113 protein-coding genes and 1 pseudogene (1 of these 114 cut by a window edge) are annotated in these 113455 nt (G+C 61.7%); 37 read left to right on the top strand and 77 right to left on the bottom strand.

The features are described from left to right. Positions 1 to 558, top strand: partial view of a TetR/AcrR family transcriptional regulator gene (locus MF4836_RS15615; protein ID WP_078471020.1) — the 3' portion only. 63 nt of this gene lie to the left of the window's left edge; the window shows 558 of its 621 coding nt (coding positions 64-621); its start codon lies off the left edge, out of view; it ends in the stop codon at positions 556 to 558. A 133-nt stretch (positions 559 to 691) separates the two neighbouring features. On the opposite strand, the gene MF4836_RS15610 is transcribed toward MF4836_RS15615, so the two are convergent. Next, complete coding sequence (locus MF4836_RS15610) at positions 692 to 1132, bottom strand: GlcG/HbpS family heme-binding protein (RefSeq protein ID WP_078471019.1); 441 nt, start codon at positions 1130 to 1132, stop codon at positions 692 to 694. A gap of 264 nt (positions 1133 to 1396) precedes the next feature. On the opposite strand from MF4836_RS15610, the gene gcl reads away from it, so the two are divergent. The 8 genes from gcl (at position 1397) to MF4836_RS15570 (ending at position 10730) form a co-directional block, all read left to right on the top strand. Beyond that, complete coding sequence (gcl, locus tag MF4836_RS15605; protein ID WP_078471018.1) at positions 1397 to 3172, top strand: glyoxylate carboligase; 1776 nt, start codon at positions 1397 to 1399, stop codon at positions 3170 to 3172. Between the two features lie 100 nt (positions 3173 to 3272). Next, positions 3273 to 4055: a hydroxypyruvate isomerase gene (gene hyi / locus MF4836_RS15600; RefSeq protein WP_078471017.1), complete on the top strand. Its 783-nt coding sequence runs from the start codon at positions 3273 to 3275 to the stop codon at positions 4053 to 4055. A 54-nt stretch (positions 4056 to 4109) separates the two neighbouring features. Then, positions 4110 to 5003: a 2-hydroxy-3-oxopropionate reductase gene (locus MF4836_RS15595; protein WP_078471016.1), complete on the top strand. Its 894-nt coding sequence runs from the start codon at positions 4110 to 4112 to the stop codon at positions 5001 to 5003. Positions 5004 to 5124: 121 nt separating this feature from the next. Next, positions 5125 to 6405: a glycerate kinase type-2 family protein gene (locus tag MF4836_RS15590; protein WP_078471015.1), complete on the top strand. Its 1281-nt coding sequence runs from the start codon at positions 5125 to 5127 to the stop codon at positions 6403 to 6405. Then, positions 6395 to 7810: a pyruvate kinase gene (gene pyk, locus MF4836_RS15585; RefSeq protein WP_078471014.1), complete on the top strand. Its 1416-nt coding sequence runs from the start codon at positions 6395 to 6397 to the stop codon at positions 7808 to 7810. The genes MF4836_RS15590 and pyk overlap by 11 nt, the downstream gene beginning before the upstream one ends. 58 nt (positions 7811 to 7868) lie before the next feature. Then, complete coding sequence (locus tag MF4836_RS15580) at positions 7869 to 8792, top strand: urea transporter (RefSeq protein ID WP_078471274.1); 924 nt, start codon at positions 7869 to 7871, stop codon at positions 8790 to 8792. 21 nt (positions 8793 to 8813) lie between these two features. Then, on the top strand, positions 8814 to 9638 hold the full coding sequence (locus MF4836_RS15575) for an ion transporter (RefSeq protein ID WP_078471013.1): 825 nt from the start codon (positions 8814 to 8816) through the stop codon (positions 9636 to 9638). 90 nt (positions 9639 to 9728) lie between these two features. Then, on the top strand, positions 9729 to 10730 hold the full coding sequence (locus MF4836_RS15570; protein WP_078471012.1) for a sulfate ABC transporter substrate-binding protein: 1002 nt from the start codon (positions 9729 to 9731) through the stop codon (positions 10728 to 10730). A gap of 68 nt (positions 10731 to 10798) precedes the next feature. On the opposite strand, the gene MF4836_RS15565 is transcribed toward MF4836_RS15570, so the two are convergent. Then, positions 10799 to 11248, bottom strand: coding sequence for a RidA family protein (locus tag MF4836_RS15565; RefSeq protein ID WP_078471011.1), 450 nt, complete (start codon positions 11246 to 11248; stop codon positions 10799 to 10801). Between the two features lie 120 nt (positions 11249 to 11368). After that, positions 11369 to 11998, bottom strand: coding sequence for a hypothetical protein (locus tag MF4836_RS15560; RefSeq protein WP_078471010.1), 630 nt, complete (start codon positions 11996 to 11998; stop codon positions 11369 to 11371). 258 nt (positions 11999 to 12256) lie between these two features. Between MF4836_RS15560 and MF4836_RS15555 the strand changes: the two genes are divergently transcribed. Then, positions 12257 to 13465, top strand: coding sequence for an MFS transporter (locus MF4836_RS15555; RefSeq protein ID WP_078471009.1), 1209 nt, complete (start codon positions 12257 to 12259; stop codon positions 13463 to 13465). Between the two features lie 52 nt (positions 13466 to 13517). Beyond that, positions 13518 to 14402: a LysR family transcriptional regulator gene (locus tag MF4836_RS15550; protein ID WP_078471008.1), complete on the top strand. Its 885-nt coding sequence runs from the start codon at positions 13518 to 13520 to the stop codon at positions 14400 to 14402. Between the two features lie 6 nt (positions 14403 to 14408). On the opposite strand, the gene MF4836_RS15545 is transcribed toward MF4836_RS15550, so the two are convergent. The 11 genes from MF4836_RS15545 to ccmA form a co-directional block, all read right to left on the bottom strand. Continuing rightward, a complete protein-coding gene (locus MF4836_RS15545; RefSeq protein WP_078471007.1) occupies positions 14409 to 15539 on the bottom strand; it encodes a hypothetical protein in 1131 nt (376 codons plus the stop codon). Positions 15540 to 15637: 98 nt separating this feature from the next. Then, positions 15638 to 16039 carry a hypothetical protein gene (locus MF4836_RS15540; RefSeq protein WP_078471006.1) on the bottom strand — a complete coding sequence of 134 codons (402 nt, stop codon included), beginning with the start codon at positions 16037 to 16039 and terminating at the stop codon, positions 15638 to 15640. 14 nt (positions 16040 to 16053) lie between these two features. After that, a complete protein-coding gene (gene ccmI, locus MF4836_RS15535) occupies positions 16054 to 17259 on the bottom strand; it encodes a c-type cytochrome biogenesis protein CcmI (protein ID WP_078471005.1) in 1206 nt (401 codons plus the stop codon). Beyond that, positions 17256 to 17726: a cytochrome c-type biogenesis protein gene (locus tag MF4836_RS15530; RefSeq protein ID WP_078471004.1), complete on the bottom strand. Its 471-nt coding sequence runs from the start codon at positions 17724 to 17726 to the stop codon at positions 17256 to 17258. Before MF4836_RS15530 ends, ccmI begins: the two co-directional genes overlap by 4 nt. Continuing rightward, positions 17723 to 18259 carry a DsbE family thiol:disulfide interchange protein gene (locus MF4836_RS15525; protein WP_078471003.1) on the bottom strand — a complete coding sequence of 179 codons (537 nt, stop codon included), beginning with the start codon at positions 18257 to 18259 and terminating at the stop codon, positions 17723 to 17725. The genes MF4836_RS15530 and MF4836_RS15525 overlap by 4 nt, the downstream gene beginning before the upstream one ends. Beyond that, positions 18256 to 20244 (bottom strand): heme lyase CcmF/NrfE family subunit, encoded by a 1989-nt coding sequence (locus MF4836_RS15520; RefSeq protein WP_078471002.1) that lies wholly within the window; start codon positions 20242 to 20244, stop codon positions 18256 to 18258. Before MF4836_RS15520 ends, MF4836_RS15525 begins: the two co-directional genes overlap by 4 nt. Before the next feature lie 3 nt (positions 20245 to 20247). Next, a complete protein-coding gene (gene ccmE, locus MF4836_RS15515) occupies positions 20248 to 20703 on the bottom strand; it encodes a cytochrome c maturation protein CcmE (protein WP_020299259.1) in 456 nt (151 codons plus the stop codon). Continuing rightward, complete coding sequence (gene ccmD / locus MF4836_RS15510; protein WP_020299260.1) at positions 20700 to 20876, bottom strand: heme exporter protein CcmD; 177 nt, start codon at positions 20874 to 20876, stop codon at positions 20700 to 20702. Before ccmD ends, ccmE begins: the two co-directional genes overlap by 4 nt. Beyond that, positions 20873 to 21628, bottom strand: a complete 756-nt coding sequence (locus MF4836_RS15505; protein ID WP_078471001.1) for a heme ABC transporter permease — start codon at positions 21626 to 21628, stop codon at positions 20873 to 20875. Before MF4836_RS15505 ends, ccmD begins: the two co-directional genes overlap by 4 nt. Positions 21629 to 21720: 92 nt before the next feature. Then, a complete protein-coding gene (ccmB, locus tag MF4836_RS15500; protein ID WP_078471000.1) occupies positions 21721 to 22389 on the bottom strand; it encodes a heme exporter protein CcmB in 669 nt (222 codons plus the stop codon). Next, positions 22386 to 23021, bottom strand: a complete 636-nt coding sequence (gene ccmA, locus MF4836_RS15495; RefSeq protein ID WP_078470999.1) for a cytochrome c biogenesis heme-transporting ATPase CcmA — start codon at positions 23019 to 23021, stop codon at positions 22386 to 22388. Before ccmA ends, ccmB begins: the two co-directional genes overlap by 4 nt. Positions 23022 to 23216: 195 nt before the next feature. Between ccmA and fliK the strand changes: the two genes are divergently transcribed. Then, complete coding sequence (gene fliK / locus MF4836_RS15490; RefSeq protein ID WP_078470998.1) at positions 23217 to 24788, top strand: flagellar hook-length control protein FliK; 1572 nt, start codon at positions 23217 to 23219, stop codon at positions 24786 to 24788. Further along, positions 24785 to 25117 (top strand): EscU/YscU/HrcU family type III secretion system export apparatus switch protein, encoded by a 333-nt coding sequence (locus MF4836_RS15485; protein WP_078470997.1) that lies wholly within the window; start codon positions 24785 to 24787, stop codon positions 25115 to 25117. Before fliK ends, MF4836_RS15485 begins: the two co-directional genes overlap by 4 nt. 43 nt (positions 25118 to 25160) lie before the next feature. Here MF4836_RS15485 and MF4836_RS15480 read toward each other — a convergent pair whose 3' ends face one another. From MF4836_RS15480 to MF4836_RS15230, 51 genes are all read right to left on the bottom strand, one after another. Then, complete coding sequence (locus tag MF4836_RS15480; RefSeq protein ID WP_020299266.1) at positions 25161 to 25553, bottom strand: DUF2802 domain-containing protein; 393 nt, start codon at positions 25551 to 25553, stop codon at positions 25161 to 25163. Beyond that, positions 25554 to 26036 (bottom strand): chemotaxis protein CheW, encoded by a 483-nt coding sequence (locus MF4836_RS15475; RefSeq protein WP_007922496.1) that lies wholly within the window; start codon positions 26034 to 26036, stop codon positions 25554 to 25556. A 78-nt stretch (positions 26037 to 26114) separates the two neighbouring features. Next, a complete protein-coding gene (locus MF4836_RS15470; protein WP_078470996.1) occupies positions 26115 to 26996 on the bottom strand; it encodes a CheW domain-containing protein in 882 nt (293 codons plus the stop codon). Between the two features lie 84 nt (positions 26997 to 27080). Continuing rightward, a complete protein-coding gene (locus MF4836_RS15465) occupies positions 27081 to 27869 on the bottom strand; it encodes a ParA family protein (protein WP_020299268.1) in 789 nt (262 codons plus the stop codon). Between the two features lie 51 nt (positions 27870 to 27920). Continuing rightward, a complete protein-coding gene (motD, locus tag MF4836_RS15460) occupies positions 27921 to 28805 on the bottom strand; it encodes a flagellar motor protein MotD (protein ID WP_078470995.1) in 885 nt (294 codons plus the stop codon). 15 nt (positions 28806 to 28820) lie between these two features. Then, complete coding sequence (locus tag MF4836_RS15455; RefSeq protein ID WP_020299270.1) at positions 28821 to 29561, bottom strand: flagellar motor protein; 741 nt, start codon at positions 29559 to 29561, stop codon at positions 28821 to 28823. After that, a complete protein-coding gene (locus MF4836_RS15450) occupies positions 29561 to 30697 on the bottom strand; it encodes a protein-glutamate methylesterase/protein-glutamine glutaminase (RefSeq protein ID WP_020299271.1) in 1137 nt (378 codons plus the stop codon). Before MF4836_RS15450 ends, MF4836_RS15455 begins: the two co-directional genes overlap by 1 nt. A gap of 47 nt (positions 30698 to 30744) precedes the next feature. Beyond that, positions 30745 to 33009: a chemotaxis protein CheA gene (locus tag MF4836_RS15445; RefSeq protein WP_078470994.1), complete on the bottom strand. Its 2265-nt coding sequence runs from the start codon at positions 33007 to 33009 to the stop codon at positions 30745 to 30747. Positions 33010 to 33021: 12 nt separating this feature from the next. Further along, positions 33022 to 33810: a protein phosphatase CheZ gene (locus MF4836_RS15440; protein WP_020299273.1), complete on the bottom strand. Its 789-nt coding sequence runs from the start codon at positions 33808 to 33810 to the stop codon at positions 33022 to 33024. A gap of 30 nt (positions 33811 to 33840) precedes the next feature. Then, positions 33841 to 34212, bottom strand: coding sequence for a chemotaxis response regulator CheY (locus MF4836_RS15435; RefSeq protein WP_003183998.1), 372 nt, complete (start codon positions 34210 to 34212; stop codon positions 33841 to 33843). A 166-nt stretch (positions 34213 to 34378) separates the two neighbouring features. Beyond that, positions 34379 to 35119, bottom strand: a complete 741-nt coding sequence (gene fliA, locus MF4836_RS15430) for an RNA polymerase sigma factor FliA (protein WP_020299274.1) — start codon at positions 35117 to 35119, stop codon at positions 34379 to 34381. After that, positions 35116 to 35946, bottom strand: coding sequence for a flagellar synthesis regulator FleN (gene fleN, locus MF4836_RS15425; protein WP_020299275.1), 831 nt, complete (start codon positions 35944 to 35946; stop codon positions 35116 to 35118). The genes fliA and fleN overlap by 4 nt, the downstream gene beginning before the upstream one ends. Before the next feature lie 119 nt (positions 35947 to 36065). Beyond that, the gene (gene flhF, locus MF4836_RS15420; RefSeq protein WP_078470993.1) at positions 36066 to 37385 is read right to left on the bottom strand and encodes a flagellar biosynthesis protein FlhF; all 1320 of its coding nucleotides are present in this window, start codon (positions 37383 to 37385) and stop codon (positions 36066 to 36068) included. Positions 37386 to 37396: 11 nt separating this feature from the next. Continuing rightward, positions 37397 to 39526, bottom strand: a complete 2130-nt coding sequence (gene flhA / locus MF4836_RS15415; RefSeq protein ID WP_020299277.1) for a flagellar biosynthesis protein FlhA — start codon at positions 39524 to 39526, stop codon at positions 37397 to 37399. Positions 39527 to 39732: 206 nt separating this feature from the next. Next, positions 39733 to 40869, bottom strand: coding sequence for a flagellar biosynthesis protein FlhB (gene flhB, locus MF4836_RS15410; RefSeq protein WP_078470992.1), 1137 nt, complete (start codon positions 40867 to 40869; stop codon positions 39733 to 39735). 2 nt (positions 40870 to 40871) lie between these two features. Continuing rightward, positions 40872 to 41654, bottom strand: coding sequence for a flagellar biosynthetic protein FliR (fliR, locus tag MF4836_RS15405; RefSeq protein ID WP_078470991.1), 783 nt, complete (start codon positions 41652 to 41654; stop codon positions 40872 to 40874). Positions 41655 to 41657: 3 nt separating this feature from the next. After that, the gene (fliQ, locus tag MF4836_RS15400) at positions 41658 to 41927 is read right to left on the bottom strand and encodes a flagellar biosynthesis protein FliQ (protein WP_078470990.1); all 270 of its coding nucleotides are present in this window, start codon (positions 41925 to 41927) and stop codon (positions 41658 to 41660) included. A 23-nt stretch (positions 41928 to 41950) separates the two neighbouring features. Then, positions 41951 to 42667 carry a flagellar type III secretion system pore protein FliP gene (gene fliP, locus MF4836_RS15395; protein ID WP_078470989.1) on the bottom strand — a complete coding sequence of 239 codons (717 nt, stop codon included), beginning with the start codon at positions 42665 to 42667 and terminating at the stop codon, positions 41951 to 41953. Positions 42668 to 42864: 197 nt separating this feature from the next. Then, positions 42865 to 43260: a flagellar biosynthetic protein FliO gene (gene fliO / locus MF4836_RS15390; protein WP_207202405.1), complete on the bottom strand. Its 396-nt coding sequence runs from the start codon at positions 43258 to 43260 to the stop codon at positions 42865 to 42867. A gap of 45 nt (positions 43261 to 43305) precedes the next feature. Next, positions 43306 to 43767: a flagellar motor switch protein FliN gene (gene fliN, locus MF4836_RS15385; protein WP_043230301.1), complete on the bottom strand. Its 462-nt coding sequence runs from the start codon at positions 43765 to 43767 to the stop codon at positions 43306 to 43308. A gap of 68 nt (positions 43768 to 43835) precedes the next feature. After that, entirely contained in the window at positions 43836 to 44804 is a 969-nt protein-coding gene (fliM, locus tag MF4836_RS15380; RefSeq protein ID WP_020299284.1) for a flagellar motor switch protein FliM, read from the bottom strand. 9 nt (positions 44805 to 44813) lie between these two features. Then, positions 44814 to 45314: a flagellar basal body-associated protein FliL gene (fliL, locus tag MF4836_RS15375; RefSeq protein WP_078470987.1), complete on the bottom strand. Its 501-nt coding sequence runs from the start codon at positions 45312 to 45314 to the stop codon at positions 44814 to 44816. A 289-nt stretch (positions 45315 to 45603) separates the two neighbouring features. After that, entirely contained in the window at positions 45604 to 46962 is a 1359-nt protein-coding gene (locus tag MF4836_RS15370) for a flagellar hook-length control protein FliK (protein ID WP_078470986.1), read from the bottom strand. 107 nt (positions 46963 to 47069) lie between these two features. Beyond that, positions 47070 to 47414: an Hpt domain-containing protein gene (locus tag MF4836_RS15365; protein WP_078470985.1), complete on the bottom strand. Its 345-nt coding sequence runs from the start codon at positions 47412 to 47414 to the stop codon at positions 47070 to 47072. A 30-nt stretch (positions 47415 to 47444) separates the two neighbouring features. Beyond that, positions 47445 to 49151, bottom strand: coding sequence for a fused response regulator/phosphatase (locus tag MF4836_RS15360; RefSeq protein WP_078471273.1), 1707 nt, complete (start codon positions 49149 to 49151; stop codon positions 47445 to 47447). A gap of 5 nt (positions 49152 to 49156) precedes the next feature. Beyond that, entirely contained in the window at positions 49157 to 49462 is a 306-nt protein-coding gene (locus tag MF4836_RS15355; protein ID WP_020299289.1) for an STAS domain-containing protein, read from the bottom strand. Between the two features lie 86 nt (positions 49463 to 49548). After that, positions 49549 to 49998 (bottom strand): flagellar export protein FliJ, encoded by a 450-nt coding sequence (gene fliJ / locus MF4836_RS15350; RefSeq protein WP_078470984.1) that lies wholly within the window; start codon positions 49996 to 49998, stop codon positions 49549 to 49551. 6 nt (positions 49999 to 50004) lie between these two features. Then, positions 50005 to 51363, bottom strand: a complete 1359-nt coding sequence (gene fliI / locus MF4836_RS15345) for a flagellar protein export ATPase FliI (RefSeq protein WP_078470983.1) — start codon at positions 51361 to 51363, stop codon at positions 50005 to 50007. Then, positions 51353 to 52210 carry a flagellar assembly protein FliH gene (gene fliH, locus MF4836_RS15340; RefSeq protein ID WP_078470982.1) on the bottom strand — a complete coding sequence of 286 codons (858 nt, stop codon included), beginning with the start codon at positions 52208 to 52210 and terminating at the stop codon, positions 51353 to 51355. Before fliH ends, fliI begins: the two co-directional genes overlap by 11 nt. 9 nt (positions 52211 to 52219) lie before the next feature. Next, positions 52220 to 53239, bottom strand: a complete 1020-nt coding sequence (fliG, locus tag MF4836_RS15335; protein WP_020299293.1) for a flagellar motor switch protein FliG — start codon at positions 53237 to 53239, stop codon at positions 52220 to 52222. Continuing rightward, the gene (gene fliF / locus MF4836_RS15330; RefSeq protein ID WP_020299294.1) at positions 53232 to 55019 is read right to left on the bottom strand and encodes a flagellar basal-body MS-ring/collar protein FliF; all 1788 of its coding nucleotides are present in this window, start codon (positions 55017 to 55019) and stop codon (positions 53232 to 53234) included. The genes fliG and fliF overlap by 8 nt, the downstream gene beginning before the upstream one ends. Positions 55020 to 55034: 15 nt before the next feature. Further along, positions 55035 to 55361 (bottom strand): flagellar hook-basal body complex protein FliE, encoded by a 327-nt coding sequence (gene fliE / locus MF4836_RS15325; protein ID WP_020299295.1) that lies wholly within the window; start codon positions 55359 to 55361, stop codon positions 55035 to 55037. A gap of 129 nt (positions 55362 to 55490) precedes the next feature. Continuing rightward, positions 55491 to 56900, bottom strand: coding sequence for a sigma-54-dependent response regulator transcription factor FleR (gene fleR / locus MF4836_RS15320; protein ID WP_078470981.1), 1410 nt, complete (start codon positions 56898 to 56900; stop codon positions 55491 to 55493). Positions 56901 to 56905: 5 nt separating this feature from the next. After that, positions 56906 to 58099, bottom strand: coding sequence for a sensor histidine kinase (locus MF4836_RS15315; protein WP_161955746.1), 1194 nt, complete (start codon positions 58097 to 58099; stop codon positions 56906 to 56908). Between the two features lie 128 nt (positions 58100 to 58227). After that, positions 58228 to 59703, bottom strand: coding sequence for a sigma-54 dependent transcriptional regulator (locus MF4836_RS15310; RefSeq protein ID WP_020299298.1), 1476 nt, complete (start codon positions 59701 to 59703; stop codon positions 58228 to 58230). 168 nt (positions 59704 to 59871) lie between these two features. After that, the gene (locus MF4836_RS15305; protein WP_020299299.1) at positions 59872 to 60168 is read right to left on the bottom strand and encodes a hypothetical protein; all 297 of its coding nucleotides are present in this window, start codon (positions 60166 to 60168) and stop codon (positions 59872 to 59874) included. 10 nt (positions 60169 to 60178) lie between these two features. Beyond that, a complete protein-coding gene (fliS, locus tag MF4836_RS15300; RefSeq protein ID WP_078470979.1) occupies positions 60179 to 60574 on the bottom strand; it encodes a flagellar export chaperone FliS in 396 nt (131 codons plus the stop codon). Positions 60575 to 60703: 129 nt separating this feature from the next. Continuing rightward, positions 60704 to 62149, bottom strand: a complete 1446-nt coding sequence (gene fliD, locus MF4836_RS15295; protein WP_078470978.1) for a flagellar filament capping protein FliD — start codon at positions 62147 to 62149, stop codon at positions 60704 to 60706. Between the two features lie 83 nt (positions 62150 to 62232). Then, positions 62233 to 62598, bottom strand: a complete 366-nt coding sequence (locus MF4836_RS15290) for a flagellar protein FlaG (protein WP_078471272.1) — start codon at positions 62596 to 62598, stop codon at positions 62233 to 62235. Positions 62599 to 62671: 73 nt separating this feature from the next. After that, positions 62672 to 63520, bottom strand: a complete 849-nt coding sequence (locus tag MF4836_RS15285) for a flagellin domain-containing protein (RefSeq protein WP_078470977.1) — start codon at positions 63518 to 63520, stop codon at positions 62672 to 62674. 274 nt (positions 63521 to 63794) lie between these two features. Further along, on the bottom strand, positions 63795 to 64721 hold the full coding sequence (locus tag MF4836_RS15280; protein ID WP_078470976.1) for a ketoacyl-ACP synthase III: 927 nt from the start codon (positions 64719 to 64721) through the stop codon (positions 63795 to 63797). A gap of 286 nt (positions 64722 to 65007) precedes the next feature. Next, the gene (locus MF4836_RS15275; RefSeq protein ID WP_078470975.1) at positions 65008 to 65952 is read right to left on the bottom strand and encodes a class I SAM-dependent methyltransferase; all 945 of its coding nucleotides are present in this window, start codon (positions 65950 to 65952) and stop codon (positions 65008 to 65010) included. A 65-nt stretch (positions 65953 to 66017) separates the two neighbouring features. Beyond that, positions 66018 to 69596 carry a glycosyltransferase gene (locus MF4836_RS15270; RefSeq protein WP_078470974.1) on the bottom strand — a complete coding sequence of 1193 codons (3579 nt, stop codon included), beginning with the start codon at positions 69594 to 69596 and terminating at the stop codon, positions 66018 to 66020. A 114-nt stretch (positions 69597 to 69710) separates the two neighbouring features. Then, complete coding sequence (locus MF4836_RS15265) at positions 69711 to 71291, bottom strand: flagellar hook-associated protein 3 (protein WP_078470973.1); 1581 nt, start codon at positions 71289 to 71291, stop codon at positions 69711 to 69713. Positions 71292 to 71304: 13 nt separating this feature from the next. Then, on the bottom strand, positions 71305 to 73362 hold the full coding sequence (flgK, locus tag MF4836_RS15260; protein ID WP_078470972.1) for a flagellar hook-associated protein FlgK: 2058 nt from the start codon (positions 73360 to 73362) through the stop codon (positions 71305 to 71307). 10 nt (positions 73363 to 73372) lie between these two features. Continuing rightward, positions 73373 to 74638, bottom strand: a complete 1266-nt coding sequence (gene flgJ, locus MF4836_RS15255; protein WP_078470971.1) for a flagellar assembly peptidoglycan hydrolase FlgJ — start codon at positions 74636 to 74638, stop codon at positions 73373 to 73375. Positions 74639 to 74649: 11 nt separating this feature from the next. Continuing rightward, positions 74650 to 75759 carry a flagellar basal body P-ring protein FlgI gene (locus tag MF4836_RS15250; RefSeq protein WP_078470970.1) on the bottom strand — a complete coding sequence of 370 codons (1110 nt, stop codon included), beginning with the start codon at positions 75757 to 75759 and terminating at the stop codon, positions 74650 to 74652. Positions 75760 to 75774: 15 nt separating this feature from the next. Beyond that, entirely contained in the window at positions 75775 to 76470 is a 696-nt protein-coding gene (flgH, locus tag MF4836_RS15245) for a flagellar basal body L-ring protein FlgH (RefSeq protein ID WP_078470969.1), read from the bottom strand. A 55-nt stretch (positions 76471 to 76525) separates the two neighbouring features. Then, positions 76526 to 77311 carry a flagellar basal-body rod protein FlgG gene (flgG, locus tag MF4836_RS15240; RefSeq protein ID WP_020299315.1) on the bottom strand — a complete coding sequence of 262 codons (786 nt, stop codon included), beginning with the start codon at positions 77309 to 77311 and terminating at the stop codon, positions 76526 to 76528. A 45-nt stretch (positions 77312 to 77356) separates the two neighbouring features. Further along, a complete protein-coding gene (locus tag MF4836_RS15235) occupies positions 77357 to 78097 on the bottom strand; it encodes a flagellar basal body rod protein FlgF (RefSeq protein ID WP_078470968.1) in 741 nt (246 codons plus the stop codon). 362 nt (positions 78098 to 78459) lie between these two features. After that, positions 78460 to 80025, bottom strand: coding sequence for a sigma-54-dependent transcriptional regulator (locus tag MF4836_RS15230; protein ID WP_078470967.1), 1566 nt, complete (start codon positions 80023 to 80025; stop codon positions 78460 to 78462). Between the two features lie 293 nt (positions 80026 to 80318). Between MF4836_RS15230 and phhA the strand changes: the two genes are divergently transcribed. The 6 genes from phhA (at position 80319) to MF4836_RS15205 (ending at position 84682) form a co-directional block, all read left to right on the top strand. Then, positions 80319 to 81110, top strand: a complete 792-nt coding sequence (phhA, locus tag MF4836_RS15225; RefSeq protein ID WP_078470966.1) for a phenylalanine 4-monooxygenase — start codon at positions 80319 to 80321, stop codon at positions 81108 to 81110. Between the two features lie 69 nt (positions 81111 to 81179). Beyond that, positions 81180 to 81536: a 4a-hydroxytetrahydrobiopterin dehydratase gene (locus MF4836_RS15220; protein ID WP_078470965.1), complete on the top strand. Its 357-nt coding sequence runs from the start codon at positions 81180 to 81182 to the stop codon at positions 81534 to 81536. Continuing rightward, entirely contained in the window at positions 81536 to 82732 is a 1197-nt protein-coding gene (locus MF4836_RS15215) for an amino acid aminotransferase (protein WP_078470964.1), read from the top strand. Before MF4836_RS15220 ends, MF4836_RS15215 begins: the two co-directional genes overlap by 1 nt. Before the next feature lie 238 nt (positions 82733 to 82970). Beyond that, positions 82971 to 83099: a hypothetical protein gene (locus MF4836_RS35970; RefSeq protein ID WP_020299321.1), complete on the top strand. Its 129-nt coding sequence runs from the start codon at positions 82971 to 82973 to the stop codon at positions 83097 to 83099. Between the two features lie 36 nt (positions 83100 to 83135). Beyond that, positions 83136 to 83366 carry a hypothetical protein gene (locus tag MF4836_RS15210; protein WP_238596152.1) on the top strand — a complete coding sequence of 77 codons (231 nt, stop codon included), beginning with the start codon at positions 83136 to 83138 and terminating at the stop codon, positions 83364 to 83366. Between the two features lie 116 nt (positions 83367 to 83482). Beyond that, a complete protein-coding gene (locus MF4836_RS15205; RefSeq protein ID WP_078470963.1) occupies positions 83483 to 84682 on the top strand; it encodes an MFS transporter in 1200 nt (399 codons plus the stop codon). On the opposite strand, the gene arfB is transcribed toward MF4836_RS15205, so the two are convergent. The 8 genes from arfB to MF4836_RS15165 form a co-directional block, all read right to left on the bottom strand. After that, positions 84679 to 85092 (bottom strand): alternative ribosome rescue aminoacyl-tRNA hydrolase ArfB, encoded by a 414-nt coding sequence (arfB, locus tag MF4836_RS15200; protein ID WP_078470962.1) that lies wholly within the window; start codon positions 85090 to 85092, stop codon positions 84679 to 84681. The two genes, MF4836_RS15205 and arfB, sit on opposite strands and share 4 nt — an antisense overlap. Positions 85093 to 85248: 156 nt before the next feature. Further along, on the bottom strand, positions 85249 to 86670 hold the full coding sequence (locus MF4836_RS15195) for an amino acid permease (RefSeq protein ID WP_078470961.1): 1422 nt from the start codon (positions 86668 to 86670) through the stop codon (positions 85249 to 85251). Between the two features lie 462 nt (positions 86671 to 87132). Next, the gene (gene rluB, locus MF4836_RS15190; RefSeq protein WP_020299326.1) at positions 87133 to 88350 is read right to left on the bottom strand and encodes a 23S rRNA pseudouridine(2605) synthase RluB; all 1218 of its coding nucleotides are present in this window, start codon (positions 88348 to 88350) and stop codon (positions 87133 to 87135) included. 150 nt (positions 88351 to 88500) lie between these two features. Continuing rightward, a complete protein-coding gene (locus MF4836_RS15185) occupies positions 88501 to 88689 on the bottom strand; it encodes a DUF1289 domain-containing protein (RefSeq protein ID WP_020299327.1) in 189 nt (62 codons plus the stop codon). A 50-nt stretch (positions 88690 to 88739) separates the two neighbouring features. After that, positions 88740 to 89753, bottom strand: a complete 1014-nt coding sequence (scpB, locus tag MF4836_RS15180; protein ID WP_078470960.1) for an SMC-Scp complex subunit ScpB — start codon at positions 89751 to 89753, stop codon at positions 88740 to 88742. 12 nt (positions 89754 to 89765) lie between these two features. Then, on the bottom strand, positions 89766 to 90464 hold the full coding sequence (locus tag MF4836_RS15175; RefSeq protein ID WP_177326802.1) for a segregation and condensation protein A: 699 nt from the start codon (positions 90462 to 90464) through the stop codon (positions 89766 to 89768). Between the two features lie 120 nt (positions 90465 to 90584). After that, entirely contained in the window at positions 90585 to 91214 is a 630-nt protein-coding gene (locus tag MF4836_RS15170; protein WP_020299330.1) for an L-threonylcarbamoyladenylate synthase, read from the bottom strand. Between the two features lie 13 nt (positions 91215 to 91227). Then, positions 91228 to 92088, bottom strand: coding sequence for a PHP domain-containing protein (locus MF4836_RS15165; RefSeq protein WP_020299331.1), 861 nt, complete (start codon positions 92086 to 92088; stop codon positions 91228 to 91230). A gap of 87 nt (positions 92089 to 92175) precedes the next feature. Here MF4836_RS15165 and MF4836_RS15160 point away from each other — a divergent pair, with 87 nt between their 5' ends. The 6 genes from MF4836_RS15160 to MF4836_RS15135 all read left to right on the top strand — a co-directional run bounded on the left by MF4836_RS15160 (position 92176) and on the right by MF4836_RS15135 (position 96391). Then, the gene (locus tag MF4836_RS15160) at positions 92176 to 92772 is read left to right on the top strand and encodes a septation protein A (protein WP_020299332.1); all 597 of its coding nucleotides are present in this window, start codon (positions 92176 to 92178) and stop codon (positions 92770 to 92772) included. 1 nt (position 92773) lies between these two features. Further along, entirely contained in the window at positions 92774 to 93073 is a 300-nt protein-coding gene (locus MF4836_RS15155; protein ID WP_078470959.1) for a YciI family protein, read from the top strand. Positions 93074 to 93183: 110 nt separating this feature from the next. Beyond that, positions 93184 to 93594, top strand: coding sequence for a translation initiation factor 2 (locus MF4836_RS15150; protein WP_078470958.1), 411 nt, complete (start codon positions 93184 to 93186; stop codon positions 93592 to 93594). Positions 93595 to 93601: 7 nt separating this feature from the next. Continuing rightward, positions 93602 to 94279: a response regulator transcription factor gene (locus MF4836_RS15145; RefSeq protein WP_020299335.1), complete on the top strand. Its 678-nt coding sequence runs from the start codon at positions 93602 to 93604 to the stop codon at positions 94277 to 94279. A 276-nt stretch (positions 94280 to 94555) separates the two neighbouring features. After that, positions 94556 to 94993 (top strand): hypothetical protein, encoded by a 438-nt coding sequence (locus MF4836_RS15140; RefSeq protein ID WP_020299336.1) that lies wholly within the window; start codon positions 94556 to 94558, stop codon positions 94991 to 94993. Positions 94994 to 95056: 63 nt separating this feature from the next. Then, positions 95057 to 96391 (top strand): sensor histidine kinase, encoded by a 1335-nt coding sequence (locus MF4836_RS15135; protein ID WP_078470957.1) that lies wholly within the window; start codon positions 95057 to 95059, stop codon positions 96389 to 96391. A gap of 78 nt (positions 96392 to 96469) precedes the next feature. Here the strand turns inward: MF4836_RS15135 and MF4836_RS15130 are convergent, their stop codons facing one another. Then, entirely contained in the window at positions 96470 to 97036 is a 567-nt protein-coding gene (locus MF4836_RS15130) for a nitroreductase family protein (protein WP_078470956.1), read from the bottom strand. Between the two features lie 163 nt (positions 97037 to 97199). On the opposite strand from MF4836_RS15130, the gene MF4836_RS15125 reads away from it, so the two are divergent. Next, on the top strand, positions 97200 to 98654 hold the full coding sequence (locus MF4836_RS15125; RefSeq protein WP_020299339.1) for a TrkH family potassium uptake protein: 1455 nt from the start codon (positions 97200 to 97202) through the stop codon (positions 98652 to 98654). On the opposite strand, the gene MF4836_RS15120 is transcribed toward MF4836_RS15125, so the two are convergent. After that, entirely contained in the window at positions 98611 to 99672 is a 1062-nt protein-coding gene (locus MF4836_RS15120; RefSeq protein WP_078470955.1) for an AraC family transcriptional regulator, read from the bottom strand. The two genes, MF4836_RS15125 and MF4836_RS15120, sit on opposite strands and share 44 nt — an antisense overlap. A gap of 160 nt (positions 99673 to 99832) precedes the next feature. On the opposite strand from MF4836_RS15120, the gene MF4836_RS15115 reads away from it, so the two are divergent. Beyond that, a complete protein-coding gene (locus tag MF4836_RS15115; protein WP_078470954.1) occupies positions 99833 to 100144 on the top strand; it encodes a DUF962 domain-containing protein in 312 nt (103 codons plus the stop codon). A gap of 118 nt (positions 100145 to 100262) precedes the next feature. After that, the gene (locus MF4836_RS15110; RefSeq protein ID WP_078470953.1) at positions 100263 to 100853 is read left to right on the top strand and encodes an HD domain-containing protein; all 591 of its coding nucleotides are present in this window, start codon (positions 100263 to 100265) and stop codon (positions 100851 to 100853) included. Positions 100854 to 100869: 16 nt separating this feature from the next. Here MF4836_RS15110 and MF4836_RS15105 read toward each other — a convergent pair whose 3' ends face one another. Beyond that, positions 100870 to 101691 carry a UDP-2,3-diacylglucosamine diphosphatase gene (locus MF4836_RS15105; RefSeq protein WP_078470952.1) on the bottom strand — a complete coding sequence of 274 codons (822 nt, stop codon included), beginning with the start codon at positions 101689 to 101691 and terminating at the stop codon, positions 100870 to 100872. Between the two features lie 133 nt (positions 101692 to 101824). On the opposite strand from MF4836_RS15105, the gene MF4836_RS15100 reads away from it, so the two are divergent. Next, the gene (locus MF4836_RS15100) at positions 101825 to 102580 is read left to right on the top strand and encodes an AraC family transcriptional regulator (protein ID WP_078470951.1); all 756 of its coding nucleotides are present in this window, start codon (positions 101825 to 101827) and stop codon (positions 102578 to 102580) included. A gap of 114 nt (positions 102581 to 102694) precedes the next feature. Beyond that, on the top strand, positions 102695 to 103588 hold the full coding sequence (locus MF4836_RS15095; RefSeq protein WP_078470950.1) for a DMT family transporter: 894 nt from the start codon (positions 102695 to 102697) through the stop codon (positions 103586 to 103588). A 39-nt stretch (positions 103589 to 103627) separates the two neighbouring features. On the opposite strand, the gene MF4836_RS15090 is transcribed toward MF4836_RS15095, so the two are convergent. Beyond that, the gene (locus MF4836_RS15090) at positions 103628 to 103930 is read right to left on the bottom strand and encodes a SelT/SelW/SelH family protein (RefSeq protein WP_078470949.1); all 303 of its coding nucleotides are present in this window, start codon (positions 103928 to 103930) and stop codon (positions 103628 to 103630) included. A 67-nt stretch (positions 103931 to 103997) separates the two neighbouring features. Between MF4836_RS15090 and MF4836_RS15085 the strand changes: the two genes are divergently transcribed. The 7 genes and pseudogenes from MF4836_RS15085 to MF4836_RS35525 form a co-directional block, all read left to right on the top strand. Then, on the top strand, positions 103998 to 106187 hold the full coding sequence (locus MF4836_RS15085) for a patatin-like phospholipase family protein (RefSeq protein WP_078470948.1): 2190 nt from the start codon (positions 103998 to 104000) through the stop codon (positions 106185 to 106187). Positions 106188 to 106431: 244 nt separating this feature from the next. Further along, complete coding sequence (locus MF4836_RS15080; protein WP_078470947.1) at positions 106432 to 108465, top strand: type VI secretion system Vgr family protein; 2034 nt, start codon at positions 106432 to 106434, stop codon at positions 108463 to 108465. A gap of 2 nt (positions 108466 to 108467) precedes the next feature. Beyond that, positions 108468 to 109046, top strand: coding sequence for a DUF4123 domain-containing protein (locus tag MF4836_RS15075; protein ID WP_078470946.1), 579 nt, complete (start codon positions 108468 to 108470; stop codon positions 109044 to 109046). Beyond that, positions 109046 to 109888: a hypothetical protein gene (locus MF4836_RS15070; RefSeq protein ID WP_078470945.1), complete on the top strand. Its 843-nt coding sequence runs from the start codon at positions 109046 to 109048 to the stop codon at positions 109886 to 109888. The genes MF4836_RS15075 and MF4836_RS15070 overlap by 1 nt, the downstream gene beginning before the upstream one ends. Continuing rightward, a complete protein-coding gene (locus MF4836_RS35810) occupies positions 109881 to 111797 on the top strand; it encodes a hypothetical protein (RefSeq protein WP_238596151.1) in 1917 nt (638 codons plus the stop codon). Before MF4836_RS15070 ends, MF4836_RS35810 begins: the two co-directional genes overlap by 8 nt. Before the next feature lies 1 nt (position 111798). Continuing rightward, positions 111799 to 112725, top strand: a complete 927-nt coding sequence (locus MF4836_RS35530; protein WP_178102951.1) for a hypothetical protein — start codon at positions 111799 to 111801, stop codon at positions 112723 to 112725. Between the two features lie 2 nt (positions 112726 to 112727). Next, positions 112728 to 113455: pseudogene (locus MF4836_RS35525) on the top strand (hypothetical protein); the annotation flags it as partial.

Genomic DNA, 113455 nt, shown 5'->3' with positions numbered 1-113455 from the left:
GACAAGGGCTTCGCCGCGACCAAAACCAGCGATATCGCGGCCAAGGCCGGGTTGCCCAAACCCAACGTCTACTACTACTTCAAGTCCAAGGAAAACCTCTACCGCGAGGTGCTAGAAAGCATCATCGAGCCGATTCTCCAGGCCTCGACCCCGTTCAATGCCGACGGGGTGCCCAGCGAAGTGCTCAGCGGTTATATCCGCTCCAAGATCCGCATCTCCCGCGACCTGCCGTTCGCTTCCAAAGTCTTCGCCAGCGAGATCATGCACGGCGCGCCGCACCTGAGCGCCGAGCAAACCGAACAACTCAACGCCCAGGCGCGGCACAACATCGACTGCATCCAGACCTGGATCGACCGTGGCCAGATCGCCGCCATCGACCCCAACCACCTGATGTTCAGCATCTGGGCCGCGACCCAGACCTACGCCGACTTCGATTGGCAGATCTCGGTCGTCACCGGCAAGCCCAAGCTCGACGAGTCCGATTACGAAGCCGCCGCGCAAACCATCATCCGCCTGGTGCTCAAAGGCTGCGAACCCGACCAGCCAGCGTCGAGCTGATACCTCAACCGCTGTAGCCGCTGCCGCCAGGCTGCGCTGGCCCTGCGCGACAACATCCCTCTGCCTGACACGCCTCGTTGCCCTATCGGGCCAGCGCAGCCTCGCGGGCTCGGCAGCGGCTACCGGTTCGGCGTCAGGCGCTTACACCGGCGTCCGCCGTCAGGTCCAGGGCTTCGATGGCGTTGATGGCGCACTGCTCGTCGATGTCCGACGTGTCACCGCTGATACCGATAGCCCCCAGCACCCTGCCCTCTCGATCACGGATCAGCACTCCGCCCGGTGCCGGCACCACGCTGCCCTGCCCCAGGCTGTTCAGCGCGGCGATAAAAGCCGGGCGCTGTTGCGCGTCCAGCGCCAGCAGACGCGAGCCCTTGCCCAGGGCGACCGCACCCCAGGCCTTGCCAATGGCGATCTGCGGGCGCAGCAGGCTGGCCCCATCCTCCCGTTGCAACGTCACCAGGTGCCCACCGGCATCCAGCACCGCGATGGTCAGCGGCGCGGCGCTGATCGCGCGCCCCGCTGCGATGGCCTGGCTGGCCAGGTTAACTGCGACTTTCAAGGTTAAAGCGCTCATGGGTGCCGTCCTTATTTTGTTATGGGAAAGCGGTCGGGCCGTTCGTTGTACGAAGCCGAATGGGATAAATAGAACACAATGACAATCTATTTTGTATACAATAATTATCGAAAAGCGCTGCCTGCGACAAAAAACGCTGATTTAAAGGCTTCCGACGAAAGCCACAGCCGCTTGAGAAAATGGATTGACCTGCGCCGTCCGCCGTGAATACACTTTGCGCAAAGCCACTTGTATACAATTACAAAACGTAAGAGGCACAAAACCATGAGCAAAATGAGAGCAATCGAAGCCGCCGTTCTGGTGATGCGCCGTGAAGGGGTCGACACCGCTTTTGGCATCCCCGGGGCCGCCATCAACCCGCTGTACTCCGCCCTGCAAAAGGTCGGCGGCATCGATCACGTGCTCGCTCGCCACGTCGAGGGCGCCTCGCACATGGCCGAGGGCTACACCCGCACCAAGGCCGGCAACATCGGCGTGTGCATCGGCACCTCCGGCCCCGCCGGCACCGACATGGTCACCGGCCTCTACAGCGCCTCGGCCGACTCGATCCCGATCCTGTGCATCACCGGCCAGGCGCCACGGGCTCGCATGCACAAGGAAGACTTCCAGGCCGTCGACATCACCAGCATCGTCAAGCCGGTGACCAAGTGGGCGACCACCGTGCTGGAGCCGGGCCAAGTGCCCTACGCCTTCCAGAAAGCCTTCTATGAAATGCGCTCCGGCCGCCCAGGCCCGGTGCTGATCGACCTGCCGTTCGACGTGCAGATGGCCGAGATCGAATTCGACATCGATGCTTACCAGCCCCTGCCACTGGCCAAGCCCACCGCAACCCGGATCCAGGTGGAAAAAGCCCTGGCCCTGCTGGACCAGGCCGAGCGCCCATTGCTGGTAGCCGGGGGCGGCATCATCAATGCCGATGCCAGCGAGCTGCTGGTGGAATTCGCCGAGCTGACCGGGATTCCGGTGATCCCGACCCTGATGGGCTGGGGCACCATTCCTGACGATCACCCGCTGATGGTGGGCATGGTCGGCCTGCAGACATCGCACCGCTATGGCAACGCCACCCTGCTCAAGTCGGACGTGGTGCTGGGCATCGGCAACCGCTGGGCCAACCGCCACACCGGCTCGGTTGAGGTGTACACCGAAGGTCGCAAGTTCATCCATGTCGACATCGAGCCGACCCAGATCGGCCGGGTGTTCAACCCGGACCTGGGGATTGTCTCCGACGCCGGCTTCGCCCTGACCGTGTTCCTCGAAGTGGCCCGTGAATGGCACGCCGCCGGCAAACTCAAGGACCGCAGTGCGTGGCTCCAGGACTGCCAGCAGCGCAAGGCCAGCCTGCAGCGCAAGACCCACTTCGACAACGTGCCGGTCAAGCCGCAGCGGGTGTACGAAGAGATGAACCAGGTGTTCGGCAAGGACACCTGCTACGTCAGCACCATCGGTCTGTCGCAGATCGCCGGGGCGCAGTTCCTCCACGTCTACAAGCCACGGCACTGGATCAACTGCGGCCAGGCCGGCCCGCTGGGCTGGACCATCCCCGCCGCACTCGGGGTGGTCAAGGCCGACCCGAGCCGCAAGGTGGTGGCGCTGTCCGGCGACTATGACTTCCAGTTCATGATCGAAGAGCTGGCGGTGGGCGCGCAGTTCAAGCTGCCCTACATCCACGTGGTGGTGAACAACTCCTACCTGGGGCTGATTCGCCAGGCGCAGCGCGGTTTCGAGATGGACTACTGCGTGCAGCTGTCCTTCGACAACCTCAATGCACCGGAGCTCAACGGTTATGGCGTCGACCACGTCGCCGTCGCCGAAGGCCTGGGTTGCAAGGCCCTGCGCGTATTCGAGCCGGGCCAGATCCAGCCGGCCCTGCGCAAGGCCCAGGCGTTGATCGAGGAGTTCAAGGTGCCGGTGATCGTCGAGATCATTCTCGAACGCGTGACCAATATTTCCATGGGCACCGAGATCAACGCGGTCAACGAGTTCGAAGACCTGGCCCTGGTGGGCAACGACGCGCCCACCGCCATTTCCATGCTCGACTGACCCGCCCTGTAGCGGCTGCCGAAGGCTGCGATCAACCGCAAAAGCGGGCGCACCTTCAGGCAGCCACTGCCGGAACGCTTCATTTTTACCGGAGATCACCATGCCGCGTTTTGCCGCCAACCTGTCCATGCTGTTCACCGAACAGGATTTCCTTGCCCGCTTCAAGGCCGCCGCCGAGGCGGGATTCAGCGGGGTCGAATACCTGTTCCCCTACGAGTTCAGCTCCGCCGAAATCAAGGCCCAGCTGGATGCCAACCGCCTGACCCAAGTGCTGTTCAACCTGCCGGCCGGTGACTGGGCCAAGGGTGAGCGGGGCATCGCCTGCCTGCCGGATCGGGTCGAGGAGTTCCGCGGCGGGGTCGACCTGGCCATCGCCTACGCCCAGGTCCTGGGCAACACCCAGATCAACTGCCTGGCCGGTATTCGGCCACAAGGCATCGATGACGCCACCCTGGAAAAAACCCTGGTCGCCAACCTCAGGTACGCCGCCGACAAGCTGCAGGCGGTGGGCATCAAACTGGTGATGGAAGCCATCAACACCCGTGACATCCCGGGCTTCTACCTGAACAACACGCGCCAGGCCCTGGCCATTCGCGAGCAGGTCGGCAGCGCCAACCTGTTCCTGCAATACGACATCTACCACATGCAAATCATGGAGGGTGACCTGGCCCGAACCATGGAAAACCACCTGCCGGCCATCAACCATATCCAGCTCGCCGACAACCCCGGGCGCAACGAACCGGGCACCGGCGAAATCAACTACCGCTTCCTGTTCGAACACCTGGAGCGCATCGGTTATCAGGGCTGGGTCGGCTGCGAATACAAACCGCTGACCACCACCCAGGCCGGTCTCGGCTGGCTCAAGAGCCACAACGCGATCTGACCCGGCAGCCCTACCCCGGCCCTTATCGAGCGGCCCCCACAAGAGGATTTCTTCATGGCTAAAATCGGATTTATCGGCACCGGCATCATGGGCCACCCAATGGCCTCGAACCTGCAAAAGGCCGGTCACAGCCTGTTCCTGTCCGAGCATCACGGCCAGGCACCGGCCGACCTGATCGCCGCGGGCGCGGTCGCCCTGGCGAACCCCAGGGAAGTGGCCCAGGAAGCCGAGTTCATCATCATCATGGTGCCCGACACCCCGCAGGTCGAAGACGTGCTGCTGCGTGCCGACGGGATCGCCGCCGGTGTCGGCAAAGGCAAGATCGTGATCGACATGAGCTCGATCTCGCCTACCGCGACCAAGGCCTTCGCCGCCCAGATCAACGAGAAAGGCGCGCAGTACCTGGATGCCCCGGTGTCCGGTGGTGAAGTCGGAGCCAAGGCCGGGACCCTGAGCATCATGGTCGGCGGTGACAGCCAGGCCTTCGAACGCGCCCTGCCGCTGTTCCAGAGCATGGGCAAGAACATCACCCTGGTCGGTGGCAACGGCGACGGCCAGACCGCCAAGGTGGCCAACCAGATCATCGTCGCCCTGAACATCCAGGCGGTGGCCGAGGCCCTGCTGTTCGCGGCGAAAAACGGCGCCGACCCGGCCAAGGTGCGTGAAGCGCTGATGGGTGGCTTCGCTTCGTCGAAGATCCTCGAGGTCCATGGCGAGCGGATGATCAAGGGCACCTTCGACCCGGGTTTCCGTATCAACCTGCACCAGAAGGACCTCAACCTGGCCCTGGCCGGCGCACGCGAGCTGGGCATCAACCTGCCGAACACGGCCAACGCCCAACAGGTGTTCAGCACGTGCGCCGCCATCGGTGGCAGCAACTGGGACCACTCGGCGCTGATCAAGGGCCTGGAGCACATGGCCAACTTCTCGATTCGCGACCCGCAATAAGCCTCGGCTGTAGCCGCGAGCGCAGGCCGCCGGAGGGTGCATCAGTTCCCCCCGGCACCGCCTGCGTCCGCGCCAGCAGGCAGTTTCAAGCCCCCCATAACAAGAACACCGGGAGCCCGCCATGTCGGTCGATCCGCAACAATTCCTGCGCGAGCTGTTCGCCACAGCCATCGACGCCGCCCATCCGCAACACGTGCTCGAAGCCCACTTGCCCCGCGATCGCAGCGGCCGGGTAATCGTTATTGGCGCCGGCAAGGCCGCAGCCGCCATGGCCCAGGTGGTTGAACGCTGCTGGCAGGGCGAAGTGTCCGGGCTGGTGGTGACCCGCTATGGCCATGGCGCGCCGTGCCAGAAAATCGAAGTGGTCGAAGCCGCCCACCCGGTCCCCGACGCCGCCGGCCTGGCCGTGGCCAAGCGGGTCCTGGAGCTGGTCAGCAACCTGTCGGAACAGGACCGGGTGATCTTCCTCCTGTCAGGCGGTGGCTCGGCCTTGCTGGCCCTGCCCGCTGCCGGCATCAGCCTGGCCGACAAGCAGTCGATCAACAAGGCGCTGCTCAAGTCGGGCGCCACCATCGGCGAGATGAATTGCGTGCGCAAGCACCTGTCGGCGATCAAGGGCGGACGCCTGGCCAAGGCCTGCTGGCCGGCCAGCGTGTACACCTACGCGATCTCCGACGTACCCGGGGACCTGGCCACGGTCATCGCCTCCGGCCCGACGGTGGCCGACCCCAGCACCTCGGCCGAAGCCCTGGCCATCCTCAAGCGCTACGCCATCGACGTGCCCGCTACCGTGCGCAACTGGCTGCAAAGCGCCGAATCGGAAACCGTCAAACCCGGTGATCCGGCCCTGGCCCGCAGCCACTTCCAATTGATCGCCCGGCCCCAGCAGTCCCTCGAGGCCGCCGCAGTCAAGGCGCGCCAGGCCGGGTTCAGCCCGCTGATCCTGGGTGACCTGGAAGGCGAATCCCGCGAGGTGGCCAAGGTCCACGCCGGCATCGCCCGCCAGGTCCTGCTGCATGGCCAGCCGCTGGCGGCGCCCTGCGTGATTCTGTCGGGTGGCGAAACCACGGTCACCGTGCGCGGCACCGGCCGCGGCGGGCGCAACGCCGAGTTCCTGCTGAGCCTGACCGACAGCCTCAAGGGCCTGCCCGGGATCTATGCCCTGGCCGGCGACACCGACGGCATCGACGGCTCGGAGGACAACGCCGGCGCCATCATGACCCCCGACAGCTACAGCCGCGCCGCCGCCCTGGGCCTGAGCGCCAGCGACGAGCTGGATAACAACAACGGTTACGGCTACTTCGCCGCGCTGGACGCGTTGATCGTCACCGAGCCGACCCGCACCAACGTCAATGACTTCCGCGCCATCCTGATTCTTGAGAACCCGACACATGACGCCTGATAAAAAGGTCAAAATCCTCGCCACCCTGGGCCCCGCCACCGACGGCATCGAGGACATCCGTGAACTGGTCAAGGCCGGGGTCAATATCTTTCGCCTCAACTTCAGCCACGGCGATCACGCCGACCACGCCCAGCGCTTTCAATGGATCCGCGAGGTCGAGCGCCAGCTGAACTATCCCCTGGGCATCCTCATGGACCTGCAAGGGCCGAAGCTGCGGGTTGGCAAGTTCGCCGCGGGCAAGGTGCAACTGGTGCGCGGCCCGGCCCTGCGCCTGGACCTGGACCCAACCCCGGGCGACCAGCGCCGGATCAACCTGCCGCACCCGGAAATCATCGCCGCCCTGGAGCCGGGCATGGACCTGCTGCTGGACGACGGCAAACTGCGCCTGCGGGTAACCGGCAAACACGCCGACGCCATCGACACCACGGTACTCAACGGCGGCGAGCTGTCGGACCGCAAGGGCGTCAACGTGCCCCAGGCCGTGCTCGACCTGAGCCCGCTGACGGCCAAGGACCGCCGCGACCTCAGCTTCGGCCTGGAGCTGGGGGTGGATTGGGTGGCGCTGTCCTTTGTCCAGCGCCCCGAGGATATCCATGAAGCGCGGGTCCTGATCGGCAACAAAGCGTTCCTGATGGCCAAGATCGAGAAGCCCTCGGCCGTCACCCAATTGCGGGAAATCGCCGAGTTGAGCGACGCGATCATGGTCGCCAGAGGTGATCTGGGGGTGGAAGTGCCAGCGGAAAGCGTGCCGCAGATCCAGAAAGACATCATCAGCACCTGCCGCCAACTGGGCAAACCGGTGGTGGTGGCGACCCAGATGCTCGAATCCATGCGCTTCTCGCCGGCCCCCACCCGAGCCGAGGTCACGGACGTGGCCAATGCGGTGGCCGAAGGGGCGGACGCGGTGATGCTGTCGGCGGAAACCGCCTCCGGCGAATACCCGTTGGAAGCCGTGCAGATGATGAGCAAGATCATCCGCCAGGTCGAAAGCGGCCCCGACTACCAGGCTCAGCTCGACGTCAGTCGGCCCCAGGCCGAAGCCACCCAGTCGGACGCCATCAGCTGCGCGATCCGCCGTATCAGCAGCATCCTGCCAGTGGCGGTGCTGGTGAACTACAGCGAGTCCGGCAGCTCCAGCCTGCGCGCCGCCCGCGAGCGGCCCCGGGTGCCGATCCTCAACCTCACGCCGAACCTGGCCACCGCGCGCCGCCTGAGCGTGGCCTGGGGCGTGCATTCGGTGGTCAACGACCGCCTGCGCCAGGTCGATGAGATCTGCTCCACGGCCCTGGAGATCGCCCAGGCCCAGGGTTTGGCCAAACGCGGCGACACCTTGCTGATCACCGCCGGCGTGCCATTCGGCCAGCCGGGTTCGACCAACTCGCTGCGGATCGAAACCCTGATCTGACCCTCGGCCCCAACCGCCATGGCCGGCGACGGCCATGGCGCGCCCTGACGAATTGTTCATGCCTTCAGAGTCGTTCAACTCCTATTGCCCCGACTGGGCCAGCGCCGTGCTCAATGGCTTCAGTCAGATCTTTCTCCAGCGCCACCCGCTGTGTGGCCTGCTGTGCCTGCTGGCCATCCTGATCGGTGCTCCGGCCCTGCTCGGCGGCGCCCTGCTCGGTGGCGTCGCCGGCCTGCTTACGGCACAACGACGCGGCTACCCCAAGGCCGATCGCCAGGCCGGGCTGTTCAGCTACAACGGGGTGCTGCTTGGCTTGCTGCTGAGCCTTTATTTCCCCTGGTCGGCGCTGCTGCCGCCGTTGATTGTCGCCTGCGGCGGGATCAGCGCGATCCTGACCCAGCAGTGGCTCAAGCGCTCACGGGACCACCATTGCCTGCCGGCCTACACCGCGCCTTTTGTCGGTTTGAGCTGGTTGCTGCTGAGCGTTGCCGAGCCCATGTTGCCGGCCAACCCGCCCCTGGCCGAACCCGGCCTGCTCGAGCTGCTGGGGGCGACCGCCAAGGGCCTGGGGCAAGTGCTGTTCCTCGAACAGCCACTGGCCGGTACCTTGATTGCCCTCGGGCTGTTCCTGGCCAACCGGCGCGCTGCGGCCTGGGCCGTGTTCGGTTCGGCGGCCGGCCTGGGGTTCAGCCTGTTGCATCATGAAAACCCCAGCGCCCTGCTTGGCCTGGGCGGCTACAACGCCGTACTGGTGGCCATCGCCCTCAGCCAGCAACCCCGCGCCCTGTGCTGGCTGCCAGTGCCCGGTGTCGCCCTGGCCCTGCTACTGACGCCGGGCTTTGCCGCCCTGGGCCTGGCGCCCCTGACCGCGCCCTTTATCCTCGCTGCCTGGCTGGTACGCGCCACGGTCCGGGTCATGCGCCAGGCGGCCCGAGACAGTGCGCCTTGCACTGCAAGGGGCAATCCACCTAGGCTGCGCTGATATTTGTTTCAGGCGATCTACATGGACAGCAGCAACCACTGGCGTGACCGTCTCTACGTCATGATTTTCCAGACCGACACCGTGGCCGGTCGACGCTTCGACAGCACCTTGCTGCTGATCATCCTCGCCAGCCTGGTGATCGTGATCCTCGACAGCATCGACCAGGTGCACCGCGACTACGCCAACGTGCTGGCCTACATCGAATGGGGTTTTACCCTGATTTTCGCGATCGAGTACGGCCTGCGCCTGTACTGCTCGCCCAAGCCGTTGCGCTATGCCTTCAGTTTCTATGGCCTGGTGGACCTGCTGGCCATCGTCCCGGGGATCCTCGCGCTGTATTACAGCGATGCCCAGTACCTGCTGATCATCCGTGTGATCCGCATGCTGCGGATCTTCCGTGTGCTCAAGCTGAGCCCCTACCTCAAGCAGGCCAACTACCTGATGTCGGCCCTGCGGGGCAGCAAGCAGAAGATCATTGTGTTTCTGCTCAGCGTGTCGACCCTGGTCACGGTGTTCGGCACCCTGATGTATGTGGTCGAAGGCCCGGAGCACGGCTTTACCAGCATTCCCAAGGGCATCTATTGGGCTATCGTCACCCTGACCACGGTGGGCTTCGGCGATATCGTGCCGAAAACCCCATTGGGCCAGGTGATTTCATCGCTGGTGATGATCACCGGTTACTCGATCATCGCCGTCCCCACCGGGATCTTTACCGCTGAACTGGCCAGTGCCATGCGCGGCGAACAACTCAAGCATGACTGCCCGGTGTGCAAGAAGAGCAACCATGAACCCAGCGCTGCATTCTGCTCGCGCTGCGGGAATGCGCTGTTCAAGAAAATGGAATAAGCAAAGTGCTTTTTAATCTTTAAACCGCTATGACGCCCCGGCTATAGTCGGCGGCAAAATGCCTTCACTCTCGAATAAAAGGAATGTGCAGTGAAAAAACTTTTGAGCGCCTCTCTTCTGGCTGCCGGTCTGGCACTGGGCAGCGCGGCCCATGCCGCACCGACCCTGCTGAACGTGTCCTACGACGTGATGCGCGACTTCTATAAAGACTACAACGCAGCCTTCCAGAAGCATTGGCAGGCCGAGCACAAGGAGAACATCACCCTGCAGATGTCCTTCGGCGGTTCGAGCAAACAGGCGCGTTCGGTCATCGACGGCCTGCCGGCCGACGTCATTACCATGAACATGGCCACTGATATCAATGCCCTGGTGGACAACGGCAAGCTGGTCCCGGACAACTGGGTGACCCGCCTGCCGAACAACAGCGCGCCGTTCACCTCGGCCACCGTGTTTATCGTGCGCAAAGGCAACCCGAAAGCCCTGAAAGACTGGCCGGACCTGCTCAAGGATGGCGTCCAGGTGATTGTGCCCAACCCGAAAACCTCGGGTAACGGCCGCTACACCTACCTCTCGGCCTGGGGTTACGTGCTCAAGAATGGCGGTGACGAAAGCAAGGCCAAGGACTTTGTCGGCAAACTGTTCCGCCAGGCTCCGGTATTGGATACCGGTGGCCGCGCCGCTACCACGACCTTCATGACCAACCAGATCGGCGACGTGCTGGTGACCTTTGAAAACGAAGCCGAGATGATCGCCCGCGAGTTCGGCCGCGATCAGTTCGAAGTGATCTACCCAAGCGTTTCCGCCGAAGCCGAGCCACCGGTGTCGGTGGTCGACAAAGTGGTCGACAAGAAAGGCACCCGCGCCGCGGCCGAGGAATACCTGAAGTACCTGTGGTCGCCGGAAGGCCAGGAAATCGCCGCCAACAACTACCTGCGCCCACGGGACCCGAAAGTCCTGGCCAAGTACACCGACCGCTTCCCGAAAGTCGACTTCCTCTCGGTGGAGAAAACCTTCGGTGACTGGCGCACCGTGCAGAAGACCCACTTCAATGACGGCGGGATCTTCGACCAGATCTACGGCGACGCCAAGTAAGGGTTACCGCTGAAAAAAAGCGACCGTGATGGTCGCTTTTTTTATGCCTGCGGTTTGAGGCGCAACGGCTAGAGCCCCACCACCGGGCTCAGCAACGCCGCCTCCTGGGCTGGCTGCCGTTCGGCGAGCATGGCTTCGGCCTCGACCTCGATCAGCCACTCGGGCAACGACAAGCCGCTGACGATGATCCACGACGATGCCGGCGGGTCATTGGGGAAACGTTGCAGCAGAACCTGGCTGATCTGCTCCTGCTGGTCACGGGCCGCTTCGGCAATGTAGATGCGCAGCATCACCACATCCCCCAACGCGCCACCGGCGTGGGCCAGCACCCGTTCGATATTGTCGAAGGCCTGCTCGGTCTGCTCCCGCAGGCCGGGGCCGACAGTGGATTCGTGCTCGTCGACGCCAACCTGGCCCGACAGCAGCAGGCGCCGGCCGCCGCGAACCTCGACAGCCTGGCTGAAACCGTATTGCAGAGAATTGAAGATGTTTGGCGGATTGAACGTGGACTTTTGCATGGGGCCTCCCGACGCGATGAGCGACCGAAAACCCTAAACCAAGCCCGCCCGGAGTTCCACCGAAACGCCGTAACAGCAACACTTGGCAACGCAACAGCCGCCGTGCAGAGAGGGCGCGCCTTACATCGGCGGGGTGACCCCGTCCTTGCCGGCCGAGATCGATTGCGCGGTCAATTTGCCATCGGCGCCCTGGGTCACGAACATCACTACCTTGACCCCGGCCTTGAGCAGGCTGCGATCAGCTGGCGCCAGATTGACGATGGGCACATCGTCCGGCACCAGGATCTTCTGCTGGCCGCCCTTGTAGTTGACGGTCAGGGTGCGACCGTTGCTCACCACCAGGTCGCCGACACTGCCATTGGTCATGCTGCTGCCCTTGACCAGGTCAAACGGTCGATGGCCTTCGCCCGTGCCGACCATCTGTGGGGGAAATACATGCACTTCCAGGGCCTTGAGGGTGCCATCGGCCATGGGCACCGCCGCCGAGCCGATGTAGCTGCCGGGCTTGATGTCTTCGATATTGGCCAGGCTCACTGCCCGCACCTGGGTCTGGGGCGTCAGCTCGATGCTGGCCACCTCACCATTGTTGGCATGCACCCGCAGCACATCGCCGCTGATGCCGGTGATTTCACCCCGTACCGCGATGCGCATCCCCGGCGCATCCTGGGCCTGGGCCGGGCCGACCAGCATCAGGCTGGCCAAAACGATGCTCGCGACAGCGTCGAACAATCGGCGCAAAGACAGTTTCATGGGGCAGGCTTCCCGTGCTGAAAGGCTGATGATCAATCGGAGCGATGCTCACGACTTCCTGGCCAACTATAAGCCGGCTATCGAAGCAGTTGTAAGTAAATGTATCATCGGCCCGGGGAGCCCTTCTCAGTGCTTCGTTCAAGCCGCTTCGCCCCCCTATTCCCCACGGGAATAAATGCTATCACCCGAGCCTCTCTACCGCGTCACGGGCCAGCCTCCTAACCTCGCCCACATCCTTTCGCCGCCAAGAGAACCGCGATGACTACAACTTCCCAAGCGCTGCACGCCACCAGCGCGACAATGACCCGGGGCATGGTGCTGCTGTTTGCCTTCTGCTGCGGCGCGATCGTCGCCAACATCTATTACGCCCAGCCGATCATCGAGCTGATCGCCCCGGACGTCGGCCTGTCCAGCACCCTGGCCAGCCTGATCGTGTCCCTGACCCAGATCGGCTATGCCCTGGGCCTGTTTTTCCTGGTGCCCCTGGGCGATCTCCTGGAAAACCGGCGCCTGATGATCGTCACCACCCTGGTGGCCATTGTCAGCCTGCTGGTGGCGGCCTTCACCACCGCCCCCAATGCCTTCCTGCTGGTATCGCTGCTGATCGGCTTCAGCTCGGTGTCGGTGCAGATCCTGATCCCCCTGGCAGCACACCTGGCCCCGGCCGAGTCTCGCGGGCGGGTGGTCGGCGGGATCATGGGCGGCTTGTTGCTGGGGATACTGCTGGCACGGCCGGTGGCCAGCGTGGTGGCCGATCACTTCGGCTGGCGCGCCATGTTCATTGCCGCTGCGGTATTGATGGTCGCCATCAGTGCGGTGCTGGCCCTGACCATGCCCAAGCGCCAGCCCGAGCACAGTGCCAGCTACGGCCAGTTGCTGCGCTCCCTGGGCACCTTGCTGCGCCGCCAGCCCGTATTGCGCCAGCGGGCGTTCTACCAGGGTTGCCTGTTCGCCACCTTCAGCCTGTTCTGGACCGCCGCACCGCTGGAGCTGGCGCGTAATCACGGACTGTCCCAGACCCAGATCGCACTCTTCGCCCTGGTAGGCGCCATCGGCGCCATCGCCGCCCCCATCAGCGGGCGCCTGGCGGATGCCGGCCACACCCGCGTCGCCTCGCTGCTGGCCATGCTGTTCGCGGCCCTGAGTTTTCTTCCGGGCCTGGTGCATCCGGCCTACAGCGTCATCGGTCTCGCGGTGACCGGCGTGGTCCTGGATTTCTGCGTGCAGATGAACATGGTCCTCGGCCAGCGGGCGGTGTATGCCCTGGATGCCCAGAGCCGCAGCCGCTTGAATGCGCTGTACATGACCAGCATCTTTATCGGCGGCGCCTTTGGCTCATCCATCGCCAGTGCGGTGTACGAACACGGCGGCTGGCTGGGGGTGATCCTGGTCGGCAGCCTGTTCCCGCTGCTGGCGCTGCTGCGCTTTTTGCTGGTGTCCGAAAAGCCGCTGCTGGCCAGCGCCTGAAACCCACCTGCGCGGGCTGGCCCGCGCCCTGCCCCCGACTGGAGCAACGCCGATGGACCGCCTGGCTGCCATGGAAACCTTCATCAATGTGGTGGAAACCGGTTCGTTTTCCGCCGCCGCCCGGCGCCTCAACATCGGCCAGCCGGCCGTCTCGAAAAGCATCGCGCAACTGGAGACACACCTGGCCGTGCGACTGTTGCTGCGTTCGACCCGCGGCCTCACGCCCACCGAGGCCGGCCTAGCGTTTTTCGAGCGTGCCCGGCGCACCCTGGAAGAGGCCGATGAGGCCGAGCGTGCGGCACGGGGCTCGGCGGCCGGCCTGCGCGGCACCTTGCGCATCGCTGCAGCGGTGACCTTCGCCCGCATGCACATCGTGCCGAACCTGGGCCCCTTCCTTGAGCAGCACCCGGAACTGTCGATCGACGTGGTACTGGACGACCACAACAGCAACCTGGTGGAGGCCGGGATCGATGTCGCCCTGCGCATGGGCAGCCTGGAAGATTCGGCGCTGACCGCACGCCAGATCAGCCAGTGCCGACGCGTGGTGGTGGCGACGCCTGAGTACCTGGCACGGCATGGCACGCCGACCGCCCCCGAGCAGTTGCCCCGATTGCCGGCCATCATCTACAGCCTGGGCGGTGGCGCCCACTGGACCTTCACCCAGCACGGTCAACAACAGGCGGTGGTACTGGCAGGCAGGATGCGGGTCAACGCCGCCGAAGGGCTGCGCGAGGCAGTGCTGGCCCACCAGGGGCTGACCGTGGCCTCGTACTGGATGTTCGCCCCGGAGCTGGCCCGAGGTCAGGTCCAGGAGCTGCTCGGCGACTGGCAGCTGCCGCCCCAGCAACTGTGGGCGGTATTTCCTACCGGGCGCCTGGCCAGCGCCAAGGCCCGGGCCTTTGTCACGTATGTCGAGGCGTTGATGACCAGCCGTTGAGCGGCCTCAGATGTGCTCGCGCACCAGCACTTCAGTGTTCGTCGCCTCGCCCCACTGCCGTAGCCGACGGATCAGCTCAGGGTCGGTTTCGCCCACCAGGTACAACAGCTCCATCGACTGGCCGGCGGCCCACTGCACAAAACCCGACGTCTCGAACTCCTCGACGCTCGCCAACTGAAACTCACTCTCAAACCTCCCGGGCAGCACCGGTTCGTTGCTGCCACGCTGGCTGCTCTGAGCAATGAAATCACAGGCCATATGGACCACGCCCCATTCGGCCTTGCGCCAGCTGCCCAGGGCCTGGGCAAAGCGTTTGTGCGCAACATCGCTGAAGCCCAGGCTGTCGACCACCACCCTCTGGTTGATGATCAGCCAGAACTTGCGTTGCTTCGGCGCTTTCAAATAGAGCTCGCCGGACACCTTGGACGCGCGCAGCGCCAGGGCGATTACCACCAGCAACGGCGCGAAATAGCGAAATAGCTCTTCGAACTCGGTTTCCCTGATCAGGTTCTGGTACTTGACCACCTCTGTACGCCGCAGCTCCCGCTCCTTGAGCGTCTCCTGCAACCCCGCCAGCCAGCGCTGTATCGGCTCGGCCGAGTACTCGGCGTCCAGCGCCGGCAGCTCCTGCAACAGATTGACCAGCGCCACGTCGGACAGCGGCCGGGCCACGTCGGCATAGCGCTGGCACAGGCTTGCAACCTGCAGCGCGTCGGCCGCTTCGTAGCGGCTGGTAGCCGTGGCGCATTGCGCCGGGTCGAGCATGTCGTTGATTTCGGCGCGCAGGCTTTTGTCGATGCCGGCCTTGGAGGCCTGGGCCATCTCGTAAGGCGACTGAAACCACATTTCGCGCACGCTCTGGGTCTGTCCGATCAACGCCAACGAGGCGAAAAACAGCCAGACATAGTCGATACGCTTCCACCACGTCTCATCCCGAGGCCGGTAGGCGATAAACAGCCAGCAGAACAGGTAATAGATAAAACCGTAGAGTGCCACCAGGAAGAATGGCGTCAGCAACAGATAGATCAGCCCCGGAATGTCGGTGTTGTGACAGTAATACAGCACCACGAAACACAGGCAGACATACAGGCAGAACTGCAGCCGGGCCAAATACAGCTTGTTGGGTTTTATCTTCATCAGGTGCTCAAGCAACGATACTCAGGGACATGGCGCTGTATCGGCCGTGAGCCAGAGGGCTTGAACAACAAGCACCGTCGCCCAAGCCCCTCGCGGGGCTATTTGAACTGACGCCCCAAGCCGGACGGAACGCCATGGATGTCGGTTTCCTCCCAGGGGCCGTCCGGGCCGATGGAGCGGCTCCAGCCGTTGTTCCAGCGGTAATAGGTGCGTTGGCGATAGAAGGTGTTGCTCTGGTCATCCAGCACATACACCCCCAGCCGCGCATCCCAATGGCTATGGCCGCCGGGAGGTGGGGCAAAACTGGCGGAGGTGCGTGGCAGGGGCTTGGCCGGACGATTGGGCGTCGCCGGTGCCCCAGGCGCGGTCGAGGGCACCGAGCGTGTGCTCGGCACCGCCGGCGGGATGGGTTCGGAGCTGGTGGGCTGCGGCCGCTGGACCGTACATGCACTCAACCCCACAACCAGTGATAACAGGGTGATACGTGCGATGGCGGTCATGGCGGCTTCTCTGGTTATTGATCCGGGCTGTCGATGGTCAGCTGTTGTGGCGCGGTGGTGCTGCTGGCCAGAGGCTGGCTGCGACCGACCCATTCACCGGCTGTCGGTTGGCCGGCACGGGACACGCGCGCAACCAGTTGGACTTCAGGGAAGTTCGACAGTTTCAACTGCGGCATCATTGCGTCGGCATCCCCCAACTCGACGGTGGCCGGCAGATCAGCCACGGTCAGGCGCTTGGCCGCCAACGGCGCGGGTGGGCCGGACACGGCCCGGGCAAAGATGAACACGCTGTCACCCGGCTGGACCTTGGCCTTCAGCTCAGGCGCCAGGTCGACCCGGACTTTGAGCACGGCGCTCTTGGCCGGGGCGGCCGGCGCCTGGGCAACCTTGCCACCGGTGGCGACCAGCTTCTCGCTGGCCCGGGCGATACCGCCCTGCAGCGCAGCGCGGGAGCTGTCGTCCGGCGGCAATTGGGCCAACAGGCGGTTCCAGTAATCGATGGCGTCCTGATAACGCTCACCTTCAAACGCCGCGATGCCCAACAGTCCAAGGCTGGTGACTTCCTTGGGGTCGGCCTTGAGTGCTTCGTCGGTCAAGGCCTGGAGCTTGGGCGACCACTGTTTGTTGTCGGCAAAATACTGCGCCTGGGCCCATTGCCCGAGCAGCTCCGGCTGGCGGCCCGCCAGGGCCACGGTGCGCTCGAAGAGCTTCGCCGCGTCCGCCGGACGATCCTGGGCCATATAGGTGCGACCGAGGAAGTACAGGCCCTCGGCGGAATCCGGCTGGGCCGCCACTGCGCGCTCGAGGCGCTGGGTCATGTCTTCCATGGACTGCGGCGCCTGGGCGAATTCGCGGGTCAGTTCGACCTTGTCCACAGCGCCAAAGTGCAGGTACAGACCCAGGCCCAGCACCGGCACCAGGATCGCCGCCAGCAACGGCAGCGGCTTGCCCAGCCGTGAAACCCTGGCTGGGGCCACGCCTTCGGTGTCGGCCAGCAACTCGCGGGCCGCTTCGGCGCGGCCGCTGTCCATCTGGTCCGAACTCAGCACACCCTCCGCCTGCTGCCCTTGCAACTCGGCAACCCGTTCTTGGTAGAGCGCCACGTTCAGCGCGGTACGATCCTCTTCACGTTGGGCACGGCGGCCACGTAAAACCGGGATCAACAGAAAACTCAGGGCTACCAGGAGCAGCAGACCTGCAGCGAGCCAGAAATCAATCATTCGGAGTCTTTTTCCAACAGGTGGTCGAGGCGCTGACGCTCCTCGGCAGAAAGCGTGTTCGGGCTGTCAGTGCGCTCGGCACGACGACGCCGGACGATCACGGCGATGATCACCACTCCCCCCAGCAGCAACCCGGCGGGGCCGAACCAGAGCAAGGCGGTTTTGCCGGTCAGGGCCGGCTTGTAGCGGACGAAGTCGCCGTAGCGGTCAACCATGAAGTCGATAATCTGCTGGTTGTCCTTGCCTTCGCCCAGCATGCGAAAGATTTCCTTGCGCAAGTCGGCGGCAATCGGCGCATTGGAATCGGCGATGTCCTGGTTCTGGCACTTGGGGCAGCGCAGCTCCTTGGTCAGCTCGCGAAAACGCTCACGCTCGGCGTCATTGGCGAACTCATAGGTGTCGATGGCGGCCTGGGCTACGGAAGCCATACCCAGACCCAGTACGAGGGCGGCGAACCAGCGCTTCATGGCTTGGCCTCGTCCACCAGCGACTGATACTTGGCCGCCAGTTTTTCACGCCAGACCACCTCGTCGATCACCCCGACGTATTTGTCGCGGATGATGCCCTTGGCGTCGATGAAGAAGGTTTCCGGCGCACCGTACACCCCCAGGTTCAGGCCCAGGGTGCCCTCTTCGTCGCGTATATCCAGCTGATACGGGTTGTGGAATTCGGCCAGCCACTTCAAGGCATCGGCGTTGACGTCCTTGTAGTTGACGCCATAGATCACCACGCCCTGCTGCGCCAGCTTGTTCAGCACCGGGTGCTCGACCCGGCAGGAAATGCACCAGGTGCCCCAGACGTTGACCAGTGCCGGTTTGCCCAGCAGGTCGGCGCGGGTCAGGGTTGTTTCACCCTCGACCGCCGGCAGGGAGAACTCCGGGAACGGCTTGCCGATCATGGCCGACGGCAACTCGGCCGGGTCCAGGTACAGCCCGCGGTAGAGGAATACCGCCATCACCAGGAACAGTGCCAGCGGCAGCAACATCATCCAACGTCTCATGCAGTGACTCCTGTCATGCCCAGCGCTTCGCGCACGCGGCTTTTCACCTTGACCCGGTAACGCCGGTCCAGCGCCGCCAGCAAGCCACCGAAGCCGGTCAGCAGGCCGCCGAACCAGATCCAGCGCACGAACGGCTTGACGTGCACCCGCACCGCCCAGGCGCCATCGCCCAGCGGTTCGCCGAGGGCCACATACAGGTCGCGGGTGAAGCCGGCGTCGATCCCGGCTTCAGTCATCATCGAGTTCTGCACGGTGTACAGGCGCTTCTCCGGGTGCAGCACCGACACTTCCTTGCCGTTGCGCACCACGCGCACGGTGCCTTTGTCGGAGGTGAAGTTCGGCCCCTCGAAGTGCTTGGCGCCTTCAAAAATGAAGTGATAACCGGCCAGGTCCATGGATTCGCCCGGCGCCAGGCGCAGGTCGCGCTCGGCGCTGTTCTGGCTCGACAGCACCACGCCCAGAGCGCAGACCGCGATGCCCAGGTGCGCAATCTGCATGCCCCAATAGCTGCGGGTCAGGCTTGGCAGGCCTTTGATCAGGCCTTTGTGGCGGGTCTTGTCGACGATGTCGCGCACACCGGCCAACAGCACCCAGGCGGCCAGCATAAAGGTCGCCAGCACCGCCCAGTTGAAGTCGCCGTAAGCGATACCAGCCACCACCGCCAAGGCCGCGCTGCCCAGCAGGACCGGGGTCAGCATGCTCACCAGCCACTTGACCGGGGTGTCTTTCCAGCGCACCAGCACACCGACCGCCATCACCACCATCAGCAGCGCCATCAGCGGAATGAACAGCGCATTGAAGTACGGCGGGCCGACCGACAGCTTGGCCCCGGTCAGGGCATCCAGCACCAGCGGGTACAGGGTGCCCAGCAGAATCATCGACGCAGCCACCACCAACACCAGGTTGTTGCCCAGCAGCAGGGTTTCCCGCGACCACAGGTTGAACCCGACATGGCTCTTGACCACCGGCGCGCGCAGAGCGAACAGGGTCAGCGAACCGCCCACCACAAACAGCAGGAAGATCAGGATGAACACGCCGCGCTCTGGGTCGGAGGCGAAGGCATGCACCGAGGTCAGTACCCCGGAACGCACCAGGAAGGTTCCCAGCAGGCTCAGGGAAAACGCGGCAATGGCCAGCAGCACGGTCCAGCTCTTGAACACGCCGCGCTTTTCCGTGACGGCCAGGGAGTGGATCAGGGCCGTCCCCACCAGCCACGGCATGAAGGAGGCGTTTTCCACCGGGTCCCAGAACCACCAGCCGCCCCAGCCGAGTTCGTAGTAGGCCCACCAGGAGCCCAGGGTGATGCCGATGCCGAGGAAAGCCCAGGCGACGATGGTCCAGGGACGCGACCAGCGCGCCCAGGCGGCGTCGAGACGCCCGCCGAGCAGCGCGGCAATGGCGAAGGCGAAGGCCACGGAGAAACCGACATAACCCATGTACAGCATCGGCGGGTGAACGATCAGGCCGATGTCCTGCAGCAACGGGTTGAGGTCACGGCCATCGGCCGGGATCTGCGGCAAGATTCGCGCGAAAGGGTTGGAGGTCAGGATCAGAAACAGCAGGAAGCCGGTGCTGATCATGCCCATCACCGCCAGCACCCGGGCCAGCATCACCTGCGGCAACTGCCGCGAGAACACCGACACGGCAAAGGTCCAGCCACCCAGGATCAACGCCCAGAGCAGCAGCGAGCCTTCGTGGGCGCCCCATACTGCGCTGAACTTGTAGTACCAGGGCAAGGCGCTATTGGAGTTGCTGGCCACATAGGCGACCGAGAAGTCGTCGCTCATGAAGGCATAGGTCAGGCAGCCGAAGGCGAACAGCAGGAAGGCGAACTGCCCCCAGGCCGCCGGCTGAGCCAGGCTCATCCACAGCCGATCGCCGCGCCAGGCGCCGAGCAGCGGGATCACCGCCTGGACCAGGGCAAAGCACAGGGCCAGGATCATCGCCAGATGCCCCAGTTCAGGGATGAAAAGTGCGGAAGTCATGGGTTAACCCTCCTTCGCGGGTGTCGGTGCCGATTGGCCGCTGTCTTTCAGGGCCTTGGTCACCTCGGGGGGCATGTACTTCTCGTCGTGCTTGGCCAGTACTTCATCGGCCACCACCACGCCCTCGGCATTGAGCTTGCCCAGGGCAACGATGCCCTGCCCTTCGCGAAACAGATCCGGGAGGATGCCGCGGTAGGAGATAGTCACGGACTTGTTGAAGTCGGTGACCACAAAGCGTACGTCCAGCGAATCGCCAGAGCGTTGCAGCGAACCCTGCTCGACCATGCCGCCGGCGCGAATCCGCGTGTCCAGGGGCGCCTCGCCATTGGCGATCTGGGTCGGGGTGTAGAACAGGTTGATGTTTTCCTTCAGCGCGCTGAGGGCCAGGCCCACGGCAATGCCAATACCGGCCAGGATCGCCAGGATGATCAAAAGACGCTTTTTACGCAGCGGATTCACTTGCCGTTCTCCCGGCGCAAACGACGCGCCTCTTGTTGCAGATAACGCTTGCGGGCCACGATCGGCACCGCCAGTTCCTGAGCCAGGATCACCAGGCAAATGCCATAGGCCGACCAGACATACAGGCCGTGATGGCCCATGGCGAGAAAATCGTCGAAGGATGCAAAACTCATGGCGCCACCTCCAGGCTGCGTTGGATTTCGGCCTTGACCCAGCTGGTCCGGGCTTCACGCTTGAGCACCTCAAGGCGCATGCGCAACAGCAGCAGCACGCCGAACAGGCAATAGAAACCCAGCACCGTCAGCAGCAGCGGCAGCCACATCTCGGCAGGCATCGCCGGGCGTTCGGTCAGGGTGAAGGTCGCGCCCTGGTGCAGGGTGTTCCACCACTCCACCGAGTATTTGATGATCGGGATGTTGATCACCCCGACGACGGCCAGCACCGCGCAGGCCTTGGCGGCGCTCTCACGATTGCTGATGGCCTGGTTCAGCGCAATAAGACCTGCGTACAGAAACAGGAGGATAAGCATCGACGTCAGTCGTGCATCCCAGACCCACCACGAGCCCCAGGTCGGCTTGCCCCAGATCGCCCCGGTCAACAGCGCAATCACGGTCATCGAATGCCCGATGGGCGCCGCGCACTGCAGGGCGACATCGGCCAGTTTCATCTTCCATACCAGGCTGACCACCCCGCACACCGCCAGCATCACGTAGCAGGACTGGGCCAGCATCGCCATCGGCACATGGATATAGATGATCCGAAAGCTGTTGCCTTGCTGGTAATCCGGCGGCGCGAAGACCAGGCCCCAGACCACGCCGATACCGATCAGCAACAAGGCGGCGACGCTCAGCCAGGGCAGCAGCTTGCCACTGATGCCATAAAACCATTTGGGTGAGCCGAGCTTATGAAACCAGGTCCAGTTCATACTGTTTCCATCACGGTTGCTCTTCGTTATCACGAAAAGTCAGGGTCTGTTCTTGTACCAAGAAGTGATCAAAAAACGATCAGACCGCATTATTATTCGCCGACGCTGATCTTCAGGCCAGCCGCTATTGCAAAGGGTGTCAGGGTTACTGCAAGGGCGGTCAGGCTCCCAAGCCACAGCAGAAAACCGGTTGCCGGCATGCCCTGCAACGCCGCCTGCAAGGCGCCGCTGCCGAGAATCAGTACCGGGATGTACAGGGGCAGAATCAGCAGCGCCAGCAACAGCCCGCCGCGTTTCAACCCCACTGTCAGCGCAGCGCCCACTGCGCCGAGCAGGCTCAGTACCGGGGTGCCGAGCAGCAATGACAACAGCAGCACCGGAATGGCCGCCGTAGGCAATCCGAGCATCAAGGCCAACAGGGGCGCAAGCAATACCAGTGCCAGGCCGGAAAACGCCCAGTGTGCCAGCACCTTGGCCAATACCAGAAGAGCCAGGGGGTGCGACGAAAGGACCCACTGCTCCAGGGATCCGTCCTCGAAATCACTGCGAAACAGCCCGTCCAGCGAGAGCAGGACTGACAAAAGTGCCGCGACCCAGACCAGTCCCGGAGACAAGGTTTGCAACAATTGAGACTCAGGTCCTACCGCCAATGGGAATAATGCGACAACGATGGCGAAGAACACCAACGGGTTGGCCAACTCCGCCGGACGGCGAAACAACAGACGGGCCTCGCGGGCCACCAATAGCGCAAACACACTCATACCGCCCACTGCCCCAGGTCGATGTCGCGATAACCGGCCGGTACCCGCGCCAACGTATGGTGAGTGGTCAGGACCACCATGCCGCCACGCTCGCAATGCCCGGCCAGGTGTTCTTCAAGTTGGGCCACGCCCTGTTTGTCGAGGGCGGTGAAAGGTTCATCGAGCACCCACAGCGGCGGCCCGTCGAGGTACAAACGGGCCAGGGCCACGCGGCGCTGCTGACCGGCCGACAAGGTGTGGCACGGCACATCCTCGAAGCCTCGCAGCCCGACCGCCGCCAGCGCCTGCCAGATGGCCTCGCGCCGCGCCGGTTGGTGCAGGGCACAGAGCCAGGAGAGGTTCTCTTCCGGGCTCAGCACATCCTTGATCCCGGCGGCATGGCCGATCCACAACAGATTGCGCGCCAGTTCGATGCGCTGGGAGGCCAATGGCTGGCCATTGAGCAGCACCTTGCCGTCGGTGGGCTGCATCAGCCCGGCCAGCAAGCGCAGCAGGCTGGTCTTGCCACTGCCATTGGGGCCGCTGATCTGCAGCATGTCGCCCGCCTGCACACGCAATTCGAGGTTTTCAAACAGCAGACGCAAGTCTCGCTCACAGGCAAGGGCGACGGCTTCTAGAAGAGGGCTGGTCAAGAGATAGCAGGCCTTTACGGTTCAAGTCGGCTGTCGAGCGGCCGTTAAAGAGGTGCAGAATAAATGCATTGGCAGCCGGTTCTAGAGAGCTGCGTCAAACATTTGCCATGTTTTTACCGCGCATCCAAAGACGGGCGGCATTATACATGTGATGCCCTACTCTAAAGAGGGCTAATTTCCTCAGGTTGTGTCCAGATGTCAGGTGAAATCAACATCCTCCCGCTGCCCCAGGCGACGCCCTCCGCCACGCGCGCGCCCGGTGTCGGCAGTGAGCTGCTCAAGCTGTTGCAGCCCATGGAAGGCCTGATCGCCGCCGGCCAGACTGCCCGCGCCGAAGTCCTGTCACTTAAGCAGGCGGACCAGACCTTCGAGCTGTTGCTCAAGGTCACCCTCGACAGCGGCAAGCAGACCACGATTCAGGCCACCAGCAACCAGCCATTGCCCCAGGGCACCAGCCTTGCCATCAGCCAGCCGTCCGCCGGCAACCTGGCGATCAGCGTGCAGCAGGCCCTGGCGTCCAGCGTCGCCACCCTGACCCGCCTCGATACCGCGCAACTGCCGGTCGGCACCCTGCTGCAAGGCAAGGTCCTGACCAGCCAGGTGCTGCCCCAGGCCGCCGGCCAACCGGCGGTCTACCGCTCCCTGGTGAGCCTGCTCAACACCGCCCTGAGCGGCAGCACCCTGAGCATCGACAGCCCTCAGCCGCTGCGCATCGGCAGCCTGTTGAGCGCCATGGTCCAGGATGCCCAGACGTTGAATTTCGTGCCCCTGAGCGGACGCCAGGAGCAATTGGCAATCGCCCAGCAACTGAGCACCCAGCAAAGCCGCCAGGCCTCGCTGACCGGGCTGCTCAGCGCCCTGCAGAATCTGCCGGCCGACGATGCCACCTCCAATGACCTGCGCCTGGCCGTGGACAAACTCCTGGCCGGGCTCCCCGACCTGCAACAACTGAGCAATCCCAAGGGCCTGGCACTGGCGCTGGCCAATAGCGGCATGTTCCTGGAAGCCAAGCTGCTGGCCGGGGACAACCCGGTCCAGCCCCCGGACCTCAAGGGCAACCTGCTGCGCCTGATCGCGCAACTGGCCCCGGCGCTCCCCACCGGCAGCAACTTCAACGCGATCATTGCCGCCAACACCCTGGCCCAGGTCCTGCCGAGCTTTGTGCGCAGCGCCCTGGGCACCCTCGGTCAAGTCAGCGCCAAGCCCCAGCCAGGCGGCTTCCCCCTGCCCTCGCGGCTGCTGCAGAGCCTGGAGGGCGAAGGCGACCTGGAACACCTGTTGCGCCTGGCCGCGGCAGCCGTGTCGCGCCTGCAAAGCCATCAACTGTCCAGCCTGGAGCAAACCGGCCTGACCGATGACGGACGCCTGCAAACCACCTGGCAACTGGAAATCCCCATGCGCACCCTGCAAGACATCGTGCCGTTGCAGGTCAAGTTCCAGCGCGAAGAGCCCGTAGAGCCGGAACCCAACGAAAAACGCGAAGAACGCGAACCCAAGCAGGCACTGTGGCGGGTCGAACTGGCGTTCGATCTTGAGCCATTGGGGCCGCTGCACGTGCAGGCGCAATTGATTCAGGGCCGGCTATCCAGCCAGCTGTGGGCTGAACGGGCCTATACCGCGAGCTTGATCGAGAGCCACCTGGGCAGCCTGCGCGAGCGCCTGCTGGCTTCAGGCCTGACGGTGGGCGATCTGGATTGCCACCTCGGCACCCCGCCCCAGGGCACGAAAACCCGATTGGAACAACGCTGGGTCGACGAAACCGCATGAAAAACCCCAACACTCCCCGCCAAGCCATCGCCCTCAAGTACGACGGCCGGCAAGCCCCGACCCTGACCGCCAAAGGTGACGATGCCCTGGCCGAAGCGATCCTGAAAATCGCCCGCGACTATGAAGTGCCGATCTACGAAAACGCCGAGTTGGTGAAGCTGCTGGCACGGATGGAGTTGGGGGACAGTATCCCCGAGGAGTTGTATCGGACCATCGCCGAGATCATTGCCTTCGCCTGGAACCTCAAGGGCAAGTTCCCGGCGGGGCATGATCCGGATGCGGTGGCGCAGGAGAAGGATGTAACACCGGACAGCAGCCGCCAGCTGTAAGCCACAAGCTTCAAGCTAAAAACTGGCAGCTTGCGGCTTGCAGCTAGTTTTTATGCAACTTGCTCATCAGCTCGGCTTCGGCCTGGGTCAGGCCGCAGGACTGGGTCAGCTCATCGACGCTGGCCCCCATGCCCACCAGGCGCGCGGCCTGGGCAAACGACAGGCTGGAAGGATCACGCTGCTCCAGCTGCGCCAGTTTGTCCGGCAGCGGCCCGACCACGGCGCGCAACTCGTGCAAGTCTTCGCCCATGCGCACCGTACCGTTCTGGTAATTGTCGACGCGCCGGGAGAGTTCCTTGATGCGCTGGTCTCGCAGCGCATCGCCCTCGGCCTGCTGCGCGGCAATCTGCCGCTGGTTGCGGGTATAGGACACAAACAGCGCCACAGAGGCTATCCAGAGGATGGCCAGGACAATCACTGCAACCTCAAGAATCAATCAGATACTCTCCAGTTCCGACCATTCTTCTTCGCTCATCATCTTGTCCAGCTCAACCAGAATCAGCAGTTCGCCGTTCTTGTTGCACACGCCCTGGATGAACTTGGCCGACTCTTCGTTACCGACGTTAGGTGCGGTTTCGACTTCCGACTGACGCAGATAAACCACTTCCGCCACGCTGTCGACCATGATCCCGACCACTTGCTTGTCAGCTTCGATGATGACGATACGGGTGTTGTCGTTGACCTCGGTCGGCACCAGGCCGAAGCGCTGGCGGGTGTCGATCACGGTGACCACATTGCCGCGCAGGTTGATGATGCCCAGCACATAGCTCGGCGCACCCGGCACAGGGGCGATTTCGGTGTAGCGCAGGACTTCCTGGACGCGCATCACATTGATGCCGTAGGACTCGTTATCCAGCTTGAAGGTTACCCATTGCAGGATCGGATCTTCGGAACTCTGTGCAGACGACGACTTATTCATACCCCTGACCCCTCAAAAAACCGTTGAAAACGGTGTGTGTTCTATCGGGCAACGCCACCGGCGCCGCCTGTTATTTGTCTATGTCGGCTTGTTGGCCGGTTTGTTGAAGGCCATCTGCTTGGCGCCGCCGCTGGCGATCAGTTCTGCCAATGCGGCGACGTCGAGCAAGGCACACATGTGCTCGATCACCGTACCGGCCAGCCACGGACGTTGGCCGCGATGGCTGCGCCATTTGATTTCATTGGGGTCCAGGCGCAACGAGCGGCTGACTTGATGCACCGCCAGCCCCCACTCGTAGCCCTGCACCGAGATCACGTATTGCAGGCCCTGGCGGAAATCATCGCGATAGCGATCAGGCATCACCCAACGCGCAGTGTCCAGCACCTTCAGGTTGCCAGCCTGGCTCGGCAGGATGCCCAGGAACCATTCCGGCTGGCCGAACAGCGGCGTCAACTCCTGGCCAGCCAGGGAGTAGATCGAACCCAGGCACACCAGCGGCACTGCCAGGGTCAAACCGGCAACGTCGAACAGCAGGCATTCGAACGGCTCGGCGGCCCAGCTGGGGCGGTCGTCACCCACCACGGGTGGCGGCGTATTGCTGGGCGGCAAATGCACTTCGACCACCGGCGCCACCAATGCCTGGAGCATCGGCGCGACCGGTGAAATCGACGGCAGGACCGGCGCTGGCGCGTCCAGCACAGGCGCCACCACAGGAGCCGCCTTGACCTGAACTTCGGTACGCGCCACCGGCGGCGCGGCCTTGATCACCTTGGCGTCATGGGCCTGCTCTTCGAGCACCGCCAGCTGGAACTCGTCCAACTCCGCGACGGGCTCTTCGATCACGGCCACAGGGGGCGCCAGCGGTGCCGCTTCTTCTTCGGTCGCGTCCTGCAACAGCGCGTCCAGATAGGACTGCAGCGCCAGTTGCGGTCGGCTTTTTATGTCCAGAGGACGGTTCATATGAATGCCCATGGAGCGACCCCGACACAGTGACCTGTAGGGGTTATCGGCAAGATCGGGGTCCGGCTTGAATGAAGACGCACGTCAGGCCACCTGCGCGACAAGCTGTTGCGCCAGCAGGTGCTTGAGCAGCGCCCGATAGGCCAGGACGCCACGGCTCTTGCCGTCGAACTGCGAAGGCGTCAGGCCGGCCCGGCTGGCATCGCGCAGGCGGGTATCGACCGGGATGTAGCCCTGCCAGATGTCGTCGGGAAACTTGTCACGCAATACCCGCAGAGTGCCCAGGGAAGCCTGGGTACGACGGTCGAACAGGGTCGGCACGATGGTGAATGGCAGCGCCTGCTTGCGCGAACGATTGATCATCGCCAGGGTATTGACCATGCGTTCCAGGCCCTTGACCGCCAGATGCTCGGTCTGCACCGGGATCACCAACTGCTGGCTGGCCGCCAGGGCATTGACCATCAACACCCCGAGCAGCGGCGGGCTGTCGATCACGGCGTAATCAAAATCCTGCCACAGCTGCGCCAGGCTCTTGGCAATCACCAGGCCCAGGCCGCTCTGCCCCGGCGACTGGCGCTCAAGGGTCGCCAGCGCGGTGCTCGATGGCAGCAGGGAAATACGTTCATCGCTGGTGGGCAGCAGGAGCTGGCCCGGCAGATCCTGGGGCACGCTGCCCCGGTGCAGGAACAGGTCGTAGCTGCTGTGCTCCAGGGTGTCGGGGTCGTAACCGAAGTAACTGGTCATCGAGCCGTGGGGGTCGAGGTCAACCACGACCACGCGCTTGCCCGCCTCGGCCAGCAAGCCGGCTAAAGCGATGGAACTGGTGGTTTTACCGACACCACCCTTTTGATTGGCGACTGCCCAGACTCTCATTCGGATTGTTCCTCTCGACAAGCCAGAAGACCGGCCGAGAAATAGCACTAGTTATAAAGCGGGTGACGGAGAATTGACGGCGCTCTGTCGTACCGGCGTCTTGACCTGGGTTGGTGCAGTTTGTGTGCCAGCCCGCTTCAATGCGGCATCGGGCGTCGCATTGGCGGTGCCGGTACCGGTCAGGCTGCGCCGTACATCGAGGTTGCGCGATACCACCAGCACCACCCGGCGATTGCGCGCCCGGCCTTCGGCGGTGGCATTGTTGGCCACCGGCTGGAACTCACCATAGCCGACCGATGCCATGCGTGCGGGGTTGACCCCCTGCATGGCCAGCATGCGCACGATACTCGCCGAACGGGCCGAGGACAGCTCCCAGTTGGTCGGGTATTGGGCGGTCTGAATCGGCTGGTTATCGGTAAAACCTTCGACGTGGATCGGGTTGTCGAACGGCTTCAGAATCGCCGCCACCTTGTCGATGATGTTGAACGCCAGGTCGCTGGGCATGGCGTCGCCGCTGCCGAACAACAGGCTGGAATTGAGTTCGATCTCGACCCACAACTCATTGCCGCGCACGGTCATCTGGTTGGAGCTGATCAGGTCGCCAAAGGCTGCGCTGATATCGTCGGCGATGCTCTTGAGCGGGTCGCTGCCCCCGGAAATACCGGCATCGGTCTCGTCGCTGTCCTTGACCAGCGGCTTGGCCGGGGTCACGGTCTTGGGCCGCTCATCGCCGATGGGAATCGGCTTGAGGGCCCGGTCGGAGTCGGTGAATACGCCGACCAGCGCTTCGGAAATCACCTTGTACTTGCCTTCGTTGATCGACGAGATCGAGTACATGACCACGAAAAACGCGAACAGCAAGGTGATGAAGTCGGCGTAGGACACCAGCCAGCGTTCGTGGTTGACGTGTTCTTCAGGCTTGCGGCGACGGGCCATGCTCCATTCCTCCCATCAATCCATGAAGCCTTGCAGCTTCAACTCGATGGAACGAGGGTTCTCACCTTCGGCAATCGACAGGATCCCTTCCAGCAACATTTCGCGATAACGCGACTGCCGCAAGGCAATCGACTTGAGCTTGGCCGCCACCGGCAGCAGCACCAGGTTGGCACTGGCCACGCCGTAGATGGTGGCGACAAAGGCCACGGCAATGCCGCTGCCGAGCTGGGACGGATCGGCGAGGTTGCCCATCACGTGGATCAGGCCCATCACCGCACCGATGATGCCGATGGTCGGCGCATAGCCGCCCATGCTTTCAAAGACTTTGGCCGCTTCGATGTCGCGGCTTTCCTGGGTGTAGAAGTCCACCTCCAGGATGCTGCGGATGGCTTCCGGCTCGGCGCCGTCCACCAGCAGTTGCAGGCCCTTGCGCGAATAAGCATCGGGCTCGGCATCGGCGACGCCTTCCAGGCCCAGCAGGCCCTCCTTGCGCGCGGTCAGGCTCCAGTTGACGACCCGATCGATGCCGCCGGGCAGATCGACCCGGGGCGGGAAGAGGATCCAGCCCAGAATCTGCACGGCACGCTTGAATGCGCTCATCGGCGACTGCAGCAAGGCCGCACCGATGGTGCCACCCAGCACAATCAGCGCCGCCGGACCGTTGGCCAGGGCCGACAGGTGACCACCTTCCAGGTAATTGCCGCCAATGATGGCGACAAACGCCATGATGATCCCGATAAGGCTCAAGACATCCATCAGATACAGGCCTCGACCAGATGCCTGCCGATGTCGTCCAAGCCGTACACCGCGTCTGCGAGGTCGGCTTTGACGATGGCCATTGGCATGCCGTAGATCACGCAGCTGGCTTCATCCTGGGCCCAGATCGCGCTGCCGCCCTGCTTGAGCAGGCGTGCGCCTTCGCGACCGTCGGCGCCCATGCCGGTGAGCACCACCGCCAGAACTTTGTCACCGTAGGACTTGGCCGCCGAACCGAAGGTGATATCCACGCAAGGCTTGTAGTTCAGACGCTCGTCGCCGGGGAGGATTTTCACCGCGCCGCGGCCGTCGATCATCATCTGCTTGCCACCGGGTGCCAGCAGGGCCAGGCCCGGACGCAGGATGTCGCCATCCTCGGCTTCCTTGACGCTGATCCGGCACAGCTTGTCCAGACGCTCGGCAAAAGCCTTGGTGAAGGCCGCTGGCATGTGCTGGATCAAGACGATCGGTGCCGGGAAGTTGGCCGGCAACTGGGTCAAGACCCGCTGCAAGGCAACCGGACCGCCAGTAGAGGTACCGATGGCCACCAGTTTGTAGGCTTTGCGCTTCGGTGCCGGCGACGAAGCGCTGGCCGCCGGAGCCCGGGCAGGCGCAGGAGCCGGTGCGGACGGACGCGGCGCAGCACTGCTGCTGCCGAAGCTGCTGATACCCGATGGCGCAGGCGCCGGGGCGGCAGCCGGCTGCGGAGCCGGAGTGCTGTAGCTGCTGAAACGACGGTTACTGCGCGAGATGCTGTGGACTTTCTCGCACAGCAGCTGCTTGACCTTCTCGGGATTGCGCGAGATGTCTTCGAAGTTCTTGGGCAGGAAGTCGACCGCACCGGCATCCAGCGCATCGAGGGTTACCCGGGCGCCTTCATGGGTCAGCGAGGAAAACATCAATACCGGGGTCGGACAGCGCTGCATGATGTGCCGCACCGCCGTGATGCCATCCATCATCGGCATCTCGTAGTCCATGGTGATCACGTCCGGCTTGAGTGCCAGGGCCTGATCGATCGCCTCTTTGCCATTGGTCGCCGTACCGACGACCTGGATGTTCGCATCCGCTGAAAGAATTTCCGAGACGCGGCGGCGGAAAAACCCCGAATCGTCCACCACCAGGACTTTGACTGCCATAAACACTCCGTTAGGCGGGGCGAGGCAAATCGCCCCGCCACCCCGAATCAAATACGCCGTGCGGCGTAACGCTTGAGCATGCTTGGAACATCGAGGATCAGTGCAATGCGGCCGTCACCGGTAATGGTGGCGCCGGACATGCCCGGGGTCCCTTGCAGCATCTTGCCCAATGGCTTGATGACCACTTCTTCCTGGCCGACCAGTTGATCGACGACAAAGCCGATCCGCTGGGTGCCCACCGAAAGGATCACCACATGGCCTTCACGCTGCTCTTCATGAGCGGCGGAACGGACCAGCCAGCGCTTGAGGTAAAACAGTGGCAACGCCTTGTCGCGCACGATCACCACTTCCTGGCCGTCGACCACGTTGGTGCGCGACAGGTCCAGGTGGAAGATCTCGTTGACGTTGACCAGAGGGAACGCAAACGCCTGGTTGCCCAGCATGACCATCAGGGTCGGCATGATCGCCAAGGTCAACGGCACCTTGATCACGATCTTCGAGCCCTGGCCCTTGGTCGAGTAAATATTGATCGAACCGTTGAGCTGGGAAATCTTGGTTTTCACCACGTCCATGCCCACGCCGCGTCCGGAGACGTCGGAGATCTCGGTCTTGGTCGAGAACCCCGGGGCGAAAATCAGGTTGTAGCACTCGGTGTCGCTCAGGCGATCAGCGGCATCCTTGTCCATCACCCCACGCTTGACCGCAATGGCGCGCAGCACATTCGGGTCCATGCCTTTGCCGTCATCGGAGATCGACAGCAGGATATGGTCGCCCTCTTGCTCAGCGGCCAGGATCACCTTGCCACCGCGCGCCTTGCCCGAGGCTTCGCGCTCTTCCGGTGACTCGATACCGTGGTCGACCGCGTTGCGCACCAAGTGGACCAGCGGGTCGGCCAGGGCCTCCACCAGGTTCTTGTCGAGGTCGGTTTCTTCGCCGACCAGCTCCAGGTTGATCTCTTTCTTCAGCTGCCGCGCAAGGTCGCGAACCAGGCGCGGGAAGCGCCCGAACACTTTCTTGATCGGCTGCATCCGGGTCTTCATCACCGCGGTCTGCAGGTCAGCCGTGACCACGTCGAGGTTCGACACGGCCTTTTGCATGGCTTCATCGCCGCTGTTGAGGCCCAGGCGCACCAGGCGGTTACGCACCAGCACCAGTTCGCCGACCATGTTCATGATCTCGTCCAGGCGTGCGGTATCAACCCGTACGGTGGTCTCGGCTTCACTGGCGGGTTTTTCTGGCGGTGGCGCTGCGGCGGCACGTGCCGGAGCAGGTGCTGCAGCGGCCGCTGGAGCCGCAGCCTTGGGAGCTTCGGCCTTGGGCTCGGGCTTTTTCGCCACAGGCTTGGCCGCCACCGCAGCCGCGGTCGCAGCGGCTGGAGCGGCAGAACCGGCACCCGCCACCTCGGAAAATTTGCCCTTGCCGTGCAATTCGTCGAGCAGGGATTCGAATTCGTGATCGCTGATCAGGTCGCTGCCGGCTGCAGCCGCAACGGGCGCGGCAGCTGCCGGTACCGAAGCGACGGCAGACTCGAGCGCGTCCACGGCAAAGTTGCCCTTGCCATGCAACTGATCGAGCAGTGCTTCGAATTCATCATCGGTAATTTCGTTGCTGTCGCTGGCACCCGGCGTCGCTGCTTTCGCCGCGGCAGGTTCGCTCGCTGCAACGGCATCCGGGGCGAACTGGCCCTTGCCATGCAACTGGTCGAGCAAGGACTCAAACTCGGCATCGGTGATTTCGTCGCTGGCCGCATCGCTGCTGGCCACCGGAGCAGCCGCAGGCGCCTCGGCTTCGGCCTTGGCGGCGTTGAGCGAGTCCAGCAGCAGCTCGAATTCGTTATCGGTGATATCGCCCGATTCGCTTTCAGCCACCGGCTCGGCCACCGCTTCAGCCACTTCGGGCTCCGCTGCCACCTCTACCGCAGCCGCAGGCTCTGCCAGACGCGCCAGAGCCGCGAGCAGCTCCGGAGTCGCTGCCGTGACCTGGGTCCGTTCGCGGACCTGGCCGAACATGCCGTTCACCGCGTCCAGCGCTTCGAGCACCACATCCATCAGCTCCGAGTCGACACGACGCTCACCCTTGCGCAGGATGTCGAAGACGTTCTCGGCGATGTGGCAGCACTCCACCAGCTCATTGAGCTGGAGGAAGCCGGCGCCCCCTTTAACAGTGTGAAAACCGCGAAAAATTGCATTGAGCAGATCCGCATCATCCGGTCGGCTTTCCAGCTCGACCAGTTGTTCGGACAGTTGCTCTAGAATCTCGCCGGCCTCAACCAGGAAATCCTGAAGGATCTCTTCATCGGCGCCGAAGCTCATTAATGGGTGCTCCTAGAATCCAAGGCTGGAAAGCAAATCGTCTACATCGTCCTGACCGGACACAACGTCTTCACGTTTATCGGCATGAATCTGCGGACCTTCACCCTTGGCGAGATGTTTTTGCGGATCTTTTTCAGCCAGGATCGATTCGCGGTCATGTTCGATGCCCGCAAAACGGTCGACCTGGCTGGCCATCAAGACGAGTTTGAGCAGATTGCTTTCGACTTCCGTGACCAACTGGGTCACGCGCTTGATCACCTGGCCCGTGAGGTCCTGATAATCCTGCGCCAACAGAATGTCGTTGAGATGGCCGGAAACGGTCCGGGTCTCCTGTTCGCTACGCGTCAGGAAACTGTCGACGCGCCGTGCCAGCTCGCGAAACTCTTCAGCCCCGACTTCGCGACGCATGAAGCGCCCCCAGTCAGCGCTCAAGGCCTGGGCATCGTTGCTCAGGCCGTTGACCAGCGGGGTGCTGCTTTCCACCAAATCCATGGTGCGATTGGCCGCAGCCTCGGTCAGCCTGACCACATAGGACAGGCGCTCGGTGGCATCCGTGATCTGTGAAACTTCCTCGGCTTGCGGCATATGCGGGTCAATCTGAAAATTGACGATCGCGCTATGCAGCTCGCGGGTGAGCTTGCCGACTTCCTGATACAGGCCGCGGTCACGGGTCTGATTGAGCTCATGGATCAGTTGCACAGCCTCGCCAAACTTGCCTTTTTCAAGGCTCTCGACCAGTTCGTGGGCATGTTTTTTCAGGGTCGATTCAAAATCGCCCAATGAAGATTCGTTATGCTCCATAGCTCCCCCGTGGCGCAATGTCTTCGCGCATCAACCGATGCGTTCGAAGATTTTTTCGATCTTCTCTTTCAACGCCTGAGCCGTGAATGGTTTCACTACGTAGCCATTGACGCCGGCCTGAGCCGCTTCAATGATCTGTTCACGCTTGGCCTCGGCAGTCACCATCAGCACCGGCAGGTGCTTGAGCTTCTCGTCGGCGCGCACGTGGCGCAGCAAATCGATACCGGTCATGCCAGGCATGTTCCAGTCCGTTACCAGAAAGTCGATGCTCCCGCTGTTGAGGACCGGAATGGCGGTAGTACCGTCATCGGCCTCGACCGTGTTGGTGAAACCCAGGTCACGCAACAGGTTTTTTATGATCCGCCGCATCGTTGAGAAGTCATCAACGATGAGGATTTTCATGTTCTTGTCCAATTCGACCTCCAAGCAGTCTTAAACGCGCCCAGCACCTGAACGCGCCATTCAATCAATACGACGTAACACTCAACGACTGCATGGAATACACACTGCAAGACCGGTGCGGCATCACGCCTTACCGGTCCCGTTCGCAGTGTCCCCACACTGCCTGTCAGCGCGCTCGCCACTCCCCCAAACGCCCCCGCAAGCGGGCCGCGCACTGGCTGTGTAACTGGCTGACCCGCGATTCGCTGACCCCCAGGACCTCACCGATTTCCTTGAGGTTCAGCTCTTCGTCGTAGTACAGCGCCAAGACCAGTCGCTCACGCTCCGGCAAATTGGCAATCGCGTCCGCCAGCGCCGCCTGGAAGCGTTCATCTTCCAGATCGCGTGACGGCTCGAGATGAGCACTCGCGCCATCCTCATGCAGCCCTTCATGCTCGCCGTCCTGCAAAAGGTCGTCGAAGCTGAACAGGCGGCTGCCCAAGGTGTCGTTCAAAATCCCGTAATAATCGTCGAGGCTCAATTCAAGTTCGGCCGCAACTTCGTGATCTTTAGCGTCACGACCGGTTTTAGCTTCAATTGAGCGAATGGCATCACTCACCATCCGTGTATTGCGGTGTACTGAACGTGGCGCCCAATCGCCCTTGCGCACTTCGTCGAGCATCGCCCCACGAATACGAATCCCGGCATAAGTCTCGAAACTTGCGCCCTTGCTCGCATCGTACTTGGTCGACACTTCGAGCAAACCGATCATCCCGGCCTGGATCAGGTCTTCGACCTGGACACTGGCCGGCAGCCGTGCCAGCAGGTGGTAGGCGATACGCTTGACCAGAGGCGCATAGCGCTCGATCAATTCATATTGGCTGTCACGTGCCGACTTCTTGTACAGGTTGTAGCCGCTGGCTGTCATAGCACCGGTCCTGCTGTTTGCTGCACTAGCCGCTCGACAAAAAACTCCAGATGCCCACGTGGGTTGGCAGGCAACGGCCAGGTATCGACTTTTTGCGCAATGGCCTTGAACGCCAGCGAGCACTTCGAACGAGGAAAGGCTTCATAGACCGCACGCTGCTTTTGCACGGCCTTGCGTACGCATTCGTCGTAAGGAACTGCACCGACGTATTGTAAGGCCACGTCCAGGAAGCGATCCGTGACCTTGGTCAACTTAGCGAACAGATTGCGACCCTCCTGCGGGCTTTGCGCCATGTTGGCCAGGACCCGGAAACGGTTCATGCCGTAGTCGCGATTGAGCAGTTTGATCAGCGCGTAGGCGTCAGTGATCGAGGTCGGTTCGTCGCAGACCACCAGCAGAACTTCCTGGGCCGCGCGGACAAAACTGACTACCGAGTCACCAATACCCGCAGCGGTGTCGATGACCAGCACATCGAGGTTGTCGCCGATATCACTGAAAGCCTGGATCAGGCCGGCATGCTGGGCCGGGCTCAGGTGCACCATGCTCTGGGTGCCGGAGGCGGCAGGCACGATACGGATCCCGCCCGGGCCCTGGAGCAGCACGTCGCGCAGCTCGCAGCGGCCCTCGATGACGTCAGCCAGGGTACGTTTGGGGGTCAGGCCCAGCAGGACGTCGACATTGGCCAGGCCCAGGTCGGCGTCCAGCAGCATGACGCGCCGGCCGAGCTCAGCCAGGGCCAGTGACAAGTTCACTGACACGTTAGTCTTGCCGACGCCACCCTTGCCGCCGGTCACCGCAATCACCTGTACGGGATGCATGCTGCCCATGTTCTTTCTTTACCTTGTCTTACTTAGACGGGGCCACATAACTGGCTGCGCGTTCACCGTTGGAACAATGCATGGCAGACCATCGATGTAGATACGGTGCAATCTCTTCATGACCACCCTCATCCAACCCGTTTTGCGGGGTTGTGATAGAGGTCCGCGAACATATCGGCCATGGCTTCTTCGCTGGGTTCTTCCTGCATCTGCACGCTCACTGCGCGGCTGACCAACTGGTGCCGACGCGGCAGGTGCAGATCGTCAGGAATCCGTGGCCCATCGGTCAGATAGGCAACGGGCAACTCATGACTGATCGCCAGGCTCAACACTTCACCGAGGCTGGCCGTTTCATCCAGTTTAGTCAGGATGCAACCGGCCAACCCGCAGCGCTTGTAGCTGTGATAGGCGGCGGTGAGCACCTGTTTCTGGCTGGTGGTGGCCAGGACCAGATAATTCTTCGATTTGATCCCGCGACCGGCCAGGCTTTCGAGCTGCATGCGCAGGGCCGGGTCGCTGGCTTGCAGGCCGGCGGTATCGATCAGCACCACGCGCTTGCGCAACAGTGGGTCGAGCGCCTGCGCCAGGGACTGGCCCGGGTCGACATGGGTCACCGACACATTGAGAATCCGCCCCAGGGTCTTGAGCTGTTCCTGGGCACCGATACGGAAGCTGTCCATGCTCACCAGCGCGATGTTGTGCGCGCCGTACTTGAGCACATAACGCGCCGCCAGCTTGGCCAGGGTGGTGGTCTTGCCCATGCCGGCAGGGCCGACCATGGCGATCACACCGCCTTCTTCCAAAGGCTCGACCTCAGGGGTCACGATCATCCGCGCCAGGTGCGCCAACAGCATGCGCCAGGCCTGACGGGGTTCGTCGATTTCAGTCACCAGCGCCAGCAGGTCACGGGCCAGGGGGCCGGACAAGCCGATGCGCTGCAGGCGACGCCAGAGGTTGGCCTGCTCCGGACGACTGCCTTGCAGCTGACTCCAGGCCAGGGAACCGAGCTGGACTTCCAGCAGTTCGCGCAGGCCATTGAGTTCGAACCGCATCGAATCGAACGCCCGCTGGTCAATGCCGTCTGCCGCGACAGGGGCCGGCGCCGGACGGTGCGGCTCGGAAAAAGTCGGCTCGATCAGCGGCTCGGCTGCCGTCAGTGGCAGGCCTGCGAACAGCTGACGATTGGTCATGGCATCGCTGTCGCCACGCAGGCTCAATTCCGCCTGGGCGGTCACGATCCGCGACTGGGTCTTGCGCAGCTCATCCTCGAGCTCCATGTTCGGCACGCGCGGCGCCAGCGCCGACAGCTTGTAGTCGAGGGCAGCCGTCAGCTCGACACCGCCAGCAATACGGCGGTTGCCGATAATGGCGGCCTCTGCGCCCAGCTCATCACGAACCAGTTTCATGGCCTGACGCATATCGGCGGCGAAAAAACGCTTAACTTGCATAACCCGTTACCTCAGCCGTTGGGCCCTACTGTCGCAACGATGGTCACTTGTTTGTTGTCAGGGATTTCCTGGTACGCCAACACATGCAAACCGGGGACTGCCAAACGTCCAAACCGTGAAAGCATTGCGCGTACCGGACCTGCCACCAACAGAATCACCGGTTGACCTTGCATCTCTTGACGCTGCGCCGCATCGATCAGCGAACGTTGCAGCTTTTCAGCCATGCTTGGCTCCAGCAGAACGCCTTCTTCCTGGCCTTGTCCTGCCTTCTGCAGACTATTGAGCAATATTTGTTCCAACCTTGGTTCCAAGGTGATCACAGGCAGCTCGGACTCAGTGCCTACAATGCTTTGGACGATGGCACGCGACAATCCGACGCGGACTGCGGCCACCAGAGCGGCAGTATCTTGACTCTTGGCGGCATTGTTCGCGATGGCCTCGGCAATGCTGCGAATGTCCCGTACCGGCACCTGTTCGGCGAGCAACGCCTGCAGCACCTTGAGCAACTGCGACAGCGACAGCACGCCCGGCACCAGCTCCTCGGCGAGTTTCGGCGAGCTCTTGGCCAGCAATTGCATCAACTGCTGGACTTCCTCGTGGCCGATCAACTCGCTGGAGTGCTTGTACAGAATCTGGTTGAGGTGAGTGGCGACCACGGTACTGGCGTCGACCACGGTGTAACCGAGGGACTGCGCCTGGGCCCGTTGGCTGATCTCGATCCACACCGCCTCCAGGCCAAAAGCCGGATCCCTGGCGGTGATGCCATTGAGCGAGCCGTAGACTTGCCCCGGGTTGATCGCCAGCTCGCGATCAGGGTAGATCTCGGCCTCGGCCAGGATCACCCCCATCAGCGTCAAACGGTAAGCGCTAGGCGCCAGGTCAAGGTTGTCGCGGATGTGCACGGTCGGCATCAGAAAGCCCAGGTCCTGGGACAGCTTCTTGCGCACGCCCTTGATCCGCGCCAGCAACTGCCCACCCTGATTGCGATCCACCAGCGGGATCAGGCGGTAACCGACTTCCAGGCCAATCATGTCGATCGGCGTCACGTCATCCCAGCCAAGCTCCTTGGTTTCCATGGCCCGAGCCGGCGACGGCAGCAGTTCCTGCTGGCGCTTGACCTCTTGCAAAGCCTGGACCTTGACCACGTTGTGCTTGCGCCACAGCAGGTAAGCGGCGCCACCAGCCACCGCCGCCATGGTCAGGAATGAAAAGTGCGGCATGCCGGGCACCAGGCCCATCACCGCCATCAGGCCGGCAGCGACTGCCAGGGCCTTGGGCGAGGTGAACATCTGGCGGGTGATCTGCTTGCCCATGTCTTCGGAGCCCGAAGCACGGGTCACCATGATCGCCGCCGCAGTCGACAGCAGCAGTGATGGCAATTGCGCCACCAAACCGTCACCGATGGTCAGCAAGGCGTAGACCCGACCGGCGTCACCGAAGCTCATGCCGTGCTGGAAGATACCGACCGCCATGCCGCCGATCAGGTTGATAAACAGAATCAGCAGGCCGGCAATGGCGTCGCCGCGCACGAATTTGCTGGCACCGTCCATCGAACCGTAGAACTCGGCCTCTTGCGCCACTTCCTGGCGGCGCAGCTTGGCCTGGGGCTGGTCGATCAGGCCGGCGTTGAGGTCGGCGTCGATCGCCATCTGTTTGCCGGGCATCGCATCGAGGGTGAAGCGTGCGCTCACCTCGGAAATCCGCCCGGCACCCTTGGTCACCACGACGAAGTTGATGATCATCAGGATCGCGAACACCACGATACCGACCACGTAGTTACCGCCGATCACCACCTCACCGAAGGCCTGGATCACCTTGCCGGCCGCGGCATGGCCGTCCTGGCCGTGGAGCATCACCACCCGGGTCGACGCCACGTTGAGCGCCAGGCGCAGCAGCGTGGCCACCAGCAGGATGGTCGGGAACACGGCGAAGTCCAGCGGACGCAGGGCGTACACGCAGACCAGCAGGACCACAATCGACAGCGCGATGTTGAAGGTGAAGAACACGTCCAGCAGAAACGGCGGGACGGGCAACATCATCATCGCCAGCATGACCAACAGCAACACCGGCACACCCAGATTGCCCCGTCCGAGGTCAGTCAGGTTGCTGCGAGCGCTGTTGAATAACTGAGTACGATCCACCGGTTTTCCCCGTTCCTTAAGCAAACTTTTGACGCCTGAAAGCGCCGCAGGACGGGTATTGCAAGAAGCCTTCCAACTTTTGCCCATGCGACAAAAGGCCCGCTAAGTCGCGGGCCGAAGAGCTAATGAAGGACGCCGGGAACGGCGAAGGGGCAGATACAGGCCATATGCCATTTGGCGGGCCGTGCCGCCAATCACCTCTGACGTCAGGAGTCGCGCCGCAAATCCGGCGGAATCGGCAGATCCTTGAGCGGATCCGGGCGCTTGCCCTTGCCCGCGCGGTGCTGACGGATCTGGTAGACGTACGCCAGTACCTGGGCCACCGCCAGGTACAGGCCGGCCGGGATCTCTTCCTCAAGCTCGGTGGAATAGAAGATCGAACGCGCAAGAGCCGGCGACTCCAACAGCAGCACCTCGTTGGCCACCGCAATCTCGCGGATCTTCAGCGCCAGGAAATCGCTGCCCTTGGCCAGCAGCACCGGCGCCCCGCCCTTCTCGGCGTCGTACTTGAGCGCCACGGCGTAGTGAGTCGGGTTGGTAATGACCACGTCGGCGTCGGGAATCGCCGCCATCATCCGCCGCTGAGACATCTCGCGCTGCAACTGGCGAATGCGCTGCTTGACCTCCGGCCGCCCCTCGTTGTCCTTGTGTTCGTCGCGCACTTCCTGCTTGGTCATCAGCAGTTTCTTGTGGCTCTGGTAGAGCTGCACCGGCACATCGACCGCGGCAATCAGGATCAGCCCGCAGGCCATCCACAACGCGCTCCAGCCCACCAGTTGCAGGCTGTGGACCAACGCCCGTTCCAAAGGCTCGTGAGCAATTTGCAGCAGGTCGTCGATGTCCGACGAGAGCACTGACAACGCCACAAACAGCACCAGCAGAAATTTGGCCAAGGCCTTGAGCAACTCGATCAGCGCCGTCGAGGAGAACATCCGCTTCAGGCCACTGGCAGGATTCATGCGACTGAACTTCGGTGCCAGACTCTTGCCGGCAAACAACCAGCCGCCGAGGGAAATCGGACCGATCACCGCCGCCAGAACCAAGGTTAGCAGCACCGGCTGCACCGCCAGAATCGCGATCTTGCCCGAATGCAGCAGGTAGCGAGCCATGGCTCCGGTGTCGAGTACCACTTCGCGCGGCAGGGAAAAATTCAGGCGCATGATTTCTTGCAGATCCAACGCCAGGCCGCCGCCATAGACCAGCAGAGCACCAGTTCCCGCGAGCATGATCGCAAGGGTGTTGAGCTCCTTGGAACGGGCAATCTCCCCCTTCTCACGGGAGTCCTTCTTGCGCTTGTCCGTGGGGTCTTCTGTCTTGTCCTGACCGCTCTCGCTTTCCGCCATGGCTAACGCGCCTGAGCCAGACTGCGTAACAGCTGCAAGGCTTCAACGGCCAGCGGCTGGTACTGATTGAGGATATCGCCGAGGGTGACCCAGAAAATCACCAACCCCAGCACCAGGGTCAAGGGAAAGCCGATAGAGAAGATGTTCAGTTGCGGCGCGGCGCGGGTCATGATGCCAAAGGCGATGTTCACCACCAGTAGTGCAGTGATCGCCGGCAACACCAGCAGCATCGCCGCTCCCAGCACCCAGCCGAGCTTGCCTGCCAGCTCCCAGAAATGATTGACCAGCATGCCGCTGCCCACCGGCAAGGTGGTGAAGCTTTCGGTCAACACCTCGAACACCACCAGATGGCCGTTCATGCCCAGGAACAGCAAGGTCACGAGCATGGTCAGAAACTGTCCGATCACCGCCGCCGAGACGCCGTTGGTAGGGTCGACCATGGAGGCGAACCCCATACCCATCTGAATCGAAATGATCTGCCCGGCCACCACAAAGGCCTGGAAGAACAGCTGCAGGGAAAAGCCCAGCAGCGCGCCGATAATCACCTGTTCGCCGATCAACAACAGCGCGCTCAAGTCCAGCGCGCGAACCTCGGGCATCGGCGGCAAGCCAGGCACCAACACCACAGTGATTGCCACCGCGAAATACAAACGCACCCGCCGCGGCACCAGAGTCGTACCGAAGATCGGCATGGTCATCAGCACCGCCGTGATGCGAAACAGCGGCAGCATGAAGGTCGCGACCCAGGTACTGATCTGGGTGTCGGTCAACGCCAGCAAGGACATGGGTCAGCCGATCAACTGCGGAATACTGCCGTACAGCTGCAGGATGTATTCCATGAAGGTCTGCACCAGCCAGGGGCCGGCGACGATCAGCGTGATCAGCATCACGATCAGGCGCGGCAGAAAGCTCAAGGTCTGCTCGTTGATCTGGGTCGCAGCCTGGAACATCGCCACCACCAGCCCCACCAGCAGACTGGGGATCACCAGCACCGCAACCATCATGGTGGTCAGCCACAGCGCTTCGCGAAACAGGTCTACCGCAACTTCAGGAGTCATTGTGCATTACCCGAAAACAAGGTTTAGACACCACCGAAACTGCCCGCCAAGGTGCCGATGATCAGGGCCCAGCCATCCACCAGGACGAACAGCATGATCTTGAACGGCAGGGAAATGATCAGCGGCGACAGCATCATCATGCCCATGGCCATCAGCACACTGGCCACCACCAGGTCGATGATCAGGAACGGGATGAAAATCATGAAACCGATCTGGAACGCGGTCTTCAGCTCCGAGGTGACAAAGGCCGGCACCAGGATGGTCAGCGGCGCCTGATCAGGGGATGCAATGTCCGTGCGCTTGGACAAGCGCATGAACAGCTCCAGGTCGCTGCTACGGGTCTGCGCCAGCATGAAGTCCTTGATCGGCACCTGGGCCTTGGCCACCGCATCCTGAGCCGAGAGCTTTTCCGCGAGGTAAGGCTGCAGCGCATCCTGGTTCACCCGGTCAAATACCGGGGCCATGATGAACATGGTCAAGAACAGCGCCATGCCGGTGAGAATCTGGTTCGACGGCGTCTGCTGCAAACCCAGGGCCTGACGCAGAATCGAGAAGACGATGATGATCCGGGTGAAACTGGTCATTAGCATGACGAACGCCGGGATAAAACTCAGCGCGGTCATGATCAGCAGGATCTGCAGGCTGACCGAGTACTCCTGCTGGCCGTTGGCCCCGGTACCCAGGGTAATGGCCGGAATCGACAGCGGGTCGGCCGCAAACACCAACGGCGCGGCCAGCATCAGCGCCAGGGTCAAGAGGATGCGCGGCAGGCCGCGTGAGAACGTAGCGGACGAAGGAAAGACAAGGCAAAAACAGGCGAGGACGCGGAGTTTACAGGCGGTAAATGAGCAGTCCGAGCCTGTTTTTAACGCAGAATTTCGCACGTGCGACGAAGGAGCGCAGCCTGGAGTAGTTATCACGGGGCCTGACAATGCCATTACTTCCTATCCTTCTGATCCTTGCCCAACAGCTCCATCAGGCGCTGGGCAAACTCGGGTGTCGCCTGCTCGGTACTGGGCACCTGCACCGGCTCTTTCATCACGTGCAAGGCGGTGATGCTGCCCGGCGTCAGGCCAAGCAGGATCTGCTCGTTGCCGATCTGCACCAGCAGCAGCCGATCACGTGGCCCCAGGGCTCGGGAGCCGATCAGGTCGATCACCTGGCCCTTGCCCGCAGGCCCAGCCCGTTGCACACGGCGCAGCAACCAGGCCAGGAAGAAAATCAGCCCCAGCACCAGCAACAGACCCAGCACCAGCTGACTCAATTGCCCGGCCACGCTGCCACTGCCGACAGGCAAAGGCGCGGCGGTCGACGCTACGGGCTCGGCCGCCATGACCATGGCCGGCAGGGCCAGCAACACACCGAGAAACCTTTTCACTTAGCGCAGCTTCTTGATGCGTTCGCTGGGGCTGATCACGTCGGTCAGGCGGATGCCGAACTTCTCGTTGACCACAACCACTTCGCCATGGGCGATCAGGGTGCCATTGACCAGCACATCCAGCGGCTCGCCGGCCAGACGATCGAGCTCGATCACCGACCCCTGGTTGAGCTGCAACAGGTTGCGAATATTGATATCGGTGCTGCCCACTTCCATGGAGATCGACACTGGAATATCCAGGATCACGTCCAGGTTCGGGCCTTCCAGGGTCACGGGCTCGTGGTTCTTCGGCACGCTGCCGAATTCTTCCATTGGCAGGCGACCGGGGGCCGACGCGTTGCCGGCATCGGCGGCCAGCAAGGCATCGATATCGTCCTGGCCAGCGTCACCGGTTTCTTCCAGGGCCGCAGCCCACTCATCGGCCAGGGCCTGGTCGTCTTGGGAATTCATATCGTTAGCCATCATTTGTCCTCGGCGGGCAACTCTTCAATCAGAAGCAGTCGTTTAAAAGCAAAAGAGTGAGGCGCCGATTAACGGCGCCCGATCGGCTCGACCACTTGCAAGGCCAGATTGCCCTTGTGGGAGCCCAGCTTGACCTTGAAGGCCGGCACGCCATTGGCGCGCATGATCATTTCGTCCGGCAATTCAACCGGGATCACATCACCCGGCTGCATGTGCAGAATGTCCCGCAGGCGCAATTGGCGGCGGGCCACGGTGGCGCTCAGCGGCACATCGACATCCAGCACGTCTTCACGCAGCGCCTTGCTCCAGCGCTCGTCCTGGTCATCGAGGTCGGACTGGAAGCCGGCGTCGAGCATCTCGCGCACCGGCTCGATCATCGAGTACGGCATGGTCACGTGCAGGTCGCCGCCACCGCCGTCGAGTTCGATATGGAAGGTCGAAACCACAATGGCTTCACTCGGGCCGACGATGTTGGCCATGGCCGGGTTCACTTCCGAGTTGATGTACTCGAAATTGACTTCCATGATCGCCTGCCAGGCCTCCTTCAAGTCGATGAAGGCCTGCTCCAGCACCATCCGCACCACACGCAACTCGGTCGGGGTGAACTCGCGACCTTCGATCTTGGCGTGACGGCCGTCGCCGCCGAAGAAGTTGTCCACCAGCTTGAACACCAGCTTGGCGTCGAGGATGAACAAGGCGGTGCCGCGCAAGGGCTTGATCTTCACCAGGTTGAGGCTGGTAGGCACGTACAGCGAATGCACGTACTCGCCGAACTTCATCACCTGCACACCGCCTACCGCCACATCCGCCGAACGGCGCAGCATGTTGAACATGCTGATACGGGTGTAACGGGCAAAACGCTCGTTGATCATTTCCAGGGTCGGCATGCGTCCACGGACGATGCGATCCTGGCTGGTCAGGTCGTAACTTTTGATGCTGCCGGGCTCGGCAGCACTATCGGTCTGTACCAGACCATCATCGACACCATGCAACAGCGCATCGATCTCATCCTGGGACAGCAGGTCCTGCACGGCCATGTCGAGTTCCTACTGCAGTACGAAGTTAGTGAAGAGCAACTGTTCGACCACCACTTTGCCGACCTCTTTCTGCGCCACTTCCTGCACGCTGGCGGTGGCCTTCTGGCGCAGCATTTCCTGGCCGACCGGGGTCGCAAGGGTGTCAAAGCTCTGCCCAGAGAACAGCATCACTAAATTATTGCGGATCACCGGCATGTGGACTTTGAGCGCATCCAGATCGGCCTGGTTACGCGCCAGCAGGGTAATGCTCACCTGCATGTAACGCTGCCGACCGTTCTGGTTGTAGTTGGCCACAAAGGCTGGCGCCATGGGCTCGTAGATCGCCGCCGGCTTGACGTTGCTGGCTGCTTCCGGGGTCGGTGCAGGCTTGCTCTGGGCACTGTGCATGAAGTACCAGGTTGCCCCGACGGACAAGCCGATCGCCAACAACAAAGCGACAACAATCAAGAGGATAAGCTTGAGTTTGCTTTTCCCTGCGGGGGGTTTCTCTGCTGCTTCGCTCTTCGCCATGCCAATAATCCGTCACTATTCGGGTTTTCACAGTTGCACGCCTAGGCAAGAGCAAGTGTTATGCCAGATTTGTCAGAACGGTCATTGCCCCGCTACACGCCAGGCCGTCGCGGCCGCCAGTAGCTGGCGATAGCCGTGATGAAAGACGGTGTGTCTCGGGGGGGAGATGGCGCCTTGGGCGGACAGCGCAGCCTCCGGCAGCAGCTACAACGGTCGTGATATTCGGGAGGCGACGCCGCTCGCGCGGGTCAGGGCGACCCGCACGGCGAACAAGGTGGCGCGCTGGGCGTCAGGCGTAATAGTCCACGGCACTGGAGCCAACCACCGACGTGGTGCTGGCGGCAATTTCCGCGATGCCCTGGGGCGTTTCATCATCCATGGCGTCCAGGCGACCACCATTGGAACTGCTGCCACTGCTGCGGTTCTGGCCTTGCTGGGCCTGCTGCTCCTGACCCTGCCAGCCACGGGACTGATCAGACACGTTGACGTCAACCTGCCCCATGCCCTGCTGGCTGAACATATCCCGCAGGCGGTGCATCTGCCCTTCCAGAGCCTCACGCACACCGGCGTGGGCACTCATGAAGCTGACCTGGGTCTGCTGGTCCGGAATCATGTTGACCCGGATGTCCAGACGCCCCAGCTCAGCCGGTTGCAACTGAATCTCCGCCGACTTGAGGTTGGTGGCGGAGAGGTACATGACCCGGTTCACCACTTCTTCGGTCCAGCCGCTCTGGTGCATGGCCAATGGTTGATTCACCGGGATGGCATTGGCAGTCTTGGGCGTGGCCGCCTGAGTCAGTGCCGCCAGGCGGTTGGCGAAATCGTCGACCCGGGTATCGCTGGAGGCGCTTTTCAGGTCTTTCAGGCCATCGTCGATCAGGCCGCTGAAGGCCTTGTCGCCGCCTTGCTCGGTACTGTCCTTGGCCGACTGCAGGTCAAGCATGCCTGCCATGCCATTGGCGAAGTTCTGTGCCGAAGTCGGCTCGGCATCGGTAAGCGTCGCCGGCGCGTTTTTAGGTTGCGCCTGGCTGCTCGCCGACACATGCCCACCCTGCTCCATGGCCAGGCGCACGGCCGGCAAGGCATCGAGCGGATCGGCTTCGGGATCGAACGCAGGCTCGGCCGCCACCGCCGGCGCGGCATTGTTCACCGTCGCCGCCACCAGAGGCGTCACTTCAACCTCTGGCGGCGTGGCCACCGGAGCCGGCGCCGCTTCAGCCACCACTACCGGAGGCACGGCTTGCGCGGCTTGCAGCAGGGCCGGGTCGAGGGTCGGATCCACGGGCAGCGCATCGGCCACCGGCGTATCGCTGGCGCTCGAATCGTCGCTGGCGGTTTTGTCGTCACTGCTGGCAGCCTTGTCGGCAGGCAAGGATTTGCCGCTATCGGCAACCGCAGGCTCGGGGGCGGCAGCCTTGTCGCTGGCGACATCCTTCTTGGCGCTGGTGTCCGCGCCCTTGTCGCGCGCCGGTTTGAGCGGGCCATCACTGGCGCTCTGGGCCTTGCTTGGGGACTGGTTGGCGTACACCTGGGCGAAGCTTGAGGCCTTATCCCCGGGCTCAGGAGCATTCGCCACAGTATTGGCGGACGCGGCTTGAGTCTTGGCCTGCGTAGCGGCCTGAAGAAGCAGATTGGGGGCAAGTGGCATAACACGGTCTCCGCTGCACTGGGATCGTAGGTACAGGTAGAAGACAAGACTGCAAAGGTCGAGCCAGCTTTTGCCCTACCCCGATAAATTCCCCAGCCACGAAGCCTTCAGCAGTGAAAGCGCTGCCGCTCCTGCTCGCACAGGCTGCGGACAATGGCGAACTCACCGTCGATTTCGCCGACCAGTTTTTCGATCCCCGAAAGCGACGGCTGTTTGGCGCGCTGCTCCAGCTCATGGCACAACCGCGCCAGGCGAATCGCGCCCATATTGCTGCTGCTGCCCTTGAAGCTGTGGGCGGTGGCGACCAGTTCGCCGGCATCGTCGGCGTGGCGCAGCACGCGCAGGCGCTCCTCGGAATCACACAGGAAGGTCTCCAGCAGCACCGGATACTCCTCCTCCATGACCTCCTGCAATGCGCTCAATACGTTGTGGTCCAGATGAATCTCAGCCACTTGTTCACTCCTTGATCAAGAATCGACGAATTATGCCTGAGCCTCCCAGGAAAACTCCACGCAGGCACTGCGACCATCGTCTGACCAACTGGCCCGGCGGCTCAGTTGCCGGACCAGGCTCACCCCACGCCCGGAAAGCCGGTCGGTGTCGTGAGGCCTGGCCATGACCCGTTCGATATCAAACCCCTTGCCACTGTCTTCGACCCGGATGGTCAGGCAACCGCCGGTCGCTTGTGGAACCACTTGCAGATGCACCCGGACAAAGCCTTCCTGCAACTCGGCCAGACGCGCGCCACGCTCACGGTAGTAACGGGCAAACCCCTGGGCGTCTCGCTTGAGGCTCGAGTCCAGGCCCAGTACCCCGTGCTCCAGGGCATTGGAATACAACTCGGCCAGCACACTGTAGAGCGCCCCGCTCTGGGCCCGCAGCCCATGCACCTCCAACAGCAATTGCAACAGATACGGCAACGGGTTGTAGCGCTTGAGAGTGGCCGCGCGAAATTCGAAACTCAGCGACCAGTCCAGGGGACACGACTGGCCGCTGTCGGAATACACCAGGCTCGGCGGCCGCAGTTGCGTCGGCTCCAGCAGGCCGACTTCGACCATGCTCACATCATCACGCACCTGGCCGCCAAAATCGGCCAGGGCCTGCTGGATTTCCTCGAACAGGCTGTCGACGTGCCGGTTGGCGGCAAACACCTGCTGCAAGCGCTCGGCGCCAAATAATTGATCGTCGGCATCGCCGGTATCGATGACCCCGTCGGACAGCAGGAACACCCGATCCCCCCGTGCCATGGGCCAGACCTCGGTGCGATCGTCAAAAGCTTCCGCCCCGAGCACACCCAGGGGCAGATGCCGGGACACCAGCGGCGTGCGCACCCCGCTTTCCAGGCAGTGCAGGTAGCCATCGGGCATGCCGCCGTTCCAGACCTCCACTGCGCGCCGCTGAAAACTCAAGCTGAGCAGGGTCGCGCAACAGAACATGTCCACCGGCAGGATGCGCTTGAGCTTGGCATTCATCTCGCGCAGGGTTTCCGCCAGGCCATAGCCCTTGGCCGTCATGCCATAGAACACTTCGGCCAGGGGCATGGCGCCAACCGCCGCGGGCAAGCCGTGCCCGGTGAAATCCCCGAGCAGAATATGCATGTCGCCGGCCGGGGTGAACGCCGCCAGCAGCAGGTCGCCATTGAATAGCGCGTAGGGCGATTGCAGATAGCGGATATTCGGCGCGTCGAGGCAGCCGGAGTGCGCCACCTTGTCGAACACCGCCTTGGCCACCCGCTGCTCGTTGAGCAGGTAGTCGTGGTGACGGATGATCTGGTCACGCTGCTGCAGCACCGTGTCCTGCAAGCGGCGCAGGCGATCCATGGCCTTGATCTTGGCCGCCAGGATTACCGGGCTGTAGGGCTTTGCCAGAAAGTCGTCGCCGCCCGCCTCCAGGCAGCGGGCCAGGCCTTCACTCTCGGTCATCGAGGTCAGGAAAATAATCGGCACCAGCGCTTCGCCTGCCAACTGCTTGATCTGCCGGGCCGCTTCGAAACCGTCCATCACCGGCATGATCGCGTCCATCAGCACCAACTGCGGCCGCTCGCGCTCGAACAGCGCCACCGCTTCGGCGCCATTGGCGGCGGTCAGCACTTCATGCCCCTGGCGGCGGACGATGCTCGATAGCAACAGGCGATCGGCAGCGCCGTCCTCGGCAATCAAGACACACAACGGCCGCGCCATCGAACGCATATCGATCAACTGATATCGAAGAGTTTGTCGAAGTTGGAAATTGCCAGGATCTTGCGTACATCCGAATTGCTGTTGATCACCCGTACGTCGGAATCGTCGCCCCCGGCGTGATCGCGCAGTAGCAACAACATGCCCAGGGCCGAGCTGTCGAGGTAGGTGGCGTCCTTGAGGTCGACCACGATGGAGTCGGGCTTCTGATTCAGGCGCTCATAGGACTCGCGAAACTCCTGATGCCGACCGAAATCGAACCGGCCCTTGATCGAGATCGTAAGCGTTTGCCCATCCGGGGACACTTCAGTAACGACTGACATAAGACTGCTTCCTTGTCATTGGCAACGTGCAGAAGGTTTAGCACCCCCACGGCACATGGACAACCCGCAGTAGCAAAATGCGCGGATCAGTACTGATCTTGACGGGGCAGGCGCTGGGAAAGTTCATCGAGCAGCTTCTGCTCACGCTTGTCTTCCAACTGCCTGGCCTCATCGACATAGCGCTGCACCAGCTTGCGCAGCCCTTCGACCCGGGCATAGGCCTGCTGCCAGGTCTCCCGCGCACGATTGAGGTTGGTCTGGTGCCAGACCAGGCTCTGGCGCTGCTGGGCCACGGCTGTTTCCAGCTGGTTGAGGAAGTGCTGGTAGTTCATCAGCCACTGCCCGGACACCCCGTGGCTGCCACGGTCGATCCATTGCTGCTGATATTCGCCACGGAAGCGCTCAAGGTCGCCGAGCTTGCTTTCCGCCAGGCGCACCTGGCCCTGGAAGTGCCCCAGGCGCTGGGCGGCGGTGCGTTCGGCGCTTTGAGCCATGTCGACCACCGGCGCCAGGCGCGCGGCGCGGCTGTTAGCCATGGCCTATCAACCCCCGGGCGCGGGAGCGAAGACCATCTCCAGATGGGCCTCGCTTTCGCCCAGGCTGATGCTGTCGTTCAGGCCCTGGCGCAGGTACACCACCATCGATGGCTGCAAGGCGATCGCGGTATCAGTTTCCCGATCGCCGCCCGGCACATAGGCGCCGACGCTGATCAGGTCGCGCGCCTGCTGGTAGCGCGACCACAACTGCTTGAAGTACTGGGCCCGATTCATGTGCTCGGGGGTCACCACCGCCGGCATGACCCGGCTGATGGAGGCCTCGATATCGATTGCCGGGTAATGACCTTCTTCGGCCAGGCGCCGCGACAGCACGATATGGCCGTCGAGCACGCCCCGCGCCGCGTCGGCGATCGGGTCCTGCTGGTCATCGCCTTCGGACAGCACGGTATAGAACGCGGTGATCGAACCGCCCCCGGCCTCGGCATTACCAGCACGCTCCACCAACTTCGGCAGCTTGGCGAACACCGAAGGCGGATAACCCTTGGTCGCCGGCGGCTCGCCGATGGCCAGGGCGATTTCCCGCTGGGCCTGGGCGAAACGGGTCAGGGAGTCCATCAGCAACAGGACATTCTTGCCCTTGTCGCGAAAATATTCAGCGATCCGCGTGCAGTACATGGCGGCACGCAGGCGCATCAGCGGCGCATCGTCGGCGGGCGAAGCCACTACCACCGAACGCTTGAGTCCTTCTTCACCGAGGATGTGCTCGATGAACTCCTTGACCTCACGACCCCGCTCGCCGATCAAACCGACCACGATAATGTCGGCCTCGGTGAAGCGGGTCATCATGCCCAGCAGCACACTCTTGCCCACGCCGGTACCGGCGAACAGACCCAGGCGCTGGCCGCGGCCGACCGTCAATAAACCGTTGATCGAACGAATGCCAACGTCAAGGGGCTGGCTGATGGGGTCGCGCTTGAGTGGGTTGATGGTCGGGCCATCCATGGGCACCCAGTCTTCGGCCTTCATCCCGCCCTTGCCATCCAGGGCGCGACCGGCACCGTCAAGCACCCGCCCGAGCATGCTCATGCCCATCGGCAGGCGCCCGGTATCCGCCAGGGGCACCACGCGGGCTCCCGGGGCGATGCCAGCGCCGCTGCCCACCGGCATCAGGAACACCTTCGCGCCGGAGAAGCCCATGACCTCGGCCTCGACCTGCACCGGGTGGTAGCTGTCGTCGTTGATCACCAGGCAGCGGGTGCCCATGGCGGCGCGCAGGCCCTCGGCTTCGAGGGTCAGGCCCACCATGCGCAACAGGCGCCCTTCGAGAATGGGTTGGCCAGGCAATTCGCTGGCCTCGGCATAACTGCCGAGGCGCTTGCCGAAGCTGGTGCGCTCAAGGCGCATTGGCAGGCTCCGAATCCGGCTCCGAGCCTGGCTCCGACGGCGCCTCTGGCGGGCCCTCGGTGGCCGGCTCGGCCTCAGGGACCGGCGTTGCGGCCGCCCCCAGCTCAAGGCTCAGGTCGGCCGGCGCCGGATGCAGGACCTGCTCGTGCAACTGGTCATCGAGCTGGTCCATGATTTTGGAAATACGCGTCTCAATGGTCGCATCGATCCGGCTGTGCTCAGTCTCGACCCGGCACCCGCCCGGCAACATGGCTTCGTCCTCGACGATGCGCCAGGTTTCCTCATGGCGCTCGCGCAGGCTTTTGACCTGCTCGAAATCCTGCGGGTTGATATACAGGCGCACATTGCCCACACCCAGGGGCAGCAGCTTGAGGGCTTCGCGCATGACGTGTTCGATCTGCGTCGAGTCCATCGCCAGCTCACGCTGGATCACTTGCCGGGCGACATGCTTGACCAGGCCCACCAGGGACTTCTCGATCTGCGCGTCCTGCTCGGCGATAGGCTCGAACAGGTTGCTCATCAGCAGCTCAAGGCTTTGCAGCTTGGCGCCCAGGACCGCGTCGGCTTCCTGGCGGACTTTCAGCGTGGTGCTGTGAAAGCCTTCTTTTTCGCCGGTGGCAAAACCTTCGTTGTAGGCTTCCTGACGAATGCTCTCGAGCTCTTCCAGGGTCAGTGGCTGGACTTCATCCAGCGGCACTTCTTCCATCTGCGCCGGCAGTTCTTCTTCCGGCTCAGGCTCGGGCTCAGGTTGATGCGGGTCGAAGCTGGGCAGCGACCAGACGTCGAAACCTCCGACGTCCCGGGCGCGAATCAGGTCGCTGGGGGATTCATCACTGCTGGACGACATAAAGCGACCTTAGATCATTTCTTCGCCGCCCTTCCCGCCGAGAACGATTTCTCCGGCTTCGGCCATACGGCGGGCAATGGTGAGGATTTCCTTCTGCGCGGTTTCCACATCGCTGACGCGCACCGGGCCCTTGGCCTCGAGGTCGTCGCGCAACAGTTCGGCAGCCCGCTTGGACATGTTCTTGAAGATCTTTTCCTTGACGCCTTCGTCCGACCCCTTGAGGGCCAGCACCAGCACATCGGAAGACACTTCGCGCAACAGCGCCTGGATTCCACGGTCGTCGACATCGGACAGGTTGTTGAAGACGAACATGAGGTCTTCGATCTGACCGGACAGGTCTTCGTCGACTTCGCGAATCGAATCCATCAACTGACCTTCGATCGAGCTGTCGAGGAAGTTCATGATGTCGGCCGCGCGCTTGATGCCACCCAGGGTGGTGCGCGAGGCATTGGAGTTGCCGGAGAACTGCTTCTCGAGAATCTGGTTCAGCTCTTTCAGGGCGGCAGGCTGCACGGTATTGAGCGAGGAAACCCGCAAAATGATGTCCAGGCGCGCCTTATGGTCGAAATTGCCCAGCACTTCACCGGCCTGGTCGGGGTCGAGGTACGCCACGACGATGGCCTGGATCTGCGGGTGCTCGTAACGGATCACGTCCGCCACGGCGCGCGGCTCCATCCACTTCAGACTGTCCAGGCCGCTGGTGTTGCCGCCCAGGAGGATGCGGTCGATCAGGCCGTTGGCCTTGTCTTCGCCCAGTGCCTGGGTGAGCATTTTGCGCACGTAGTCATCGGAACCGACGCCAAGGCTGGTCTGATCGCCGACGATGTCGACAAACTCGCTCATCACCTGTTCGACCTGCTCACGGTGCACGTTGCCCATCTGGGCCATGGCCACACCCACCCGCTGGACCTCCTTGGGCCCCATATGGCGCAGCACTTGCGCAGCATCGGTGGACCCCAGGGACAGCAGCAGAATCGCGGCTTTGTCGACCCGGGTCAGTTTGGCGGTAGCGACTCGGTTATCACTCATCTGCGTTAATCCACTCTTTCACGACCTGAGCCACACGACCCGGGTCTTCAGCCACCAGACTCTTGATCGCGTTCAATTGAGCGTCATAGCCTTCGCTCGGGCTAGGCAGCAGGATGCTTTGCGGACCACCGAGGCTGACACGGTCGTTGGCCAACTCGCCATCCAGACCGCCCATGCCACCCAGCTCGACATCACTGCCCAGGCCTGCCAATTGCTTGCCTTTGCCGCCGCCGGTGATGTTGTTGAGCACCGGACGCAGGACACCGAACACCAACAACAGGATGAAGAGTACGCCCAACACCTGTTTGACAATGTCCCAGAACCACGGCTGCGAATAGAACGGAATATCGGCAATCACTTCAGCGCGTTCAGCCGAGAACGGCACGTTGATCACGCTGACACTGTCACCACGACTGGCATCGAAGCCCACCGCGTCCTGCACCAGCCGCGTGAAACGCGCCAATTCATCGGCGCTCCACGGCGCACGGCTGGTTTCGCCGTTGGCAGCGTTGACCTTGACCTGATCGTCGACCACGACGGCGACCGACAGGCGATTGAGGCGACCCTGCTGCTGCTTGGTGTGGCTGATGGAACGGTCGAGCTCGAAATTCTTGGTCGATTGTTGACGCTTGTCGGCCGGGTACGGTGCCAGCATCGGCTGGCCGGTGGCCGGATCCATGATCTGTTGACCGTTGGCATCGAGCAGTGGCTGGCCTGGCTGCACCATGCCGGCCGAAGCGGTGGCGCCGCCGGTGGTTTGCGGCGCTGAAGCGGGCGCCGGCGGCTGGTTGCTCAAGGCACCCGGCACACCTTGCGGGCCATTGCTGGCGGTACGTTGTTCGTTGACCGACTGCTCGCTGCGCAACGCAGGCTGGTCAGGGTTGAACTGCTCGGAAGTCGATTCGACCGCACTGAAGTCCACGTCGGCAGACACTTCAGCCTTGTAGCGATCGTTACCCAGCACCGGTTGCAGGATGTTGTGCACCCGCTGCGTCAGCATGCTTTCCATGCGGCGGCTGTAATCGAATTGCTTGCCGGCCATGGTCAGTTCGGAGTTTTCCGCGAGATCGGAGAGCAGATTGCCCTTCTGGTCGACCACGGTGATCTGCGACTTGCTCAGCTCGGGAACACTGGTGGCCACCAGGTTGATGATCGCCAGCACCTGGCCGGGCTCCAGGGAGCGCCCGGAATACAGCTCGACCAATACCGAGGCGCTGGGCTTGCGCTCGTCGCGCACAAACACCGAACTTTTCGGAATCGCCAGGTGCACGCGGGCGCCCTTGACGTTGTTCAGGCTGGAAATGGTCCGCGCCAGTTCGCCTTCCAGGCCGCGACGATAACGGGTCGCTTCCATGAACTGGCTGGTACCCAGGCCCTGTTCCTTGTCGAGGATTTCAAAGCCGATATTGCCGTCACCCGGAGCCACGCCGGCAGCGGCCAGCTTCAGGCGCGCACGGGACAGGTCTTCGGACTTGACCAGCAGAGCCCCGGAGTTGGGCTCGACGGTGTAGGGAATGTCAGCGGAGGCCAGGGTGTCCATCACCTGCTTGGCATCCATGCCGGCAAGGCTGCCGTACAACGGACGGTAATCGGGCTGCTGAGACCACAGCACCACGGCAAAACCAATCGCCACGCTCGCCGCCAGACCGACCAGAAGGCCTACCTGACGCAGCATGGTCATCTCGGAGAGGTTTTCCAGGAAGGACAGCCCGAACAGCGGCGGTTTGCCGTCTATCGGGGTGGCCTTGGCCGGTACGTTATCGGCGACTGCTTCTGCCATGACTCAATCTCGTCCTTAAACCGGCATCTGCATGATGTCTTGGTACGCCTGAACCAGCTTGTTGCGCACCTGGGTCAACGCCTGGAACGACACACTGGCTTTCTGTGAGGAAATCATCACATCCGTCAGATCCACGCCGCTTTTGCCAATCTCGAAGGCGCTGGCCAACTGGTTGGAAGCCTGCTGGGTATCGCTGACCTTGTTCACTGCCTGCCCGAGCATGTCGGAGAAGCTGCTGCCGCTGATTTGTGGCACGGCGGCCGATTTGGGCTGAGACATGGCGTCCATTTGCATGGCCCGCATATCCAACATCAATCGATTAAATTCAATACCCTGGCTCATGCTCTACTCTCTCTGACGACCCGCAATTTTTTGACACTCACTCAGCGGTTAGTGAGGTGTTAGCAACAAGGGTGCCAGCTCCATGGCCACGCCGAACAAAAGCCCATCCCGGGCCTAGTGCGAAACGATTCATGTTGCAAACAGATAGGCCTCGACATCCATTCCCGCATCACGCATCTGCGCCAACTTGTAGCGCAGCGTGCGCGGGCTGATGCCCAGGCGCTCGGCCGCCTCTTTGCGGCGCCCACGCTCGGAGCGCAAGGTATCGATGATCATCTGGAACTCGCGCCGCCGCAGGTCATCCCCCAGCGCACCCGCCGATTCACCCACTCCCGCCTCGACCTCTTTCACCTGCGCCCGCTCCGCAACCGGGGTCCGGGGCGCCAGTGACGGCAGCGGAGCGCAGGCCACAGGGCCGGCAAGGCAGAAGTCCTGGGGTTGAATCAGGCCGCCCTGCTGCAGGATCAGCGCACGCTGAATGGCGTTGTCCAACTCACGCACGTTGCCCGGCCACGGGTAGCCGATCAGGCAGGCCTGGGCCTCGGGCGACAGCCGCGCCGCGGCGTGTTTCATTTTATTGACGTGCTTGGCCAGCAGACGCTCGGCCAGTGGCAGGATATCGGCGGTGCGCTCGCGCAGTGGGCGCCAGGCCAGAGGAAAGACCGACAACCGGTAGTACAGGTCCTCACGGAAACGCCCGGCAGCCACTTCAGCGGCCAGATCCCGGTTGGTGGTGGCCACCACGCGGATATCCAGGGTGATGGGCTTGCGCGCCCCGACCCGCTCCACTTCCCGCTCCTGCAGCACACGCAGTAACTTGGCTTGCAGGCCCAGGGGCATTTCGGAAATCTCATCGAGCAGAATCGTGCCGCCATCGGCCTGCTCGAACTTGCCGGCCTGAGCCGAGATGGCGCCGGTAAACGAGCCCTTCTCGTGACCGAATAAAGTTGCTTCGAGCATGTTGTCGGGAATCGCCGCACAGTTGATGGCGATAAACGGCTGGCTGGCACGGCCGGAATGCTGGTGGATGTAACGCGCCAGCACCTCCTTGCCCGTGCCCGACTCGCCGGAAATCAACACCGTGGAGTCACTTCTGGCGACCCGCGCCGCCAATTCCAGCAACTGCGCACTGGCCGGCTCGAACGCCACTGGCCCCTCACCTTCCGCAGCGCCCAGACAACCCAGGGCATGACGCGCCACCAGGTCGAGCAGAGCCTTGGGCTCGAAGGGCTTGACCAGGTAATCGGCGGCGCCTTGACGCATGGCATCCACCGCGCGCTCGACGGCGCCGTGGGCGGTCATCAACAACACCGGCAATTGCGGTTGGCGCGAGCGCAACACATTGAGCAACTGATGACCGTCCATACCCGGCATGTTGACGTCACTGACCACCAGGTTGAACGATTCGCTGGCCACCGCGTCCAGAGCGTCTTCGGCACTGCCGACCGCCTTGTAGTCATGACCCGCCAGGAGCAGCGTGTCCGCCAGGGCCTCGCGCAGGGCACGATCGTCTTCAACCAGTAACACCTTGATCGCCATTACTTTCACTCCGTTGCGTGAGCGCTGGAGAACAACGGCAAGGTCACCAGCGCACAGGTTCCACGCCCCGAACGCGAGCGCAGCTGCAATTCTCCCTGATGGGCACGGGCCACCGCCTTGACCACCGTCAGGCCAAGGCCGGTTCCATTGGCCTTGGTGGTAAAAAACGGCTCGCCAAGGCGCGCCAGCACCGCGTCTTCGATACCACTGCCACTGTCACTGACGCACAGGCGCAAGGTGTTATCGCGGGTGTAGAGGTGCACCTTGAGCCGTGCCTGGCCGGCACTGGCCTGGATCGCATTTTCAATCAGATTGAGTACTGCGCCGACCAGGGTGTCGCGATTGCACAGCAACTCGCCGGCATAGCTGTCGCACTGCCAACGGACTGGCACGTCCTGGACCTGGGTCGAGGCGGCCGCCTGCAGCGACTGCAACAAGGATTTGGGGGTGATGCGATCGGTCAGCGGCAGCTCGCCACGGGCGAACACCAACATGTCGCGCACCTGATGCTCCAACTCGTGCAAACGCTCCTTCAGGCGCCCGGCGAAACGCTGCTGGGTTGCCAGCGGCAACTCCTGCTCAGTCAAATGACTGGCGTACAGCAAAGCCGCCGATAACGGCGTACGAATCTGGTGAGCCAGGGAGGCAACCATGCGCCCCAGGGAGGACAGGCGCTCATGGCGCGCCAACTGGTCTTGCAGGTGACGGGTTTCAGTCAGGTCGTTGAGCAGCACCAACTGCCCCGGCTCGGCATCCAGCGAGCGCGTTGCAATCGACAGGCGGCGCCCGTCCTTGAGGGAGATTTCATGACCATCGTCTTCACGAGGCGCAAAGCAGCGGGCAATGACCTGGCGCCACAGTTGCCCTTCGAGCGGCAGACCGAGCAATTCGCAGGCCGCCGGGTTGGCCTCACGGACCATGCCCTGGCCGTCGATGACGATGACGCCACCCGGCAACAGATCAAGGAGGTTTTGCAGGCGATTGGCCAGGCGTTCTTTTTCCGCCAATTCCTGCATGCGCTGTGCGCTGACCACCGCCAACTCACCCTTGAGCTCGGTGACCCGCGCTTCAAGCATGCTGTAGGAGTCGGTAAGTTGGCTCGACATCTGGTTGAACAAGGCAAACGCCTGCTCAAGGCCAAGCCGGCTTGCCTGCTCTACGGACGACGATTGCCCCGAAGCGTCAGGGACAGGAGACATCTGGGCGGCTTGGGGCATCGTGCTCTCTCGCTTGGCTGACCGTCAGTTAAACGGAACGTTGCAAGAGACTTAGCAATACCCGTGCCTAAAAAAAACCACAGCCATTTCAACGAGTTGAAAAACAGGCGTCAATCATCCGCCTGTTCATCACCCTCACGACGACTCATGCCGTACTTGCGCATCTTCTCCACCAGGGTGGTGCGACGAATACGCAAGCGCTCCGCTGCACGCGCAACAATGCCATTGGCATCGTCCAGCGCCTGCTGAATCAAGCCCTGCTCAAGGCTACCCAGGTAGTCCTTCAGATCCAGGCCTTCAGGCGGCAACATGGCGGTGGACGCGAAGTCCGGCGCATGGCCATTGATCGCCACGCGCTCTTCCAGGTCACTGCGCAGGCTGTCGACCAGTTGTTCGTCTTCGTCATCGACATAGCGGAATTTCTTCGGCAACTCGACCACGCCGATAACCCCATAGGGATGCATGATCGCCATGCGCTCCACCAGGTTGGCCAGCTCGCGGACGTTGCCCGGCCAGCCATGGCGGCACAGCGACATGATGGCGGCGGAGTTGAAGCGGATCGACCCGCGCTTCTCGTGCTCCATGCGCGAGATGAGCTCGTTCATCAGCAACGGGATGTCCTCGACGCGCTCGCGCAGCGGGGCCATCTCGATCGGGAATACGTTCAGGCGGTAGTACAGGTCTTCGCGGAAGCTGCCGACCTCGATCATGCTTTCAAGGTTCTTGTGGGTCGCCGCAATGATCCGCACGTCGACGCTCTGGGTCTTGTTGCTGCCCACACGCTCAAAGGTACGTTCCTGCAGGACCCGCAGCAGCTTGACCTGCATCGGCAGAGGCATATCGCCGATTTCGTCGAGGAACAGGGTGCCACCGTTAGCCAACTCGAAACGGCCAGCCCGGCTGGTGATTGCCCCGGTAAAGGCGCCCTTCTCATGGCCGAACAATTCGCTTTCAAGCAGTTCCGCAGGAATCGCCCCACAGTTGACCGGCACAAATGGCGCGTCGCGGCGCTTGGAATGATAGTGCAGGTTGCGCGCCACCACTTCCTTGCCCGTGCCGGACTCGCCAAGGATCAGCACACTAGCGTCGGTATCGGCCACCTGCTGCATCATCTGCCGCACATGCTGGATCGCGCGACTGGTGCCCACCAGGCTGCGGAACAGGTTCGGCTCGCGATGACGACCGCGCTCGCGGGCCTGATCGTACATTTCACGATAGACCTGGGCACGGTGCAGGGAGTCGAGCAGTTTGCTGTAGCTGGGGGGCATTTCCAGGGTCGAAAGCACTCGCCGACGCTGGTCTTCGGGCAGGTCAATGGAAGAATTATCGCCCATTAACAAAACTGGAAGGAACTCATCCCAGGTTGAGAGTGTCTTTAACAAGCCCAAAAGCGCGCCAGGAGCACTCACCGTCCCGATCAGTACGCAAATGACTTCACGACTTGATGACAAAGAGCCGACCGCCTGCTGCCAGTCATGGCTGCCGCAGGGTAAATTTTCTTCGCCGAGAAAATTTAAAATTACCGCCAGGTCGCGGCGGCGGACGCTATCGTCATCGATCAGCAGAATTTTGGTTTCACGCCACATGCAATAGCAACTTCCCTAGTCAACTCAATGCCCAGAATGAGGGGCAAGCTAGACGCTTGTAGGCATTATCTGCCTTATAGACGTCTGAAATCTGAAAACAGCACTAGTTAAGTCAAAAAAGCGTGCACAGTCAAATTTATGGCGCGCCAGGTTCGGATTAACTCAACATTAACCGAACAGATGGTAAACCTTTGCCGCGCTCTGTGCTTGATGGATCTGCGACATCTCGTCGACAATCGCCTGACGCTCACCACTCGCCGCCTCCAGTAATTGCTTGTAGACCCCAAGCAACTCCTCAAGATTATTGCGCAACGCCGCCTCGTCCACTGAAGCCTCACTCAATACGTCTTCCATGCAGGAACGGCACGCCAGGTCCAACTCACCAATGGCTTCCCAATTACGCTCGGCCAGGGCTCCGACCAGGGCATCACGGGTGTGTTCGATTCGCTGCAATACAAGACTCATGGCGATCTCCTTAAAACTGTGGACCAGGCTCGGCGATGGCATCCCAGCCATCTTTGACCGTGCGGAGCAAACCTGCGACCTCATCGAGAATCCGGGGATCGCTTTTCACGTTGGCTTCTGCCAGACGCTTCATCATATAGGTGTAGAGGCTATCCAGCTCGCCCAGGGTGTCGAGTGAGTTCTCCAGATCCAGCCCCTCGCGCAAGCCACCGACAATGCCGATGGCCTTGCCGATCAGAATGCCTTTGTTGGGAATGTCCTTGCGTTCCAGGGCGCCTTTGGCCTGAGCGATACGGTCCAGGCCGCCCTGCATGAGCATCTGTACCAGACGGTGCGGGCTGGCTTCGGAGGTCTGCGCCTGGGCACCAATTTTCTGATATTGGCGAAGGGCTAACATTGGATTCATGCTCTACCTCATGCAAATTCTATGGTTCGTATAACCAGTGTATCGACAACGCGTCAAAAATCTTTAGACCTGAAACACAAAAGCCCGGAACACCAAAAGGCGCCGCCGGGCTTTTGGCACTAGCGGCTATCAGCTTTTCTGCTGGGCGTTCATCGCTTCAAACATCGAGGTGATGTTGCTCGCAGTGGCTTTGAGCTTGCCGACCAGAGTATCCATGTCGTTGTACTTTTTGGTCAGTACGGCCGTGAGGTTTTCAATACGACGGTCCAAGGCCAATTGATCGTTGGCAAGCTTGGTCTTGGTCTTGGTCAGCGCATCACTACGGGCGGTGAGAATACCGTCAGTCGCAGTGTAAGGCTTGATTGCATCAGTCATCCGCGCCATCAGGCCATTCTCGCCGGAGAACAAATTCTGAACCTCGCCGCCGAGCTTCTTGTCGTTCATCGCCGCGTCGAACTTGGTGGTGTTGAAGGTCAATGCACCTGTTTTCTGGTCGGTATTGATGCCCAACTGAGAAAGTACGGTCAACTTGTCGCCGTTACCCGCTTCAGCCAATGGGCCACGAATGGCCGCAAGGATGGAGCGCGGCATGGCATCGCCAGTTAACGCCGCGGCAATGGTCGGATTGCCATCGTCATCCAGAGAAGGCTTAGTAAGCGAGGTAATGGCGTTGACCACGGCATTGTAAGCATCGACGAACTTCTGCACCGAGGTTTTCAAGCCATCGTTGTTCGGACTGACCACAACCCGCGACTCACCCACCGCAAACAGAGTCATCGACAAACCAGAGACGGTGTTATCGAGCTTATTGCTTGCACTGATAATCGGCATGCCATCGATACTGAACTTCGCATCCCTGGCCAACGCTCCGACAGCACCCGAGGAAGTCGCTGAAGCCTCAGTCGTATCGGTGGGGCCACCGGTTCCAGCCATCACTTTCGTGCCATCGACTTTCAGTTCATCAATCCCGCTGAGAGAAATATCAGAACCAGCACCGGTATTCGACGAACTTACAACCAGGCGCGAACCGAAACTGTCGGTCACGATGTTGGCACTCAGACCACTGAACTGATACTTGTCGTTTATCGACTTGGCAACCGACTCCAGAGTCGCGCCGTCAGGCACTTCCAGGTTATAGGTCTTGGCGGTGTTGGCACTGGAGGCCCCCGTGGTAATCACCATGGTACCGGCGGTGATCGCACTCTTTGGACCGTCCTTGAATGCCGCCGAGGCAATCTTCGAGCCAGAGGCAATCTGATCGACCTTGATGTTGTAAACACCATTGATCGCCGAGTTATTGGCTGTTGCAGAAAGGACTTTAGCGTCGGAAGGGGTCGCACTAAACGCAGTGAACTGAGGCTCAGTGGTGTTACCCAACGCCGTCAAGGTCGTCTGGAATGTCGCCATCAGCGACTTGAGAGTACCAATACCGGAGATGGACGCAGTATTGGTGGTGGTGCCACGGTCAATCTGCCCTTGCTTGGCCGCCTTGTCAGCGTTGACCAGAGCCTTGACGATTGCACCGGTGTCCAGACCAGAGCCTAAACCCGTGCCTGGTAGAATTGGACTTGCCATGAGGAACTCCCTTTTAGTGTCTCGCCGGTCTTTTGACCACTACAACGCCCAAAAGAACATAGCAACAAAATTTGTGCCAGCTGTCAGACTCGAGCGCTGAACAGCAGACTGCTTGCGTCATTCAAGCTATTGGCCAATTTCAGAACCTCTTCGTTGGGGATCTGACGGATCACCTCACCGGAGTCACTGGCTATGACTTTGACGACGACTTTGCCTGAGGGTTCATCAATCGAGAACTCCAGGTTTCGCTTGACCGACTGCACAAACTTTTCAATTTCCTGAACGGCCATTTTAAGTTTGTCTCGCTCGCTGGTCGTATCTTTTGCTTCATCCTTGACCGTTGCCGCAACCGCAGCAGCGGCTTGAGGCTTCTCCGCCACAGGCTCAGCAACAGGCGTTGCAGGCTTCGCAGCAGGATAAGACAAGTTCAGCTTGACGCTCATATCCATGTCCATCACCTCTTTAACTAAAAAAGCGAGAGAGTGCGACTAGCGCACTCCCCCGCCTAAAACGCATCAGCTATTACTGAAGCAGTTTCAGTACAGCGGATGGCAGTTGGTTGGCTTGAGCCAAAACTGCGGTGGAAGCTTGTTGCAGGGTTTGCTGCTTAGTCAACTGCGCAGTTTCAGCAGCGAAGTCGGTATCTTGTACGCGACCCAATGCAGCACTGGCGTTTTCGTTGATGTTCTGCAAGTTGGAGATGGTGCTGGTCAGACGGTTTTGTGCAGCACCCAGGTCAGCACGGGAGGCGTTGATGGTGCCCAGAGCCGCGTCGATGTTGGTGATGGCTTTGGTGAAGTTGGCTTCGATGTCTGCACTGGTACCGGTGATGGCGATAGTAGCGCTGTCAACCGACAGAGTAGCGGCGTCGAACTTGGCGCTCAGGTCCAGAGTGATCTGGTTGTCAGCACCGGTGTTGGAACCGACCTGGAAGGTCATGGTGCCAGCGTCGCCGTTCAGCAGAGCCTTGCCGTTCAGGTTGGTGGAAGTAGAGATACGAGTCAGCTCAGCACTCATTGCCACGAATTCTTTGTTCAGAGCAACGCGATCGTCGGTGCTGTTGTTGTCGTTTCGCGACTGAACAGCCAGTTCACGCATACGCTGCAGAATGTTGCTTTGCTCTTGCATCGCGCCTTCAGCAGTCTGGGCGATGGAGATACCGTCGTTGGCGTTTTTGATTGCCATGGTCTGACCACGGATCTGCGAAGTCATGCGGGTTGCGATTTGCAGACCAGCGGCGTCGTCTTTAGCGCTGTTGATTTTCAGGCCGGAAGACAGGCGAGTCATCGAAGTCGACAGAGCATCGGAAGCGCGGCCCAGGTTTTTTTGGACGTTCAACGATGTGACGTTGGTGTTTACTGTTAAAGCCATGACGAATTCCTCGTTGGTTGGGTACTGCGGCTTCCGGCCCTGGCAACCGCCGGGTGTGGCCTAGAGAACCTTCGTAATAGTTATCGTCGCTATGGCAGGTTGCTTGAGGGCTTTTTTGAAAAAAATTACTAGCACTCAGCCATCCCCAATAAAACAAGGGTTTAGCAACGTCGTCGCGTTGAAAAATGACGTCAAAAAAGCCTCTGTGAATACTTCAGGCAAAAAAAAGCGCCACCGGCAAGACCGGTAGCGCTATGCAACACCCAATCAGCGATCAGTCGCGATAGATGATAGCTGAACCCCAGGACAAGCCGACGCCGAACCCACTGAGGGCTACGCGCTTCCAGTTTGAGGTCAATACGTGCTTTTCAAGCAGAAGAGGGATGCTGGATGAAACGGTGTTACCGGTCTCCACCATGTCCTTGATGAACTTCTCGGGCTCGCCTTCAAACCGACGGGCGACGGCGTCGACTATCGCCGCACTGCCTTGGTGAATACAGAAGGCATCGATATCGCTGGTTGTCAGCGACGACTCATCCAGCAGCTCGTGCAAGTGCGCGGGCACCTTCAACAAGGCGAAGTTGAACACCTGGCGCCCATTCATGAAGAACACACCGTCGGTGACCTTCAGGTGCGGCGCTCCGGAACCATCAGTCCCGAACTTGGCCTTGCCCAACTGCCAAGACGCATCCTCCCCCATCCAGGTGGCGGTGGCGGCATCGCCAAAGAGCATGGTGGTGTTACGGTCTTCTGGATCGACAATTTTCGAATAAGGGTCGGCGGTGATCAGCAGGCCATTCTTCAACCCGGTTGCCTCCATGAAGCCCTTGATCGCATAGATACCGTAGACATAACCGGAGCAGCCCAGGGAAATGTCGAATGCCGCCACGGTAGTCGGCAGGCCGAGCTTGTCCTGAACGATCGCCGCGGTGTGGGGCAAACCTTCCTCATCGCCGTTCTGGGTGACGACAATCACCACGTCGATGGATTCGCGCGTCAGCTGTGGATTGTTGGCGAACAACGCGTTTGCAGCTTCGACACACAGATCGGAGGTTTCTTGACCAGGATCTTTGCGGGGCAGGAAGGCCGAACCGATTTTGCCGAGGATGAATTCTTCATCCTTCTGGAATTTTGCACCTTGTGCGTAATTGTCCACGCCCGCTGCAGGCACGTAGCTCGCAATGCTTTTTATGCCAATCATCATGGCTTCCCAATAATAAACAACTAAACGTTGACCCCTGAAACAAAATCCGGAGCGCTATCAAATAGAGTTGATTTGCCTGGGACAGGCGAAAAACGGGCGTATGCAACGACGCCGCAGAGCCTCCCCACCGCAACACAATACTGTGAAGATGCACTTTATGACCGAAAGGTCACTCTGTCATGGGAAGGTTGCTGTTTTTGCGCAAGATAACGAGCAGACAGGAGCAGAACGAGGAAGAAAGCACGCGATATGCCACAGGGACATATCGCGCTTTACAGCTGAATCACGCCTTGGCGGTGACCATTTCCAGCACTTGCTTGAGCTGGGCATTCAGCGCCTGAGACTCACGCAGTTCACTTTTGAGCTGAGTGATCTGGCGATCCATGTCTTGCAGCAGACCGGCAGCTTGGTCCATTTGATCAGCAGATTGCTGCATCGAGGCTTCGTTTTTCTGGTTCAGCACGCGCATGTAGTTCTGCAGCGACAACTGCTGACCCTGGGCGTGGAAGTAGCTGCGGGCGTTATCCGGCAGTGCCTGCAACTGTCCAAGCAAATCCAGGAAGGTTTGCGGCACTGCTTTGCCCACGCACAATATCCCCAGGCCGTGACCATGGTGGAATTCGAACGAATTGTATTGGCTGGAGATATCAGCCCAGAGCTTCCACACACCAAAGTTGCGATCACGCACCACAGTGTCATGGAACAGGATCACGCCGCGCTCACTCATCTTCGGCAGCCAGGTCTCGAAGTCATGCTTGACAGCTTCGTAGGTGTGCAGGCCGTCGATGTGCAGCAGGTCGATGGAACCGTCGGCGAAATCATTGCGTGCGTCATCAAACTTCATGCGCTTCATTTCAGAGAAATGACCGTACGGCTTGTCATGTACCGACTTCAATCGATCGTAGACTTCCTGACCATAGAATCCGGCGTGCGGGTCGCCCTCCCAGGTGTCCACGGCAAAGGCGCGCATCGGCAACTCGAGGGTTTTCGCTGCCTGGCAGAAAGCCACATATGAGTCGCCATGGTGCGAGCCCAGCTCGACAAAAATATCCGGGCGCAGGGCTTCGACCGCCAGGAAGGCGAACGGGATATGTTCAATCCACGCGCTGCCGCCTGAAAGGTAATCCGGCTTGGCACTGAGCAAAGAAAACGTCAACAGATTGCCTTTCATCGGTATCTCCAAATATTGAGTGAGCGGCATGTGCGCATTATTTATAAGGGCGGCCATTTTTTTGGCAGCAGGCAGGGGGTAACAGCAGCTTCTGTGCCAGAGTTAAATATCGATGCCTGTGATCAGTCGCCGACCCAGGCATTGAACCAGCGGTCCAGGGTATCGCCCTGCAACAACCAATCACGCATCACCGCCTCATGCAGGGCGTCGCCCATACGATAGCTGGCATCCGGGTCGCTCAAGTGCATGCGAATCGCCGCCACCCAATCCTCGGTGCTGTTGCTCGGTACACGGGTGCAGGGCAAATCTCCACGATAGGCCTCGGTATCGGAGCAAATTACCGGGAAGCCACAGGCGCCGTACTCCAGCAGCCTCAGGTTGCTTTTACAATCATTGAAAATATGCTGTTCCAGCGGCGCCAGAGCGAGGTCAAGATTCAAACTTGAAAGCTTGGCCGGGTAGTCCTTCAAACTGATGGATGCATGAAACTCATGAACATAGGGCAGCAGCCCTTCAGGGCACATGCCAAAAAAGACCCATTCCACTTCATCGGCCAGCTCTCTCACCACTTGCGCAATGATCTCCAGGTCGCCGGTGTGGCTGGAACCTCCGCCCCAACCGACCCTTGGCTTGCGCGACGTTGCACGTAGAGCACGCAGCCCGTTCCATATCTGCGGTACCAGGGTATTGGGCACCACCCGAATGTCCTGGTGCATGTTCGACAAGGCATTGGCCAACGCGTCGGTGGTCACTACCACACGATCACACAGGCCGATGGATTTGCGCACAATGTCTTCGATGTTCGCTGCCTTGTTCCGCGCATGGTTGTTTTTCTTCGGCGCGCTGATGACGTAGTCATCCAACTCAAAGATGCGCCGAGCGCTGGAGTAGGTCTTGAGTCGCTGCAACTCGGCGGCAGAACCTTCGCCATAGCGGCATTGCAGCAGGATCATGTCCGGCGCCATGCGCTCGATATCAATCACCGACGGCGGCTCATAGACAAAACGTCCTACCACCCTCCCCGCTGACTCCAGTGCCTTGAAAGGCTCGGTTACGCGGTAATGACCAGTGGCGGAGCTGTTGATCGGCAACGCCAGAATCGATGGTACGGCGCGGGTATAGAGCGGGTTCCAGCTGTCGCGAATACCTGACTCGAGCCTGAAGTTGGAACTGTTCAAACTCAACTGCGGGTTGTAGGCCGGATCGCGGGCCAACTTCGGCAACCAGCGTAGATAGAAGGTTTCCTCCTCCAGCACACGCAACTCGTTAGCAGCTGACTCAGGCACCTGCACAACGTGCGAGCCCAGCATGATGCTGGCGTGCGGCGTCCAGACCACCAGATAGCCCGCCTGCCCGATCCTCAGGCACAGATCCAGATCATTCAGGCCAAGGGTAAATGCCTGCTCATCGAGACAACCAATGTCCTCGAACACCTGCTTGCGCACCATCAGGCAGTCACCACTGACCGCACTCCAGTTCTGCGCGACTTGCAGGCGCTGCAAATAACCACGGGCCTCGATGTCTTCGTCCTGGAATGCGCTATTGGCCGGCCCCGCCATCCCCAGCACCAACCCTGAACGCAAGACCTTGCCTTGCGGGCTCAGGACTCGAGCACCGACCACCCCGACCTCTGGACGCTGTGCATGGTTAAGCAATTGCTCCAGCCAATCGGCAGCGCAGATCACACTGCGGGCGTTGAGCAGTACCAGATAGTCACCACGGGCCTCGCTCGCAGCAAGGTTGTGGATGGCCGCGTCATTCGGTGCATCGGAAAAGCCGATAACCCGTAGCATCGAGGCGCCTAGCTGGGCCATCGCCAGCAGCCACTGCGCCATCTGCGCATCGCCGGCACCGCTATCGACAATCAGGATTTCATAGTGGGCATAGCGGGTCGTCTCAAACAGGCTTTCAACGCAACGCTGCAAGCCCGGCAGGTCGGTGCCGGCCTGGATGATTATCGAAACCACGGGCTTGTGCTCATGCAGGTATTCAACGTGGTTGAGCACCGGCAATGGGTCGGAATGCAAGCGGAAAGGCACGCGCAGCCGTTCCAGATGCGCAGCAACCAGCAGGGCACTGTGCTCGACCACCTGCGGTAGCGAAAGCCACTGGGCAAAACTCAAATTCGACTCGACCTGGATCTCGGCAATATGCTCGACCGTCTGCGGCCCAACCGCTTCCACCAGACGCCATAGCGCATCCTGAGGTGACAGCTCGGCAAAAGCATGATCAAAACCGCCCAATTCAAGGATGCTCTCGCGCTCGAAAGCCAGGGTTCGACCGACATAGGGGTAGCTGCGCATAAGGTCGAGGTTGAAGTCAGGCTTGAAGACCGGCTCACCCGACTCGCCATCGACCAACGCACCTTCATCGCTGTACACGCATCGGATTCCCGAGAGGTGGGCAATTCGCTCGGCCAACAATAGCAACGCCGAATCCGCCAGCTTGTCGCCTGCCTGTAGCAGGTAGAACCAGTCACAACCTTCCAGGGTCGGCAGCAGATCGTTCAGTTGCTGCACCCAGTCCTGGGCTGCCGGCAACTGCAATACATCGCTTTTCGCTTCATACAACACATCAGACAGCAGCACCACCTGGTGGGGCGCGTAGATCTGACGCTGCAAACTTTGCAGCGTGGCTCGCAACGGGCCACGCTCACCTACAGCATCGATAATGATCGGCACCAGAGCCGGCCGCCGAGGCCATGCATCAACTTTTTGCGACATCAACTGGCGCTCGACCACCGAGAAACTGCGCGCAGCCAGCCACTCCCGATAAAACTCGGCGTAGCTTTCGCTTTGGGTACCGATACGCGCCTTAAACGCATTCTGACGATTGGCCAAAATCAGCGTCACGCACACTTCCTTCCAGGCCCTGCCACCGTCGGTGGTAGGCACCTCCAGTGCAACGTGACGCACCCAACCCGAGGCTGGAGGCTGCTCACCCGTACGGGCGCCCAGCATCGCCTTGAGCCAATCCAGCTCGGTCGGCGCCGCAGCAGCGACATGTGGTTGTTTGCTAAGTTGGTCTTCGTGCAAACGCTCGGTACTTAACACCTGAGCCAGCATCGCAAAGTTGCCACGCCGCAGCAGGCAGACGAACAGAGCAAAATCCAACTGTGCGAGAAAGCCGCCCGTTGCTTGCGTCAGCGCCGGGACCAGTGCCAGCAGATCACTGCGACGCATTAGTGCAGCACTGAAGTTACCCAGGACATTGCGCGGGCTTTTTTCAAATATCGCCAACAAGTCCTCGCCTTTGAAAATCGCATCCGTGGGCACCAGGCCGCAATTATCCAGGCGCATGGGCAAGGCGAAACTGTTGGCATCGGTAAGCAGTCGCAAGCCAAACACCAGATTGACGTCTGCGTGATCATTCAACACCTGGGCCTGGCGGCTGATGCACTCGTCAAACAACAGGTCATCGTCGCAGAGCACTTTCACCAACTCGCCCCGGGCCGCCTCTATACCGCGTAAGAGATTACCGGTGAACCCCAAATTCTCGGGGTTGCGCAGATAGCGCAATGGCACCCGCGCCTGCGCCGAAAACGAGTCGACAATCTGCTTGATCTCGTCATCGAAGCAATCGTCACAGACGATGATTTCAAGATTCTGATAGGACTGGCTCAGCGCACTTTGTAGGGCAAGGCCGAAGAAACGCGGACTGAAGGCAGGGATGACGATGCTGACGAGGGGGGCTGTATTCACGAAGGGTAACTCTCGAGCGGCGCACTCCCCAGCCAAGGCAGATGGGGAGCACAGAACCGCTTAAAAAAGGACGGCGGCGCTCGCTGGTAAACGGCAGGACAGAGTCCCGAACATTTACACCTTGTTGAACAGCCCAAGCTGGGCAATTTTGCTGAACGCCAATTGCGAAGCCTGCAACATGGTTTGCTGCAACGTCAGGCGGGTCATGACCGCGGCCGGGTCGGAATCACGGATACCCGACTGAGTCTGGGCATTGGCCAGTACCAGTGACTGGTTGGTGTCATTCTGGGTCTCCAGCGCCGCCCCCCGACCACCGACCGAGCTCAGGCCAGCAGAGAGCTGATCGTTGCCGCTGGCCAGGTTGGCAAGGCCCGAGGCCAGGCCGGCATTAAGCTTCTGCAGCGCAATCGGATTGCCATCTACCGGAGTATTCAAGGTTTTTTTCAACTGGCTCACGGTGTCCAGAATGTTCTGGGTCTCGTGGGTGTTGACCGCCACGCTGTACTGATTTCCCGCGGCTGGTGCGGTGCTGTCCAGGGTGAACTCGACACCGGACGCGGTGGCCTTGTTGCCCACCACAGTGCCGCTGGATACCGGCTTGCTGCTGGAAGTCAAGGGCGCGGCGTACAGCTCGAAGTCAGTGGAACTGGTGAACTTCAGGATCGCCGAACCGTTTGGGAAACTGGCGTGGTAAGCGGCTGGGTCGGTGACCTTTGAGCCGGTTATCTGAGTTGTGGTGGGGTTACCCGGGCTGCGAGTGACGTTGAACGAATCCGGCTTGGACGCCAGTTCGAAACTGTAGTTGGGCAGATCGGCAACCGGATCATCACCGGCGGCCAGATTGATATTGAGGTTCAGATCAACGCCGCGAAATTTGACGCTCTGCGTATCTTTCTTGGTGGGATCAAAAGCGCCGGCCAGGCTGGCCTCGGACGTTACATCAAGATTGTTGGAGTCGGTGATCTTCAGCTGGTTGCCACCGACAATCTCAATCTTGTAAGGCTCGCCACTAAGGAACTTGTTGCTGTACGTCACGCTGGACGTCACCTGACCATTGGACAGAGTGATTTGGTTCTTGTCCTGCGGCGACCCTGGCACGGGTGCGGTCGCAGTAACCTGGCTGCGGCTGGTGTTGATCGCTTGCTGGAACACTTCCCAACCAGTGCTGTTGGTGGCCATCGACATGCTGTCGCCGACTGGCAAGTCCAGGGTCACCTGGTCACCGTTGTAGGTGTAGGTGCCGTCACTGTTACGCGAGAATGGCGCAACGTCACCCTTGGAACCGGAGAAAATATATTTGCCGTTTTCGTCCTGGCTGTTCATCAGGCTCAACAGCTGCTCTTCGATCTGCCCAAGCTCCGAGGCGTTGGCCTGGCGGTCGGCGTCGGTGTAGCCGGCACTGCCTGCACCAACGGTGAGTTCCTTGGCACGCTGCAGCACATTGTTGATGCTGGTCATCACCGATTCGGTTTGCCCCAGGGTCGCCTTGATGGTACTGGTATTGGTCTTGTACTGATCCAGCATCGAGGCTTGCTGCCCCAGTTGCAGCAGACGCGAGGCTCCGACCGGATCATCGGCGGCGGTGTTGACGCGCACTAGGCTGCTGGCCTCTTCGCTGCTTTTAACGACGTTGGCGAAGTTCTTCTGGTAGTTGGCAGCGGTGGACTCGTAAAACTGGGCGGTAGAAATGCGCATGGGCTACGACTCCTTAAAGACTGTTGATCAGTGTGCTGAAGATTTCCTGCGCAGCCTTGATGATCTGCGAAGACGCGGTGTAGTACTGCTGGTACTTGACCAGGTTGCCGGTTTCCTCATCGAGATCGACCCCCGACAGCGAATCCCGGGCGCCCTTGGCGTTGGCCAGGATGGCCGAGGTCGCGGCGTTGTCGAGCTTGCCCTGGGCGGCCTTGGCGCCCACACCTTCGACCAGCTTGCCGTAGGCATCAGTCAGGGAAATACCTTTACTGGCACTGCCGGTATCGACGGTTTGCGCCGTCTGCAAGCCGGCCAGGGTCGTGCCGTTGCGGTTGTCCAGGGTGCCTGGCTGGCTGAGGGAAATATTGATCCCGGCAGCCGAGGCTGGAGAGCCTGCGACGGTCATCTCGAACGCGGCGGTGCGCTGCACCGGCGGCGTGCCCGAATCCATGATCGCGTTGCCGCTGGCGTCGACCAGCGGAATGCTCAGGCTCAAGGTGTTGCTCTGGCCGGGCACGATGGTGCCGTTGCTGATCTCGTGGCCGCCAGCGTCGAGCAACTGGTAAGTCTGGGTCGTGCCGCCGGCAGTGCCGAAGACCAGCTTGACCGGAGTCGATGTCTTCAGGCCGTTCTGGATCGCCTGGGTAGCCGCCGTGTCGTAGATATCCAGCGAGGTTTTCAGGGTCGGCTGACCGCTGGCCGGGATCGACAGCGTGCCACTGCTGCCCGAGGCGATGGCGGCACCCAGCGGCGCGGCAATGGCCAGGCGCTTGGAGTCGGTCATCTCGGTCTTGATGCTGGTCGCGGCGTTACGGGTCGGGGTCAGCTTGAAGGTGTCGCCGGCAGTCGCGCTGGTAGCGGTGAACTTCAGGGAGAAGCCATCGATCACCGGCGGCGTGGTGGCCGTAGTGCTGAACGAGCCTGCGGAGCTGCCATCGGACAGGCGCTGCACGGTGTAGTCGGTGGCGCTGGTGAAGGTCACCTTGTAATCGCTGATCGACAGCTTGCCGGTGTCTTCAATGTTGACATTGAAGGTACCCGCGCCAACGTTGGAGGTCGATGCGACACTGCGCTGGGCAACCTGGGAGGCACTGTTGATGCTGCTGAAAATGTTCGAGCCGAATTCACCGTTCTTGTCGATGCCCTGGGCCTGGATGGTGTTCATCTGGTCAGCGACCACCAAGGCTACGCGCCCCAGTTCATTCATGGCCGGGTCCAGCACCGTGCTGCGATAACGCAACAGGCCGCCGATCTCGCCACCGGTCATGATCGAGGTGATGTCGATGGTGCTGGCGCCACGATTGAGCTGGATCGCCGAACGCGACGGATCGTCCTTGCTCGGCACCACTTCCAGGGTGCTGACGGTGCCGCCCATGACCAGCGGTTGGCCGCTGCCCAGGTAGATATCCAGGTTGCCGTCGCGCTCCATGACCTGAGCGCCGGTGAGGCTGGAAAGCTGGCGCACGGTTTCGTTGCGCGAATCCAGCAGGTCATTCGGCATGCCGCCGGAGCTGGAGATCTCGGTGATGCGCTGGTTCAACTGGGCCACGGTACTGGCCAGCTTGTTGACCTGGTCCGCCATGCTCGACAGGTTGCCGTTGATGGTGGTGTTCTGCTCGTTCAACTGGGTGGACATCGAGTTGAAACGGTTGCTCAGAGCCTGGGCATCGCTGAGCAGCAGTTGGCGCGATGCATCGTCACCCGGCTTGGAGTTGACGTTCTGCACCGAGGCGAAGAATTTGGTCAGAGCGCCATTGAGGCCCGTGCCACTGTCGGAGAGCAGGCTGTCGAGCGGCGTGACCTGGCCCAGGTAGGCGGCCGAGTCGCTGTTGAGCGAGGTCTTGGTCTGCAGTTGCGCGTCAAGGTAGCTGTTGTAGACGCGGCGCACGTCGGCCAGGGTGGTACCGGTGCCGATATACACCGTGCCGTACTGGATGGAGGCCTTGGTGCCCTGCACGGTTTGCTGGCGCGAATAGCCGGCGGTATCGGCGTTGGCGATGTTGTTACCCGTAGTCATCAACGACGATTGGCTGGCTGACAGCCCCGACATCCCGATATTGAGCAAACTCATGGTTCAGACCTTATAAATTCGTGGAAGCGCCCGCCGCAGCGTAGTTCTCGTAGCTCTTCATCTGCTTGGCAATCTGCGAAATCTTGCTTGCGTAATCCGGGTCGGTTGCATACCCGGCTTTTTGCAACTCGCGTACAAACTGTTCAGGCTTATCGGCCGACTTCAGCACTTCTTGATAGCGATTGTTGCTCTGCAACAAAGTCACCAGGTCATGGAAACTGTCCTGATAGGAATCGTAGGAACGGAACGCTGCCGTCTCCTTGACCATCTCGCCATTTCTGAATTCGCTGGTGATCGCTCGTGCCTGATCACCCTTCCAACTGCTGCCGGCCTTGATGCCGAACAGGTTGTGGCTGCTGGAGCCATCCTGCTGGCGCATGACCGACTTGCCCCAGCCGGTTTCCAGGGCGGCCTGGGCCACCAGGTAGCGCGGATCGACACCAATGCGCTTGGCCGCCTGCTCTGCCATCGGCAGCATGGTGGCGACGAAATCATCGGATGAACTGAAGGCGCTCTTGGCCGGCGCCAAGGGCGGCTGGGCCACGGCGCGACCGTAGATCTGCATCCGTCCACGGGGCGCGGCGAAGGTCTGCGCACTTTGCCAGTCACCCTTGATCACAGCGTCAGTGGCGGCTGTAGTGCGCCCTGGCGCGGCGTTTTTGCCGGAGGCATCGGTGCCGGTAGCAGAAGGCACGATGCCCGCCAACAAGCGATCGGTCAGCTTGCTCGGCAGCGAGATCCGCCGCTGATTGAGCAAGGCCATGTCGTTGTGCACGGTCCCCGAGGTATGCGGATCGACGGCGCGCGAGGCCCACAGCGGACGCTGGCCGTTGACCCGGGTCAGCGGCCCGCCGATGGCGGTGGTGCCCGCGGCAATGGCGGTGGGCGTCGCCTTGGCGTCGGCAGTGGCCCCCGGCACGGCAGCCGCTGTGCCCGGAACCACCGGTTTATTCTTCGACATCTGGCGCATCAGCACATCGGCCAGGCCGATACCGCCGCCATTGCGCGACAGGGAAACCGCCAACTGCTGGTCGTACATTTCCTGATACTGCTTCGCCGCTGGCGTATTGAGCGGGTTGTCCTTGCCCAGGGCTTCGGTGGCCGAGCGCATGGACTTGAGCATTTCCCCGAGGAACAGCGACTCGAACTCCTGCGCCACCTTGCGCATGTTGGCGTCACTGTTCTTGTCGCCGACCTTGAATTGGTTAAGCCGGTTGAGGTCCGAATACGACCCCGAATCACCGCTGCCCACCAGGCCGCTCTTGCGAATATCCATGCTCGCCTACCTCAAATCACAATCAGGTCGGCTTGCAACGCGCCAGCCTGTTTCAACGCTTCAAGGATCGCCATCAAGTCACCCGGCGCTGCGCCGACCTGATTCACCGCCCGCACGATCTCGTCCAGGGTGGTGCCCGGGCCGAATTTGAACATCGGCTTGGCTTCTTGCTGGGCGTTGACCCGCGAGCGCGGCACGACGGCCGTCTGCCCATTGGACAGCGGGCCCGGCTGGCTGACGATCGGGTCTTCGGTGATGGTCACGGTGAGGCTGCCGTGGGTCACGGCGGCCGGCGAAACCTTGACGTTCTGGCCGATCACGATGGTGCCGGTGCGGGAGTTGATGATGACCTTGGCCACCGCCTGCCCCGGATCGACTTCCAGGTTCTCGAGAATCGACAGGTAGTCCACGCGCTGGCTTGGATCGAGCGGCGCGGTCACCCGGATCGAACCGCCATCGATGGCCTGGGCCACGCCAGGGCCGAGCATGTCATTGATCTTGTCGACGATGCGCTTGGCGGTGGTGAAGTCGGAGCGATTGAGGTTCAAGGTCAGGCTGTTGCCCTGATTGAAACCGCTCGGCACCGCACGCTCGACCGAGGCCCCGCCCGGGATGCGACCGGCCGACGGAACGTTGACGGTGATCTTCGAACCGTCGCGCCCCTCGGCATCAAAACCGCCCACTACCAGGTTGCCCTGGGCGATAGCGTAGACGTTGCCGTCGATACCCTTGAGCGGCGTCAGCAGCAAAGTGCCGCCGCGCAGGCTCTTGGAGTTGCCGATGGAGGACACGGTGATGTCCACCACCTGCCCCGGCTTGGCGAACGCCGGCAGGTCAGCGCTGATCGACACCGCCGCGACGTTTTTCAACTGCACGTTGCCGGAACCGGCCGGCACCTTGATGCCGAACTGCGACAGCATGTTGTTGAAGGTCTGCAGGGTGAACGGCGTCTGGGTGGTCTGGTCGCCCGTACCGTTAAGCCCGACCACCAGGCCGTAGCCGATCAATTGGTTGGAACGCACGCCGGAAATACTGGCGATGTCCTTCAACCGCTCGGCCTGTACGCCAAGGGATGTGGACAGCAACAACGCGGCCGCCATCAGGTGCTTGAAATTCAGCATTTGATTTTTCATCACCTAGAAAGGGAACAGCGGGCTTAGGAAGAAACGGTCGAACCAGCCCGGTTGGTTCGCATCGGCAAACGAACCGGTGCCCGAATAGGTAATGCGCGCATCGGCGACCCGAGTCGAGGACACGGTGTTGTCGGTGGCGATATCGTCGGCCCGTACCAGCCCGGCAATCCGTACCAGCTCATCGCCGGTATTGAGGGTCATCCACTTCTCACCGCGCACGGCGATGATGCCGTTGGGCAGCACGTCGGCCACGGTGACCGTGATCGAACCGGTCAGGCTGTTGCTCTGGGCGGCCTTGCTGTCGCCCTTGGTGGCGCGGTTGCCGCTGTATCCGGCATTCAAGGTCAGGTCGCCATCGCCCAGCGGGTTGTTGGTATTGGGCACGGCGCCGAACAGTGAACTCAGGCCGATGCTGTTGTTGCTGGTCTTGGTCAGCGCCGAGTTGGCCCCTTTGCTGGCCTGGGTCCGCTCGTTGAGGGTGATGGTGATGATGTCACCGACCCGGAACGCCTTGCGGTCGCCATAAAGGTTCTGCTCGAAGCCGGCCTGGTAGATCGAGCCGTTATTGGCGGCTGCAGGCAACGGCGTGCGCGGCAACACCGGCGCGTAGTACGGGTCATTGGGTTTCGGCGGCGGGCTGACACAGCCCGCGAGCACAGTGATCCCACTCAGCGTTAGAACACACACAAACCGATTCATGACCCTACCTCACGGTGTTGCAGGCGCGCCGTTCAAGGCCGCCTCGAAGACTTGATTACAGATTCTGCGTTACGAACGAGAGCATCTGGTCGGCGGTGGAAATCACCTTGGAGTTCATCTCGTAGGCACGTTGAGTGGTGATCATGTTGACCATCTCTTCAACGGTGCTGACGTTGGATGTTTCCAGGGTGTTCTGCAGCGTGGTGCCGAAACCGTTGAGGCCCGGGGTACCGATCTGCGGCGCGCCGCTGGCGGCGGTTTCCAGGAACAGGTTGTTGCCCACGGCTTGCAGACCGGCCGGGTTGATGAAGTCGGCGGTTTGCAGGTTGCCGATCACTTGCGAAGCCGGGTTGCCGGCCACGGTGATGGAAACCGTGCCGTCCTGGCCTACGGTGAAGGTCTGGGCATCGTTGGGAACCACAACCGCAGGCTCCAGGGTGAAGCCGTTGGCGGTGACGATCTGGCCATTGGAGTCCAGGTGAAAGGTACCGTCACGGGTGTAGGACGTGGTGCCGTCCGGCTGCAGGATCTGGAAGAAACCACGACCGTTGACCGCCAGGTCGAGCGGCTGCTCGGTGGTCTGCAGGCTGCCGGCAGTGAAGTTCTTCTGGGTGCCGACGATGCGCACACCGGTACCGACTTGCAGGCCCGATGGCAGTTCGCTGTCCTGGGTCGACTGCGAACCAGGCTGACGCTTGATCTGATACAGCAGGTCCTGGAACTCGGCGCGATCACGTTTGAAACCCGTGGTCGAGACGTTCGCCAGGTTGTTGGAAATAACGGTCAGGTTGGTGTCCTGGGCGGACAGACCGGTTTTGGCAACCCATAGAGCCGGAAGCATTCGATTCTCCTCGTGCGCCTGTTTTACGGCGCTACGTACTGGTGATTAGCTGATCTGCAAGACCCGAGCCATGGCCTGGTCGTCTTCTTTCGCGGAATTCATCATCTTGATGTGCAATTCGAACTGCTTGGCCAACGCCAGGACCGAAGTCATTTCTTCAACGGCATTGACGTTGCTCGACTCCAGGAAACCCGACACCAACTGCACATTGGCATCAGCCGGTGCGGCCTGGCCGTCCTTGGTCTGGATAGAACCGTCGAGGCCCTTGGTCATGCTTTTCAAATCCGGGTTGACCAGCTTGATGCGGTCGACTTCAGCCATCACCCGCGGGCCTTCGCCCATGGCGCGGATGCTGATGGTGCCGTCCTGGCCGATTTCGATCTTCTGCTCGGGCGGCACGGCGATCGGACCGCCATTGCCCATCACCGCCATGCCGTTGCCCGCCCGCAACACACCCAGGGCGTCAACATTCAGGCTGCCGGTGCGCACGTAGCTTTCACCGCCACCCGGGTTCTGCACTGCAATCCAACCCTTGCCGCTGACGGCCACATCCAGCTCGCGACCGGTTTCCACCAGGGAGCCAGGCGTGAAGTCGGTGCCAGGACGTTCCGACATGGCAAAGGCGCGCGCCGGAAAGCTGTCACCGAACACCGGCATCGAACGCGCCTGCTCCAGGTCGCGCTGAAAACCGTTGGTGGAGATGTTCGCCAGATTGTTGGCATGAGCCTTTTGCGCCAGAGCATTCTGGCTGGCGCCGGTCATTGCCACGTAAAGGTACTTGTCCACAGTCTTTCCTCTGTCTGCCGGACGTTTGCCGCCCACCGCTGTACTGATGAGCCTTAAGCAATAAGCGCACCAACTTGTTTTAGAGCGATCAATCCCCAGGCGGAGCAAGGCTTTGGCGGGGCGGGGAGGAAATTCGGAGCGCGGCGAGAGACGGAAAAACGGCGGTCTTATGCCGCTAACGGCAAGTAACGGCCTGGATACACAGTTGCACCCGAGGTATTACGGCACTCGCCGCTACACGTGTAGCCGCTGCCGAGGCACGAGGCTGCGCGGGCCATGCGCAACGCTGCGCTTCTCCAGGCATCACTTCAGCACCCGCCCGGGCCCAGCATCCGAACTCGCCCCAAACCTATCCACATCGGCTACCGGTCGACAGGGGTTTTGCCGAGCTGATGATCACGCAATTTATTGGCGATGGTGGTATGGGAAACCCCCAGGCGCTTGCCCAGCAGGCGGCTGCTCGGATGCTCGGCATACAGGCGCTCAAGCACCGTCTTTTCAAAGCGCCCAACGATATCCTCCAGGCTGCCCTCCAGGGAAAAATCGCCAAGCGGCTGACGCACGCCATAGTCCGGCAAGCGAATATGCTCGGCTTTGACCAACGCCCCATCACATAACGAAACCGCCTGGAACAACACGTTCTCCAACTGCCGCACATTGCCCGGCCAATGGTAATGGCTGAGCCGCTCCATGGCGGGCGGGGCCAGGGTCGGCAACGGGCAGCCGATCTGCCGGCTGGCCTGGTCAAGAAAGTGCTCCACCAGCGGTGCCAGACCGTCGAGGCATTCGCGCAATGGCGGGATATGCAGGGACAACACATTGAGCCGATGGTAAAGGTCCTGACGAAACTCGCCGCGCGCGCAGAGCTCCGAAAGATCGACCTGGGTCGCGCAGATAACCCGCACATCCAGGTACACCTCCTCATCACTGCCTACTCGGCGGAAGCAGCCATCCTGCAAAAAGCGCAACAGCTTGACCTGCAGCCGCGGGCTCATCTCCCCGACCCCATCCAGAAACAGCGTGCCACCGGCGGTCAGTTCCAGCAGCCCGAGCTTGCCTTCAGCCCGCGCGCCCTCAAACGCACCCGGGCCGTAGCCGAACAGCTCGGTCTCGGCCATCGACTCCGGCAACCCGGCGCAATTGAGCGCCATCAGCGGCGACTGCCCACGGGGGCTGGCCAGGTGGCAGGCTCGGGCCAGCAACTCCTTGCCGGTGCCGGTCTCGCCTTCGATCAACAGTGGCGCATCCAGCGGCGCCATGCGCCGCGCCTCGCGCACCACCGCCGCCATGACCTTGGAGCTCTGGAAGATACTGTCAAAGCCTCGCAGCTCCTGCTTGCGCACGTTATAGATGCGCTCACCGACCCGATCCGCGCGGTGCAGGGTCAGGACCGCGCCCGCCAGCGCCTCGCTGTCGTCATGCTCCGATTGCAGGGGCGCGATATCCGCCAGAAATACATCCCCCTTGACCTTGACCCGCAGGCCGTTGATTCGCGACTTGCTGGCCCGTACCAGCTCCGGCAAATCAAAATCCTCGGCGTACCGCGACAGCGGGATCCCCGGCACCTCGTCCACCCGCACCCCGAGCAACTGCGCCGCCGCGCGGTTGGCGGCCACGATCGAACCGCCCATATCAATCGACAGCACCGGGAACTCCAAAGCACCGAGCAAGGCGTTGAGCTCCATATGCCGGCGCTCGCTGGGCATCAGCCCCACCCGCTTGACCCCGAACACCCCGGTAATGGACTCGAACTTGGGGCGCAAGGCCTGGAACTGCAGATTGATCAGGTTCGGGCAGTGCAGGTAGATCGCATTGCCGTGCTCCCCGCCCACCTCGCCCCGAGCCACGTTGATCCCGTACTCCACCAGCAGGTTGAGAATGTCGCGCAGGATGCCGATGCGATTTTGGCAGTGGACTTTGATCCGCATATAAAAGACCCGAAACAGGTAAAGAGAGGCATGAGCGCCAAAACCAGCGGCCCGCAGCGCCGACTTTTTCAGACGTGGCGCAAATAGACGTAAAGATTATGTGACAGCGATCGCCGTTATCAACTCAAGAAAACGCCATGATTACGCCACACAGGTCAATTCGTAACGAATACTTTACGATTCTTGATTAAAAAGCGCCTGCGAGGCGCCGGCGACCTGCTGCATGCTCCGGCACCTTGGAGTATCTCTAGCGTCATACATAACAAGAACGCAGCCCCTTGCAGGAGAGCAGCATGAAGCAGACGCAGTACGTGGCCCGCGAGCCCGACGCGCACGGTTTTATCGACTACCCGGCCGAAGAACATGCGGTGTGGAACACCCTGATCACCCGCCAACTCAAAGTGCTTGAAGGTCGCGCGTGCCAGGAATACCTGGACGGCATCGAAAAGCTCGGCCTGCCCCACGACCGCATCCCGCAGTTGGGCGAAATCAACAAGGTACTCGGTGAAACCACCGGTTGGCAGGTGGCCCGGGTTCCGGCGCTGATCCCCTTCCAGACCTTTTTTGAATTGCTCGCCAGCAAGCAGTTTCCCGTAGCCACGTTTATTCGCACCCGCGAAGAACTGGACTACCTGCAAGAGCCGGATATCTTCCACGAGATCTTTGGCCACTGCCCCTTGCTGACCAACCCCTGGTTCGCCGAATTCACCCACACCTACGGCAAGCTCGGCCTGCAGGCGACCAAGGAAGAACGGGTATACCTGGCGCGCCTGTACTGGATGACCATCGAGTTCGGCCTGGTCGACACCCCCCACGGCAAACGCATCTATGGCGGCGGGATTCTTTCGTCGCCCAAGGAAACTGTCTACAGCCTCTCCAACGAGCCCGAACATCAGGCCTTCAATCCCCTGGAAGCGATGCGCACGCCTTATCGCATCGATATCCTGCAGCCCTTGTATTTCGTCCTGCCAAGCCTTGAGCGCCTGTTCGACCTGGCCCATGAAGACATCATGGCCATGGTCCACCAGGGCATGCAGTTGGGCCTGCATCCACCCAAGTTCACGCCCAAGCCCAAGGCGGCCTGAGCAGATCACACTCGCGACGTGCCGCGAAAGATAGTAATTTCCAACAAGAATCGATTTCAGGAACACACCATGACCGCTCTGAACCAAGCCCATTGCGAAGCCTGCCGTGCCGATGCCCCCCAAGTCAGTGACGAAGAACTGCCGGTACTGATCAAGCAGATCCCCGACTGGAACATCGAAGTACGCGACGGCGTGATGCAGCTGGAAAAAGTCTTCCTGTTCAAAAACTTCAAATTTGCCCTGGCTTTCACTAATGCCATGGGTGAAATTTCCGAAGCCGAAGGTCACCACCCAGGCCTGCTCACCGAGTGGGGCAAAGTCACCGTGACCTGGTGGAGCCATTCCATTAAGGGCCTGCACCGCAACGACTTCATCATGGCCGCACGCACCGACGAAGTGGCCCAGACCGCAGAAGGACGCAAGTAATGCACTTCGACGCCATCGGCCGCGTACCCGGCGACCCGATACTCGGCCTGATGGAGGCCTACGCCTCGGACAGCAACCCACGCAAATTCGACCTCGGCGTGGGGGTCTACAAGGACTCCCAGGGCCTGACGCCGATCCCGCAGTCGGTAAAACTGGCCGAGCAGCGCCTGGTCGATCGCCAGACCACCAAGACCTACATCGGCGGCCACGGCAACGCGGCCTTCGGCAAGCTGGTCAATGAACTGGTGCTGGGTGCCGATTCCAAGCTGATCGCCGAGCAACGCGCGGGTGTTACCCAGACCCCGGGCGGCACGGGTGCCCTGCGGCTGTCGGCCGATTTTATCGCCCAATGCCTGCCCGGCCGCGGCATCTGGCTGAGCAACCCGACCTGGCCGATCCACGAAACCATCTACGCCACCGCCGGGCTCAAGGTCAGTCATTACCCCTATGTCGGCAGCGACAACCGCCTGGACGTGGAGGCGATGCTCGCCACCCTGAAGCAGGCTCCCAAGGGCGACGTGGTACTGCTGCATGCCTGCTGCCACAACCCGACCGGCTTCGACCTGTCCCATGACGACTGGCGCCGGGTACTGGAAGTGGTACACGCTCGCGAGCTGCTGCCCCTGATCGACTTCGCCTACCAGGGTTTTGGCGACGGCCTGGAACAGGATGCCTGGGCTGTCCGGCTGATGGCCTCCGAGCTGCCGGAACTGCTGATTACCAGTTCCTGCTCGAAGAACTTCGGCCTGTACTCCGACCGCACCGGCGCGCTGATCGTCTGTGCCAAGAATGCGGAAAAACTCACGGACATTCGCAGCCAGCTGGCCAATATCGCGCGCAACCTGTGGTCCACCCCACCGGATCACGGCGCGGCGGTGGTGGCGACCATCCTCGGCGACCCCGAGCTGAAAAGCCTGTGGGCCGACGAAGTGGAAGCCATGCGCCAACGCATTGCCCAGTTGCGTGCCGGGCTGGTCGAAGCCCTGCAACCCCACGGGTTGGCCGAGCGCTTTGCTCATATCGGCGTGCAGCGCGGGATGTTTTCCTACACCGGGCTGTCGCCAGCCCAGGTCAAGGAACTGCGCGACCACCACAGCGTGTACATGGTCAGCTCCGGCCGGGCCAACGTCGCTGGCATCGATGCCACCCGTCTCGACCTGCTGGCCGACGCCATCGCCAAGGTCTGCAAGGCCTGATCCTCGTCACCCTCCAGTGCCTGCCCCGACCCGGCAGGTGCTGGCGGAATGACCTTTCCCAAAGGCCACCGACAGCTCCCGCCCCAAGCCGGAATCGAGCCTTGATGAAATCCCTTTCATCTCCATAGGCGCAATAAACATCTTTTTGTCATTTGCACTGCTGTATCCTGCCCAAGCTTTTTAAAAGCGCGGATCTACCCAGCGATTTAAAAAACAGACCTTGCGAGGAGCAACGAACATGCATGAGATTCCTAATCTCCCCTTCCCAAGCCTGCACGAAACTGAGCAGACAACCCCGCAACAAGCCAGTGCGCAAAAACCTGAAGTGAAAGAAGCCGAAAGCCGCAAGGCCGACAGCAAAGACTAAAGAGCACTGCCCAGACCGTGTGGAAAGCGCAAACTGATGCGCTTTCCACACAGCCTGAATCCCCCGCCCCGCGAGCCCCGAACCATGACCGACTCCTTCAGCGACACCCAGGCCAGCGTGCTGCTCGGCACCGCCGAGAAGATGATCGATGTCTGGAACCGCCTCTCCCCGGAAAAACAGGCCGCCCTGCTGGCGCGCTTCGGCACCCAGGAAAACGCCCTCGCGGCCCTGGTGACCACTCAATTGCTGGCCCCGGCAACACGCTGATACCGCCCCTGCCATAGAAACATCGCGACGCCACGTCGATTTCTCCCCCTGCATCCCTGCAAGCATCGGTATCATAAGCAGCCTATCTATCCTGCCGTGCCAGTGGACCTTTACCCATGCCAGATACCCAGCGACCCATGGCGGTCACGCTGCAAGTCGTTTCCATCGTCCTTTTCACCTTTATCGGTTACCTCAACATCGGCATCCCCCTGGCCGTCTTGCCCGGTTACGTGCACAGCGACCTGGGCTTTGGCGCCGTGATCGCCGGGCTGGTGATCAGCGTGCAATACCTGGCCACCCTCCTCAGCCGGCCCTATGCCGGACGCATGATCGACAACCTCGGCAGCAAGCGCGCAGTGATGGTCGGCCTGGCCGGCTGTGGCCTGAGCGGCGTGTTCATGCTGCTTTCGGCCTGGCTGCACACACTGCCGGGCCTGAGCCTGGCCTGCCTGCTGGTGGGCCGTCTGGTGCTGGGCAGCGCGGAGAGCCTGGTGGGTTCCGGCGCCATTGGCTGGGGCATCGGTCGGGTCGGCGCGCAGAACACGGCCAAGGTCATTTCCTGGAACGGCATTGCCAGCTATGGCGCCCTGGCTATCGGTGCACCGTTCGGCGTGTTTCTGGTGGGTCAGCTGGGCTTGTGGAGCATGGGGGTCAGCATCATTCTCCTGGCCCTGCTCGGCCTGGCCCTGGCCTGGCCGAAAGTCGCGGCGCCGATCGTGGTTGGCGAACGCCTGCCGTTCATGCATGTGCTGGGCCGGGTATTGCCCCACGGGTGCGGCCTGGCCCTGGGCTCGATCGGCTTTGGCACCATCGCCACCTTTATCACCCTGTATTACGCCACTCAGCACTGGTCGAACGCGGTGCTGTGCCTGAGCCTGTTCGGCGCCAGCTTTATCGGTGCGCGCCTGTTGTTCGGCAACCTGATCAACCGCCTGGGGGGCTTTAGGGTGGCGATTGCCTGCCTGTCGGTGGAAACCCTGGGGCTCTTGCTGCTGTGGCTGGCACCGGATGCCCACTGGGCCCTGGCCGGAGCGGCGCTGAGCGGTTTTGGCTTCTCCCTGGTATTCCCGGCGCTGGGGGTCGAGGCGGTCAACCTGGTGCCGGCCTCCAGTCGCGGGGCGGCGGTGGGTGCCTACTCGCTGTTCATCGACCTGTCCCTGGGCATCACCGGGCCGCTGGCCGGGGCGATTGCCGCCGGTTTCGGTTTTGCCTCGATCTTTCTGTTCGCCGCCATTGCTGCCTGCAGCGGCCTGATCCTCAGCGTCTATCTGTACCGTCAGGCGCCGAAGTACCGCCAGGAACGCGCGGGCCGCTAGAAGTCCACCCGGCCGCGGCCAGCCTTGATGTCGCCGCGCTTGGACTTGGATTCCAGGCGGCGCTTTTTCGAGCCCAGGGTCGGCTTGGTCGGACGGCGCTTCTTTTCCACCTTGGTCGCGCTGAGGATCAACTCGGTCAAGCGCTCCAGGGCATCGGCGCGGTTCTGCTCCTGGGTTCGGTACTGCTGGGCCTTGATCACGATCACACCGTCACTGGTGATGCGACTGTCACGCAGCGCCAGCAGCCGCTCCTTGTAGAACGGCGGCAGGGACGAGGCCGGAATATCAAAGCGCAGGTGCACGGCACTGGAGACCTTGTTGACGTTCTGCCCACCCGCGCCCTGGGCACGAATCGCCGTCAACTCGATCTCGGCATCCGGCAGATGCACGTTGTTGGAAATCACCAGCATGAAAAACCATCCGCGTTCAGGGCCCACAGGATACCCATTTGTATCGCCGCAGGCTCGCCAGCAAACGCCGGCCAAGATCGCCGGGCGTCCGCAAGCCCACTCCCAGAAACGAAAAACCCGGCACCAGGGCCGGGTTTTTCAGAACCACTCAAGGGCTTACTTGATCGACGAACTCAGGGTTTGCACAGCCTGTTGCTCACTGCGCTTGCCTTTGATCAGGTAGCAGCCCCACATAAAGACCAGCCACACCGGAATCGCGTACACCGAGATCTGGATCCCCGGAATCAGCAGCATGATGCCGAGGATAAACACCACGAACGCCAGGCAGACAAAGTTGCCGTAGGGGTACCACAGCGCCTTGAACAGTGAGGTCTGCCCGGTGCGGTTCATGTGCTGGCGGAACTTGAAGTGCGAGTAGCTGATCATCGCCCAGTTGATCACCAGGGTCGCGACCACCAGCGACATCAACAGCTCCAGCGCGTGCTGCGGAATCAGGTAGTTGAGCACCACGGCGACGAAAGTCACCAGGGCCGAGGCCAGGATCGAACGCACCGGTACGCCGCGCTTGTCGATCTTGGCCAGAGCCTTGGGCGCATCGCCCTGCTCGGCCATGCCCAACAACATGCGGCTGTTGCAGTAGGTGCCGCTGTTGTACACCGACAAGGCCGCAGTCAGGACCACGAAGTTGAGGATGTGCGCCGCCGTATCGCTGCCCAGCATCGAGAACACCTGGACGAACGGGCTGCCACTGTAGGCATCGCCGGAGGCATTGAGGCTCACCAGCAGGCTGTCCCAAGGGGTCAGGGACAGCAGCACCACCAGGGCACCGATGTAGAAAATCAGGATCCGGTAGATCACCTGATTGATTGCCTTGGGAATCACGGTTTTCGGCTGGTCGGCTTCCGCTGCGGTAAAGCCGAGCATCTCCAGGCCACCAAAGGAAAACATGATGATCGCCATGGCCATGACCAGGCCGCTGACGCCATTGGGGAAAAAGCCGCCGTGTTCCCACAGGTTGCTCACCGAGGCTTGCGGGCCACCGTGGCCGCTGACCAGCAGGTAGCTGCCCAGGGCGATCATGCCGACAATCGCCACCACTTTGATAATGGCGAACCAGAACTCGGCCTCGCCGAAGACTTTGACGTTGGCCAGGTTGATCGCGTTGATCAGCACGAAGAACACCGCGGCCGAAGCCCAGGTCGGCACGTGCGGCCACCAGTAGTGCACGTACTTGCCGACCGCGGTCAGCTCCGACATGCCCACCAGGATGTACAGGATCCAGCAGTTCCAGCCCGACAGGAAACCGGCGAAGCCGCCCCAGTATTTATGGGCGAAGTGGCTGAAAGAGCCGGCAACCGGCTCCTCGACGATCATCTCGCCCAACTGGCGCATGATCATGAAGGCGATAAAGCCGCAGATGGCGTAGCCGAGGATCATCGACGGGCCGGCGGATTTGAGCACGCCGGCGGATCCGAGGAACAAGCCGGTACCGATCGCGCCACCCAGGGCGATCAGTTGAATATGGCGATTTTTCAGGCCGCGTTTCAGCTCGCCTGAATGCGAGTTCTGTCCACTCATTGAAAAGGTCTCACGCAAGGTTTGATGATGTTCGATAGGCGTTGCTGCAAGGCGTTGGCTAAGCAGCGCAGATCAAACCCCAGCGCAGGCACCAGGAGTTCAGCGTTTGTTTAACGGTCATACGTCACCTGTTTGTTTTTATCTGTGACGAAATCGAACCCACCACGCTTGTGACGCGGCGGAATGAACAAGGCGGATAGCCCTGAATGTATTGCTCGTCGAGCTGGTGGCCAGCGGCGGAAGACAAGCCTTCGAACCGCGTCGGCACCAGTAGATCAGACGCAAAATGCGCGGATACGCAGTTGGGTCACAGTTAAAACGCCGCGCATTGTACACCCCTGATCCCCTGCTGCCAGACACTGCGACATCAGCGCCCCTCTGCACTGCCAGGCAAAAAAAAACGCCAACCCTGAGGTTGGCGCTTTTCACTTGCAGCTTTCAGCCTTGCGGCTTAGGCCTGCCTCACTCCGGCTTGCGACGACCAAAGCCCGGACGCTGGCCGGAACCGGCTGGTGCGCCACGACGCTTGCCCGATGGCGCATCGCGGTCGACCAGGACAATGCCCGGACGCTTGGACTTCGGCGCCGGCTTGGCCGGACGCTTGGTGTCGCTTGGACGGTCGGCCACGGGCGTGCCACGACCCGACTCACCACGACCGGCCGCCGGACGTGGAGTGCGTGGTCCGCGCTCGCCATCTTGACGCGCTGCCGGCTTGCGCCCTGGGCGCTCGCCTTCGATGTGCGGCTCACGCGCGGGACGGGCGCCGCCTGCGGCTGGAGCACCGGCCGCAGGACGCAGGGTGCGCACGCGCTCGCTCTTGCCCACCGGGCGCGAGGATTTACGCTGCATGCGTTCCAGCTTGTCCTTGCTCTTGGCGTTCAACTGCGGCATAGCCACCGGCGTCAGGCCAACCTCGGCACTGAGGATATCCACCTCGTACTGAGTCATTTCACGCCAGCGGCCCATCGGCAGATCGGAATTGAGGAACACCGGACCGAAACGCACACGTTTCAGGCGGCTGACCACCAGGCCCTGGGATTCCCACAGGCGACGCACTTCACGGTTACGGCCTTCCATCACCACGCAGTGGTACCAGTGGTTGAACCCTTCACCCCCTGGCGCCTGCTTGATGTCGGTGAACTTGGCCGGGCCGTCTTCGAGCACAACACCGGCTTTCAGGCGTTCGATCATCTCGTCGTCGACTTCGCCACGCACACGTACCGCGTATTCACGGTCCATTTCGTAGGAAGGGTGCATCAGGCGGTTGGCCAACTCACCGTCGGTGGTGAACATCAGCAAGCCCGTGGTGTTGATGTCCAGGCGACCGATGTTGATCCAGCGGCCCTCTTTCGGGCGCGGCAGTTTGTCGAACACGGTTGGACGGCCTTCAGGGTCGTCACGGGTGCAGATCTCGCCGTCGGGTTTGTTGTACATGATCACGCGGCGCACCGATTCGGCGGCCTCTTCGCGCTTGATCACCTTGCCATCGATGGAAATGGCGTCATGCAGGTCGACGCGCAGGCCAAGGGTGGCGTCTTTGCCATTGACCTTGATCCGGCCCTGGCTGATCCAGGACTCTACGTCGCGGCGCGAGCCAACGCCGATACGGGCGAGGACTTTCTGCAGTTTTTCGCCTGCTGGGCCGATTTCCTGGCTGTCTTTCTGGTCGTTGTCACTCATCTGGGCACCTCCCGGTGTGTCGATTCAGGCGGTGAGTGGCCTGAAACGTGTAAAAACAGGTCTTGTGGCGAAGGGATCGCCAAAGGGTCGCGAATCATACGCTCATGGCGCCGGTTGCGCATCACAGACTAGTTGATATGTCGCGAGGGGCTACTTTTTCCGCCGACCGGTGGCGCCCAGGGCCAACAGGCGCAATTCGGCCTCGGCCAGGACGCCGCGCTTGTCGACCTTGTCGAGCTTCTTCCAGGCCTTGATCTCGCGCTTGCTGCGCCCACAACCGATGCAGATATCGTCGCTGAACTTGCAGACACTGATGCAGGGGTCTTTGGTGGAGCTCATGGGCCTTCTCCAGTAATCGCGATGGCCGGCAGCCCGACCCCAGAAAAGGATCAGTCTTCCAGCAAGCGTCTTTCATTCTCGATGGCTTCGGCCAAGGCCAGGGCCTCGGCTTCTTCATCACTCAGGCTGGGGGCCGGTAGCTCCAGGGCAGCCACGGCGGCCAGCAACTTGGCGCGCGCCTCTGCCACGCCCAGCACATCGTCATCGGTTTCGACTTCCAGGCTGGCGTCAGGTTCGACCTCAAGCACCGCCTCGACCTCGACGACAACTTCAACAGCCACCTCGACCGGCACATCGGGCTCGGGCGCAAGCCCGCTCTCGACGCTGGACTCGGAGGAATCCGGGGCGCCATCGCGCAGCAGGTCATCGAAGTCGGTCTTGATCCCCTCCTCCATCGAATCCAGCTCCAGCAGCAAGGTGTGGAAACTGGTTTCTTCCTTGGGCTCCTCCGGTTCGGCACTGGCATCGGCCAGGGCCTGCAGGTTTTCCGGCACTGGGGCGTCGTCGAACTCGAGCACCGGCTCGACTTCCATCTCGCGCAACTCCGCCAGGGGTGGCAGGTCGTCGAGGTTTTTCAGGTTGAAGTGGTCGAGAAACACCTTGGTGGTGGCAAACATCGCCGGCTTGCCCGGTACATCACGGTAGCCGACGACACGGATCCACTCACGCTCAAGCAAGGTCTTGACGATATGGCTGTTGACCGCAACCCCACGCACATCCTCGATTTCGCCCCGGGTAATCGGCTGGCGGTAGGCGATCAGCGCCATGGTTTCGAGCATGGCCCGCGAGTAACGCTGCGGGCGCTCCTCCCAAAGTCGCCCGACCCAGGGGCTGAATTTCTCGCGGATCTGCAACCGATAACCGGAGGCCACTTCCTTGAGTTCAAAGGCCCGGCCGTCGCAGGACTTGGCCAGCAGCGTCAACGCCTTTTTGAACACGGCCGGCTCCGGCCGCTCACCCTCCTCGAAGAGTTCGAACAGGCGATCCAGGGATTGGGGCTTTCCCGAGGCCAACAGAAAGGCTTCAAGCAGCGGCGCCAGCTCGCGGGGTTCAGTCAGATTCATTGTTTCAGCTCGTTATTCGGCTCGCGCCCGCACATGGATCGCCGCAAAGGGCTCATTCTGCACCAGCTCGACCAGGGATTCCTTGACCAGCTCGAGGATCGCCATAAAGGTCACCACGACCCCCAGGCGCCCTTCCTCGGCGGTGAACAGCTCGACGAAGGGCACGAAACCGCCGCCCTTGAGCCGCTCCAGCACATCACTCATGCGCTCGCGGGTCGACAGCGCTTCGCGGCTGACCTGGTGACTCTCGAACATGTCGCCCCGGCGCAGCACCTCGGCCATGGACATCAGCAACTCTTCCAGGCTCACGTCCGGCAGCAGCTTGCGGGCCCGGGCCTCGGGGGCGTCCAGCTTGGGCACGACCACGTCGCGGCCGACCCGGCTCAGGTTATCGATACCTTCGGCGGCAGCCTTGAAGCGCTCGTACTCCTGCAGGCGACGGATCAGCTCGGCGCGCGGATCGTCTTCTTCCTCTTCGATCTCGGCAGAGCGCGGCAGCAGCATCCGCGACTTGATCTCGGCCAGCATGGCCGCCATCACCAGGTACTCGGCGGCCAACTCCAGGCGCACCGACTGCATCAGCTCGACATAACCCATGTACTGGCGGGTAATTTCCGCCACCGGGATATCGAGGATGTTGATGTTCTGTTTACGGATCAGGTACAGCAGCAGGTCCAGCGGTCCCTCAAAGGCCTCGAGAAAGACCTCCAGGGCGTCCGGCGGGATGTACAGGTCCAGGGGCATTTCCAGCACCGCCTGGCCATAGACCATGGCGAAGGGCAGTTCTTGCTGGGCGCCTGCCTGGTCGTCGACGGTTTGTACTGCGGACATCTAGGCCTCGGCCATGAACGGCGCAGGGTCGCCGCAACCGATGCGGATCACTTCCGGCTCACCATCGGCCAGGTTGATCACCGTCGACGATTCGGTGCTGCCGAAACCGCCATCGATGATCAGGTCCACCTGATGTTCGAGCAACTGGCGCATTTCATAAGGATCGTTCAACGCCTCGCTTTCGCCGGGCATGATCAGGCTGACGCTCATCAGCGGCTCGCCGAGCTCGGCCAGCAGGGCCAGGGCAATCGGGTTGCGCGGCACCCGCAGGCCAATGGTGCGCCGCTTGGGGTGCAGCAACAGCCGCGGTACTTCGCGGGTGGCATTGAGAATGAAGGTGTAAGGCCCCGGCACATAGGCCTTGAGCAGGCGGAACGTGCCGGTATCGATCTTGGCGAACAGACCCAATTGCGACAGGTCGCTGCAGATCAGCGCGAAGTTGTGCTTATCGTCCAATTGACGCAAGCGTCGCACCCGCTCGATGGCGCCCTTGTCGCCCATCTGGCAACCGACGGCATACGATGAATCGGTGGGGTAGATCACCACCCCGCCGGCACGGATGATTTCAACCGCCTGTTTGATCAGGCGCGGTTGTGGGTTCTCCGGATGTATCTGGAAAAATTGACTCACTGTCTCTACCTGTTCAGGCGGCAATAATTGGGTCATGTTTGAATCGACACCAAAGCGGCGGCAGATCCTCCGGAACCGGGCGGTATTCGCCTATTTCGGACCAGCCTCCAGGACCATGGAAATCACTGCCGGCACTGACCAGCAGACCGAACTCACGCGCAAGAATCGCCAGGCTGCCCACTTGTTCCGCAGGCTGATGGCCATTGACCACTTCGATAGCGTGGCCACCCGCTTGAATATAGTCGGCAATCAGGCGCCGACGCTTGCTGCGGGTGAAATCGTAATGCCAGGGGTGCGCCAGACTAACCCAGGCACCGGCTGCACGCAGGGTGCCGACGGTGTCTTCCAGGGTCGGCCAATGCTGCTTGACGTCCCCCAGCTTGCCGGCCCCCAGCCACTTGCGAAACGCTTCGGCGCGGTCCTTGACGTAGCCGGCACGCACCAGGTAGTCGGCAAAGTGCGGCCGCGCCGGGGCATTGCCGCTGTCACCCAACTCCTGCTGGATGGCCCGGGCCCCTTCCAGGGCGTCCGGCATGCCTTTGAGCGCGAGTTTGCGGCTTATTTCTTCTGACCGCAGCCAGCGCCCATCGTGCAATTTGGCAATGGCCTCGACCAGCGCGGGGGCGTTGACATCAAAGCCGTAACCCAGGACATGGATGGTCGCGCCGCCCCAGGTGCAGGACAATTCAACGCCGTTGACCAGTTGCATACCCAGCTCGACCGCCGCGCGACGGGCCTCATCGAGCCCTTCCAGGGTGTCGTGGTCGGTCAGGGCCAGGACTCGCACGCCTTTTTCAAACGCACGCGCAACCAGTACCGCAGGCGCAAGAGCGCCGTCGGAGGCCGTGCTGTGGCAGTGCAAATCAACATTCACGGGACTGTTCAACCTCAAGTCAGCTGGCGCTTTCGCTACCATGGATGTTTGTTATTATGCCGCCACATCCTGCTTCTGGCTGCCACTGTGAAACAATTCATCGACTTCATCCCGCTGTTCCTGTTTTTCATCGTCTACAAAATCGATCCCCGCGTGGTCGACATTGCCGGTCAACAAGTGACCCTGGGCGGCATCTACAGCGCCACGGCGATGCTGATCATCAGCTCCCTGGTGGTCTACGGAGCCTTGTTCATCTCCCAGCGCAAACTGGAAAAAAGCCAATGGCTGACCCTGGTAGCCTGCCTGGTCTTCGGCAGCCTGACCCTGGCCTTCCACAGCGAAACCTTCCTCAAGTGGAAAGCCCCGGTGGTCAACTGGCTGTTCGCACTGGCCTTTATCGGCAGCCATTTCATCGGTGACCGCCTGCTGATCAAACGCATCATGGGCCACGCGCTGACCCTGCCGGACCCGGTCTGGACCCGACTGAACATCGCCTGGATCGGCTTTTTCCTGTTCTGCGGCGCCGCCAACCTGTTCGTCGCCTTCACCTTCCAGAGCATCTGGGTCGATTTCAAGGTGTTCGGCAGCCTGGGCATGACCCTGCTGTTCCTGGTCGCCCAGGGCATCTACCTGTCGCGCCATATGCATGACACCGAACCCACCACGCCGAAAACCGAGGACTGACATGCTTTACGCAATCATTGCCACAGACGTCGCCAACTCCCTGGAAAACCGCCTGGCCGCCCGCCCGGCGCATCTGGAGCGGCTGCAGCAGCTCAAGGCTGAAGGCCGCGTGGTCCTGGCCGGACCGCACCCGGCCGTCGACAGCAATGACCCGGGTGCCGCCGGTTTCACCGGCAGCCTGATCGTCGCTCAATTCGACTCGTTGAGCGCCGCCCAGGCCTGGGCCGATGCCGACCCGTACATCGCAGCAGGCGTCTACGCCAGTGTTTCGGTCAAGCCGTTCAAGCAAGTCCTGCCGTAAATCCTCTTCCACGCGATGAACCTTGTCGGTTCATCGCGTTCTCAATCGCTCATTATTCTCGTTTAACGGCCGACAACCTGCCCAACACTCGATTGGAATCAGGAGTTCCGATGCGCCAAGGTACGTTGTGTCTGCTGTTGGTCATGTTATCGATCGGGGCCGTTGCCCATGCCGAAGAAACCCAGGACTCGGGCCGCTCCACGCCTCTGTCCCTGAGTGCCGGCAGCCAGATCACCGAGTTGCAGCAACGCTTGAAAGAAAGCGAGCGGCTGCGTGATGAGTTGAGCAAACAACTGCAAAATGCCGATGCCGAACGCGAAAGTGCCCAGCTCGCCCGCTTGCGCCAGGAGAACCAGCGCCTCAAGCTGCAACTCAAGGAAGCCCAGGCCAGCCCGGTACCACGCCTGCTGACCGATCAGCAGCAATGGTTCGTGACAGGCGCAGGAGTGGCACTATTGGCCCTGCTCTGCGGTATCTTCGCCAGTGGTGGGCATCGAAAGCGTCGACAATGGCTAAATTGAGTGATGAATGAGCGACCTGTTACTGATTGATGACGACCAGGAGCTGTGCGAGCTCCTGACCAGTTGGCTGAGCCAGGAAGGTTTCCAGGTTCGGGCCTGCCACGATGGCCAGAGCGCCCGCCGCGCCCTGGCCGACAGTGCACCGGCTGCCGTGGTGCTGGACGTGATGCTGCCCGACGGCAGCGGCCTGGAGTTGCTCAAGCAACTGCGCAACGATCACCCTGACCTGCCGGTGCTGATGCTGTCGGCTCGCGGCGAACCGCTGGATCGCATCCTCGGCCTGGAACTGGGCGCCGACGACTATCTGGCCAAACCGTGCGACCCGCGCGAGCTCACCGCCCGCCTGCGCGCCGTGTTGCGTCGCAGCCATCCGGCCGCGGTGTCGAGCCAGATGGAACTGGGCGACCTGTGCTTCAGCCCGATCCGGGGCGTGGTCAGCATCGATCAGCAGGACATCACCCTCACTGTCTCCGAAAGCCGCCTGCTCGAAGCCCTGCTCAAGCAGCCCGGCGAACCGCTGGATAAACAGGAACTGGCGCAGATCGCCCTGGGCCGCAAGCTGACCCTGTACGACCGCAGCCTGGACATGCACGTCAGCAACCTGCGTAAAAAGATCGGCCCCTACCCCGACGGCCGGCCGCGGATCGTCGCCCTGCGCAGCCGCGGCTACTACTACAGCCTGTAAGACCGTGCGCTGGCGGGCGACGTCGCGCACGCGCTGCAGACGATAGGCCCGCTTCCCCCACTCCCATTGCCCGCCGGGGCGCCCATGAAGGCCCCGGCCGAACCCGGCCCGAGCCTATCGGCAGCGGCTACAGGCGTTCATCTCCGGTGGAGAATTGTCAGGCCGGGGGATTTTCGTCTTTACCCAAGCTTTACCCTTCGCTGACTGCCGCTGACCTTGATCTGCGTAACCTGAACTCATCCGGAACTGACCGGGAATGAGACAAGGAGACACACCATGCGCAAGACCCTTATCGCTCTGATGTTCGCCGCTGCCCTGCCGACCGTGGCCATGGCCATGCCTGAAGGCGCAGGCCCGATGGGGCCGATGGACGGCCCACGCCACAGCGAGCACATGCGCGGCAAAGGCCCTTTCAGCCAACTGGATCTGAGCCGTGAACAGCGCCAGCAGATTGGCAAGCTGATGGGTGAGCAGATGCACGAACGCAAGCAACTGGTCGAGAAGTACCTGGAAAAACTGTCCCCAGCCGACCAGAAGGCCATGAAGGACGAGATCGCCGCCAAGAAACAGAAAACCGAAGCGGACATCCGGGCGGTGCTCAAGCCGGATCAGCAGAAAGAGTTCGACGCGATCCAGAAGAAACAGGCTGAGCGTCGCGCCGAATGGGCCGAGTTCAAGGCCTGGAAAGCGCAGCAACCGCAAAAAGCGCAATAATGCGTTAGCGTTTCCCCAGCCCAGTGGCCCCCCCACTGGGCTTTTCCTGTTTGAGGATTTCCTGTGCGTTCATTGTTCTGGCGCATCCTGGCCAGCTTCTGGCTGGCCATCGCCCTGGTTGCAGGGCTGTCGATCCTGCTTGGGCACATGTTGAATCAGGACGCCTGGATTCTCAGCCGTCATCCGGGCCTCAACACCCTGGCCCAGGAGTGGACGCAAAGTTACGAAGCCCAGGGCGAGGATGCCGCCCAGGAGATCCTGCAGCAGCGCAAGCGCCAGTACCATATCGACGTGCAGGTGCTCAATGACAGCGGTGATCCGGTGGTACGCGGCACCTTCCCCAAGCGTGCAGCGGCCTTCGAGGCGCGCCAGAACAGCGATGATCGGCATTTGCCGTGGCGCCGCCTGACCGACGAATACACCAGCCCCAAGACTGGCGACACCTACCTGCTGATTTACCGTATCCCGCACCCTGAGCTCGACGCCTGGCACCGCGACAGCCTGATGTGGCCCTTGAGCGCCCTGGCCATCGCCCTGGTGGTACTGACGTTGTTCAGCCTGCTGGTGACCCTGTCCATCACCCGCCCCCTGAGCCGCCTGCGGGTTGCGGTGCATGACCTGGGCCAGGCCACCTACCAGCAAAACAGCCTGGCCCGGCTGGCTGCCAGGCGTGACGAGTTCGGCGTGCTGGCCAACGATTTCAACCGCATGGGCTCGCGCCTGCAAAGCCTGATCGGCAGCCAGCGCCAGTTGCTGCGGGATGTCTCCCACGAACTGCGCTCGCCCCTGGCCCGGCTGCGCATCGCCCTGGCCCTGGCCGAACGCGCCGAGCCTGCGGAACGCGAACGGCTGTGGCCGCGATTGACCCGGGAATGCGACCGCCTGGAAGCCCTGATCAGTGAAATCCTGGTCCTGGCGCGGGTCGACGCCGACAACGCCAGTGCTGAAGACGTGGACCTCAACGCCTTGCTCGGCAACCTGCAGAAAGATGCCCAACTTGCCTGCCCCGAGCAAAGCGTGCGCATCGAAGCCGAACCCGGCCTGCTGCTCAAAGGCTGGCCGACCATGATCGAGCGCGCCATGGACAACCTGCTGCGCAATGCCCAGCGGTTCAACCCGGACGGCCAATCGATCGAGGTATTGGCGTTGCGCCAGGGAGAAAAGATCGTACTCAGCGTGCGTGATCATGGCCCTGGCGTGGAGGCCGAACACCTGGGGCAACTGGGCGAGCCGTTCTATCGCGCCCCCGGGCAAACGGCGGCGGGCCATGGGCTGGGCTTGGCGATTGCGCGTCGCGCGGCGGAGCGCCACGGCGGCAGCCTGATCCTGGCCAATCACCCGGAAGGCGGTTTTATTGCCAGCCTGGAGTTGCCACTGGAACCGGGGGCGGTGGCCTAGTACCGAATGCAACGGGCCCCTGCCTGGAGTGGCAGGGGCCCGTTCAGCGATCAGCGGCATTTAGCCCCATTGCTTGAGTCAGCCCTGGCCCGACCAGGCGCTGACAAACTCCGCCGTGTCGACCTTGGGCGCCACGCGCGGCTCGTTCTGCGGCGTGCCCAGGTACAGGAAGGCAATGATCTCCTCGCCTTCACCCAGGCCCAGGCCCTTGGCGACATGGGCCGAATAGGACAGCTCTCCGGTACGCCATACGGCACCGATGCCCTGAGCGTAGGCCGCCAGCAAAATACCGTGGGCAGCACAACCGGCAGCCAGCAGTTGCTCGCTCTTGGGCACTTTGAAGTGCTCCTGCAAACGGGCCACCACCACAACCACCAGCGGCGCACGCAACGGCATGGCACGGGCCTTGTCCAGCGCCGCCTGGGTCACCTCGCCGCCCTGCAATTGCACGGCTTCGGCCAGCAACTCGCCCATCTGCTCGCGAGCCGCGCCTTCGACCGTCAGAAACCGCCACGGCCGCAATTGACCATGATCCGGAGCACGCAGAGCCGCGGCGAACAGCGCTTCACGCTGGGCGGCATCCGGCGCCGGGTCGAGCAGGCGCGGTACGGAAACACGGTTGAGCAAAACGTCGAGAGCCTCCATCGGCCACCTCCTGCAAAAAATGTCCGGCCATTCTAGGGGCAGTTGACGTTTGGCGACAGGCCGCAACCGCGCCCCACGGGCAAACGCCGAGGAGGCCCCGGTTTACATGCCCTGCCCCGCAGGTAGAATGGGCGCCCTTCAGTTATCAGCCCGAGCGGACTTCATGGCGTTGCCGACCTTACGGATCATTGGTTTCATCATCGGCATCTTCCTGATCACCCTGGCCATCGCCATGGTCATCCCGATGGCAACCCTGGTGATTTTCGAGCGCACGGGCGATCTGCCGTCGTTCCTCTGGGCCAGCATGATCACCTTTATCGCCGGCCTGGCGCTGGTGATCCCCGGGCGCCCGGAGCATGTGCACCTGCGTCCGCGCGACATGTACCTGCTGACCGTATCGAGCTGGCTGGTGGTGTGCATCTTCGCCGCCCTGCCGTTTCTGCTGACCCAGCACATCAGCTATACCGATTCGTTTTTTGAAAGCATGTCCGGCATCACTGCCACCGGTTCCACGGTGCTCAGCGGCCTGGACACCATGTCCCCGGGCATCCTGATGTGGCGCTCGCTGCTGCACTGGCTCGGCGGCATCGGCTTTATCGGCATGGCGGTGGCGATCCTGCCGCTGCTGCGCATCGGGGGCATGCGCCTGTTCCAGACCGAGTCTTCGGACCGCTCGGAGAAAGTCATGCCCCGCTCGCACATGGTGGCGCGGCTGATTGTGGCGGCTTATGTCGGTATCACTATCCTCGGCAGCCTGGCCTTCTGGTGGGCAGGGATGACCCCGTTCGACGCCATCAACCACGCGATGTCGGCTATTTCCACCGGTGGTTTCTCCACATCCGACGAATCCCTGGCCCACTGGAAACAACCGGCGGTGCATTGGGTGGCGGTGGTGGTGATGATTCTGGGCAGCCTGCCGTTCACCCTGTATGTCGCCACTTTGCGTGGCAACCGCCGGGCGCTGCTCAAGGACCAGCAAGTGCAAGGCCTGCTCGGCCTGCTGCTGGTCACCTGGCTGGTACTCGGCACCTGGTACTGGTGGACCACCAACCTGCACTGGCTGGATGCCCTGCGCCACGTGGCGTTGAACGTGACCTCGGTGGTCACCACTACCGGTTTTGCCCTGGGCGACTACAGCCTGTGGGGCAACTTCTCGCTGATGCTGTTCTTTTACCTGGGGTTTGTCGGCGGCTGCTCCGGCTCAACGGCAGGCGGGATCAAGATCTTCCGCTTCCAGGTGGCCTATATCCTGCTCAAGGCCAACCTTAACCAGCTGATTCACCCGCGCGCGGTGATCAAGCAGAAATACAACGGCCATCGCCTCGACGAGGAGATCGTGCGTTCGATCCTGACCTTCTCGTTTTTCTTCGCCATCACCATCTGCATGATCGCCCTGGCCCTGTCCCTGCTCGGGGTGGACTGGATGACGGCCCTGACCGGCGCCGCCAGTACGGTGTCCGGCGTCGGCCCGGGGCTGGGCGAGACCATCGGCCCGGCCGGCAACTTCTCGACCCTGCCGGACGCGGCGAAGTGGATCCTGTCCCTGGGCATGCTGCTCGGGCGCCTGGAAATCATTACGGTGTTCGTGCTGTGTATTCCGGCGTTCTGGCGTCACTGACCAGGGCTGAATCCTGCAACAGCCGCGCCCGATATTCGCCGGGCGTGGCATCGAACCAGCGGCGGAACGCGCGGAAGAAGTTGCTCGGATCGGCAAACCCCAGCAAATAGGCGATCTCCAGCAAAGTCATGCTTGGCTGGGCCAGGTACTGCTCGGCCAACTCACGGCGGGTGTCATCGAGCAGGGTCTGGAAGCTGGTGCCCTCTTCCTGCAGCCGCCGTTGCAGGGTGCGCTGGGACAGGTGCAGGGTCTGGGCCACCATCTCGCGCTTCGGTTCGCCCTGGGGCAGCAGTCGGCACAACACCTGGCGCGCCTTGTGGGTTACCCGGCTTTCGGAAAACCGCGCCAGGTATTCGCCGGCAAAGCGATCGTGCAACAGGGCCATGGCCTCATTGGCCGTCGGCAGCGGCGCTTCCATGTCGCCCCGCTCGAATATCAGCGCATCGTAGGGCGCGTTGAACACCAGCGGTGCATGAAAAGCGTGTTTATAGGGCTCCAGGTCCGCAGGCGGAGCGCCCTGGACCAACACCTTGCGCGGCTGCAAGGTGCGTCCGGTCAGCCAGCCGCACAGGGCCAGGGCGCAGGCCAGGGAGGCTTCGGCACTTTGCCGGGTCGGCGGCAGATGATCGCCATGCACGGTCAGAATCAGTGCATAGCCTTCAGGTAAAAGTCGAAAACTCAAATCAGCGCTTTCGGCAATGATGCGTTGATAGCGCACCAATCGCTCGAAACCCTCGGCCAGGGTGCGACTGGACATCAAGGCATAACCGGCCACATGAAACGACGCCGGGCGCACCACCTTGCCCATGTTCAGGCCGATCGCCGGGTTGCCCGACAGCTCGACCGCGCGCTGCCACAGGCGGGTCATCGAGTCCTGGGGGAAACGTGCATCAGGGTCGTCCAGCGATCCATAGTCGAGGCCCAGCTGCTTGAACAATGCACGGCAGTCGAGGCCGTCCATCTCCAGCGCTTTGACAATTCCCATCGCCCAGCTTGCAGAAGTCGTTCGTTCGCTCATGGCGTTTTCTTACATGGTGAGCCGCATGCTACGGCCAGATTTGCAAGGATACTAAAGTGGCGCCCATTGTCACTGGCTACATCCATTGATGACTCTAGACTCAAATAAACTCCCCGCGGCACATCCCATTATCAGAACAACTACCAGCGAGGCCGTAGGCGTGGAAAACATCAAGCGATTCAACAGCTTTGCCGAATTCTATCCGTACTACCTGAGCGAACACGGCAACAGTACCTGCCGTCGCCTGCATTTTATCGGCACCAGCCTGGTGATCTTCATCCTGGCCCTGGCCATTGGCAAAGGTGCCTGGCTGCTGCTTCTGGCGCTGCCGGTGGCGGGCTACAGCTTTGCCTGGATCGGGCACTTCTTCTTCGAAAACAACCGTCCCGCCACCTTCCAGCACCCCTTCTACAGTCTGCTGGGGGATTTCGTCATGTACCGCGACATGATCCTCGGCAAGGTGCCCTTCTAGTCCAGACACTCCTGCGGGCCACGCGGCTCGCCTGGTCAGCAAGCCGTCTCCCACAGCCACTGCGCGGGCAATCACAGGGCATAGACTCGAACCATCATCCACAACAAGAAGATGGCCCATGAGCGATCACGCCCGTTTTACCCATATGCAGGATGGAACCGAGCAGGACTGGGCGATCATCGCCGCCGACTTCAGCGCCTATGCCCGGCAGCTGGCATCGCGCATCGTCACCCACCTGCGGCTGCTCGAAGGCGACTTCGGCGGCTTCCCGGTGGATCGCCTGAGCCACTCCCTGCAGACCGCCAGCCGCGCCTGGCGCGATGGCCAGGATGAGGAGTACGTGGTCTGCGCTCTGCTCCACGATATCGGCGACACCCTGGGCAGCTACAACCACCCGGATATCGCCGCCGCCATCCTCAAGCCCTTCGTCAGCCCGGAAAACCTGTGGATGGTGCAGCAGCACGGGATTTTCCAGGGCTACTACTTCTTCCATCACCTGGGCATGGACCGGCACCTGCGGGAACAATTCAAGGACCACCCGCAGTACCAGCGCACCGCCGAGTTCTGCGCCAAGTACGATGCCGCGGCCTTCGACCCGGACTACGACAGCCTGCCCCTGAGCTTCTTCGAACCCATGCTCGAGCGCCTGTTCGCCCAGCCGAAAAACTCGATCTACAAGGCCGCCATGCAAGAACACCACGCGGCCTGAACCGCGCCAGCGGAGCTCATGCCGGCTCCGCCACCTTCTGCCGTTCGGCCTTGAGCTGGGCTTCGCGCGCCTGGGCATCGGCCAGGCGATACAGCTCGATGGTGCCGTCCCAATGCTCGATCAGCGCCGTGCATGACTCCACCCAATCGCCGCAGTTGAGGTAGTCCACCTCGCCGACCTTGCGGATCTCGGCATGGTGAATGTGCCCGCAGACCACGCCCTGCAAGCCGCGCTTGACGCATTCATGGGCGATGGCTTGTTCAAAGTCGCTGATAAAGCTGACCGCGGTCTTCACCTTGTGCTTGAGGTAGGCCGACAGCGACCAGTAGCCGTAGCCGTAACGGGCGCGCCAGTGGTTGAGCCAGCGGTTGAGGGTCAGGGTAAATTCGTAGGCCGAGTCGCCGAGAAAGGCCAGCCAGCGGTGGTAGCGGGTGATCACATCGAACTGGTCACCGTGGATCACCAGCAGGCGCCGACCATCGGCGGTGGTGTGCAGCGCCTCGTCCACCAGTTGGATATTGCCCAGGATCAGCTTGGAGTAGCGGCGCAGGAATTCATCGTGGTTGCCGGTGACGTAGATCACCTCGGTCCCGCGTTTGCTCATGGTCAGCAGCCGGCGGATCACATTGGTGTGGGCCTGGGGCCAATACATGCCGCCGCGCATTTTCCAGCCGTCGATGATGTCGCCCACCAGGTAGATGCGGTCGGCCTGATAGCCCTTGAGAAACTGCGACAGATGCTCGGCCTGGCAATCCCGGGTGCCCAGGTGCACATCGGAGATCCATAAAGTTCGTACCCGCTGCTTACGACTGGGTTTGACGAGTTCGGCGCTGGTCATGGGCACTCTCCTGCTGTTTTTGCGAGCTTGCTCCGTGGCGATTAATAGCCCATGACACAAATACGACCGTCCGATGACAGCCCGCGCGCAACGGCCCCCGGTGTAGACTGCCGCCTCTGCCAAGGAGACCGGGATGCGACCGATCCTCACCCTGCGCCACTACAGCCACGACCTGATCGTCCACAGCCATGACCATGCCCAACTGGTGTTCGGCCTGTCGGGCCGGCTCGACTTCGAAGTCGACGGCCAGGGCAGCCAGGTCGGCCAGCAGAGTTTTGTGGTGGTGCCGGCCGGCGCCCACCATGCCTGCGGTAGCCCCGACGGCAGCCACTGCCTGGTGCTCGACGTGCCAAGCGAGCACTGGGTCATGCAATCGCTGGGGGAACACGCCGAGGCCAGCCGGCGCTTGCTCGACACCCCAGGGCGCCTGCTGCTGGCCCCGGCCCAGAGCCAACTGGTCGACTGGCTGGCCGCCAGCCCGGTGGCCGATCCGCTGATTGCCCAGCAAGGGGCAGTGCTGTTGCTGGCCAGCCTCAACAGCGCGCTGCCGGTCGGTGGCGGTCGGCGCCTGCCCTATGCCGCCTTGAATGCCCACATCGACCAGCACGCCGCCCACCCGCTGCAAGTCGCCGATCTGGCACGGCTCGCCGGCCTGTCCAGCGCACGCCTGCATGCGCGATTCGTTGCCGAATGCGGGCAGACGCCGATGGACTACATCCGCAGCCGCCGCCTGCACATGGCGGTCAACCTGTTGCGCGACTCGCCCCTGGCCATCGGTGAAATCGCCCAGCGGGTGGGCTACAGCTCCCAGAGCGCGTTTGCCGCCGCCATCCTGCGCGAATACGGCACCAGCCCCGGCAAGCTGCGACGCGCCACGGAGCCGCGCTAGTTCCTCGACAAAAGACGCGAGCCCCGCGACAGACAGCGCATCGGCCACGCCCGTAAACTGCTGCCCTGCCGCAGCGCCCGCCAGAGGGCCCGGCTCTATTGTTTAAGGATTGAAATGACTCCGCGTACCGCCCTCGGTGCCCTGCATATCGGCGCCCTGATGTTCGGCCTGACCGGGGTGTTCGGCAAACTGGCCGCCGCCTCGCCGGCGATTATCGTGTTTGGCCGCGCCGCCTTCGCCGTCCTGGCCCTGGCCTGTTTTGCACGCCTGGCCAGCAACACCCGCTGGCAGCCATTGACCCGCGGCGACTGCTCGCGCCTGCTGCTCAGCGGCCTGCTGCTGGCCGGGCACTGGGTGAGTTTCTTCATCGCGGTAAAGGTGGCCGGGGTGGCCATCGCGACCCTGGGTTTCGCCAGCTTTCCGGCGTTCACCGTGATCCTCGAAGGCCTGATCTTTCGCGAGCGCATCCGCCTCAACGAGATGGTGCTGGTGCTGCTGGTGAGCATCGGCCTGGTGCTGGTCACGCCGGACTTCGACCTGGCCAGCGAGGCCACCACCGGCCTGCTGTGGGCTGTGGCCTCGGGGCTGTTGTTCGCCCTGCTGTCGTTGAACAATCGGGTCAGTTCCGGGCGTATTCCGGCGGTCCAGGCCGCCCTGTGCCAGAACCTGGTGGTCGCCGCCTGCCTGCTGCCGATGGCGGCGCCGGGGCTGGGCGAGGTGCGGGCGCTGGACTGGCTGTGGCTGGCCCTGCTCGGGGTGTTCTGCACCGGCCTGGCCCACAGCCTGTTCGTTGCCAGCCTGGCGGTGATCAAAGCTCGCACGGCGGCGGTGGTGTTCGCCCTGGAGCCGGTCTACGGGATCAGCGTGGCCTGGTTGTTGTTCGGCGAAACCCCGACCCTGCGCATGTTGCTCGGCGGGGCCTTGATCATTGTCGCCATCGTGGTCTCCAGCCAACTGGGCGCTGCTTCAACTCGCAAGGCTAGTAACGAGCATGCCCCCTCTCACTGACGCCCCATGCTCGACGCGCCGCTGTTTTTGGTACAGGAACTAGACCGTAGGCGGGTTCTGAGTGCGGTCGTTATGGCCCAGGTCGCGCTGCGGGTCGATCTGGTCCCGCAGCCGCTGCTTGAGCACCTTGGCCTCGGGGAAGCCGCCATCGGCCTTGCGCTCCCAGATCTGCACGCCATCGCAGGTGATGCGAAAGGCGCCGCCGGTGGCCGGTTCCAGGGCCACGCGCCCCAGGTCGTCGCTGAACGTGCTCAGCAGTTCCTGGGCCAGCCAGGCGGCGCGCAACAGCCACTGGCATTGGGTGCAATAGGTGATGACCACTTCGGGTTTACGTTCAGTCATGGTTCGGCGGACTCCTGGGTTTCGGCCGCTATAATAGCCGCCTTTTTCCGCCGCCCCGAGAGCCGTGATGCGCCGCCTGTTGTCCTGCCTGTTGCTGTGCCTGTTGCCATTGATGGCCCAGGCCGCAGAAATCCCCCGTCCCACCATCGGCCTGGTGCTGTCGGGGGGCGCCGCCCGGGGCCTGGCCCATATCGGCGTGCTCAAGGCATTGGAGGAGCAAGGCATCCGCATCGACGCGATTGCCGGCACCAGCATGGGGGCGGTGATCGGTGGGCTGTACGCCTCGGGCTACAAGATCGACGAGCTGGAAAAACTCGCCCTGGGCATCGACTGGCAGCAAGCCCTGTCCGATGCCCCGCCGCGCGAGGACGTGCCCTTTCGCCGCAAGCAGGATGACCGCGACTTCCTGGTCAAGCAGAAGCTCAGTTTCCGTGACGACGGCAGCCTCGGCCTGCCCCTGGGGGTGATTCAGGGCCAGAACCTGGCCTTGCTGCTGGAGAGCAAGTTCGCCCACGTCAGCGACACCCGCGACTTCGACAAACTGCCGATTCCGTTTCGCGCGGTGGCCACCGATATCGCCAGTGGCGAGAAAGTGGTGTTCAGCAAAGGCCACCTGCCCCAGGTGATTCGCGCCAGCATGTCGATCCCGGCGGTGTTCGCTCCGGTGGAGATCGACGGCCGCCTGCTGGTAGACGGCGGCATGACCGACAACATCCCGCTGGACGTGGCCCGGGACATGGGGGTCGACATCGCCATCGTGGTCGACATCGGCTCGCCGCTGCGCTCGCGCAAGCAATTGACCACCGTGGTCGACGTGCTGACCCAGTCGATCACCCTGATGACCCGGCGCAACTCCGAAGAACAGCTGGCCGCCCTGCACCCGGACGACATCCTGATCCAGCCGCCCCTGTCGAGCTATGGCGTGACCGATTTCGGCCGCGCCCAGGACATGATCGATGCCGGCTACCGCGCCACCCGCATCCTCGATGCGCGCCTGGCCCGCCTGCGCCCGACCACGACCGTGGATGCCGAACTGACCGCGGCCCGGGCGCCGAGCCAGCGCACACCGATCATCAGCGCGATCAAGGTCGAGAACGACTCCAAGGTCAGCGATGACGTGATCCGCTATTACATTCGCCAGCACATTGGCGAGCCCCTGGACCTGGGCCGCCTGCAAACCGACATGGGCACCCTGTACGGCCTGGACTACTTCGAGCAGGTGCATTACCGGGTGGTGCACAAGGACGCGGACAACACCCTGGTGATCACTGCTCGCGGCAAACGCAACGGCACCGATTACCTGCGCCTGGGGCTGAACCTGTCCGATGACCTGCGCGGCGACAGCGCCTTCAATATCGGCGCCAGCTACCGGGTCAACGGCATCAACAGCCTCGGGGCGGAGTGGCTGACGCGCTTGCAGTTCGGCGATCAACAAGAGCTGTACAGCGAGTTCTACCAACCGCTGGACGTGGGTTCGCGCTACTTCGTCGCCCCGTACATCGCCGCCGAATCACAGAACATCGAGTCGGTGCTGGACAACGACCCGATCGCCGAATACCGCCTGGAACGCTACGGCTTCGGCCTCAACCTGGGGCGGCAGATCGGCAACAGCGGCGAGATCCGCTTCGGTGTCGGCGAGGCCTGGGGCAAGGCCAAGGTGCGCATCGGCGAGCAGGACCTGCCCAGCGAAAACTTCAGCGAGGGCTACTACCAGCTCAAGTACTCTTTCGACTCCCTGGACAACGTCTACTTCCCCCACAGCGGCGAAGACATCGGCCTCTCGCTGCGCCAGTTCGAACCCAACCTGGGCTCGGACAAACGCTACCGGCAATGGGAATTCAAACTGGACAAGGCACTCAGCAGCGGCCCCAACACCTTCATCCTCGGCGGCCGCTATGGCCGGACCCTGGACCGGGCCGACGTGGTGTCGTCGAGCTTTGTGCTGGGCGGCGCGCGCCAGCTTTCAGGCTTTCGCCAGGACGCCCTTTCCGGACAGAACATCAGCCTAGCGCGGGCCGTCTATTACCGCCGCCTGACGCCTCGGGCCTACCTGCCGCTGGACTTTCCGCTGTACATCGGGGGCTCCCTGGAACGAGGCCGGGCCTGGAACAATGACAATCAATTCGACAGCGGCTACATCAATGCGGCGAGTATTTTCCTCGGCTTCGATACCCCCCTGGGGCCTTTGAATTTCAGCTACGGCGTCAACGACGACGAGCAGAAGGCGCTGTACCTGAACCTGGGGCAGACGTTCTAGTCCCTCAGGCGCGTAGATACTATGGCGAGGGAGATTGAGTGTTTGTCGGAGCGTCGGACCCGATTGCTCCAAGTCATAGGGCGCAAATAAACAACGCACGTAGCCTTCTATCAAGAACAAGAATGTTCCCACGCATTAATCAGACAACCCTTATATACCAGCCTTGGAGGCCTCTTATAACTTGGCGCGTTCAACTTGATGCCAAGGACAGACCTATACGGCCTGTCACAACTGGAAACTCGCCATGCCCATCCAGTCCGACCTGCGCTTTACCTTCAGCGCAGGCAAGGAGTCTTTCGACGTAGTCGAGTTCACCTTGCACGAAGCGCTGTCCGAGACCTTCCTCCTTGCGGTTGAACTGACCAGCGACAACCCGGCCATCGACTTTGGGCAGGTGCTTGATCGCTCGGCGCTGCTGACTCTTTGGCACGGCGAGCGTCCCGTACGCTACGTGCATGGGGCTGTCTCTTCCTTCGTCCAGCACGACAGCGGCTTCAGGCGTACGCGCTATTCGGCAGTGATCGAACCTCGCCTTGCGCGACTAAAACTCAGCTCCGACTGGCGCATCTTCCAAACCCTTACTGTCCCGCAAATTACCGAAGCGGTGCTCAAGGCCCACGGTCTGACTCAAGACTACGAACAACGCCTCACCACCGAACACCAAGCCCGAGAATACTGCGTACAAGCCGGTGACACTGATTACCACTTTGTAGAACGCATCATGCGCGAGGAAGGTTTCTTTTATTCCTTCCGCCACAGCGCCGAAGGCCATCAACTGGTCCACAGCGATCGCCTGTTTATCCACGGTCGGGTGGGCGATGAACCGGTGCAATACAACCCCACGCCCGGCGGCGACCAGCCGCAACCCGCGTTACGCCGTTTTGCCTACAGCGAAAACGTGCGTACCGCACGCCAGACCCAGCGCGACTACACCTTTCACCACCCCAACTACAGCCACCAGCACAGCCGCGATGGCGTCGAACTCGACCACCAGGGCCGCGAATACGAACGCTACGATTACCCGGCCCGCGCCAAGTTCGACGAGGCCGGAAAACCCTTCGCCGAGAACCGCCTGCGCGGCCATCGGCGCGATGCGCGCATTGCCCTGGTCGAGGGCGATGATCCGCGCTTGCAGCCCGGTATTTCTTTCATCCTGGCCGGCCACCCACGCGATGACATGAACCGTGGCTGGCGTCCGGTGAGCATTGTTCACCACGGCAAACAGCACACCAGCCAGGGCGAAGAAAGCGCCGAGGCGCAACTCGGCACTCACTACAGCTACCAAGCCGAACTGGTGCCGGACGACGCCGAATGGCGCGCCGAACCGCTGCCCAAACCTCGTATTGACGGCCCGCAAAATGCCACGGTGGTCGGCCCCAAAAATGAGGAGATATTTACCGACGAATACGCCCGGGTGAAGGTGCAATTTGCCTGGGACCGCGAAGGAAAACAGGACGAATACAGCTCCTGCTGGATCCGTGTTTCGCAAAATATCTCGGGCGCCACCTGGGGCCATATGGCGATCCCGCGTATCGGTCAGGAGGTTATTGTCGACCATTTTGACGGGGATCCGGATCAACCGGTTATCACCGGCCGAACCTTTAACCGCCTGCAACTGCCGCCCTACGAACTGCCCCGGCACAAGACCCGGATGACCCTCAAGAGCAAAACCCACAAGGGCGAAGGCTTCAACGAACTGCGCTTCGAGGATGAACAGGACCAGGAAGAAATCTACGTCCATGCACAGAAAGACCAGAACATCCACGTCAATCACGACGAGAGCCGCGCGATAGGTAATGACCAAACCAACGGGATCGGTCGTGACCGCAACACCAACATTGGCCAGGACGATACGCATAGCGTTGGCCGCGACCGCAAGGAGCATATCCGCCAGGATGTTTTCAGCACCATCGACCGCAACGAAATCCGCAAAGTCGGCAACTCTCAACGAGAGGACATTGCGTCCAGCCGCCAGGTCAAAATCGGCGAAAACGAGACCATTGTCATTGAAGGCATTCAATCGATCGAGGCTAAAACTTCCCTGCGGACGCTGACCCGTGACCATGTATTGCAGGGCACTGACCGCATACTGATCCGTGGCCCGGCCGGAACGATCATCCTTGATAGCAACGGCATCAGCCTGGATGCCCCCAATATCCTGCTCAAAGGCAATGTAAAAATACTGTCGCCCGGCTCCAATCAGGTCAAGGCGATAGAAGCGGCCATCCGCGAAGGCTCGCCGTTGATTGAAGAGTGCCCGCTGGATAAGGGGAATTGACCATGAGCCTGCAGAGTTGGCTTGCAGACCGGGGCATCGCTCCAGCCGTTCCTGAAATGAACGTCTTTTTCCTGGCACAAATGTCGGCTCACACTGAACTGCGTGCTCGCCTGGAGTTTCACGACCAACCTTATCGTTTGCTGTGGAAACTGGAGCCCCAAAGCACGCTGGAGCAACATGCACCCTGCCTGTTTCAGAGCGATGCCGACTCTGCCTTCGACCATTGGCTGGGCAGTACGATTGACGCATTCCCCCTGAGCATTCTGCTCAGCCGCGAGGGGATCGATGGTATCAGTGCGCGTCTGCGTCGGTTCACCAAGTTCGAGGACAGTGCCGGCCGCTACTTTCTGCGATTGGGCGATCCTGCGGCCCTGCGCCTCTATCTCGACTCCATCGCCCATACGCCCGAAACCGTGGCGAAACTGTTCGGCCACAAGGGTGTAGAGGCGCTCTATCTCCATGCACCAAATGTTGCGCTGTCTCAGCGGGTGGAGCCGCTCTTCGAGCACGGTTGGGACCACCCCGGCCGTGAAGGTTATCTCCTTTGGAGAGACGCACCCGCTTTGTCGGAGCGCACGTAATGGCCCTGCTCACCATCGATCGAAAGCAACTCGAGCGGGCAGCAACGCTCGAGACCGACCGCCAACTGATTCGGTACATCCGTGACACGCTGGGCCCCGTCCTCCCTCGCTTACCCGCGCAACCCGAGCTTATCGGCCCCTTCGTCCAAAAGGCGGGCCGGGAAGCTATTGAGAGTGGGTATGGCGACGGTGGCCAGTACAGCTTCCATATCCTCACGAGCTTGCTGTTGGGCTCGTCTTGGGAGCATCACTCGTTCTACACCGGACGGTTCGAGAAGTATCTGGATACCCCGGGCATGGAACAGAGCGCACGCATCACGTTAGCGCTGGGTGCTGTTATTGATGCGCGGCAGGCGCTAGAGGCTGTTTTGCCCAGGCTGATCGACGCCGCCGTTGAGTCGCTGGGCATTTATCCCGAGCGGTTCAAGCCTGAGGACATCTGGAATACCTTCCAGCACATGGCGCACGCACGCGGTTTTCAGCCTCGCCAAGTGCTCCCGTTGTTTGAGCATTTTGAAGCCGGCTTCCGCAAAGGAAATGGGTTGCCCCCGATACGGCGCGAAAAGCTCGCGGGACACGTAGAGGTCGGGTACATAGCGCAAGGCATACCGCTGCCCAAGCCCAGTGACGCTATCCGTGACCTCAATTCGCTCCAACTGATGAACTTCAACGGCAGCCTCCTGTTGGCGCTGATCTATGGTCCGGCATTTACCTACAACCTGTTTTTCAACGGGCTCCTGCAGACCCTCGACAGCACCAACCAGCCCGACGTCTATCAACACGAATTGAAAGAGTTCCTGCTCTCCCACCGTAGAGCGTTATCGGAGAACACTGATGAGTGAGGGTGCGGTAGCCGCAAGCTACAACAAGCTGGCACAGGACGCGGCGGATGGAACCTTGCCTCAGCCGCAGAAAATCTGCGTGGAGTGCACGGTGCCAGGTCCTATATTTTCCCTCAATCCGGATGGCGGCCCACGCAACGCCGACCTGCTTCTGGGAGTCCCCTCACAGGGAACCGCCGCGACGTACCGGTGGTTTATGGACAACCCCTGGATCCGCGACAAGGAGCGCAACTTCCGTGACACCTTCTTGCTGCAAGTCCTGGAGCGTTTTGGGGCTAAGTATGGTGAGGCCTGGCTGGCGGAACTCTCGGCATTCATTTCGGTACAGGACTGCGAAATTATCTGCCTGGATGATGAGATCGCAGACGACACACTCTCTCCAGGCGTGCTCGCCAACTTCGGCAAGCGCACCGATGACGGCATGGGGTTTAGGATACAGCGCAACTTCGTGTTCGCCGGCGGGAAACTCTACTACCTGACATTCACCGCCATTACCTGGAAGGAAATTCCCCGAACCGAGTACGTGCATGAAGACGGCCTGAACGGGATAAGCATGCCGTTCACCTGGAACACTCCCAAGGGCTTGTACTCCATTGACCATGCGGTCCAACAGTTGGCCGCGGAGTTTGAGCGCGCCAAAGCGAATGTCCGAATCTGGGAGGCCATCAAGGGTTTTTTCGAAGTCGCCACGGCACTGCTGGCGTTCGTACCCGTAGCAGGTGGAGTCGCTCTGGGCGCGCGTGGAGCGGTCGCCAGCGTGCGCTACATCTTCGTTGCGGTTGACCGCGCGCTGGCACTGGATGCCCTGGTAGATGGCTCCAGCCGCATGATTACCGGCGAAGGGTTGAACATCGGCGAGAAGTTTTTCGAATCGCTCGCCGCCCTGGCTAATCCCACGACCGCCGAGGATCGCGGGAAGCAGGTCTTTATGAGCATCAACCTGGCGATGCTCACACCGTCGATTTTCGGCACCGCCCGCTGGGTGATGCGCCAGATAGGCGGCAAGGCCGTGAAGCTGGACACCAAGCTGCTCACCGAAGCCGAACTCAAGCGATTGACCCAGCATAAGAATGCTCAAATCACGGCGCTCGAAACCGTTGTGCAAACCCGTGAGCGCGTACAGGGCGGAACACGGGTACAGGTACGAGAGCGTCATTCCCTCGACACCAACAAGAGTCAGGTGATTGTTCAGGCTGATGCCGGTCGAGCCGATTTCGCCGTCACCACCAACAGCCTTAGGGAGCGGCTGGTTCTGCAGTTGCATCTGCTGGCAAGCGCTCGAAAGGCGAGGAACCTGCGAAACGTACTGGGTGACGTGGGAGAGGAAGTCTTGGCCTATGGGCTGGTCAAACACTGGGGAGTGAAACCCGAGAATATCTTGGGCTACAGCCAGAAAAATGCAGGCATCAGCTACTTCGGCCTGAAAAACAAGAACGGCCATGGACTCGACGTTTTGCTCAAGGTACCCCCGCCGCCCAAAATGAAAATCCGTATTCCCAGCGCCGAAGCACGCCACCATATCGAAGGGCTACGCGACCCGTCCCAATACAAAACGCTGACGTTCAAGGAAGAGACGCTGATAGTGATGGAGGTCAAGGCGACGTTGGGGAAAAGCAAGACGCCTGATTTTTATGCAAATACCCAAGGGAAAGGTGGGGAATACAACACTAGGCGGGTAGAAAGATTGGCTCGAGGTGGCGGGCCGCACTGGAAGCGAGAGAAGGTATTGGAACTCGATCCTTCGGCTATGGAGAAAGTGGCTGCAATCAAGAGGGCACGAGACTCCAGAAGCATTCACTATATCCACGCTCAGGTCTTTCTCGATACTGAAGGAAAGATCAATACTCTGGTTGGCAAGGGGGTTGGTCAAGGGTCGGGTATTCAGCTCAACGATTGGCCTAGGATGTGATATGGAAACCAAAAAAACCAAGTCCAGACTGGATAAAACGTTGCCCAAAGTCGAGGCTTGGGCAAAGGACATGTGGCCACCAAATGGTTGGCTGGAGCAATATATTTCAGGTGAAATCAACAGGCCGGGCCTGGCGGCGGACGATATTTACGCGCTGGGAATGATCCTTTGCGCTCAAAGCCTACCGTACGCCAAGCAGGGACAATTGTCAGAATCCATACAACATATGGCAAATGGCTTCGCGAGAAGAGCCATTGCAGAGGCGATAAGTGTAGAGAGGCTGAAGGGAACAACGGAGGTTGCCGTTGCAGACCTCGATGGCCTTACCAACCTGATGTTCGGAACCATTGCATTGGGTCGCCCAGACATAGCCAAAATTCTGTACCAGACGGTACTTGTCGGCATTGAAGGCGGTTATGGCGTCCACGATGGCCACGATTTGGAAATCGGCACCACGCTGCGCTATGCAGCCTTCGGCCTGAGCATCATCAGCAATTGGCTCGGCCAGCCGCTGGACCTGGACAAGCACGCCCTGCCTCGTGACCCGGCCTGGGGGCCGTTGGTATCACAGTGGCGGGAGCCCGATCCCAACAGGTTCCTGCCGGCGCTACTGACGGCCTGCGATGTCCACGTAGACCGTATCGCGGTCACTTATCGCGAGCACGAAACCATCGCCGAACAGTTCGAGTTCGCCACACCGCTACTGGCCGTTCATCCCACTGAAATCCTGGCTGTGCTTCGTCTGCGCGATCTGCTCGGCTTGCCAAACCCGACACAGATCGACCATCCGCTGATGCAGACACCCTACGCGCAAATCACCTGCACCCCGGAGTTCCTGGCGTCCCAGGGGCAACGCGACGAGTTGCTGGAGAAATTCCTCGACACCGTTCGCCAACGAGACCCTCAGGTCCTGTCTGGAGGGCTATAACGATGGCAAAGCGAGCGCCAAAATCAAGACTGGAAAAGACGTTGCCCAAAGTCGAGGCTTGGGCAAAAGACATGTGGCCCCCGAGAAATTGGTTTGATGAGTACCTGTCAGGGGGAGGCGAAGCAGGTCTTGCCGCTGCGGATCTTTACCGGCACGGAATGATCCAGTGTGCTCAAAGCCTGTCGTACGCCAAGCAGGGGCAATTGTCAGAATCCATACATCATATGGCAAATGGCTTCGCGAGAAGAGCCATTGCAGAGGCGATAAGTGTAGAAAGACTGAAGGGAACAACCCGGTATGCCACCGGAGACCTCGATGGCCTTACCGACCTGATGTTCGGAACCATCGCATTGGGTCGTCCGGACGTTGCCAAGGGCCTGTACCAGGCGGCACTCGGTGGTATCGAAGGCGGCTATGGCGTACGTGATGGCCACGATCTGCCCATTGGCACCACGCTGCGCTATGCAGCCTTCGGCCTGAGCATCATCAGCAATTGGCTCGGCCAGCCGCTGGACCTGGATAAGCACGCCCTGCCTCGTGACCCGGCCTGGGGGCCGTTGGTATCACAGTGGCGAGAGCCTGATCCCAACAGGTTTCTGCCGGCGCTACTGACGGCCTGCGATGTCCACGTAGACCGTATCGCGGTCACTTATCGCGAGCACGAAACCATCGCCGAACAGTTCGAGTTCGCCACACCGCTACTGGCCGTTCATCCCACTGAAATCCTGGC

This window comes from Pseudomonas sp. MF4836 (assembly GCF_002018875.1).
Lineage (GTDB): Bacteria > Pseudomonadota > Gammaproteobacteria > Pseudomonadales > Pseudomonadaceae > Aquipseudomonas.
The sequence above is the reverse complement of the archived record's forward strand: the minus strand, read 5'-3'. Positions and strand labels throughout refer to the sequence as shown.

What these genes read in the sequence shown, in the direction of transcription:
- MF4836_RS15360 (WP_078471273.1), bottom strand. Translation starts at nt 49,151, where the DNA reads ATGCGTTCGATGGCGCGGCCGTTGTGTGTCTTGATTGCCGAGGACGGC.
- MF4836_RS15075 (WP_078470946.1), top strand. Translation starts at nt 108,468, where the DNA reads ATGAGCCTGCAGAGTTGGCTTGCAGACCGGGGCATCGCTCCAGCCGTT.
- MF4836_RS15610 (WP_078471019.1), bottom strand. Translation starts at nt 1,132, where the DNA reads ATGAGCGCTTTAACCTTGAAAGTCGCAGTTAACCTGGCCAGCCAGGCC.
- flhF (WP_078470993.1), bottom strand. Translation starts at nt 37,385, where the DNA reads ATGCAAGTTAAGCGTTTTTTCGCCGCCGATATGCGTCAGGCCATGAAA.
- MF4836_RS15265 (WP_078470973.1), bottom strand. Translation starts at nt 71,291, where the DNA reads ATGCGCATTTCTACCGCCCAGTTTTACGAGTCCACCGCTGCCAACTAC.
- fliJ (WP_078470984.1), bottom strand. Translation starts at nt 49,998, where the DNA reads ATGGCTAACAGCCGCGCCGCGCGCCTGGCGCCGGTGGTCGACATGGCT.
- pyk (WP_078471014.1), top strand. Translation starts at nt 6,395, where the DNA reads ATGACGCCTGATAAAAAGGTCAAAATCCTCGCCACCCTGGGCCCCGCC.
- MF4836_RS15220 (WP_078470965.1), top strand. Translation starts at nt 81,180, where the DNA reads ATGACCGCTCTGAACCAAGCCCATTGCGAAGCCTGCCGTGCCGATGCC.
- fliD (WP_078470978.1), bottom strand. Translation starts at nt 62,149, where the DNA reads ATGGCAAGTCCAATTCTACCAGGCACGGGTTTAGGCTCTGGTCTGGAC.
- MF4836_RS15370 (WP_078470986.1), bottom strand. Translation starts at nt 46,962, where the DNA reads ATGCCACTTGCCCCCAATCTGCTTCTTCAGGCCGCTACGCAGGCCAAG.
- MF4836_RS15505 (WP_078471001.1), bottom strand. Translation starts at nt 21,628, where the DNA reads ATGAACTGGACCTGGTTTCATAAGCTCGGCTCACCCAAATGGTTTTAT.
- MF4836_RS35970 (WP_020299321.1), top strand. Translation starts at nt 82,971, where the DNA reads ATGCATGAGATTCCTAATCTCCCCTTCCCAAGCCTGCACGAAACTGAG.
- flgJ (WP_078470971.1), bottom strand. Translation starts at nt 74,638, where the DNA reads ATGGATATTCGCAAGAGCGGCCTGGTGGGCAGCGGTGATTCGGGGTCG.
- MF4836_RS15590 (WP_078471015.1), top strand. Translation starts at nt 5,125, where the DNA reads ATGTCGGTCGATCCGCAACAATTCCTGCGCGAGCTGTTCGCCACAGCC.
- MF4836_RS15595 (WP_078471016.1), top strand. Translation starts at nt 4,110, where the DNA reads ATGGCTAAAATCGGATTTATCGGCACCGGCATCATGGGCCACCCAATG.
- MF4836_RS15085 (WP_078470948.1), top strand. Translation starts at nt 103,998, where the DNA reads ATGCGCCGCCTGTTGTCCTGCCTGTTGCTGTGCCTGTTGCCATTGATG.
- MF4836_RS15130 (WP_078470956.1), bottom strand. Translation starts at nt 97,036, where the DNA reads ATGGAGGCTCTCGACGTTTTGCTCAACCGTGTTTCCGTACCGCGCCTG.
- ccmD (WP_020299260.1), bottom strand. Translation starts at nt 20,876, where the DNA reads ATGAGTTTTGCATCCTTCGACGATTTTCTCGCCATGGGCCATCACGGC.
- MF4836_RS35810 (WP_238596151.1), top strand. Translation starts at nt 109,881, where the DNA reads ATGAGTGAGGGTGCGGTAGCCGCAAGCTACAACAAGCTGGCACAGGAC.
- MF4836_RS15080 (WP_078470947.1), top strand. Translation starts at nt 106,432, where the DNA reads ATGCCCATCCAGTCCGACCTGCGCTTTACCTTCAGCGCAGGCAAGGAG.
- MF4836_RS15435 (WP_003183998.1), bottom strand. Translation starts at nt 34,212, where the DNA reads ATGAAAATCCTCATCGTTGATGACTTCTCAACGATGCGGCGGATCATA.
- fleN (WP_020299275.1), bottom strand. Translation starts at nt 35,946, where the DNA reads ATGGGCAGCATGCATCCCGTACAGGTGATTGCGGTGACCGGCGGCAAG.
- MF4836_RS15540 (WP_078471006.1), bottom strand. Translation starts at nt 16,039, where the DNA reads ATGACCGCCATCGCACGTATCACCCTGTTATCACTGGTTGTGGGGTTG.
- flgG (WP_020299315.1), bottom strand. Translation starts at nt 77,311, where the DNA reads ATGCTTCCGGCTCTATGGGTTGCCAAAACCGGTCTGTCCGCCCAGGAC.
- fliO (WP_207202405.1), bottom strand. Translation starts at nt 43,260, where the DNA reads ATGGCGGCCGAGCCCGTAGCGTCGACCGCCGCGCCTTTGCCTGTCGGC.
- MF4836_RS15525 (WP_078471003.1), bottom strand. Translation starts at nt 18,259, where the DNA reads ATGAGACGTTGGATGATGTTGCTGCCGCTGGCACTGTTCCTGGTGATG.
- MF4836_RS15145 (WP_020299335.1), top strand. Translation starts at nt 93,602, where the DNA reads ATGAGCGACCTGTTACTGATTGATGACGACCAGGAGCTGTGCGAGCTC.
- scpB (WP_078470960.1), bottom strand. Translation starts at nt 89,753, where the DNA reads ATGAATCTGACTGAACCCCGCGAGCTGGCGCCGCTGCTTGAAGCCTTT.
- MF4836_RS15070 (WP_078470945.1), top strand. Translation starts at nt 109,046, where the DNA reads ATGGCCCTGCTCACCATCGATCGAAAGCAACTCGAGCGGGCAGCAACG.
- MF4836_RS15560 (WP_078471010.1), bottom strand. Translation starts at nt 11,998, where the DNA reads ATGAAACTGTCTTTGCGCCGATTGTTCGACGCTGTCGCGAGCATCGTT.
- flgH (WP_078470969.1), bottom strand. Translation starts at nt 76,470, where the DNA reads ATGAATCGGTTTGTGTGTGTTCTAACGCTGAGTGGGATCACTGTGCTC.
- fliL (WP_078470987.1), bottom strand. Translation starts at nt 45,314, where the DNA reads ATGGCGAAGAGCGAAGCAGCAGAGAAACCCCCCGCAGGGAAAAGCAAA.
- fliQ (WP_078470990.1), bottom strand. Translation starts at nt 41,927, where the DNA reads ATGACTCCTGAAGTTGCGGTAGACCTGTTTCGCGAAGCGCTGTGGCTG.
- MF4836_RS15205 (WP_078470963.1), top strand. Translation starts at nt 83,483, where the DNA reads ATGCCAGATACCCAGCGACCCATGGCGGTCACGCTGCAAGTCGTTTCC.
- MF4836_RS15440 (WP_020299273.1), bottom strand. Translation starts at nt 33,810, where the DNA reads ATGGAGCATAACGAATCTTCATTGGGCGATTTTGAATCGACCCTGAAA.
- MF4836_RS15215 (WP_078470964.1), top strand. Translation starts at nt 81,536, where the DNA reads ATGCACTTCGACGCCATCGGCCGCGTACCCGGCGACCCGATACTCGGC.
- MF4836_RS15305 (WP_020299299.1), bottom strand. Translation starts at nt 60,168, where the DNA reads ATGAGTCTTGTATTGCAGCGAATCGAACACACCCGTGATGCCCTGGTC.
- MF4836_RS15545 (WP_078471007.1), bottom strand. Translation starts at nt 15,539, where the DNA reads ATGAAGATAAAACCCAACAAGCTGTATTTGGCCCGGCTGCAGTTCTGC.
- MF4836_RS15150 (WP_078470958.1), top strand. Translation starts at nt 93,184, where the DNA reads ATGCGCCAAGGTACGTTGTGTCTGCTGTTGGTCATGTTATCGATCGGG.
- MF4836_RS15280 (WP_078470976.1), bottom strand. Translation starts at nt 64,721, where the DNA reads ATGATTGGCATAAAAAGCATTGCGAGCTACGTGCCTGCAGCGGGCGTG.
- MF4836_RS15520 (WP_078471002.1), bottom strand. Translation starts at nt 20,244, where the DNA reads ATGACTTCCGCACTTTTCATCCCTGAACTGGGGCATCTGGCGATGATC.
- motD (WP_078470995.1), bottom strand. Translation starts at nt 28,805, where the DNA reads ATGGCCCGTCGCCGCAAGCCTGAAGAACACGTCAACCACGAACGCTGG.
- fliP (WP_078470989.1), bottom strand. Translation starts at nt 42,667, where the DNA reads ATGCTGGCCGCGCCGTTGGTGTTTGCGGCCGACCCGCTGTCGATTCCG.
- fliF (WP_020299294.1), bottom strand. Translation starts at nt 55,019, where the DNA reads ATGGCAGAAGCAGTCGCCGATAACGTACCGGCCAAGGCCACCCCGATA.
- phhA (WP_078470966.1), top strand. Translation starts at nt 80,319, where the DNA reads ATGAAGCAGACGCAGTACGTGGCCCGCGAGCCCGACGCGCACGGTTTT.
- arfB (WP_078470962.1), bottom strand. Translation starts at nt 85,092, where the DNA reads ATGCTGGTGATTTCCAACAACGTGCATCTGCCGGATGCCGAGATCGAG.
- MF4836_RS15470 (WP_078470996.1), bottom strand. Translation starts at nt 26,996, where the DNA reads ATGAACCGTCCTCTGGACATAAAAAGCCGACCGCAACTGGCGCTGCAG.
- MF4836_RS15210 (WP_238596152.1), top strand. Translation starts at nt 83,136, where the DNA reads ATGCGCTTTCCACACAGCCTGAATCCCCCGCCCCGCGAGCCCCGAACC.
- MF4836_RS15450 (WP_020299271.1), bottom strand. Translation starts at nt 30,697, where the DNA reads ATGGCAGTCAAAGTCCTGGTGGTGGACGATTCGGGGTTTTTCCGCCGC.
- fliR (WP_078470991.1), bottom strand. Translation starts at nt 41,654, where the DNA reads ATGTCCTTGCTGGCGTTGACCGACACCCAGATCAGTACCTGGGTCGCG.
- MF4836_RS15275 (WP_078470975.1), bottom strand. Translation starts at nt 65,952, where the DNA reads ATGGCCGCCCTTATAAATAATGCGCACATGCCGCTCACTCAATATTTG.
- MF4836_RS15455 (WP_020299270.1), bottom strand. Translation starts at nt 29,561, where the DNA reads ATGGATGTCTTGAGCCTTATCGGGATCATCATGGCGTTTGTCGCCATC.
- MF4836_RS15555 (WP_078471009.1), top strand. Translation starts at nt 12,257, where the DNA reads ATGACTACAACTTCCCAAGCGCTGCACGCCACCAGCGCGACAATGACC.
- ccmI (WP_078471005.1), bottom strand. Translation starts at nt 17,259, where the DNA reads ATGATTGATTTCTGGCTCGCTGCAGGTCTGCTGCTCCTGGTAGCCCTG.
- MF4836_RS15355 (WP_020299289.1), bottom strand. Translation starts at nt 49,462, where the DNA reads ATGTCAGTCGTTACTGAAGTGTCCCCGGATGGGCAAACGCTTACGATC.
- MF4836_RS15125 (WP_020299339.1), top strand. Translation starts at nt 97,200, where the DNA reads ATGGCGTTGCCGACCTTACGGATCATTGGTTTCATCATCGGCATCTTC.
- MF4836_RS15230 (WP_078470967.1), bottom strand. Translation starts at nt 80,025, where the DNA reads ATGCGGATCAAAGTCCACTGCCAAAATCGCATCGGCATCCTGCGCGAC.
- MF4836_RS15530 (WP_078471004.1), bottom strand. Translation starts at nt 17,726, where the DNA reads ATGAAGCGCTGGTTCGCCGCCCTCGTACTGGGTCTGGGTATGGCTTCC.
- MF4836_RS15565 (WP_078471011.1), bottom strand. Translation starts at nt 11,248, where the DNA reads ATGCAAAAGTCCACGTTCAATCCGCCAAACATCTTCAATTCTCTGCAA.
- fliS (WP_078470979.1), bottom strand. Translation starts at nt 60,574, where the DNA reads ATGAATCCAATGTTAGCCCTTCGCCAATATCAGAAAATTGGTGCCCAG.
- MF4836_RS15090 (WP_078470949.1), bottom strand. Translation starts at nt 103,930, where the DNA reads ATGACTGAACGTAAACCCGAAGTGGTCATCACCTATTGCACCCAATGC.
- fliM (WP_020299284.1), bottom strand. Translation starts at nt 44,804, where the DNA reads ATGGCCGTGCAGGACCTGCTGTCCCAGGATGAGATCGATGCGCTGTTG.
- MF4836_RS15475 (WP_007922496.1), bottom strand. Translation starts at nt 26,036, where the DNA reads ATGAATAAGTCGTCGTCTGCACAGAGTTCCGAAGATCCGATCCTGCAA.
- MF4836_RS15550 (WP_078471008.1), top strand. Translation starts at nt 13,518, where the DNA reads ATGGACCGCCTGGCTGCCATGGAAACCTTCATCAATGTGGTGGAAACC.
- MF4836_RS15250 (WP_078470970.1), bottom strand. Translation starts at nt 75,759, where the DNA reads ATGCTGAATTTCAAGCACCTGATGGCGGCCGCGTTGTTGCTGTCCACA.
- MF4836_RS15485 (WP_078470997.1), top strand. Translation starts at nt 24,785, where the DNA reads ATGAAAAACCCCAACACTCCCCGCCAAGCCATCGCCCTCAAGTACGAC.
- fliG (WP_020299293.1), bottom strand. Translation starts at nt 53,239, where the DNA reads ATGAGTGATAACCGAGTCGCTACCGCCAAACTGACCCGGGTCGACAAA.
- fliI (WP_078470983.1), bottom strand. Translation starts at nt 51,363, where the DNA reads ATGCGCCTTGAGCGCACCAGCTTCGGCAAGCGCCTCGGCAGTTATGCC.
- fliN (WP_043230301.1), bottom strand. Translation starts at nt 43,767, where the DNA reads ATGGCTAACGATATGAATTCCCAAGACGACCAGGCCCTGGCCGATGAG.
- MF4836_RS15185 (WP_020299327.1), bottom strand. Translation starts at nt 88,689, where the DNA reads ATGAGCTCCACCAAAGACCCCTGCATCAGTGTCTGCAAGTTCAGCGAC.
- MF4836_RS15290 (WP_078471272.1), bottom strand. Translation starts at nt 62,598, where the DNA reads ATGGATATGAGCGTCAAGCTGAACTTGTCTTATCCTGCTGCGAAGCCT.
- gcl (WP_078471018.1), top strand. Translation starts at nt 1,397, where the DNA reads ATGAGCAAAATGAGAGCAATCGAAGCCGCCGTTCTGGTGATGCGCCGT.
- MF4836_RS15575 (WP_078471013.1), top strand. Translation starts at nt 8,814, where the DNA reads ATGGACAGCAGCAACCACTGGCGTGACCGTCTCTACGTCATGATTTTC.
- MF4836_RS15110 (WP_078470953.1), top strand. Translation starts at nt 100,263, where the DNA reads ATGAGCGATCACGCCCGTTTTACCCATATGCAGGATGGAACCGAGCAG.
- MF4836_RS15140 (WP_020299336.1), top strand. Translation starts at nt 94,556, where the DNA reads ATGCGCAAGACCCTTATCGCTCTGATGTTCGCCGCTGCCCTGCCGACC.
- MF4836_RS15095 (WP_078470950.1), top strand. Translation starts at nt 102,695, where the DNA reads ATGACTCCGCGTACCGCCCTCGGTGCCCTGCATATCGGCGCCCTGATG.
- fliK (WP_078470998.1), top strand. Translation starts at nt 23,217, where the DNA reads ATGTCAGGTGAAATCAACATCCTCCCGCTGCCCCAGGCGACGCCCTCC.
- MF4836_RS15105 (WP_078470952.1), bottom strand. Translation starts at nt 101,691, where the DNA reads ATGACCAGCGCCGAACTCGTCAAACCCAGTCGTAAGCAGCGGGTACGA.
- MF4836_RS15465 (WP_020299268.1), bottom strand. Translation starts at nt 27,869, where the DNA reads ATGAGAGTCTGGGCAGTCGCCAATCAAAAGGGTGGTGTCGGTAAAACC.
- flhB (WP_078470992.1), bottom strand. Translation starts at nt 40,869, where the DNA reads ATGGCGGAAAGCGAGAGCGGTCAGGACAAGACAGAAGACCCCACGGAC.
- fliA (WP_020299274.1), bottom strand. Translation starts at nt 35,119, where the DNA reads ATGACAGCCAGCGGCTACAACCTGTACAAGAAGTCGGCACGTGACAGC.
- rluB (WP_020299326.1), bottom strand. Translation starts at nt 88,350, where the DNA reads ATGAGTGACAACGACCAGAAAGACAGCCAGGAAATCGGCCCAGCAGGC.
- ccmB (WP_078471000.1), bottom strand. Translation starts at nt 22,389, where the DNA reads ATGAGTGTGTTTGCGCTATTGGTGGCCCGCGAGGCCCGTCTGTTGTTT.
- MF4836_RS15155 (WP_078470959.1), top strand. Translation starts at nt 92,774, where the DNA reads ATGCTTTACGCAATCATTGCCACAGACGTCGCCAACTCCCTGGAAAAC.
- MF4836_RS15285 (WP_078470977.1), bottom strand. Translation starts at nt 63,520, where the DNA reads ATGGCTTTAACAGTAAACACCAACGTCACATCGTTGAACGTCCAAAAA.
- MF4836_RS15310 (WP_020299298.1), bottom strand. Translation starts at nt 59,703, where the DNA reads ATGTGGCGTGAAACCAAAATTCTGCTGATCGATGACGATAGCGTCCGC.
- MF4836_RS15195 (WP_078470961.1), bottom strand. Translation starts at nt 86,670, where the DNA reads ATGAGTGGACAGAACTCGCATTCAGGCGAGCTGAAACGCGGCCTGAAA.
- MF4836_RS15315 (WP_161955746.1), bottom strand. Translation starts at nt 58,099, where the DNA reads ATGTCTCCTGTCCCTGACGCTTCGGGGCAATCGTCGTCCGTAGAGCAG.
- MF4836_RS15120 (WP_078470955.1), bottom strand. Translation starts at nt 99,672, where the DNA reads ATGAGCGAACGAACGACTTCTGCAAGCTGGGCGATGGGAATTGTCAAA.
- fleR (WP_078470981.1), bottom strand. Translation starts at nt 56,900, where the DNA reads ATGGCGATCAAGGTGTTACTGGTTGAAGACGATCGTGCCCTGCGCGAG.
- fliE (WP_020299295.1), bottom strand. Translation starts at nt 55,361, where the DNA reads ATGAGCCAGGGTATTGAATTTAATCGATTGATGTTGGATATGCGGGCC.
- MF4836_RS15100 (WP_078470951.1), top strand. Translation starts at nt 101,825, where the DNA reads ATGCGACCGATCCTCACCCTGCGCCACTACAGCCACGACCTGATCGTC.
- fliH (WP_078470982.1), bottom strand. Translation starts at nt 52,210, where the DNA reads ATGTCGTCCAGCAGTGATGAATCCCCCAGCGACCTGATTCGCGCCCGG.
- MF4836_RS15445 (WP_078470994.1), bottom strand. Translation starts at nt 33,009, where the DNA reads ATGAGCTTCGGCGCCGATGAAGAGATCCTTCAGGATTTCCTGGTTGAG.
- MF4836_RS15580 (WP_078471274.1), top strand. Translation starts at nt 7,869, where the DNA reads ATGCCTTCAGAGTCGTTCAACTCCTATTGCCCCGACTGGGCCAGCGCC.
- flgK (WP_078470972.1), bottom strand. Translation starts at nt 73,362, where the DNA reads ATGAGTTTGCTCAATATCGGGATGTCGGGGCTGTCAGCCAGCCAATCG.
- MF4836_RS35530 (WP_178102951.1), top strand. Translation starts at nt 111,799, where the DNA reads ATGGAAACCAAAAAAACCAAGTCCAGACTGGATAAAACGTTGCCCAAA.
- hyi (WP_078471017.1), top strand. Translation starts at nt 3,273, where the DNA reads ATGCCGCGTTTTGCCGCCAACCTGTCCATGCTGTTCACCGAACAGGAT.